Raw genomic sequence first — 110,284 nt, forward strand, 5'->3', positions numbered from 1 at the left:
CGACGGACTGGCTGCCAATGGCGAAGACGGCAACGGCGCGGTCGAAGCAAAGGTCAAAGCCGAAGTCGCCGAACTCTGCGCCCGTTTCCCAATCTACCCGAACCTGTAAGATTCATAGTAACTAATGATCAGAACGGCGCCCCTAGGGCGCCGTTTTTCATTGGAACAGAGGTGAGCGCGGTCAGATAAAACCGCGCCAACGCAGAACGACCACCGCCAATACGGCCAACGCCAGAAACCCTAAAGCCAGCGATCCCAGAAAGCTCAGGAACCAACCCCATCGGCGATCTGCAAGGTTGATGCCGCTCAGATGTGATTGAACCTCTTCTGATGCCTGGACCAATTTCGGTGTATCCAGCACCAAACGAAGCTTGGGATGGGCAGCCATCTGCTCAGCGCTAGCCAGCATCATCGCCTGTTTGTAGATACGGCGCGGCAAACGGCGCTTGGCCTTTCGAACGGAGGCCGTCAACGTTTTGTCCTTCACACCCAGCTTTGCGCGCAGCAATTGAACTGTCTGCGCGATCTGGCTTTGGATATCTGTAGTCTGCGACATGACGCGGCCTCCTGCGCGCGGAATGTACCCTTTGACCGCAGGGGCGACAATGGGGGCTGGTCGTTTCAAACTGCGGCAGGTATCACACCAACATGCTGAACACGATTATCCACGGCGAGCCGACCGCGAATCCTCCTTTATTGATTGCTCATGGGCTATATGGGTCCGCCCGGAATTGGGGAGTCATTGCCCGTCGGTTGTCGGATGAAAGACAGGTTGTGGCCGTCGATATGCGCAACCATGCCTACAGCGACTGGACCGACCAGCACGGCTATCCCGATATGGCGGACGATTTGGCCGAGGTAATCCGGCATTTTGGCGGCAAAGCCGACATTGTCGGGCACTCGATGGGCGGAAAGGCCGCTATGATGCTGGCCCTGAGCCACGGCGATTTGGTTCGCAAACTGGTGGTGGCGGACATTGCGCCTGTCACCTATTCACACAGCCAGATCCAGTTCATTGAGGCTATGCGTGCGGTCGATTTTTCCACAATCGAAAGACGCTCGGACGCCGAAGCACAACTGGCTGGGCTGGGCGTCGAGAAAGCGCTTCAGAGCTTTTTTACACAATCCCTCGACATCAAGGGGCAACGCTGGCTTCTGAACCTCGACACACTCGCCGCCGAGATGCCGAAGATCATGGGCTTTCCCGAAACGGGCGCCTCTTGGGATGGCCCAACCCTGTTCCTGTCTGGGGGCGCTTCCGATTACGTATTGCCCCAGCACCGCGATACGATCCGCGCCCTGTTTCCTTCAGCGCGTTTTGCCAAAATCCCCGGCGCTGGCCATTGGCTGCACGCAGAGAAACCACGCGAGTTCGAGGCCGCGGTCAGGACCTTTCTGAACGCCTGATCAGGCTTCGCTCTGGTACAATCGTTTCGCCACCAACCAGGACGCCGGCAATGCGGCCACGCAACCAGCCGCGGCTGCGGATATGATTGCAATCGTTGACACCAGTCCAGCGGACAACACGGCGATGACAGCCGATCCGGCCATGGCAGTTGCGATCAGAGAGTACAGTATGGCGGCCAAACGTAGCATTGTCCGTCTTCCTTTTTCTTGAAGCCCGACAATCACATTACACAATCGGAATATCAGACGCATTGATCTGCGTCAGTATTCGACCGCTAAACATCTGATGATCAGATAACCTCACCACCGCCACTGGCCCAATCTCCCAGACCGCCTAGGTTGTAGACCTGCTCATAACCCATATCTTTCAACAATTTGCCGGCCAGCACCGCCCGTCCACCGGCCGCGCAATACAGCACGATCGGGCGGTCCTTTCGCATTTCCGGGTCGTGGGACTGCAGTGCATCATCAGCTCGGAACTCCAGCATGCCACGCGGGATGTGGTGCGCCCCTTTGGCCCGGCCGGTTTGCTGCAATTCAACAGCGTCGCGGACGTCCAGCAGCAGTGCGCCCTGCCCGATCAAATCCTTGGCTGTGTCTGTATCAATCCGTTCGACAGTAGCATTTGCTGCTTCCATCATTTGGCTAACGGTTAATGGCATGAAACGTCCCCTCTGGTGAATTCCACCAGATGCTAGCACGCAATAACGAGAAAGCGCAGTCAGATCGCCCAATTGGGCGATCAGTGCTCGCGGAAGGCGCGTGACATGCTGTCTGTCACAGGCTTTGCGATATAGGCCGCAAAAGTGCGTTCCTCGGTCTGGATCATGATCTCGGCAGGCATACCCGGGGTCGGGATGAAGCCACGAACACGTTCCATTTCTTCCGGCGCCAGCGAGATGCGGGCCAGATAGACTTCTTGCGGGACACCTGTTGAATCCTCGACCAGCGCGTCCGCTGAAACATAGAAGACCTCGCCGCTTAGCACCGGCGTGGTACGTTGGTTCAGCGCGACCAGTCGAACTGTCGCCTGCTGGCCCGTCACCACGCTGTCGATTTCTGTCCGGGGAACTTGTGCCTCGATGATCAGAGGCGCGTCCGATGGCAGAATTTCCGCGATGGGCTCACCGGTTTCGATAACACCGCCTGCTGTGTGATAGTGCAGACGCACCACAGTTCCCGACACCGGAGCGCGGACAACTGCACGATCCAGAACGCTGCGGGCCTGCCGCGCCTTCTCCCGAACACTTTCCAGATCGGCTTCGATCACGCCCAATTCATCCAGCGCAGCCTCGCGATAGGCGGAACGGGTACGGGTAATCTGTTCTTCGTATTTCAAAATCATCTGATTGATTTCGGCGGTTTCAGCCGTCAATCGCGCCTGCTGACCCTCGGCCTCGGCCTGGACCCGGCGGATCGTGTTGATGTCACCCTTCCGAACCAGCCCTTTTTCGAACAGGGCTTGTTTGGTGTCGAATTCTTCCTGAAGGATTTCGGCGCGCCGGATCATACTTTCCAACTGCGCTTCAAAACCACTGGAGCGGATCTTCAGCGCTTCCATATTGCGTTCCAGTAGGGCGATATCGTTCAGCAATGTCTTGCGGGACACGTCAAAACTAATCTTTTGCCCGTCAAGGATCGTCATCACTTCGACGTCATCCGACGCTTCGATCAGGTCCGGCGAAAACTCCAGCCGGTCCTTCTCGTTGTATTCAGCTGACAAACGTTCGGTCATGGCCTGAAGGCGAATTTTGCGGATAAACAGTTCGCGTTCGTTGGACTCAGCCGACGTCTGGTCGAGCGTCATCAACACCTGCCCTTTAACAACAGACTGGCCTTCGATGACTTTGATATCCTCGATAATGCCGCCTTCCAGATGCTGCACAATCTTGTTGCGCCCGGTTGCCACGAAACTGCCCTGGGCAATCACCGCCGCAGCCAAAGGTGCGCTGAATGACCAGAGGCCAAAGCCGCCAAAACAGACGACCAGCATAATGATACCGATGACGACAAAGCGATGGATTGAACGCGGAACCTCGGCATACCAGACCGTCGGATCGTTGGGGTCATTGTTTACGGGTACAAGTTCGTTCATGCTGGCCCCCCTTGCTGCTGTGACTGAATGCCGGGCCTGTTGCCGCGCGAGGCATTCAACTGTTGCAGAACTTGTTCACGCTGACCGAACAACGCGACGCGGCCATCTGTCAGCAGCATGATTTTGTCAACAACACTCAACAGAGTTGGTTTCTGGGTAATCACAACGACGGTGATCTTGTTTTCCTTGGCTTGGGCGATCGCGCGCGACAGCGCCTGATCCCCCGCGACATCCAGGTTCGAGTTTGGCTCGTCCAGAACGACCATACGCGGATTGCCGAAGAAGGCGCGCGCCAAAGCAATACGTTGCTTTTGCCCGCCCGACAGCGGCGAGCCATCGGCCGCAACCACCGTTTCATACCCTTGAGGCAATGTTGCGATCATATTGTGCACGTCAGCCAGAACGGCGGCATCGTGGATCTGTTCATCGGTCGCATCAGCGCGCATACGGCCAATATTGTCTTTGATGGTGCCGGGGAACAGCTGAACGTCCTGCGGCAGGTAACCGATGCTTTCGCCAAACTGACGCGGATCCCAATTGCGAATATCCATCAGGTCCAACCGGACGCTGCCTGACGTTGGCAGGATCGACCCAACCAGGGTTTTTCCCAGCGTTGTCTTGCCGGCGCCGGAATTTCCGATGACCGCAAGCGTTTCTCCGGGGTTCAGCGAAAAACTGATCCCGTTCAGAACGACCCGCTTGGTGCCGCCCGGAACGTAAAGCAGACGCTCAACATCCATCCGCCCCTCGGGACGTGGCAGGCGCAGTTTTTCAAATTGCAGGGCAGAGTTGGACAGAAGGTTTCTGATCCGTCCAAATGCAGCGCGTGTCAGCAGGAATGAATTCCAGCCTTCGATCGAACCTTCGATGGGCGCAAAGGCCCGTCCGGCGATGATCGAGGCGGCAATGACCATCCCGCCGGTAATCTCGCCCTGAAGCGCCAGATACGCACCCCAGCCCAGAATGGCAATCTGCGTCAGCAGACGCACCGCCCGAGAGATGGCAGCAAAGATCACGTTCCGATCCTGCGCGCGCACCTGCCAGGTCAGGGATTGCGCCGTGTCCCGGCCCCAGATGCGAACAGCCTCGGGGATCATCGCCAGCGCGTTGATGATCTGGCTGTTGCGCGCCATCGAGTCCAGATGCTGGTTCGCCATCGACTGCGCTCGGTTCGCCTCGGCAAATGGTTTGGCGGTCGTTTTCTGGTTGATCAGCGCAATCAGCATCAACAATAGCGCAGTTCCAATGACGATCGAGCCCAACTGCGGGTGTACAAGGAAGATCATCAAGATGAACAAAGGCGCGAATGGTACATCCAAGAACGAAATCAACGTTCCAGAAACCAAAAACCCGCGCACTTGCTGCAGGTCACCTAATGTCTGGTATTCACGGCCGTTTCCGTGCAACGACGCATGGGCAGCGGCACTCAATACCGGCGCGCCCAGTCGAGCGGCGACTTCAACTGCCGTGCGCATCAACATAAATCGACGCACGGCGTCAAAAGCCGCCTGGAAGATCACAGCCCCGGCAACAATCGTCGTCAGCATGATCAGCGTATCCAGCGACCGGCTGGTCAGCACGCGGTCACTGATCTGAAACAGATAAATCGGGATCGCCAGGATCAGAATATTCGTTGCGCAGGTCAGAACCAAAATGAACGCGAGGTTGCGCCAAATCGCTCGCAGAGACGTGCGCAAGGTGTTCTGAAAATCTTCAGGCGGCGTCCGCTTGTGGAATGTCTGGGGTGGCCCTTTGCCGTCACCGCCGCCGGATTTTCGGAGCTGCATCGGCTCGTTCGCCTTGGCCTCGATAGTGGCACCTATACGTTCACCGCCATTCGAACGCGAGTCGGGGGACATCCGCGCGGTCGTTTCCTTGGCGGTATCAGGATCGGGACCCTTGGCATCATCGGCCACCCCAGCGCCACGGCCCTGTGTGTTCTTGTCTTCGGCGGGCTGCGGCTGCTCGCGCCGGGGGGAAGACGCGGCGCGGCTTGGTGGTTCCGATTTGGGTTTGGATTCTTGTTTCTCGTGCGGCGCAGACTTGGCTGCAACGGGATCGTCCCGCGTTGCAGTCAATTTCGGACCATCTGTAGAATCTGGAACACGCATTTCTTCATTGAGACGCAAACTGAGCGCCTTCGCTGATTTAGGTACAGCATCCTCGCCATTTGGCTGCGGAAGCGTACCAACGCCCTTAATATCAAGCGGGCTGGCATCAGAAGAACGACGCGACGAAAAATTAATCGACATTTTTAAACTTTCGGGGCACTCGCAACAAACACAGTCATTAAGCTAACACGGATTGACCAAAACAGGTAGGTAATTCACGCCAACATGGTCTGCAGCGCATCATCGCCGCCGGCCATCTCGGATGGAGTAAGGTTGGACTGCGCCTGAGCGATCGCATTTTCGCCAGTTGCTGCCGTTTCTTCCATGATGATCGCAATGGCCTCATTGGTAATTTCCGCAGCCAAATTCTCGTCGGGAAGGTCGAGCAAAGACGCCTGATGCAACAAAAGGTCTGAGTACTCACCACCGGCCGCCATCACGGTCGAGTCAACACCAACCTTGGTGATGCTGGCGGAGTTCAGCAAAGCATTTCCTGCCCCCTGAACCACGGCACCATCAACCGAGAGATCATCCTGATCCTGCAAAATAGTAATTTGCTCTATCGCGTTGACCTGCACTAGATCGCCTTCGATCTTCAGGACACGCAACAACTCCATTCCGGCATATTCAGGATTGTTTGTCAGCGCATCCTCAAATGCTTCGCGGTCGACTTGCTGCAGCGGCATGGCCTCTGCATGCGGAATGTCCATCTCCTCGAATGTGTCTTCACCAGTGGTTGTCAACGAGGCCTGGTTCATGACCAGATTGTCATCAGCCTCATCCGGTGTTCCACCATCAAAGACATCATCATCCATCAGCACAATGGTCTGGTGCAGCTGGTCGACCGAAATCATGTTTCCGCCGATCATGATCAGATCGTAAAAATTGCCCAACTGAACAATGTTGGTCACGTTGGTCAGTATGTTGTCACCAAGCGCATACAGGCTGGTTGAGGCCGAGATTTCAGTGTTGATCTTGTCGATATCCGTGGCGTCGATCACCTGTTTTATGAAGTTTGTGACCCAAAGATCACCTTGAATCCAGGTAACAGAGACAATCGGATCAATACCCGGTTCTACGACACTGTCGTCTTGCCACCATTCTTCACTGGCTTCGGTCCCAATGTAGGACGCTTGAATCACATTGGTATCGCTTTGGACGCCCGGCCCGCCTTCATCGATATCGGACACAACTGCGACCTGGCTGACGACGGTCAGGCTGACGGACTTTCCGCCCACCGCGATAACAGGCGCATCAACCCAGGCAACTGTGATCGCAACTTGGTTGATCGCCAGATTTCCTCCGGCAATAACAACGTGCCCTTCACCAAACTCTTCGTCATCGGATCGATCCCATTCGTCTGGCATCATATCCGGTTCGTCGCTTTCTTCCTCGTCTTCCTCCTGATGGTGCGCCGGCAGAAGCTCGTTCCAATCCGGCATTTCATCGACCTTTTCGCCGTTCACGAAAATGCCCATCGCGTCTTCGCCGTGGAACTGGTGGATGACCACACCTTCGATCTGCACAATAGTCGCTGACTGCATCTGGTCGGCCAGCCCCTCGAGGTATTCCAGTGATTTGTAGTCTTCGATGTTCAGGGACGGGCTCGAAACGGCGTGCATCGACAACGCCGTGTCCAGCATCTCTTTGCCCTGCGCAATCTGGATTTCGATATTGCGGAAATCGCCGTGGCCGATCACATCGTTGTCACTCATGATGATCGTCTGGAACGTGTAGGTCACGGCCGAGCCGATAATTAGCGGGGCAACCTGCGGATCCAAAACCAGCACGGCTGTCTGGGCTTCACCGAACTCGACGCTCGGGATGTAGGGTTGTGGGCCAAAATTTGGTCCAACATAAATCTCTGCCATCGCAAGCGGGCCATCGGGCACAGGCGGCAAAGGAAGTTCCGGAGGTGGAGGAAGGAGTTTGTACGGTAGCGGATCGTACTCACCCGGGTCGAGTTTGAGATTTGCCTTTATCCGAATGGCTGTCGGATCCTCGAGTTCGTCCAGTTCGTTTTTACGCCGAAGCGCAGTGAATTCTTCGTATTGGTCCCGCAGACGGGCCTGTTCAATGGTCAGCTCAAAGGTTCCAACAAAATGCGCAATCGTTTCTGTAATACTGTCGAGTGACATATCGGTTTCCTTTTCCCCGCCCCGGCCTGAAATTTCCGCTTTGGGTTTGTTGGGCCGAGGCCGCCTGTTGCGGCCCCGGCAGTTTTGTCAGATAGGTCGGGGCCCGGTAATTCGGGCCCTGACTGCGACTTACACGTCGGTGTCGTCGCTGTTGTGGGTCGCGGTCATCGAACCACCAACCATTGTCGTATCGACCGAGTTGCCAAGTACGTTGGCACCCATGACGATCGACTGGTTGAACGCCGATGTGTCGACTACGGCCGCTGCCGAAGCATAGGACTCGCCGTTGACGATACCGTCGCCACCGTTGCCTGAGCCCCACGAACCAGCGTTGCCACCGGCTCCGCCAGCACCCGAGTATGCACCAGACGCATCGCCACCATCGACGTCAGCACCATAGGTATCACCACCGGTCGCATTGCCCGCGGCGCTGCCTGTGTTGCCGCCGTATCCGGCACCGGCACCACCGCCGCCACCGACGCCCGAAGTTGCCGCACCAGTCGCGCTGCCCATACCGGCCGAGGTCGCGTCATTGTTGGACGTCGCCTCGCCGCCATATCCGGCAATGGCTTCCGCCATGCTGTCTGCCGAACCGTCGGTATCCGCGGTTGAGAAGACTTCGGACAAACCACCGTCACCGGCGTTGTTTTCAGCGTCTGCAGATCCGGCACCCGTACCTGTGGATGCCGCATCCTGTTGCAGCGCACCACCGCCGCCACCAACACCATCAGCATTCGCGGTGCCAGTACCGTCGGTTTGTGCATAGCCGTCAGCGTCGTTGGTTCCACCGTCACCAGCATTGACTTCTGCATCCTGGTTGTTGTCGGCTTCACCGTTCACGTCACCCGGAGCTTGAGCGATAGCCGGACCCGTCGCGTCCTGATCACCTACACCCTGAGCATCGCCGGTAGCGTCAGCGGTACCACCGTTACCGGATGCACCCATGCCGGCACCACCAGGGCCGTTGCCGCTGTCACCGGAACCACCTTGGCCGTTGCCGCTGTCAGCGTCGCCACCGTCGCCGGCACCACCGTCGCCACCGTCACCAGCAGCACCCATGCCGTCGCCGCCCGAGCCGTTGCCGCTGTCAGCGTCGCCACCGTCGCCGGCACCACCGTTGCCGCTGTCAGCGTCGCCACCGTCGCCGGCACCGCCGTTGCCAGCGTCACCGAGCGCGCCTTTGCCGTCACCGCCGTCACCGCCAAGGTAGTCGCCGCCGTCACCGCCGGTGCCGTCGCCGCCAGTACCGTCGCCGCCGTCACCGCCAGGGCCGTTTCCGGCATCTGCGTCACCGCTGTCGCCGCCAGGGCCGTTACCGGCATCTGCGTCACCGCTGTCGCCGTCACCGCCATCGCCGTCACCGCCGTCACCGCCGTCGCCGTCGCCGCCAGGACCGTTACCGGCATCTGCGTCACCGCTGTCGCCATCACCGCCATCTGCGTCACCGCTGTCGCCGTCGCCACCGTCACCGTTACCACCGGTGCCGTCCGCGGATGCGCCAGCCAGACCTGCTGCTAGGCCCAGTCCGATGTTGCCACCGGATGTCGAGTCATTGGCTTGCGTATCGCTATCGCTCTCGTTGGCAGCGAGACCGAGGTTACCAGCGAGACCGCTACCACCGTTTGCGTCTTCGGCATCGACTTCATTGTCGGCACTGCCATCAACGTTGTTGTCAGCGTTCGACGCGTTGTTGCCACCGGCCGATTCACCGTCATTGTCAGCATTCGACGAACCGAAACCAAGGCCCAGACCAATGGATCCAGCGTTACCGCCTTCGCCGCCATCCGAATCTACATCTGATTCCGAGCTGCCTTCGTTGTGGGCATCCGATGTGCTGTCGGCATAACCACCGTCACCACCAGTGCTGTCACCGTCCGATTGAGCGTTGGAATGTCCGACGCCCAGACCGAAGTTCACAGCATCGCCAGAGTCACCACCGTCTCCGCCTGCGCCGTCGCCGTTAGCATCGCCGCTTATGCCGCCAAAGGCCGCTGTGTGTCCGCCATAGGTTTCGCCGTAAGCGTCACCTGCAGTGGTCGCGCCACCGTTGCCGGAGTTTCCGCCATCTGCGCCAGCAGAGATACCGTCACCAGCGCTTGCATCGCCGCCCGTGGCATCGCCCTCCTGCTTAAAACTACCGCTGTTGTTAACTTCGGCATGTTCAAGAGTGTCATCGTCATTCAGGCTGGCATACTGACTGTTGATCGCAGACATTGCGGTGGTTGTGCCGCTCATGTCGATGTTCAGAGTCATGTCATCGCCCGGATCGTAGTCAATATCGCCACCGGCGGTGATCACGTCACCAAAACTTGAATAATCGGCATCGATATCAACGACATCGTCATCGCTCGGCATGCCTTCTTCACCGAAATCGATATTGACCCAGTTTGAGTTGTCATTGTTCCCGTTGGTCTGGCTCTGGTCTTGTTTTTGGTCCTGACCTTGATCCTGGCCTTGGTCCTGACCTTGGTCCTGACCTTGCTCGTTTTCGACCTTGGTCGACTGACCCTGTTCTTGTTTTTGGTCCTGACCTTGATCCTGTTCGTTTTCGACCTTGGTCTCCTGTTCGGTCATATCAGCGTCAATGTGAGCTTCTTCAACTTTAACATCGGCTTCGACCGGAATAGAAACATCGCCGGTGTTAATTTCTTCTACGTCTACAACGTTATTCTGATTGCTATTACGTTCGCGTGACATAATTTTTTCCACTTATTAAGCGCACGGACCGTCATTCATCTACAAAACGGCTACTGGCGCGGTTGAAACTCTTCAACACACTCACACGCACAAACGCGCGTGGATGCGGTTTCGTTCAGTGAATTTTGTCCCACCCTCCTTTCTCGGCTTAGCCGACACCGTGTCTGCGGAAATGGCTCGCTGTAATGCGCGATTCGCCGACACATCAGGAATTAGAGCTTCGATATAGAAGCAGGCCCATGGTTACAGGCCGGGGACATCATGAATAGCTACCCTAAAGCACTAGAACGCCCAGCGCCTTGATTTCATTGTCGTAAAACTTGTGTGATCAAAAATGTCCGCATCTATAGCTTGCAGACCGCAATTAAAACCACCAGTTTAGGAATCCCTGCAATTACTTCTACTTATGCGGGAAGAGTTCTGGTTCACCTAATCGAAAGTAGTAGAACCGATTTTTGCGGTTGGACATATCATTGATGAATCTTGCACTTTCCGCTATAGTCGTATCTCTATACTGTTAATTTCTTCGAATTCTGCTCTACGAGTGCTGGTTACAATTTCGCCGTTTTTTTGTCGCGGCGCGGGTTAATAAGGGGGGAATAATGGGCAATCCGTTTCAGGATAATGCTGTCGCAAACGTTTCTAATCCCGAAGAATTCTCGATCAATTTTGTAGGTAAAGAACTCTTCTATTCAGATCAAACCATCAACGGTGTTCAAAGCGAGTTTGGCGTGTCTACGCGCCGGATCGAAACAATTGACGCGTTACCGGCGTTAAACGGGTCCGATGTCGGGGCCGGAAAAATAGTGGTCGTCGATCAGATGCTGCTGGATGATCTTTTGACCAGACCGCAAGTCTATACAGAAAGCGCTGGGTCAGGTTGCCTTGCTTTCGCCTATCGCAAGGAGGATGTGGCCCGCTTGGCTTTCGAAAACTGGGACCGCGGTCAATTTGGTGACATCGGCTATTTACCGATGAACGTTGCCCCGGACGTTTGGAGATCCATATTACGTTTGTTGCTGCATGAAGAGCTTTATCTGCCCTGTTTTCTTGCGGATTGCGTGGCGCACCCGCAGATATCTTCGAATGAGCCTCGGGAACCCGCTTCAAAGCCGGGCGATCTGCATCCCATCTATTCCAAGCTGACACGCCGGGAAAAGCAGGTTTTGCAGCTGGTCTCAAAAGGTCAAAGCAACAAGATTATTGCGTCGAACCTGGGTATCACCGAGCATACCGTCAAACTCCATATGCATAACGTGGCGGGCAAGATCGGCGTCAGCAACCGAACGGCGGCCGCACAGTTCTTTTTTGAGGTCGCGCCGGACGAGGCGCGAAATCTGCCCGTTGACTGACAATTTTGAATCCCGCTTTGACCGCCTCATCCTGATGGTCGGCAGGTTGAACTATATGTGGACCAACACGGAAAGCCTGTTGATTCACTTAATCGCCGGGTTGACCGAAACTGAAAAGGATGTTGCCGTCATCATATTTCTGACGCTGAACACTAGTCGCGCCAGGATCGATCTGGTTGAGCGGCTGGCAAAGATGGAAGGCCGCCCAGAGGAGATACGCGATCCGATTCTGGATCATACGCGGCGGCTCAGCAAACTCTCCGGCATTAGAAACAGATACAACCACTGTATCTATTCCTTTGACCCGGACAGCGGCAATCCCAAAACCATATTGATGCGCATTGCCGACCGGAAGACGGATATCAAACTCGGTCGGCAAGATATGGTTGACGAGGACGCGATGAAGGAAATCGAAAACGTGGTCGAACAGCTTTCAGAAGCCAACCGGGATATCTGGAAGATGATCACGCAACTCGGATTTCCAACCTGAAAAGTTGTGGTGCGGGCGGTGGGACTCGAACCCACACGGGCATACGCCCTTCAGATTTTAAGTCTGATATGTCTACCATTCCATCACGCCCGCTCAGCGTGCCGGGTCGCGTTGGGACCTCAAAAACTCAGTAAGACTATCAAGCCCTGAATACAATGCGTTTCACGGACGAATTTCCGGGTTTCGAATTCTTTGGCTCCTTCCAGTCAATTCACATCCCAGCCGCGCGGTATGGCCGCTCTTGCTGCCGCCCCCAATATGGCCTCATCGCTGCTGTTTTGACAGTTCCACACTTGGCCAACCACGCGCCGGGGTTGCGCGCGCCTTGCTTAACTTCCACCAAAGGTTTAACCCTGCGCCATAGCCCAAAAGCAATTGAGTTTACTTATGAGTACCGAGCAGAAGTCCTTTCAGGATCGCGTCGCGCGCATTAGTCAACGCGCAGAAGAAGCCGCCAGAAAAGCCCCGCCACCCAGAACCGAAAGCATCTGGAAACGCCTCGCGTATCCCGCATCTTTCCTCGGTGCATTCCTTTTGGGTGTGCTGGTCGTATTCCTGACCCGCTACATTCAGCTTCAGATGGCGGGTGTACCGGACCCTCGTCAAATCAACACGCAGGACTTTATCGGCATAGGCCTGGCCAGCATGGCTGGGATCGTCATATCGCTGTTTCTCAAAGACAAACAGAAAGAGTTTGCCAGCGCGAGCACGCTGGGCGTGCTTCTAACAACTTTCACCTTTCACAATCTGGTGTGGAAGTACCCCGAGTATTTCGAACGGATATACAGTGAAGATTGGGTGGAGTTCATCCAGAAGATAACCGAACCATCCAGTCTCTATGTATTTGGTATCGTCATTGGCCTAAGCTGACCAAGCCTCGCCCGAGTCTCCACGTGGGCGAATCTGCCAGGCTTGCTGGCGCACTGGACAAACGGCGCACCACACCAAGATTGCGCAACGCGTCACCGCCCAAACCAAAACTCGATCAACTGCACTTAGAAGCGCGCGATACTGCAACCTGCTTGCCAGAAATGAATGGAATATCGTGGTGCCCCCACACGGACTCGAACCGCGGACCTACTGATTACAAATCAGTTGCTCTACCAGCTGAGCTATAGGGGCGCTGAGTGTCGATTACTGTCTCTTTTAGCGGACTGCAAGCCTCAATTTTCATCCTAACTTAGGGATTTTCGAATTTCCTTGTGATGCGATCAATCACCTGCAGCCATGGGGGTGATTTGACTGTCCCAAGCACAGCCTGTAACTCGACAGGCAGGCACAAGAATGCAAGGACAAGAACCGAATATGCAGGTTGCTATCCACGCAGGCGCAGCGTTTACCGACGAAGGGCGGCTGCTGAAGTCGTTGCAGACTAATAGGGACGTGCTTGCACAATACAGTGTCGCGCTTTTTGGCCCTCGCCGATATCGTCAGGTATTCAAACCAGCGTTTGAAGCACTGAGAACCCGGCCTCCAATGCCGGACGAGATTGAAGGTATTCGAGGCAATCTGCCGACCGATCCCGAAATGCAGCGCGCCATTTTCACAAGCGACGGCTTTGCCGGCGAGAAAGATACACTGCTTTCGGATGGTCAGTTCTATCCTTCCGCGGGAAAACGAATGTCGGTTCTTGAGGAAGCATTTCACGATTGCCAGATCGAACTATTTCTGGCGCTCAGAAACCCCGGCAGCTTTATCCCGAAACACCTTATGTCCCTCACCGAAGAGGAACGCCAAAACGTCATCCGCAGCAATGATCTAAGCCATCTCAGTTGGATCGGAATGATTGAAGATATCCGGGACTTCGCTCCGGACGTGCAGATCACGCTATGGGCTAACGAAGACACTCCGTTGATTTGGGGCGATATCCTGCGCAGCATCGGTGGGTTGCCGGACAACGCCCAAATTGTGGATGAGTACGATCTGCTGATATCGCTTTTGACCGATAAGGGAAAAGCGCAGGTCAAGGCGATTCTGGATGCAAGCTCCGATCAACCGAAGGCCGATACAAGAGACGCTCTTGCCGCGGTATTGGAAGACCACGCCCAGCCGGAAAAAATGGAAGAAGAGCTGGACTTGCCCGGCTGGAGCGAAGAGATCGTCGACGCGTTCTTCGAGCTATACGAGCAAGACCTGATCAGGCTGGATGCGATGACCGGGGTACGGGTATTAAAGCCCTGAACACAACCCCGGCGCAGCTCACATGCCCAATGCTTCCTTATACATTTCAAGCACGGCTTCTTCTTCCGCGATATCGTCCTTGTCGCGCTTGCGCAGCGCAATGACCTTGCGCATGACCTTGGTGTCGTAACCGCGCGCCTTGGCTTCGGCCATTACTTCTTTTTGCTGTTCCGCCAGGTCCTTTTTCTCGGCATCCAGCCGTTCTATCCGCTCTACAAACTGACGCAGCTCGCCTGCTGTCACACGGTAGTTGGCGGCGGCCTGATCTTCGGTCACATCTTCCATATTCATCTCTCCAAAAGGCTGCGATCTGATGCATTAGCAACGGCAGTTAGCCGGATACATTGCCACTGCGTGGGCTGCAAGCATCCAATCCCGGGCGGGCTTGTGCGCAGACAACCGATCCGCTAAGCGCAAGGAAGATTTGCGGGAAAATGTAGGGAACTATGTTCGAATTCATCACCTGGGGCGGTGCCGCCCTGTCGCTCGCCGGCCTGCTGGGCCTGGTCTGGTGTATCCTGCGTGTGATGAAGGCGCGCAAGTCCGGCCTTTCGGATGACGAATTGCGCGCCGTTGTTCAAAGCGTTCTACCGTGGAATCTGGCTTCGCTTTTTCTTTCGGTGATTGGCCTGATGCTGGTTATTCTAGGAATTTCTTTCAGCTAATTCAGCGCCTCAGATCGGCATGTTGTCGAAATGTGCTTCCATGACGTCTTCACACAAAGCCGCATCAAGCCGCCGCAGGCGCGAAGGTACATGCACACCTTGCTGACGCATACGAGCAATCACATTGGTCACGCTGGGCTGCAGGGCAAGACGTGTTTCCAGACAGGCATTCTGCAGCTTTTGCTCTAAGTGTTCGGCTTCGGAATACAAATTCATTGTAGACATATCCATCCTCCCAATTGCTGTCAGTGTGACTGATATAGGTAACCGTTTTAAGACCTGCCGATCTTAGCTGGCAAACGCGCGGAAACTCGCCTGCCCGCAGCGCTGTTTTGGCAACCTAAAGCAGAATGATTAAATTCTACTCGGATTCAGATTAAGTTGCCTTGACAGGCATCAAATTAAAGAATGTCGGTTGCGTCACATTCGAAAAATAATATATGAATAAAGACGCGCTGACGGAGGGCCATATGACACCGATTGTGAAAGCCTTTTTCGACCCCGAGACCTTTACGGTTTCCTACCTCGTACAAGAACCCGAAGGTACGGCCTGCGCCATCATCGACAGCGTTCTCGATTTCGATCACGCCTCTGGCCGCACGAACACCAGTTCGGCAGATCAGATCGTGGCCTACGTCCGGGACAATGAACTACGGGTCGAGTGGATTTTGGAGAGCCATGTCCACGCCGATCACCTTTCGGCCGCGCCCTACCTGCAGCAGGAACTAGGCGGGAAAATCGGCATCGGGGACCAGATCGTCACCATCCAGGAAACCTTCGGCAAGATTTTCAACGAAGGCACCGAGTTCCAGCGCGACGGCAGCCAGTTCGACGCCCTATTCCGCGACGGCGACAGCTTTCATGTCGGTCAGATGCGCGGTGACGTGCTGCATACGCCCGGCCATACGCCCGCTTGCATGACGTATGTGATCGGCGATGCGGCTTTTGTTGGCGACACGTTGTTCATGCCCGATTTCGGAACGGCGCGGTGCGACTTCCCGGGCGGGTCGTCAGAAACGCTATTCGGGTCGATCCAAAAAATCCTGTCCTTGCCGGATCAAACGCGGATCTTCGTCGGTCATGACTACAAAGCACCGGGACGCGACGAATATGCCTGGGAAACGACGGTCGGTGAGCAAAAGGCCCTGAACGTCCATATTGGGCAAGGCCGGACGATCGAAGAATTCGTCGAAATGCGCGATGCGCGGGATGCGACATTACCGATGCCGCGCCTGATCCTGCCCTCTCTGCAGGTTAATATGCGCGCGGGTCAGATGCCTCCGGCGGATGAAGAGGGTGACGTGTTTTTGAAGATCCCTATCAACAAGCTGTGACACACGCCGATCAACCGGACAAAGGATACTGAATGCATACGGAATGGATATGGGGGCTGGTCGGCGGCTTGCTGATCGGGCTTGGTGCCGCCGTCTACCTTTTGGGCAATGGCCGCATCATGGGCGCCAGCGGAATACTGGGCGGGTTGGTTGATGGCAGCGACCGAGCACTTGAGCGGCTTTGCTTCATTGCCGGGGTTATCGGCATGCCTGTCCTACTGCGACCCTTATTCTCATCAGCACCTGAAACGCATCTGACCAGCAATTTCGTCGTAATCGTGGTTGCCGGGTTGTTGGTCGGCGCTGGTACGCGAATCGCCAACGGGTGCACCTCGGGGCACGGGGTGTGCGGGATTTCCCGGTTTTCGATCCGGGGCATCGTCGCAACCCTGATCTACATTGGTGCAGGTGGGGTAACCATTGCCCTTATGCGTCACGTCTGGGGGCTGATTTGATGCGCGTTTTCATTTCTTTGCTTGCCGGATCCCTGTTCGGTGCCGGACTTTTGATTTCGGGTATGACAGACACCACGAAAGTTCAGGGCTGGCTGGACGTTTTCGGGAACTGGGATCCTACACTGGCCTTCGTTATGGGTGGAGCGATCCTGCCAATGTTCGTCGCGTGGAGGCTTACGCCCCACCGTACACCCCTGACCGGAGGAGAGTTCCCAAAGAAGAGTTCGCCCGAACTGGATCGCCGCCTTGTTGCGGGTTCTGTGATGTTCGGCATGGGTTGGGGCTTGGCGGGGCTTTGCCCTGGACCCGCGATCGCATCCGTAACCTATGGCGGCTTCGGGGGCGTGGTGTTTCTGGTCGCCATGATCGCAGGAATGTTTGCGGCCCCCGGCCTTGGCGCGCAACTGGACAGGACCGCAAACGCGGCCTAAGCAATTGTCATGGAGATTCGACCAATTACCCCCCGCTACGCCGTCTCGCCCCAGATCACGGTCGAGGACGTCCCAGCCATCGCCGCAGCAGGTTTCGTTAAGGTCATCTGCAACCGCCCCAATGCCGAAGTTCCCCACGATATGCAGTCGGACGCGATCGGTCAGGCCGTGCGGGCAGCGGGTATGGAATACGAAGTTCTGGAATTGACGCATCAGACCATGACGCCCAGCAACGTGGCCTTGCAGCGAGAGCTCTCGGAAAGCTGCTCGGGGCCAGTTCTGGCCTATTGCGCGTCGGGCACGCGCTGTTCGGTGGTGTGGGCGCTGGGCCAATGCGACCGTATGAGTACAGATGACATTCTGGAGGCTACAACCAAAGCCGGATACGCCTTGGAAAACCTGCGTCCAGCGTTGGATCACTTGCGGAACATGGAACGCTGAAGGTTTCTGCTCATCAGGTTTAACCAAGCTCGTCATCCAACCCCGTCAAACCCGCCAATTGCGAAATTTCGGCGACCATTTGATCCGGATTTTCAAAGCCCAACCCGCCCTCTATGTCGTTTATCGCCGCTGAGCCTATCGGCACAACGCCCTGGGTGGCGTTGTCCGGAACCGGTTCGTCCAAAACTTCTCGCTGTGTTACATTTGATCTTGCTTCGAGGAACTGAGGCAAATCCGAATGCTCAGGCGACCGTGCGGCATTTTCGTTTAATCTTACTGCGCGCATCCCTCCACATTGGCCCAATCGTCCCTCAGCAACGCGGGTCCGATCAATTGTCAGGACCTCCGCCCGGTCCAGCCTTGATCCGATCAGCGGCAGAACGTCGCCCACCACAAGCCCGGAAAGGGTTGCCAATGGTAGCGACATCCGGCTGATTACCGTATTCAACTGGGCTCGAACAACACCGGACACCTGTTCGAGATTCGGCCCCGCCTCCTCCGGCCTGGTGTCATCGGCGCCCTGATCTGCCGCCTGTTCGGGAAGAATGACCGAGATCTGACCCTGTCGAAGCCCCCCGCCCAGTTCCACCGTTAGCTCAAAAACGCGATATGCGTCCTCGACCATGGCCAGCGTCAGGCTACGCAGATCGGGAGGCCGCGCACGGAATTCATAACCCGAAAGGCTGGACTGATCGGCCGCCGCTTCGACCAGACCAACAGCCCGCACAAGAGCTTCCTCCACCAGTGGGGCCACCATAGCGGCATCGGTATCCGTGTACTCCCGCGCGACTGGAGGGGTAGACATGACCTCCCCGATTGTTTGCACCTGAACGATTGCAGATGCGGCCCCCATGTCCATGCAAACGGCCGCGGACATCCCCTCGCCGCTGCAAAACTGAAGCAGCAGCCAGTCTTCACCCGCCGTTTCGGTAAGGTCTCCCGGTGCTCTGCTGGATTGCTTTGCGCCAATAACCGAAAGCGGCAACTGAAAACGGTCACCGGCTGTTCGTGCAAACGCCAGTCGCAGCGCACGCAGAACGGAACGCGGTTTTTCACCCTGCTCTTCCCGCCCTGCCGAAAGTTTGCGTGCCAAAGCTGTGCTGACAGACTGCGTCATTCCGGTTACCGCTGTGAGTTTCTGAATCTGTTTTCCGGTCTAACCCGGCGCAGGTTACCAATGCCTTTATGGCCGCCTTATTGCGCGGCCTGCTGGTAAGCCAATGGCAGGCGGACGCGGAACGCCGCGCCACCCTGACCGGGCAGGTAACTGATCTCGCCGCCCAGACGCTGCATGATCTCTCGGCAGATCGCCAGTCCCAACCCGGCGCCGCCTGCCTTGTCCACGCCAACGCGGGCAAATTTCTCGAACACCATCGACTGCGCTTCGGGCGGGATGCCACTACCATTGTCAGCAAAGTCGATAACGACCTGCCCACCAACGTCATGGGCTGAAATGGTCAAGACCGGGTCATCCGCATCGCAGTATTTCTGTGCGTTCGAAATCAGGTTGATGAAAACCTGCCCCAGCCGATCAAGGTCGGTGTGCAGTGGGATCCGCTCTGACGATCTTGACCGCTGAACCTTTAACGCCGGTCGCGATCCGGCCAGCGCGCTGGACACTGCCCGATCCAGAACCGAGTACAGCGTATCCCCGCCCACATTCAGGCTGACCCGCCCGCTTTCCAGCACACTCAGGTCCAGAAGATCGTCCAGCAATCGCGTCAGCCGCAATGCCTCATCATGGATGATCGCAGCATAGCGTGTCTGTTCCTCCGTGCTCAGACCATCGGTGTCGCGCATGATTTCAGAAAACGCGCGGATCGATGTCATGGGCGTACGCAATTCATGGCTGACCTGGCTGAGGAAGCTGTCTTTTTGCTCGGAAATTTGTGTGAGTTTGGTGTTGGCCTCGCGCAGTTGCCTCGCGGTGCGGCTAAGTTCAGCGGATTTGACTTCAAGCTGGCTGGAGTACTCCAACAGTTGCGCTGACTCGTCCGCCACGGCCAAAAGATCCTCGACCGAGACCGATGAACCGCCGACGATCTGCCCGATCATCGCATGAGCCGTCGCAGCCCCGACCGAACCGCTGAGCTCGCGCTCCAGACGTTCCAGAAAACCCGGCGTTGGCTCGGGCAGGCTTGCCCTGCCGCCCTGCGCCTTGGCCTCAGCCTGAAAAAATTCCTGTGCCGGACCCGCGCCCAGAATTCGCTGGGTCATGATCATGAGGTCTTCGCTTTGCGCCACGGACCCCGTCCAGCCCCGCGGCGCGACCGAGTGGTCGTAAACGTTGACGAATTGCGCGCCTTGCAGTCGTTCCAGCGGGCTGGGAAAGCTCAGCAGGGAAGCGGCGCAGAATGCAAATGTGTTCAGGGTCAGCGACCACATGACCGTGTGGACCATCGGGTCCATGCCGTCGATCCCAAATAGGGCCTGAGGGCGCAACCAACTCCAACCGAATGGCCCATTTTGCAGGACCGTTTCGGGCATTAGGGCGCCGCCCATCCCCGGCAGCAGCAGCGTGTAGATCCACAGAAGGAACCCAACTGTCAGCCCAACCAGCGCGCCGGTTCGCGTAGCCCCGCGCCAGAAAAGGCCACCCACCAGCGCCGGCAGAATCTGGGCAATCCCCGCAAAGGCCACCAGCCCGATTGATGCCAGAGCGGCGCCGCCGCCGGACAAACGGTAATAGAAGAAGCCCAGTGCCATGATGACCGCGATGGATACACGTCGCGCAACCAGCACGACGTTGCGCACATCCCCGGACACCGAGCCGGAACCTTCCTGTGTGCTCAGCCAGATTGGCATGACCAGATGGTTCGACACCATGGTCGACAGCGCCATCGCCGTCACGATGACCATGGAGGTTGCCGAAGAGAACCCCCCGATAAATGAGAACATCGCCAGCCAGTCATTACCCTGTGACAAGGGCACGGTCAGAACAAACAGGTCCGGGTTCGACCCCTCCGGCATCAAATCCAGCCCTACAACGGCAATGGGAATGACGAACAGGCTCATCAGCAGCAGGTAAAGTGGAAAAGCCCAGGCCGCAGTTCTCAGATGCCCTTCATCAGCGTTCTCAACTACCATCACCTGAAACATGCGCGGCAAACAGATGAAAGCAGCGGCAGACAGAAAGATGAATGTTGTCCAGCGCCCGCCATCCACGTTCCACTGTCCGATCTCGGACGCATCGATACGATCCATCATCGGGCCGACGCCACCCGCGATACCCCATACGACGAATATCCCGACTGCGAGCAGAGCGAAGAGTTTTACGACCGATTCCAGTGCGATTGCCGTTACCACCCCGTGGTGGCGTTCGTTCGCGTCCAGATTTCGGGTCCCAAAAAGAATCGCGAACACCGCGAGCCCGGCGGCCACCCAGAACACGCTGGATCCTTCACGGTACAAACCGGATGGATCAGCCTCGGCAAAAATGGAAAAAGACAGGGTTATGGATTGCAACTGCAGTGCGATGTAGGGCGTCCCGCCCAACACAGCTAAAATCGTCACACAGATCGCCAGCGTATTGGACTTGCCGTAACGCGATGAGATCAGGTCAGCGATGGAGGTCACGCGCTGGCTGCGCCCGACCCGCACCAGCTTGCGCAGACCCCACCACCAGCTGAGCATGACCAGCGTAGGCCCGAGGTAAATCGTGACAAACTCCAACCCTGACCGCGCCGCATTGCCGACCGCGCCGTAAAACGTCCAAGCGGTGCAATAGATTGATAGCGATAGTGTGTAGATCAACGGAGACCGCAGCCAAGCCCCCCTGCCAGCTGCCGCCATCCGGTCGGCTGCAAAGGCCACGCCGAACAACAGTACGACATAGCCAAGGCAAACGAGAATCAGAACATTCAGCGTGGCCATCGATCCGACTCCGGCTCGGAATCGTCATTTGCTGCCATGCGTCTGGCGGCAAAGCCAAAGATCAGGCTGATCACAATCAGCAAAGCCCAACTGGAAAAAATGTACAGAATGGCCGAAGACAAAGGCACGCCGTCACCAGTCGAACTCTGACTGGGCCATAGCAACGGCAGCGCGATCAAAGCCGCCCCAAGAATTGGCAACAGCCGCGCGGCATCCGTCAACCTGCGACGGCGATAGCTGTGACGCTCAAGAAAAAGCGAAGGCCGTGCCCCTTTGGGCTGTCGATCTTCGCCCAGGCTCATGACCGCGTCGCCTGCGCATGCAGGTCACGCACAGCCGTCAGCACTTCGGCATTGGAAAAGGGTTTGGTCATAAAGCGGCTGACCCCAGCATTTTCAGCCATTTCCCGATCACGCGATTGCCCTCGGGCCGTCAGCATCAGAACCGGCAAACCCTGCAGGTCTTCTATCTCGCGCAGATCACGCAAAATCTCCATGCCGCTTTTCCCCGGCAGCATAACATCCAGAATAACCAGATCAGGGTTCGCACCCTGAATGACCTGAATCGCATCCGAACCTTCGGCATGCGTTTCCACCAGCCAACCTTCGCGCGTCAGCAAAAAACGAATAGCTTCGGCGATGTTGGGCTCGTCCTCAATTAACAGAACCTTACGGCTCATATGTTCCATCCCTCCCCGTGACGTGTTCTGTTCGTGAACCCGTCGGCGTCAGCTTACGCGCTCTGTCAGGAAACTGTCAAAAACCTTCGCTCAGAATCGACGGCTCTCGGCGCGACTTGCAGTCGCCATTGGGGCAGACCCGACAGCTTGGGCCAACCCTTGTGGCGAATTGCGCGTCCTGTCCCCCTTCTTCCACCGCCCGAACCAGCATGACCGAGTGGTAAACCGGCGCATCGTCATACGCGGACACCGCCTGAGGCCAGGCATAGGCGTAGCAATCAAATTCGGCTGCGGTTCGCCCCAGCTGCACGACACGTTTGCGGATCGGAACCAATGGCCTGCTGAGCGCCTGAAACAACGGCCACAGCGGGCATGCTTCGCCAAATCTGGGCATGGCGAACCCCGGAACGGGCTTGCTGAACAGAATACTTCCGGACGCGTCACAAACCACCAGCCCTGTTGGCCGTCCCAGATATCCTTCGGGCAGCGCGGCCAACCGCCGAAGCACCGTAGCAACATCAACCGAAAACCGAGCTGCCAACCGTAACGGGTCTGGCTCAGCCTCGGTCAGAGCAGTCTGAACTTCGGCCAAGGGCATCGCCCGTGCATCGGCCGCGTAGACATCCAGAAAACTCTTGGTCACAGTTCTTGCTGCAGTTGATTCCAGTTTGCTCAGATCGATATCCGAGCTTGTTCCACCTTCCTCGATCCGAGGGAAATGGTGGCCGTTGGCATCGAAGAACGCCTCAACGTCCTCGCTAGGCACCCCGCGACGGTCTTCGGCAGATTCGGAATCGTCCAGATACGCCACCAATGACTTGGAGCTGTCCGCCAGCCGCTCTGCATCCTGATGCAAGTTGCGGTGGAAACGGTCCTGCCATACGGGCTCGATCTCCTGCGTCTCGGCCAAAATCGCCGCCGTTGAACGAATCGCGGCAGCGGTTGACAGGACCTCATGCATGGACGCGGCCAGGTGCGGGTCGTGGGTCAAACGGTCCGACAAAGTTTCGACAGTGCGCTCCAGCGACACGACTCGCCGGTGCATCTGAGCAAGCACACCTGCCCAACCCGGGAACCGCCCTGCGAATTCCTCGAGCCCGTCAACCTCGGCCTTCTGCCCTACGGCATCTGCTGCGGCTTCGCGCAATGCCGAGATCAGCGTCGCCTCGATCCCCTGCGTCAGCAGCGAAGGCTCAACAGCTAAGGCATTGGCGATATCGACCAGCAGCTTACCCCCGATCCGTCGGCGGTTGTGTTCGATGAGGTTCAGATAAGACGCTGAAATTCCAACCTGCCGCGCAAGCGCGGCCTGACGCAGACCCGCGATCTGGCGTCGCTCACGAATACGGCTGCCCGTCAGCGTATCGCGCATGATCTCGCGCCCATGTTACCCCCACCTTTTCAGAACTCCCTATAGATTTCTAACGCTTAACAGCCAGTTTTCATAGTCTGTTTACAGGCTTCACAAATGTGCCCTCAAGTTCACCTGACATCGCGAACACCCAATTGACTGCCGCACGACCAAAATTGCACCAGCCCCCTTCTATTTTCCCCGAAATCCCGGCACGATACCCAGATGAGCGATCCAGCTTTTGAATATGCCCCCATCGGATTGGTCGAGTTGGAAAACCGCATCATCCGACGTTGCAATCTGCAATTCGCACGCACCTTTGGCGGCGAAGAAGCAGAGTATCGCAATATGCCTCTGCTGCACCTCTACCCGTCGGTCGCAGATTGGGAACGCATTGGTGCCCGCAGCCTGCAAGTGATGCGCGACACCGGGTATTATACCGACGAGCGTGTTATGCGCAGACGCAACGGCGATCTGTTCTGGTGCCGGGCACGCGGGCGATCCCTGACCCCGGATGACCCGTTCCGCCATGGAATCTGGAGCTTTTCTGACATCTCGGAGGAACGCCCCCTCGTCGAGCTGACGGCTCGTGAACGCGAAGTCGCCATAATGTCCTGCCGGGGCATGTCCGCTAAGGAAATCGGAGTGGAACTGGGGCTGAGCTATCGCACAATCGAAGCCTACCGCGCCCGCTTGCTGGAGAAGTTTGGCGCACGTAAACTACCGGAACTGGTGGCAAAACTCTCGGGAATGCCGCTCTAAACGCCTTTCCCTCTCAAAAACTTGGGTAAAACCCCTATCTGACAAGCCGAGACGCGCTTTTCATGACAAGGCGCATGGCTTATAACGCTGCGTAATCAGACCAAAAGCCCGCATGAAATAGACGGGCCAAAGGGGAACCGTCGAGGACACTCATGACAGACACCAAACACGAAGCGGATGTGGCATTCATCAAGGCTCTGGCCGAATTGCTGCGCGAGAACGACCTGACCGAACTGCAGGTCAAGCGTGAATATGGCGAGGAAGACAGCTTGAACGTGCGCGTAAGCCGCATGTCGCAGGTTGCGCCCGCTCCGGTTCAGGTGGCCGTTCCGGCCGCAGCACCGGCACTCGCGGCCGCCCCTGTCGCCGCAGCCGCCGCCCCTGCCGAGGCTCCAGCCGCGCAGGAAGACCCGGCCAGCCATCCCGGCGCCGTTACTTCGCCCATGGTTGGCACCGTCTACATGCAGCCCGAACCGGGCGCGCCTGCGTTCATCAGCGTCGGGGCATCTGTGTCCGAAGGCGACACACTGCTGATCGTCGAGGCGATGAAAACCATGAACCACATCCACGCGCCCAAGTCGGGTACCATCAAGCGCATTTTGGTGGGTGACGGCGACGCTGTGGAATTCGGCACCCCTCTGGTCATCGTTGAGTAAGGCGGGCCCATGTTCGACAAGATCCTGATTGCCAACCGAGGCGAGATCGCCCTGCGCGTCATCCGCGCCGCGCGCGAGATGGGGATTGCGACGGTCGCCGTGCACTCCACCGCCGACAGCGACGCGATGCATGTGCGTATGGCGGACGAATCGGTCTGTATTGGCCCTCCGCCCAGCCCGCAAAGCTATCTGTCCGTGCCCGCGATCATCTCGGCCTGTGAAATTACCGGCGCGCAGGCGATCCACCCCGGCTATGGCTTCCTTTCCGAGAATGCCGAATTCGTGCAGATTGTCGAAGATCACGGCATCACCTTCATCGGCCCCACCGCTGAACACATCCGTGTTATGGGCGACAAGATCACCGCCAAAGATACGATGAAACAACTGGGCGTACCTTGCGTTCCGGGTTCTGATGGCGGTGTCCCCGATCTGGCCACGGCCAAGAAAATCGGTGAGGAATTCGGCTATCCCGTCATCATCAAAGCCACTGCCGGTGGCGGCGGTCGCGGTATGAAAGTCGCGAAAAACGCTGATGAGATGGAAAGCGCCTTCATGACCGCGCGCGCCGAAGGCAAGGCCGCCTTTGGCAATGACGAGGTGTATATCGAAAAGTACCTGACCACGCCGCGCCACATTGAGATCCAGGTCTTCGGCGACGGCAAAGGCAAGGCGGTTCATCTGGGTGAGCGCGATTGCTCGCTGCAGCGCCGCCACCAGAAGGTATTCGAAGAGGCACCCGGCCCCTGCATCACCCCCGAGGAACGCGCCAGGATCGGTAAGATCTGCGCCGACGCCGTGGCCAAGATCAACTATATCGGCGCGGGCACGATCGAGTTCCTGTACGAAAATGGCGAGTTCTATTTCATCGAAATGAACACCCGCCTGCAGGTAGAGCATCCGGTGACCGAAGGTATTTTCGGCGTCGATCTGGTGCGCGAGCAAATTCGCGTCGCCGCTGGCGAGCCGATGTCGTTCGGTCAGGACGATCTGGTAATCAATGGCCACGCCATCGAGGTCCGGATCAATGCTGAAAAGCTGCCGAATTTCTCACCCTGCCCGGGCAAGATTTCAGCATATCACGCGCCCGGCGGTCTGGGCGTGCGGATGGATTCGGCACTGTACGACGGATACTCGATTCCGCCCTACTACGACTCGCTGATTGCCAAACTGATCGTTCAAGGTCGCGACCGGGATGAGGCTTTGGCCCGCTTGAATCGTGCGTTGGGAGAGCTGATCGTGGACGGCATCGATACCACCGTGCCCCTGTTCCACGCGCTGCTACAAGAGCCCGATATTCACAGCGGTGATTATAACATCCACTGGCTGGAACACTGGCTTGCGGCGAATATGGCCCAATAAATCTTTGGGACCAGAGGGCGTTGGCATTCTGGTCCCATGGTGCCCCGCATGAGCCTGACCCCAGAACTATTGCTGCACGGCTATTCGATCGGCATCTTCCCGATGGCCGAGCACCGCGACGATCCTGAACTGTTCTGGGTCGATCCCAAGTTTCGCGGCGTCTTTCCCCTTTATGGCTTCCACATCTCGCGCAGCCTTGCGCGGCGTATCCGAAATTGCGGCTTTGCCATTACCATAAATCACGACTTTTCCGGGGTGGTCGAGGGCTGCGCTGATCGCGCCGACACCTGGATCAACGCCGAGCTACGTGGATTGTACCAGCAACTCCACCAAACTGGCCGCGCCCATTCATTGGAAATTTGGGACGGAGAGGCCCTGGTCGGTGGTGTTTACGGCGTCGCGTTGGGTGGGGCGTTTTTTGGAGAAAGCATGTTTTCACGCCGAACGGATGCCTCAAAAATCGCATTGGCCTATCTGGTGGACCGCCTGCGTCAAACCGGGTTTCGGTTGTTCGACACCCAATTTCTGACCGCTCATCTTGCTTCGTTGGGGGCAATCGAAATACCCCGAACGCAATACCGGCAGGAACTTGAAGAGGCACTTGATGCCAGCGCAGACTTTACGGCAGACGTGAATCAGTCGCCCGAAGGCGTAATACAACGGATCACCCAGACGTCGTAACGCGCATGGTCCAGCGCGTTAAGGGCCGGTGAAGTCGCAATCATCCAGCCGTCAAACAGTTGATCCGTCTTACCTTCTTCCCAAATAGTCAGGTACGCAAAGGCGTCCCCGGTCGGGTTATCCGCTGGGTAACGGCAATCGCCCAATGCAACATCCAAACCAAAAATAGCTTGGGTCTGGCCGTTTTGCATTTCAACGTCGACCGTCTGTCCGCTGACCTTGTCCAGCCCGCGCAGCATTGCGCCGGGACCGGACGTGGCCTTTTGCTGGGCCGTAGCCGCCGTGGCGGTCAGCAGTGCTGCGATCATGGCAAGCCGCTTCATTCGCTTCCGTCTCCGGCCACGAATTTCACCAGCAGGGAAATCAGACTGACCGCGCCCTGCGTGTCTTCGACCTGATCACCCGCTTCGAAATAGAACGGCGAACCGCCCGGCATAACCTCGACAAAGTTGCCGCCCAGCAGCCCTTCGGATGAGATCACAATCGCGCTGTCATCAGGCACCAGAATTCCATCTGAGATCGTGAATGTAGTGTCGGCGCGATAGGTTTCGGGGTTCAGGGTAACGCCCGTTACGGTGCCAATCTTGACGCCTGCAAGGCGCACATCGGTGCCCACTCCCACCCCTTCCAAGGATCGGAATGAGGCACCCAGTTCATAGCCATTGCTGCTTTGCGAAAGGCCGGTAGACTGACTGGCATAGACGCCGAAGGCGATCGCACAAGCCAGAACGGCCCCGCCGACCAGAACTTCGGTTGCATTGTAGGTCGACATTGCGCGCCTCGTGTTATTCCGGGCTCCAGGCTTCATAGTCTGTACGCTCGACCGGGTCCGGGCGGCGCAGAGATCCCGCAGGCGCATAGGCCAGCGCGGTGCCTGTCAGGTTTTCCTGATGTTTTTTTTCCCAGGATTTATGTTTTAGCGGTTTGTCCGTCGGCGGCTCATCCCAGGTGCGGTGAAGCCAGCCGTGCCAGTCCGGGTCAATCCGGCTTGCCTCGGCCTCGCCGTTGAAAATCACCCAGCGCTTGCTGTCGTCGGCATTGCGATAGAACACGTTGCCTTCGTCGTCCTCGCCGACCTTAATGCCCTTACGGGCAGTATAAATCTGCGTGTTCAGGGTGGCTCCGTTCCACCAGGTCACGGCCCGCAAAAGACTGTTCAGGATTCCCATCGGTTGCCTCCGGCATTTCTGTACACGCAGATATGGACCAAAGGCACGCCAAGGTCCAGTGTCACAAGGACCGCACCCCTTATTCTGGCAGAAAGGCGGTAACTTCGATTTCGATCCGGTATTTCGGGTCGATCAACCCGCATTCGATCATTGTTGTTACCGGCGGGTTGGCCCCGAAGGTTTCACGCAGGATCGGCCAGCAGGGTTCAAACTCGAACCGATCCGGCAGCATATAGGTTACACGCACCACATCGGCAAAGCTGGCACCTGCTTCGGCCAAGGCCTTTTCGATTGTGCTTAATGCTGATCGGCATTGTTCGGTGACATCATCACCCTGACCAACCGTACCGGCGACGTGGACCCAGCCCCCGGCGACAACGGCGCGGCAATAACCAATCTTAGCTTCAAATTCACCGCCGGACGAAATGCGTTTGATCGTCATGCTATCCCCCATAAGAAAACGGCGCGGTCAGTGCCGCGCCGTATTTTTGATTTCCGTTTGGCTTTAACCGGCCGAAGCTGATTCCGCCGCATCGGCGTAAATGATCAGAGGTTGCTTGTCCGACGACACTGCCTCTTCGTTCACCACAACCTCGGTCACGTTTTTCATTCCCGGCAGTTCGAACATCGTGTCCAGCAGGATATCTTCGAGGATCGAACGCAGACCCCGCGCGCCGGTTTTCCGTTCGATAGCCTTCTTGGCAATCGATTTCAGCGCATCGTCGGTAAAGGCCAGCTCAGCGTCTTCCAGTTCGAACAGGCGCTGGTACTGCTTGACCAAAGCATTCTTGGGCTTGGTCAGGATGGTGACCAAAGCATCCTCATCCAGATCCTCCAGCGTCGCCAGGACAGGCAAACGGCCAACGAATTCCGGGATCAGACCGAATTTCAGCAAGTCTTCGGGTTCCAGGTCCTTAAAGATCTCACCCACGCCACGCTCATCATTGTCACGCACATCGGCACCAAAGCCCATGGCCGAGCCCTTTCCACGCTGAGCGATGATCTTATCCAGACCCGCAAAAGCTCCGCCACAGATGAACAGGATGTTGGTGGTGTCGACCTGCAGGAATTCCTGCTGCGGGTGCTTGCGACCACCCTGAGGCGGAACGCTGGCGACAGTGCCTTCCATCAGTTTCAACAACGCCTGCTGCACACCCTCGCCCGATACGTCACGTGTGATCGACGGGTTCTCGGACTTACGCGTGATCTTGTCGACCTCGTCGATATAAACGATGCCGCGCTGCGCGCGTTCCACATTGTATTCGCTGGCCTGCAAAAGTTTCAGGATGATGTTCTCGACATCCTCGCCCACATAACCGGCCTCGGTCAGTGTGGTCGCATCCGCCATGGTGAACGGCACATCCAGAATCCGCGCCAGCGTCTGCGCCAGCAGCGTCTTGCCGCAACCGGTCGGACCGATCAGCAGGATGTTGGACTTCGCCAGTTCAATATCGCTGCCCGCCTTCTGTGCGTGGTTCAGACGCTTGTAGTGGTTGTGCACCGCGACCGACAGGACCCGCTTGGCGGTGGCCTGACCGATGACGTAGTCATCCAGCACTTCGCAAATATCTTTGGGCGTAGGCACACCGTCACTGGACTTCAAGCCGCTGGCCTTCGTCTCTTCACGGATGATGTCCATACACAGTTCGACACATTCATCGCAGATGAAAACGGTCGGGCCGGCGATCAGCTTGCGCACCTCATGCTGGCTCTTGCCGCAGAAGCTGCAGTAGAGCGTGTTTTTGCCGTCACCGCCTGAATTCGTCGCCATGTTCTACCTTTCGGGCTTCATCCCTGCGGCCCCTGTCGGGCCGCGATTGCCGCATGTGATTGCAGCTTAGGCCACCACCGGGGCGGCTACAATCTCAAAAATGTTCCCCACGCCCAAGACGTGGGGACTTATTCTCAGGCCTCGTCGCCATCCATTTTGGCGCGATTTTCGACGATTTCGTCGATATGACCCCATTCTTTCGCTTCTTCCGGGCTCATGAAATTGTCACGATCCAGCGCTTTTTCAACCGCCTTTTTCGTCTGGCCGGTATGACGCACGTAAATGTCATACAGGCGATCCTTGAGTTTCTGCGTTTCGGCCGCGTGAATCATAATGTCGCTGGCCTGACCCTGATATCCGCCGCTGGGCTGATGGACCATGATCCGGCTGTTGGGCAGCGAAAAGCGCATTCCCTTCTCACCACCAGCCAGCAGAACCGATCCCATCGAGGCTGCTTGACCGATTACCAATGTCGAACATTTCGGCTTGATATACTGCATTGTATCGTAAATCGACAAACCGCTGGTCACGACGCCGCCAGGCGAGTTGATGTAGATCGAGATTTCTTTGCTCGGATTCTCCGCTTCCAGGTGCAGCAACTGCGCCACGACCAGATGGCTCATCCCATCGTGGATCGGACCGTTGATGAAAATGATCCGCTCTTTCAGAAGGCGCGAGAAAATGTCGTATGCCCGCTCACCCCGGCTGGTCTGTTCGACGACCATGGGAACGAGCGTATTCATATAGGTATCAACGGGATCGAACATGAGAACCTGCCTGTTTTGCTGTGGATCGGGACACTACCCGAAGAAACGTTACCCGAGTCTTAGTGTCGCCACGGGGGGGCTGCAAGGGGGGCAGGATAGATCGCGCTCAACCCGCGCAGGCCAACGGGGCCGAAGTGCCTAAGTAGGCCATGCAGCTGCACAGAACAAAACCTCGGATTGAGGCGATAGAATCTAACTTCCTCATTTCCCATCACATCATTTTGATCCGTGCATATGGAAATTCATGCCCAGAACGTGTAGCAATGCGAACCGCCTTTGCGGACCACTCGAAAAGAAAACACGCGCCCGACACAGGGCCCGAAAGGAATACACCAATGGCTTTGCCTCAGGTATCACAGAATATGACATCTGACGATTTCGACCGGATGGCCGGAAACGCGACCCGCGCATCGAATTTCCTCAAAGCTATCAGTCACGAAGGCCGACTGATGATCCTTTGCCATTTGGTGTCCGGCGAGAAATCTGTGACTGAACTGGAAGACCTGCTGTCCGCCCGTCAGGCAGCGGTCTCACAACAACTGTCCCGCCTTCGTCTGGAAGGGCTGGTGATTCCCCGGCGCGAAGGCAAAGCGATTTATTACCGACTGGCGGACGACAGACCACGTCGCATGCTGGAAGTGGTGTACGAGTTGTTCTGCAACGACGAAAAAAGCTGACACCGCCTTTTTGGGTACTTCCTGATCGCGCGGGTTTGCCTGTGCATATCGTCTGCGGCTCCGCAGCATCGTGTTACCTCGTGCGGCACCATTTCGTTGCGTGCGGGCGACCTGCTGCTCAGCCCCCATTTGAGGCCCCCCACCGAATAGCCGACGTACCCTCTCGTTCATTCGAGCCTGGGGGGCTCGGACGCCGCCACGGTCCGGACGTATTCCAACCAGAATAAAGGCGCGGCAAAATACTGGTTCCTGCATAAGAAAACTGCTACGCAAGTTTCAGAAAAAACACATGGAGGTATTGATGATCCGCGCAATTCTGGTTGGACTCGCCCTGTTTTCTCTCGCCGCATGCGAGACTGCGAAGGGTGCAGGCAAAGACATCGAAAATGCAGGTGACGCCATTCAGGAAGCTGCAACAGACGTCCAGCAGAACATCTAAAGCCTTTCATTATGTTGCGGAGTTGCCGCAATCATACACAAGATATGGTTGATGGCTGTGCCTAAATTCAGTATAGTTGTTGGTACAGGTGCATAGACGCGGTAATGCATTTCTGACACAACCACGGGGTTCTTGTGCACGCACAAGAACCCCGTTCCCGTCTTACGAGGGGGCAGAGTGGTAACCTGATTGAGCCCAAAAGCCCGAAGAAAAAGGAAAAGGCGTCAGGTGCGCAGACGCGGTCTTTGCACGTATCCTCTCGGACACTCCTGACGCCTTGCCGGGTCGATGCGCCCGAGGGACGCTCGATCCAGTTGCCCTGGCCCTGATGCGGGCCACGACCGCTGAGCGACACCCTAAAGTGCCTCACAACACGCATTGACCTTCTGAGAGTCTGTTCACCTGATCGGGGTCAGACACCCAAATCAGCTGACCATCCACCGGTAAGCCTTTGCACATAAACGAAAATCCTGAGATCTACCTTTACTGCGCTGACCCCCTTGGCCTTTGCGTACCACCCAAGTTCCTAAGAACCGTTGCGGTAATCAAACTGTTACATCCGGGTCATAGTCCGGCAAGAAAATAGCACTGCAGCATAAAAATTAGACGGGGATAAAATGTTGATATCCGGCGGGAGAGATTTTTGGATAACTCCGGAAATCGAAACACCGCGCAGTCTTGTAGATGGAAAAGACCAAACGCGAGGCGATCGCCCACTTTTCGGCTCTTTCTGCACCTGCGAAGACCGCCACGCCGCCCATTCGGTGCGGTGTGCTGGATTTGAACACTGCCAAAGGCCCAATCTGTCGAATCGCACAAGCACAGATTCGTCGACTTGTGACGCCTTTCCTTCGACCCGCCGATGTGGAAAAACGCGCACCCTTGGACAACGTCACCAGATTTTGGATTTGATACTTGGTGTCAGGCGGCTAACAAAGCCGAATTAACAGCATTCGCAGGATGCGAAGACCGCGGCCGGACGGTAACACACTACAAGCGAAGTGAGCTGAAGGATCGCGAGATCCAGACGCATCGCACCGAGGAACGCCGCATTCCGACACAAAGCAGTCTGGATCCCATCGCAAGCAGTCACGTTGCCGTCCGACCCGTCTCCTCCCTGTGGAGACGCTGGTTCCGTTTTTTTGAGAAGCGTTCCGACCCGACCGGGATTACCATTTAAGCGCCGCCACACAGTGCAGCCAGTACCCCCTACAGCCGGTCGGGCCGGAAACACTTCAGTTCACCTGTCGTTCCAGAACGGTGCTGTAAGTCGTTCCGTTCCGCAGGCTACGGAAATCGGCATAGATTTTGCCGTCTTCGTACCGCGCATCGATCAACGCATTCGCGCCAATCACCAGCGGTGAAGTCTCAACGATGCCAATCGAACCCGACCCATCCAGGCTAATGGTTCCTGTGGCCTCGTTTTCATTCCAATCGGTGTCGCCATCCCGGCGCCACTTGCTGGGCCCCCAGAAGACATTGTCTTCCTGAATCTGGACATCCAGCATCCATTCCGCCTGATTGAATCGAGGTTCGTCACCCCGTTGTCCAAGGCTGGGCGATACGGTCGTGTAAGACCCTAACCACGTGCCGCGCAGGTCCGGGGTATTGTCGGCCAATGCGGCCGTTCCAAGGGTGAGGGTCGTGGCCAGAGCGGCTGCTCCGGCAGTCAAAAATCTGGTCATGGGCTCTCCTCCGAGTTCATGGCCGTTGCTGGCCTGCTGATCAGATTGGGAGGGAGTGCACAGGATACAACTTACCTAAGGGAAACTTCACAATGAGTTAACTCAACGATCAGACACTCGACGCGTTCAGGGGCACGCAAAACCGCGCGCCCCTGCCCTAACACATCGCTGTTAAACACAATTATTCGACAGTGATGTTTCCACTGATCGTGTTTACGAATTTCATGGTATCGGGATCGGTCAGCGAGGAAAAGGTTCCGCCCCCCGTTGCGCTGGCCCATCCACCCGAGCCTCCGGACACGGTCCAGTCGCCGGTCAGGGCACCGTCTGAACCAAATCCCGTGGCCGTCCAGGTCATAACTGCCTTCTCCCCCGCTGCGGTGTCGAACACGCAGTTGCCGGTGCCCGAGATCCCGGCCCCATTGATCAAAAGCGCACCGAAACATGCCCCGCTTGCCCCTTCCAGTGGATGACCGGCGGCAACTTCGAAACTGTCATATGCGGTCTGCGTGTTCACCACGGCGTGGCCGTCCGAAATTTCGATGACCTTGTTCGAATTCACCCCCATACCCTTGCCCGCTGCATCATACGTTTCCGACTGGGCCGAGGCAGCAAACAGACCGATGGCTAAGGCTGTGACGGCGGTCGCTTGAAAGAACTTGTGCATAATACCCTCTCTTTTCTGAGGTTCGGGCGTTGCAAGCGTTTGAACAATCATTGAATCCGCTTGAACGCGGCTCCCCGTGGTCACAATAACACATCGCGATGTGAGCGTCTAAACTGCGCCCCTGACCTCACCCCACAAGAGCATTGGCAAGCTTACAAATGCCAAACAAACGCCAATCTCAGCCTTATTGGATTATCCATTGGAAGAATCTCCCGCGGATTTGCGTCCATGGTTCACCCCGCTTAATATTCAAAAATTCCAATGTTAAAAGAGGGGGGGGTTATCATGGACAGTCAGGAAATTGGCAAACCGGGAATTCGAGTTCCGCATATCGGTTTTGGCTCGACGGGTATTGGCAGCATCCCGCAAATCTACGGGTACGAGGTTGATGAAGAACGCGCGCGCGAGACCTTGCGGACAATCCTGGCTCAGCCTGGCGGCTTTATTGATACCGCCCGCGGCTATGCACTTGGGCGTAGCGAAGAACGTATTGGGGATGTCATTCGCGAGCTGGGCGGTTGGCCCGAAGGTCGAGTACTTTCTACGAAAATCGACCGCAACATGGAAACCAGCGTTTTCGATGCCTCTCAGGCCCGGCGATCCCTTGAGCAAAGTTTTAAAGCGCTTGGCGTAGACCGCGTGGACATCCTCCACCTACATGATCCGGAATATGCTGGCGACGTGTACGAGATTACACGCGACGGAGGCGCGCTAGACGAGTTGTTCCGGATGAAAGAGGAAGGTTTGGCAACCGCCGTCGGACTGGCAGGCGGAAAGCTGGATGTTCTCATGCCTATGCTCCGCGACCGAGACTTCGACGTTGTGATGACGCATAACCGGCATACACTTGTGAACGTCAACGCAGCACCATTGATTCAACTGGCCAAATCAAAAGGGGTCTCGGTTCTAAATGCCGCGCCCTACGCAGGGGGCGTTCTGGCAAAGGGCAGTGCGCTGCATCACTTCTACGTCTACCGGCCGGCAACAGACGAAACGCTTGCCCCGGTGCGTGAGATTGAGAAAATCTGTGCTCGCCACGACGTCCCGATGGGCGCGCTGGCGCTGCAGTTTTCACTTAGGGACGAGAACATTACCTCAACGGTGTGTGGAGTCACTTGGCCACAACACGTTCGGCAGACAATAGAATGGGCGAATTGGGATATTCCAGAGGTGGTCTGGAATGCGCTTGCCGACCTCGGGCAATCGGAGGCTGACCCAGAGGCAACCTAGTATGCGTCAACAAAGAAAGGAGAGAACGGACAGCCTTAGCTGTCCATCTTCAACGCTGAAATAAACGCCTCCTGCGGGATATCCACCTTCCCGAACTGGCGCATCTTTTTCTTACCCGCCTTCTGCTTGTCCAGCAGTTTGCGTTTCCGCGTGGCGTCGCCTCCGTAACATTTCGCGGTCACGTCCTTGCGCAGGGCCGAGAGGGTCTCGCGCGCGATGACCTTGCCGCCGATGGCGGCCTGGATCGGGATTTTGAACATGTGGCGCGGGATCAGGTCCTTGAGCTTTTCGCACATCGCCCGGCCCCGCATCTCGGCCCGGTCGCGGTGAACCATGGTGGACAGCGCATCGACGGGCTCGTCATTCACCAGCACCGACATCTTGACCAGATTATCCTCAGTATAGCCGGTCATCTGGTAGTCGAAGCTGGCATAGCCCTTGGTCACCGATTTCAGGCGGTCGTAGAAGTCAAACACGACCTCGTTCAGCGGCAGGTCATAGACGACCATGGCGCGGCTGCCCGCATAGGTCAGGTCCAGCTGGATGCCGCGACGGTCCTGGCAGAGTTTCAGCACATCGCCAAGGTATTCGTCGGGCACCAGAATGGTCGCCTTGATGCGCGGCTCTTCGATGTGATCAACCTTGGACGGATCGGGCATGTCGGCCGGGTTGTGCAGCTCGATCATCTCGCCGTCTTTCATGTAGACGTGATAGATCACCGACGGCGCGGTGGTGATGAGCTCGATATCGTATTCGCGTTCGATACGGTCGCGGATGACCTCGAGGTGCAACAGGCCAAGGAAGCCGCAGCGGAAGCCAAAGCCCAGCGCGGCCGAGGTTTCCATTTCGTAGGAGAATGAGGCGTCGTTCAGCGCCAGTTTCTCGATCGCGTCGCGCAGGTCTTCGAATTCGGCGCTGTCGACAGGGAAAAGGCCGCAGAACACCACAGGCTGCGCGGGTTTGAAGCCCGGCAGAGCGACCTCGGTACCGTTGCGGTCATTGGTGATGGTATCACCGACGCGGGTGTCGCGGACCTGTTTGATCGAGGCAGTCAGGAAGCCGATCTCACCGGGACCGAGGCTCTCAACCATCTGCATCTCAGGGCGGAATACGCCGACGCGGTCGACATGGTGCAGGGTGCCGTTCGACATGAACTTGACCCGCATGCCCTTTTTCAGCGTGCCGTCCATGATACGAACCAGAACGATGACACCGAGATAGGCGTCGTACCACGAGTCCACCAGCATCGCCTTGAGCGGCGCGTCCAGAGTACCCTTTGGTGCGGGAAGTAGTTTTACGATGGCTTCCAGCGTTTCGTGGATGCCCTGCCCTGTTTTGGCGCTGACCTGAATGGCGTCGGTCGCGTCGATGCCGATCACATCCTCGATCTGTTCGGCCACGCGGTCACAATCGGACGCGGGCAGGTCGATCTTGTTCAGCACCGGCACGATCTCATGATCGGCGTCGATGGCCTGATACACGTTGGCCAGCGTTTGCGCCTCGACCCCCTGGGTCGAGTCCACAACCAGCAGCGAGCCTTCGACCGCACGCATGGAGCGGCTGACCTCATAGGCGAAGTCCACGTGGCCCGGGGTGTCGATCAGGTTCAGCACATATTTCTCGCCGTTATCGGCGGTATAGTCGATGCGAACCGTGTTGGCCTTGATGGTGATGCCGCGTTCACGCTCGATATCCATGCTGTCGAGCAACTGTTCCTTCATGTCGCGATCCTTAACCGTTCCGGTCTCTTGGATGAGCCGGTCAGCAAGGGTGGATTTGCCATGGTCGATATGCGCGACAATGGAGAAATTGCGGATATGAGCGAGGTCTGTCATGGAACGGGATATGTCCGCAGAATGAAGCCTCGTCAAGCGGTGAAGCGTTGCAGAAAAGGCCGCGATGGTGTCTTTCTGCCCTGTCGCATTTACCTAAAATCAGCGAATGCGTAGGATCATGGCGCTGAATGGCCGACGCACCAACAAGAAAGCAGAGTAAACCTTGGCCAATTATTCCATCTTTGTGCTGGGGGAAAGCCAGCTGTCGATCTCAGTTCCGCAAGGGCTGGATGGCATCAATCAGGGTACGGGTGTTCACCTGATCGGACAGACCATCGAGATTGACACGCGCAATATCACCGAAGTCTTTATCCGGGATGGCGGCAACGACACCACCTTTTCCGATAACGATGGAAATCAGCAGCTGGACGGCGATCAGACGATTGATGGCATCCCCTATTCAGACGGCGCGCGGGTGGAGGCCGAATATGGCATCACCCTGACAGATGGCACGAACACGTGGCAGGCGATTGCATTCAATGTGAACAATTCATCGCCATCCTATGCCACCGTCGAAGGAATCGCCTTTATCGGTGGCCCGGGCGAGTTTCCTCCGGCAGGCGTTACACTAACGGTTGTCGGCACTCAGGAAGGTCCCAGCTTTGCCGTCGACGATTACGTTACCCCAATTTGTTATAGCAGCGGGACCTCGATAGAAACCGACAAAGGCGCCATTCCGATCGAGGCATTGCAACCGGGCGATCTGGTCTGGACGCAGGACAGCGGCTATCTACCTGTGCAATGGGCCGGCTCGCAGGATGTCATTTCGGCAGGGCGTTTCAGGTTGGTTGAGATCCCGACAGGTGTTTTGTCCGCGGTCGCGCCGCTGAAGGTTTCGCAACAGCACAGGATTTTGATCCAGCATCCGCTAGCTGAGCTACTTTTTACGACTCCCGAAGTCTTCATCCCCGCGATCAGCCTCGTCGATGCCGGGATTGCCACGCCGTCAAACCAAAAGACAGCTTGTTATCACCACTTCCTGCTTGAACGCCACAGTGTCATCCGCGCCAACGGAGCCGCATCTGAGAGCCTTTTGGCCGTCTCCCAGCACAAAAGCACGGACCCAGACGGGTTGTTCTTTCCCGACCTCCCCCGGCACCTCCCGGGTACGGCGGAAACCGCTCGGCCCGCTCTGAGGCGCAAAGAGGCCGTGCTATTGTTGCGAAACATCTTGGCCATTGATCCTGAGAACTGTTTGTTTCATACTCCCGCGCAAGCTGAGAGGGGCGTCAGATCCCTCCGGGCAGGCAAAAACGAGGCATGAGCATGAAACAGTTCCTCCTTATCGCACTATGTGCCGCGTCGATTTCGACGATTGCACCGCAGACAGTTGAAGCCGCGCAAATTAAACGTGCATGTCTGGCGTCTGAACGACAGGCAGCAACCCGGGCGCGGTGCAGTTGCATTCAGCAAGTGGCCAACCAAGCACTGACGCGCAGCGATCAGAAAACGGTCGCCAAGTGGTTCAAAGACCCTCATCAGGCGCAAGAACTCAAGATGTCGAAAACCGCGCGCGACGATGCGCTTTGGGATCGATATCAGAACTTCGGCCAAATGGCACAGGCGATCTGCAGCTAAGCTGATCTCAATCCTTGACCTGATCAACGCTGCGCCCCAGAAAAGGCGCAGCGAAAGGTATGTCAAATGGTTATGAAAGGGCTGACCCTGCGTGGTCTCGAAGTGTTCGAGGCTCTGGCGCGGACGGGTTCGGTGGCGCAGGCTGCCGAAATCACGGGGCTCAGCCAGCCATCGGTGTCCCAACAGTTGCGCAATCTGGAAAATGCGCTGGGCACCGATCTGGTGGACCACGGACGACGCCCGATGCGTCTGACGCAAGCCGGGCGCAGCTTTCTGGCGCGAACCGAGGCCATTCTGGCCGAGTTGCAGATAGCCCAGAGCGAGTTGACTGTGATGGACCTGGGTCACCTTGCAACCCTGTCCATCGGCCTGATCGACGACTTCGACAATGACCTGACCCCACGCCTGGCGACACTGCTGGCAGAAAGTCTGACGCGGTCCAAGTTCAAACTGATCACCCTACCCAGCCTTGATCTGTTCGCCGAGCTAGAAGCTCAGCGCCTGCATCTGGTGGTCTCGGCCCACAGCGGCGAAGTGCTGGAGGGCGTCGTCGAGTATCCGCTGGTGCGTGACCCATTTATTCTGGTTACACCCAAAGGGGTTGAGAACGCCATGCAGGAACTGCCCTTCCTGCGCTATGCCCGCGAGCAATTGATCAGCCGCCAGATCGAGGCGCATCTGGCGCGGCAACAGTTGGAGTTCGAAGAGCGTTTCGAAATTGGCTCGCACCTGGCGCTGATGGCAATGGCTGCGCGCGGTCTCGGCTGGGCGATTACAACACCGTTGGGTTATATGCGGGCCGCACGTTTCCACGATGATCTTGAGGCGCACCCCGCCCCGATCGGAGACGTCTCGCGGACGATATCCCTGTTCACCCGCTCCGACTGGTCCGATCAGGTCCCGCAAGAGGTCGCGGGTATGATGCGTCGCCTGATGGGTAGCCAGATCGTCGACCCGGCGCTGGCGCAATTACCGTGGCTGAACAACCGGTTAAAGCTGATGAACTAGCCGCGCAAATGCGCGACAACGCCCTCGACCGCCACCTCGATCAGATCCAGCGCACCGTCGAAATCGCGGGTATAATACGGGTCGGGCACGTGGTCAGCGCCAGCCTGTGGCGCAAAATCCGTCAGTAGACGAACCGGGGTTTCGTTGCCCGCAGGCCGCAAATCCTCGATATCGGCAATATTGTTGGCGTCCATACCAATGATCAGATCGAACCGGTCAAAATCCCCGGCCACGAATTGCCGCGCCCGAAGATCACCCAGGTCAATCCCACGCGCCCGCGCCGCCTTTTGCATCGGACCGTAGGGCGGTTCACCGATATGCCAGCCAGAGGTTCCGGCACTGTCGGTGATGTAGTTGGGCGCACGGGCGCGAAAGACGCCCTCGGCAGCGGGGGAACGGCAGATATTGCCCAGACAGACGAACAGGATACGGTGGGTCATGAACCACGGTGTAACGCGAAGGGCTGAGATGGAAAAGATCGTCATTCTGACAGGGGCCGGGATTTCCGCCGAAAGCGGGCTGGGCACGTTCCGCGACGAAGGCGGCCTATGGGCCCAGCACCGGATCGAAGACGTTGCCACCCCCGAAGGGTTCGCCCGCGATCCGGCGCTGGTACACGAATTCTATAACGCCCGCCGGGTGCAAGCTGCCAAGGCGCAACCCAACGCAGCGCACGAAGCGCTCGCGCGGTTGCAACGTGACTGGCCCGGCGAGGTTGTGATCGTTACCCAAAACGTCGACAGCTTGCACGAAAGCAGTCGTGCCAGGGACGTAATTCACATGCACGGCACGTTGGCAGGCGCGCTCTGCGCTGCCTGCGGCCATCGTTGGACCGCACCACCCGAAATGGCCGTGGCGGAACCCTGCCCCGCCTGCGCGGCCCCAACGGCGCGACCGGATGTGGTCTGGTTCGGAGAGATGCCTTACCACATGGATAACATTTACGACCATCTGGCCGGGGCTGGTCTGTTTGCGGCCATCGGCACTTCAGGTCAGGTCTATCCTGCGGCGGCCTTCGTACACGAAGCCGCGATGTCCGGCGCCAGAACAGTTGAACTGAATCTCGACCCGTCAACCGGCGCGTCGAGTTTCGACGAAGTCATACTGGGCCCTGCCACCGAAACCGTTCCGCGCTGGGTCGACCGGTTATTGGGCCAACGCTAAGGCAAAATCCGCAGACACGGGCCGGATTTCCTGTTTATAGTAAAGGCGTAACAAGCTGGGAGACCCAGATGACAGACCCCCAAAACCAACAAGGCGAAATTCTTGACGATGGTACCCTTGATGGTCGTGATGCCCTTGGGAATCAGCTGACCGATCTTTGGTGGACATTCCTTCTGCGCGGGATATTGGCCGGTGCGCTGGGGATTGCCGCCCTGTTCTGGCCGACAGGTAGTATCGCGTTGTTGCTACGGCTGGTTGGGGTTCTTCTGGTTCTCGACGGCGGCCTGACCTTACTGGGCTTTGGGCGGCGCGGGCTGATCGGAGGCTTCGGTGTCGGCGCCCTATTGATCGGGCTGGTTCTGCTGATCTGGCCCGAGGGCGTTGCCCGCCTGGCGTTTTTCCTGCTGGGTGCCTGGGCATTGATCGTCGGCATCGGCTCCTTGATGGCGTGGCGGCAAATGTCGGGGGACCACCCTGATGCCCCAACAGTGCGCAACTCGGGAATCGTTGCCCTTGTGATCGGCCTTGTGCTTTTGTTCTGGCCCGGCAGTGGCATGGTGGCTCTCGGTTGGGCAATCGCTTTCTCTGCACTCGCCTTTTCCGCAGTCATGCTCTGGCTGGCAATGCGCTTCAAACGCGCCCATGACCGCGTGGCCATGCGGGTAGTCAATCGCTGATCTCAGTCCCACAAGGACAACAGGCCGGGTAAAACCCGGCCTGGCGCATGGATGTCGGCGGCAAATCGGCCCGAAGACGGGCGTCGCTTCAGTTGGAATGCGTGCCGTGACCGCCAGCATCCTGACGCTCGAAATCGACAGGAACCTCGATCTCTACTTCGCCGGCATTCTCAAAGATCAACGTCACGGGAACCATCCCGCCTTGCTCGAACGGGGCCGTCAGGCCCATGAACATCACGTGGTCACCGCCGCGTTTCAGCATGTGGGTCTCACCGGCAGGAATGGCGAACCCTTCCTCGACGTGGGTCATCTTGGCCACGCCATTATCGTCAACAATGTGGGTGTGCAATTCGACCCGTGCAGCAGCTTCCGATTCCACACCGATCAGCCGATCATCGGCATCCCCGGTGTTTTGAATCATCATGAAGGCCGCACCCGTCTTGGCCGTCTTGCCCGATGACCGGGCATAGGCATCGTCAACGGTGATCGTATCCTGCGCAAAGGCAGCAGTGGCAAGTGTTGCAGCGGCCAGGGTAGCCAGAAGTTTGGATGTGAGGGACATAGCGCCTCTCCTGTATTAAGTGTCTGATAGGGTAAGGAAACGGTTCAGACATCTATTGGAGGCGCACGGGCCGGCTTGGACGGGACCGGCAGAGCGATCAGATTGTCCGCCTCGCGCCGAGGTACCGGACGGTCGTTTTCGGGTGCAATCGGCAGCACTGGTTCCGCGACGGCTACCGCGCCCAACAGGGTCAGCGTATAATCCGGGCAGAAATGGGGAGGCTGAGTTGGCTGCCCCTCGGCATCCATATAGACCACAACCGGTCCGGAGCCTGTGCAAAGCACCATCTGCCCGACGGCCCGATCCATTCCGCGCGATGCCGAAACGCCCTGCCCCGTCAGAATGACGAGCAGCGATAGCACAACGGGCAGGAATCTATTCAGAAAAAGCTTCATCCTGCCCCCGATATAGGCCAGAGACAAAGCGGGCTTCAAGCGCAATCAGACGCGCATGAAGCCCAGGGCTGGGAGGACAGTGTCAGCGATCCGGTTCCGGACGTTTGACGGACCCTTTGGTCAGGCTGGTGTGCAGCCGATTCACCTGACGCTGCATCCGTAGACATGTCCCAACTGACTTGCCGAAAAATGCGGCCAACAGGGAGAACGCGTTGAAAGACTTGAAAGACATGAGAATTAACTCCGCCAGATGAATATGACTAAACATAAGATGGCGGACGCAAGTTGTATGTGAACAATATCACCTAAACCGAAAATTTAATTCCATTTTAAGAACAGATACCCAGCAAACAAAAAAGGCCCTGCACCGGGTGGTACAGGGCTTAAATTCTTTCAGGAAAACAGGATTAGGCCGAAGCTTGCGCCTTGGCGATTTCCTTTTTCACTTTCAGTGCGTTGTCGGACAGTTCTTCGTCCTTGGCTTTGGCCAGGAACGCGTCCAGACCACCACGGTGGTCCACCGAACGCAGTGCAGCCGCAGAGATGCGCAGCTTGACGCCACGGCCCAGGGTTTCCGACTGCAGTGTAACGTCGTTCAGGTTAGGCAGAAAACGACGACGAGTTCTGTTTTTGGCGTGGCTGACATTGTTGCCAGTCATCGGGCCTTTTCCGGTCAGTTCGCAACGGCGCGACATGGTTTCTTCCTTTGTTTCTGGTGGCCAGGTATTACACCTTCGGCCAAATCACAAGGGGCGCAACCCGAAGTCGCGCCCGAAAACTGGTTGGATGCGTGTAGTGGGAATCGCTGGCGGGGTCAAGCCATATGCCACGCTTTCACGACGCCAAGTTTTTATTTTGGACTGCAACGCGTTTCAATGCGTGTTCTTCCAGCCCCAGCCGCCCGGAAATTGCCGCTGGAACAGCCAAAACGCTCCCAGTAGCGAGGTTTTTTCGGACGCGCGGCCCGATGTAGCCGGATGCCCCTTTTCAAGTGATAGTCGCTGCCGTGCAACAGCTTTTGCAACCTGGCGTATCGGCCACTTTGCCGGATCACTGAAGTTGCCGAATGGCCTCCGAAACACAGCCTCGCGATTTCCATCGCCGGGAATGCCCCCCCCCTGGATCATCGTCGCGTTCAACAAATTGGCCCGATTGAACGGATCAACCTGATTGGGGCCCTGTACAGAATGCCTACAACTCGACAACGCCCCGAGATCGGGATCGAACTCTTTCGCCTATTTTTTGAACCGCCAGTCAAACGGAACGTGATCTTCGCAAATTGAAAGCTGGGAGGAAAACGGCAACAAGTAACGTTAGGTTCAGCGCCCATGCGAGGCGCAGGCCGGCATATCCGCCCATTGAAAAACCCGTCGCCGATACGTGTTCCAAAATCGGCGCCAATTTTGAAAGGCAGGCTTTAAGTGCGGTCGTTTCAGAGTTGACGTACCAATCGTTCCGGCGAGATCGCCCCGGATTCATGAGTGAGGTGCGTAATCAATCTCCGTCGAAAACGCTGTCTTGCCGCACACTTCGTCCACCCTGATAATTGAACGACTGGGCCGCCAACCCGGTGTTCGGCACATCGAAGTGCGCGAGACGAGCCGCCCTTTCCGCACTGATGAATATCGCAGCTCAGCCGACCCGCACCAGCGGCTTTTTGTTCTTGAGGTGCCGGGCGACCAGTTGTGCCTGTTGACGTCCTTTTGGAATAAAGCGCGCCGGGTTTGGATTGCGATTCACATCTGCCAACTCCGGAAAAATATCGAATATCTCACACCTCGCCTCGGGGCTGAGGGCCTTAAGCGCCTCGGGTCCGGTAAACAGGCTTTCGCTCGGGGCATCTTCGGCAAAAACAATCTCGTGCCGATCAAAAAGCAGGTGGTAGTATTCGACATTGTCGACCGTTTCATCGACGAATATTCCCGGCAATGCGGTCAGCTTGATCGCCGGAATCAGGACCTCGGAGGCTCCGAACATCCGCTTGGCGATTTTCGACTGTACCAGCATCCTGTGTTGCCGTGAGACCAGCAGATCGCGATCCGGCAAACCACCGCCCAACGCGCCGGCCAGGATACGCACGGGGCGCCGTTTGGGGTCGTTTGCAAGCTCACTGGCCATAAACACACGGCGTCCGATCCAGCGGATGGGTTGCAATCCGTTCCCCTGCGTCGGGATCAGGTCTCCGGTCCGAAGATCCTGAATTCGGGTTGATCCATGTTGCGTCCGGATAAGAGTGTCCCGTGTAAAACAGAGAAACCCGGTCCCGGATTCAAAGCCGCTGTAGGTGGTGACAATCCCCGAGGGCAGTTCGAAGGTGCCGCTGGAAAGTGAGTATGATACCCCGTCGACAACAGTGAACGTTCCGAAATTGGCGTCGGTGACGACTGTTCCAACTGGCAAGTTGAGCGCGTCCTGCCCGGAACCGCCACTGACATCCCCGGTGACCTCGGTGCGGATGAAGTTAAGGGTGTCATTGCCCTGACCCAGACGGATGTTGCCAATCAGCGCGTCATAGACTGTGACCGTGTCCGAATTGCGCCCGGCGTTGAGCTGCCCGCCGATCTCGGCATTCACAATCGTGATGTCGTCATTTCCGCCGTTGCCGCGAACGTCACCGGAAATCGTGCTGCTGACCACGTTGATCTGATCGTCGCCGCCGCGACCGCGGATATCATCAATAGGCGAGCCCTCGGGCGAGCCGTTCAGCGTCCCTTGGTTGCCCGTGACGTCAATATTGTCGGCACCATTTGTCCCTCTGATATCGGGCATGTTCGGCGGCCTCCGGTGCGCTCATCTTGCGGTTCGCGCAAATTTGGACCTACAGCCCCCCCTCTCCAAATCGGCGCAATCAAAAAACTGTATTCCGGACCAGAATACATGTTTTTGACGTTCCCACCACCTCAGGCAATCACCGCCGCCTAGTCTGTTGCCAGGATGCGCAGCATTCGGCTTGCGGCTGACGTCGGGCTCAGGTTCCCCGAACCGACCTCGGAGGCCAGACGTTCCATCTCGGCGCGCGCGGCCGGCGCGTCCAATTGGGATAGCAGGGCGTGCCGTACTTCCTGATCGAACCAGAACCGTGCCTGAGCGGCTCGATTATCGGACCAATGCCCGCTCTCACGTCGCCAGCCTGTCAGGGCCTGCATTTCCTCCCAGGCCTTCTCGAGCCCTTGTTCCTCGACCGCCGAGACGGTCATTGCCTTGGGGAAACCCTCGGGGTCTTGTGGGCGTTTGCGCAGCAGGCGCAAGGCACCGGCATAGTCGGCACATGTGCGTGTGGCCGTGGCCTTCAGGTCGCCGTCCGCCTTGTTCACTAGGATCATGTCCGCCATTTCCATGATGCCACGCTTCACACCTTGCAACTCGTCCCCGCCCGCAGGTGCAAGCAACAGCAGGAACAGGTCGGACATTTCTGAAACAACGGTTTCGGATTGCCCGACGCCCACGGTTTCGATCAACACGACATCAAACGCGGCAGCCTCGCATAGGGCAATCGCTTCGCGCGTGCGGCGGGCAACACCACCCAGATGCGATTGGCTGGGCGACGGACGGATAAAGGCGTTCTTCTCGCGGCTCAGGCGCTCCATCCGGGTCTTGTCGCCCAGAATCGAGCCTCCCGAACGCGCCGAGCTTGGGTCGACAGCCAGAACCGCCACGCGCAGCCCTTGACCGGTCAGCATCATGCCAAAGCTTTCGATAAAGGTGGATTTGCCCACGCCCGGCGTGCCTGACAGGCCAATGCGCAAGGATTGACGCCCCGACTTGGCCAGATATGCCAGCAAATCGGACGCCTGCGCCCGGTGATCGGCGCGGCCACTTTCGACCAGAGTGATTGCACGGGCCAGCGCACGCCGGTCCCCGTTCAAAATCTTGTCACCTAGGCTGTCTATTTCCATTCCCACCCCGATATTTTGCGGCACGACTACTTGCCGCCCCGCCGGGTGATTTGTCCAGACCGGACCTTTGAGGAAAGGTACCCGATGCATACAATTCGCGCCCATGTGTTGCTGATGATCCTCTCTTTCCTGCCTGCCATCGGCATGGCTGAGCAGAGCCGATTTGCCCTGCGGGCGCTGGGGGTCAAGGTGGGCGAATTGGTTCTGGTGTCCGACCTGAGCGCGTCCCGCTATGCAGTGGAAGGACAGCTTTCGACGACCGGATTGGCCGGAGCAATCAAACGCGTACGCTTTGTGCTTGAGGCTCGGGGGCGCCGCAAAGGGGCGCGGTTTTCCCCAGTCCAATACATCGAGGACATGGACACGGGCCGTCGGATATCTCGCGTAAGGCTTGACTACAGGAACGGTATCGCACGGGCCAGTGGCCCCAAGATCAGTGATCGCGGTGACTATGCCGTGACGGATGCACAGCAACGCGGCGCGGTGGATCCGCTAACCGGTATTTTCATGGTTTTGCGGGATCAGAACCCGGCTGAGCTTTGCACCATGCGGCAAAAACTGTTCGACGGCGAACGGCTGACCGAAATCGCCCTTACCCGTCGGATCGATGAGAACGGCAAAGTTCGCTGTGTGGGCGCTTTTACCCGGCTTGCAGGCTATCCGCCCGGCGACCTGCGCACCGGCAGCCGTTTTCCGGTATCGGTAACCTATGAGCCCCATGACGATGTGATGCGTGCTACACGGGTTGACGCACAAACAATTTATGGCCCGGCAGTCGTCCTCCGCAAATAGCGGAACTGGACCTTGCCCGACGGTTGACGGATAAAGCGCCAATGACCTTACGACTGCCCATCGACGACGCTGTTCCTGATCTGCTGGCCGCGCTGAAGGCCAATGGCCGGGCTGTTCTGCAGGCTCCTCCGGGTGCAGGCAAGACGACACGTGTGCCTCTGGCCATGCTCGACGCCGGGCTATGCGACGGCAAGATTGTCATGCTGGAGCCGCGCAGGCTTGCCGCTCGGGCAGCCGCCGAACGGATGGCGGAAACTCTGGGGCAGCGCGCCGGAGAGACCGTAGGGTATCGCGTTCGCGGAGAGGCGAAAGTCTCCAAGGCAACCCGCATCGAGGTCGTGACCGAGGGCATTCTGACACGAATGCTGCAATCCGAACCGGACCTGCCGGGCGTCGGCGCGGTGATTTTCGATGAATTCCACGAGCGGTCTCTGAATGCCGATCTTGGGCTCGCATTGTGCCTTGAAGTCACTGGCGCGCTGCGTGACGACCTGATCCTGCTGGCCATGTCCGCGACATTGGACGCCGAGCCGGTTGGCAAACTGATGGACGCGCCGCTGGTAGCATCCGAGGGTCGCAGTTACCCGGTCGAGACCCGCTGGCTGGACCGCCCCTTGAGAGCGCAGGCGCGACGACTGGATGCGCTCGTCGAGCTGGTGGTACAGGCCGAACGTGAAACCAAAGGCGGAATGCTGGTCTTCCTGCCCGGCGAGGGCGAGATCCGAACGGCTAAGGCCGCTTTGTCCAACCGATTACCAGGTGACTGCACGGTACGCCCTCTATTCGGCGCAATGCCCTTCGCCGCGCAACGCGCGGCAATTGCTCCGGTGAAAACCGGACGCAAGGTGGTGCTGGCGACTTCGATCGCCGAAACCTCGCTGACTATCCCCGACATCCAGGTGGTGGTCGATATGGGACAGGCGCGGCGGGCACGGTTCGATCCGGGCTCTGGCATGTCGCGACTTGTGACAGAGAGGGTGACGCGCGCCGAAGCCACCCAGCGCGCTGGCCGCGCGGGACGAGTCGCCGAGGGCGTGTGCTACCGACTGTGGTCCAAGGGCGAAGAAGGGGCGCTGGCCACCTACCCACCAGCCGAGGTCGAAGCCGCAGACCTGACAGGGCTGGCATTGGAATTGGCGTTGTGGGGCGCGGAACCCGGCGATCTGGCCTTTCTGACTCCACCGCCTGAGAGCACGATGGCCGAGGCCCGTAGCTTGCTGACAATGCTGGGAGCTTTGGATACCAAAGGCCGGATTACCGACCATGGCCGAGCTTTGGCGGCATTGCCCCTGCACCCCCGACTGGGGCACATGCTGGAAACCGCCGGAACAAGCGCCGCAACGTTGGCTGCGCTGATGGCCGAACGCGATCCCCTGAAAGGTGCCCCCGCGGATATTTTGCTGCGGCTTGAGGCGCTGCGTGATCCGCGTGCGTTTCAACGCAACCGGGTATGGCAGGTCAATTCCGGCGCGCTAGAGCGGATCAAAGCCGAAACCAAGAGACTGAAAAAACCGGGGGGCCCCACTGACCTGAGTCCCGCCGCGATGGCCGCTCTGGCCTACCCCGACCGGATCGGGCAACGCCGCAAGGGCGACGTTCCCCGCTATGTACTGTCTGGCGGCAAGGGCGTTGTGCTGGCAAACGACGACACGCTCGCCGCCGCGCCGTATCTGGTGGTCACAGACACCGACGGAAACCCGCGTGAAGCACGTGTGCGAATGGCTGCGCAGATCTCGGAACGCGAAATCCGAGACCTGTTTGCGGATCAGATCGATTGGGTCGAGACCTGCGACTGGTCAAAACGCGAGCGTCGAGTCATTGCGCGGCGTCAAGAACGCTTTGGCGCGATTACTCTGGACGACCGCATCTGGAAGGACGCCCCTGATGAGGCCATAGCCTGCGCAATGCTGGACGGAGTGCGCGATCTGGGCCTGCGTCTGGACGGCGCTGCGGCGCGATTGGCCGCACGTGTGGAACTGGTGCGGGCCGAAGGGGCCGACCTGCCAGATTTCTCGATACACGCATTGATGGAGACGCTTGAAGATTGGCTGCTGCCCATGCTTTCGGGCCAGCGCACTGCTGAAGACTGGAAGAAGTTCGACCTGCTGCCTGCTCTGCGCGCCCGGCTAGACTGGAACCAGACGCAGGAGTTGGACCGCCGCGCGCCGGGTTCATTCGAGACCCCGCTGGGCCGCAAAGTGCCGATTGACTACGGTGGTGCCGTGCCAGAGATTTCAGTGCGTTTGCAGGAACTGTTCGGCGTCACCCGTCACCCGATTGTCGGCGGCGAGGCGTTGAAGATCACGCTGCTGTCGCCAGCGCAACGCCCGATACAGATCACACGCGATTTGCCGGGGTTCTGGGCCGGTTCTTACGCGGATGTCCGCAAGGACATGCGCGCGCAGTACCCGAAACACCCCTGGCCCGAGGACCCAACCCAAGCTGACCCGACCCTGCGTGCCAAACGACGGGCTCGTTAATTCTCCCTTAGGAAACTTTCGGCGCGCAGCAGATACATTGATGCATCTGAAATAAACTGTTAAGACGCGCCACTTTAAAACTGGAAGCGCACGACACAGCTTGTACTCATGACGTCATGGCTGCGAAATATGTGGGAAGAGGTCGCCCGACCGTTCATCCTGCGCCCTCACAGGGTGCAGTTCGCAGCTTTGTGCGTACGTGACACCGAAGATGGCGAAGAAGTGCTGCTCATAACCAGCCGCGATACGGGTCGTTGGGTTATTCCCAAGGGCTGGCCGATGGACGGTAAAGACGGCGCCGAAGCCGCCATGCAGGAAGCGTGGGAAGAGGCCGGCGTAAGAGTGAAGCACCTGAATCGGGATTCGGTTGGTCACTTCACGTATGACAAAAGGTTGGATGATGGGTCGGCAGTTCCGGTCTGCACGAGCGTTTTCCGCATAGAAATCGAAGGCTTGGCAGATGACTACCCCGAGGCTGGTCAGCGCCAGCGCAAATGGTTTCCTCCGAAAGAGGCGGCCAATCTGGTGCACGAACCAGAACTCAGCGCCCTGCTGCGGCATTTGTAACAAATTCCAACAAACTTCTGTGAGGCTGGTTGCAACACCTGTGGCAAGCCTTTAACCGCACCGGCTAAACCAAACCACCCTCAGAAAACCGATGTCGAACACAAACCCAAAAGCCCGCTGGCAGGCGCTGGACAGCGATCTGCACCGAATTTCCCGCATTGAGCATGCGAACGTCCACTTGGCGCGCCCGATGCTGGCTCCGGGGATTGCGCTGGCGTTTATCGCACTTGCCGGACTGACCGCTGCGGTACTGTTCGGCCGGGCCGATGGCGGATTGATCGTGATCGCGGCCGCCGGTTTTGGGGCCTATATGGCGATCAACATCGGTGCGAACGATGTCGCCAACAACATGGGCCCTGCGGTGGGGGCGAATGCCCTGACGATGGGCGGGGCCATCGCTATCGCCGCCGTCGCGGAAAGCGCCGGTGCTTTACTGGCGGGCGGAGACGTAGTTTCGACGATTTCCAAAGGCATCATCGATCCAGCATCAGTCCAGAACAACAACGTGTTCATCTGGGCGATGATGGCGGCGCTGATTTCATCGGCGATGTGGGTCAACTTGGCCACCTGGGTCGGCGCGCCCGTATCGACCACGCACTCGGTCGTGGGCGGTGTAATGGGGGCCGGTATCGCGGCTGCTGGCCTGAGCGCCGTAAGCTGGGGCACAATGAGCGCGATTGCCGCCAGTTGGGTGATTTCACCGGTTTTGGGTGGTGTCATCGCAGCGGGCTTTCTGGCGCTGATCAACGCAAAGATCCAAAACCAGGACGACAAGATTGCAGCTGCCCGTCGCTGGGTGCCAATCCTAGTGGCTTTGATGGCAGGCGCGTTTGCCACCTATCTGGCCGTCAAAGGCCTAAAGCGGATCATAAAAGTCGATCTGGAATTCGCCCTGCTGATCGGGCTGGCCTCGGGCGCGCTGGTCTGGTCCATGACCGTTCCATGGGTTCGCCGCAAATCCGAAGGGCTGGAAAACCGCACAAAATCACTGAAAACGCTGTTCGGCCTGCCTCTGGTCATTTCGGCCGCATTCCTGAGCTTTGCGCACGGCGCCAATGACGTTGCAAACGCCGTTGGCCCGCTGGCCGCGATCGTGCACGCGGCAGAGTTCGGAGATTTTGCTACAAAAGTCTCGATCCCGACCTGGGTAATGGTCATCGGAGCCTTTGGTATCTCGTTCGGTCTGTTCCTGTTTGGACCCAAACTGATCCGGATGGTGGGCAGCCAGATTACCAAACTGAATCCGATGCGCGCATTCTGCGTCGCGCTGTCCGCAGCGATTACGGTCATCATCGCGAGCTGGCTGGGACTGCCGGTCAGCTCGACCCATATCGCCGTTGGTGCCGTGTTTGGCGTCGGGTTCTATCGTGAGTGGCACCAGAATCGCCAGCGGGACCGAACCAACCGCCAGCGCCCGCCCGAGCAACAACTGGCCCGGGAAGAGCAGCGGCGGCGCAAACTGGTCCGGCGGTCACATTTCATGACGATCGTCGCCGCCTGGGTAATCACGGTTCCGGCGGCCGCATTCATGTCGGCTGCGATCTTCTGGATGCTGACGGCGTTCACCTGAGCGGATTAGCAAGGTCGAAGTTTCGAGATTTCGCTTTGTTCAGGGAATGATTTGATCCGGACGCAGACTCTTGTCGGGTTTTTGCACGACAAGCGTCCGGACTCTCGCGCAGATCGGCGTCGACCGCCCGCATTGTTTACCCAGACGAATGACTTCACCCTGCAAACTGTCGATTTCCGTCGGTCGCCCTGCCATCAGATCGTAAGCCATTGACGTTCGCGCACTGGGATCGATGGTCAACATCCGCGCGGCGATCCGGGTGAACAGAGGTGTCGGCAAGCGCAGGATGTGGGGCGTCATCCACGCAGGTAATGGGGTCGTCGACGCAACCGTATGACCGGCAGCCCGAAGTACGGCCAAAGCTTCTTCCATCTGGTCGGCCATGAGACGGCGCCATTCCCGATCCATCAATTGATCTTTCAACGACAAACCCGACAACGCATTCAGCGCGTTGTTCAGGTTGATAACCAGCTTACCCCACTGGACAGCCTCAATATCGTCGTTCTCGATCACCGGTAGATCAGGGGAACTGAGCGTTTGCCCCAATCCGCCGGGGCCAGACTGGATCACGATATCGCCAGACGTCGCACGATGAAAACCAGCCGGTTCGGACGGCACGACGTTAAAGGGCACCATCCCGGCCCGTACATCGCGATCCGGCAAAGCAGTGCGGAGCGTTCGGGCATTCTCCATCCCGTTTTGCCACGACAAAATGGGCGCGGATGCCGGGACAAGCCGTGCGATTTGACTCGCCATGTCGGCCGTGGCCGCAGCCTTTACGGTTACGATCACCAGCTCTGCATCCTGCAGGCACTCGGGATCTTCGGTCAACGTCAACTGCTCGGCGTCAACGTGACAGCGCAGGCCGGAGAAATCGGTAACAGTCAAACCTTGCGCGCGGATCGGGTCCAGAATGCGGGAACGACCCAGCAGGGTCACGTCGTGGCCGACATCGGCCAGCAATGCCCCGCAATAACACCCGATGCTGCCCGCACCCGCGATAACTATTTTCATGGCGTCCCTCCCCTAAAGGGGAGGATTGCCGGTATCAGGCTCTCGGGCAAGGCCCCCTGACGTTTGGTCAGCGCGCAAGTCTTGGCCGGGTGCGCTCCAGCTCTTCCGAGATTGGAATGAACTCCTGATCATCGCCCGGCGGCAGATGGAAAGCACCATTTGCCCAGTCCGCAGACTTCCATTCACGGGTGGCGTTTTCGATCTTTTCTTTCGAGGAGGATACGAAGTTCCACCAGATATAGCGGTCTTCGCCCAACGTCGCGCCACCCAGCAACATCAGCCGCGCCCCGAGGGGGCCGGCCTTGACCGACAGACGATCACCCGGACGGAACACCATCATGCGACCTTCCTCGAACGTGTCGCCTGCGATCTCGATCGAACCCTGAGTGACATACACACCACGATCTTCGTGGTCGTCGGGCAATGGGAATGCGGCACCTGGATCCAGCTGCACGTCCAAATAGAACGTTTCGGACAGCATCGTTACCGGGCTGTTTTCGCCATAGGCCGAACCCAGGATCAACCGGGCGCTGACCCCCTTGTCTTCGATATGCGGCAGCGCACCCTGCTTGTGATGTTCAAAATCGGGGGCCATATCCTCATGCGCCTCGGGCAGAGCGATCCAGGTTTGAATTCCGAACAGACTGTGCCGTTTGCCTCGGGTTTCCTCGCTGGTACGCTCGGAATGGGTTACGCCGCGCCCGGCAACCATCCAGTTGACCTCGCCGGGGTAAATCATCTGATGCGTACCGAGGCTGTCCCGGTGTTCAAACTCACCCTGATACAGATAGGTCACCGTGCCCAAACCGATATGCGGGTGCGGGCGAACGTCGATTCCGCCATCGGTGATAAACTCGGCAGGTCCCATTTGATCAAAGAAAATGAACGGCCCGACGAGCTGACGTTTAACCGAAGGCAGCGCGCGACGAACCTCGAACCCGCCCAGATCGCGGGCGCGCGGGATAATCAACGTCTCAAGCGCCGCATTATCTGACTTGCATTCGGGGTTGTGGGTGGGGTTCCAACTCATGCGTGCTCTCCCGTGATCTGTGCATTTCGCTCATTGATGCAGGATATAATTCGAATATATGCGTTTCAATTTGCACAAATGCACATAATGGGTGCGAGGATTTCGTCGTGTTTCGGGACGTCCTCAGGCCTGATCGGGTTCGCGTGGCCAAAGCCGCGGGAAAAACGGCCCGTCGATACGGTCGCCTTCTCGGTAACCGGCCGCTTCGAACTGAGCGCGTTCGTCCTTGGCCCAGTCACCCCGATAGCGAATGATGCCGTCCGGCGCGGTCATCCTGAGCGTAAATCGACGCACGGTCTCGGTCGGCGTAACAGACGCAAGCCCGCCGTGCAGCGTACGCATGTCGAAATAGATGCAATCCCCCAGTTCCATGTCCCATTGCAACAGTTCATATGCATCCGGGTCCGCGTTGATGTCAGGTGGCGGATGATAGGTTAGCCCTGCCACCTCAGTGGGTTCATAGCTGGGATGGCCATCGGCAAAGCGCACCCGCATGAACAGTTTGTCCCAAAGATGCGAGCCTTTGACGAAGGCGATACCATTTTCCCTGCTCACCGGTTCAAGCGGCAACCACAAGACGCACATTGTGCCTTCAAAATCAAAGTAGGACAGATCCTGATGGAACGGAGGGCGAGAGGTCGAGCCCGCCTCACGCAGGAACCAGTTGTCCATGACAAGATTGATCGACGGTGCACCCAGCAACTGTGCTGCAATTTGCGCACAGGGCGAATTATGAACGAAATCCGTAAATTGCGGGATTTTGTTCCAGGCCCAGTAATCCTCGAGATAGGCCGGTGCGCGCGGGTCTTTGGTATGGCGGGTGAAGTTATTCGTCGGGCGGACCAGATCCGCCTTGATACCATCCCGCAGCAGATTGAGCCAATCCTCCGAGAACCTGGACCGCAGCACAACTGCACCATCACGTTTGAACGCTTTGATTTCGTCGTCTGAGACAGGGTCTTGATGGATCATGCTGCGGGCCTTCCCGACATGAGATGATGGGTGTCAGGATTGCACCCGGATAAGGTAACCGTCAAAGGAATTCACAATTTGCGTGTTCTGCCTGCTCTGCACCTCGGAAACCGAAACAATCGTGCTATCTTTGCGGCCAAAGAGCCCCTGATGCCGCTGGGGCGCGATAAATCGCCTGGGAAGAGAGGTTTCTATGACTGGTATTTCTTTCTCTCGTCGTTCAGTGATTGTGGCGGGCGGGGCCGCTCTGGCAACGGGCGCAACCGGCCTGCTTGTGCCCGCGCGCGCGAAGGGGGTGGCCCCTACGCCGTCCATGCGTGGCGGATCCAACAACTACCGCCCCGGTGCGCCCATCGTCGATCGGATTGGCGGCGGAGGGTTCTGGATGACCGGAACCGTTCGACGCGCCGGTGACGGTGCCCCCTTGCCCGGTCAGCGCATTCAAATCTGGGCGCACACGACCGAAGGCCACGAACGCGACCCGCAAAGTCACGGTGCCACATTGACGGATGCCAATGGAGAGTTCCGCTTGGAAATGCCGCAGATCGTGCCGGCGTTTGGCCAGCCGCATGGTCATCTGGCCTATGACAGCGGTGAGTTCCAGACGGTGTTCCTGCGCCCGATCATGGCGAGCTCAAAAGACAAGACTCTGGCCGCCCATTTCGTACTACAGCCCGCCTGACGATAGTGCGCCGGAACTTGGTAATTTGGGCCGGTGTGATCCTTGCCATGGCCGTACCGATCATTGCTGCTGCGGCCAGTCCGCTGCTGGCGTGGCGTGACCCGATCTATATCGCCGCCGGGTTCGCCGGAGTTGTCGCAATGTGCTTGCTACTGATGCAGCCGCTGTTGGCCGGGCGTTGGTTGCCGGGCTTGTCCCCTGTGGTCAGCCGCCATTGGCATCGGTGGTGCGGGCTGACTTTGGTTACTGCCATTCTGATCCATGTCGGCGGCTTGTGGATCACCAGCCCGCCCGACGTTATTGACGCCCTGTTGTTTGTCTCTCCGACACCGTTTTCCGCCTGGGGCGTGATCGCGATGTGGGCCGTGTTCGGGGCTGCGGTGATGGGTCTTCTTCGCAAGCGCCTCGGCCTGCGGTTTCGCGTCTGGAGGTTGGGTCACGCGAGCCTGGCGATTGTCACCATAATTGGCAGCGTCGTACATGCCTTGCTGATTGAAGGCACGATGGAAGTCATGACCAAATGGGCGCTGTGCGGGTTGGTGGTGTTGGCGAGCGCCACGACGCTCGCCAAACTGCGGATTTGGGATATCAGGCGACCCACCTGAACTACCAGGCACCAACGGCAGCCGGGTGCTGGTTATGACCCGGCAAGCCGTATCGCGTAGGAAGCGGGGTTCATCTGCACGTCTTGCACTGTGAGGCTGCCAACCTCGGGCAATGCCGCCGAAAGTACCTTGAGAATGGATGCGTTGAGCTCAGAGCGCGTCGCCTCGTCACGACCTTGCATCAGTAGAAGCGTGGCGTGGACAAAGCTCTGAGGATCAGTGCCGATACGGTAGTATTCTACCGGAGTCGCGCGGATCTTAATCGTCTCAGCGTCGAATTCAGGATGAGCGGCCAGCAGGTCGAAAAGCTGATCGCAAATCGCCTGAACATCATGGGCCTGCTCTATCCCTTTCGAGAATTCTAGGGTGACATGAGGCATTGACGACTCCAGTCAGACCCCGAGACACCAGCGCATCACCGCCTTTTGCGCGTGCAGGCGGTTTTCGGCCTCATCAAAGATGACTGAGTTTGGGCCGTCCATCACTTCGGATGTCGCCTCCTCTTCACGGTGCGCGGGCAGGCAATGCATGAACAGCGCGTCCGGTTTTGCGTGAGACATCAACTCGGTATTGACCTGATAGGGCCGCAGCAGGTTGTGGCGACGTTCCTTGGCCGATTGGGAATCGTGCATGGAAACCCAGGTATCGGCCACAACAAGGTCTGCACCCTCAACGGCTTTGAACGGATCCCGTTCGACAACGATTTTTGATCCCTTTTGGCGGGCGAAGCCCATGAACTCTTCTTCGGGGTCAAACTGGGCCGGCCCGGTGAAGGTCAGGTCAAAGCCAAACTGGCCAGCGGCATGCAGGAACGAGGCGCAAACATTGTTACCATCGCCGGTCCAGACCACTTTTTTGCCTGCGATCGGGCCGCGGTGTTCTTCGAAGGTCAGCACGTCCGCCATGATCTGACAGGGGTGTGTGCGGTCGGTCAGGCCGTTGATCACCGGCACGTCAGAGTATTCGGACATCTCGGTCAGGATGGTCTCGTCAAACGTCCGGATCATGATCATGTCGACATAGCGCGACAGCACACGGGCGGTATCGGCGATGGTTTCACCATGGCCCAACTGCATGTCCTTGCCGGACAGAACCATGGTCTGCCCCCCCATCTGGCGCACGCCCACGTCAAAAGAGACGCGTGTCCGGGTCGAGGGTTTTTCGAAGATCAGCGCAACCATGCGGTCCTTGAGCGGCTGTTCGTCATCCAGCGCGGCCTTAGGGCGGCCAAGCCGCGCCTGTTTCATGGCACCCGCCTGATCGATCATATTCCGCAGATCAGCTGCGTCGGTCTTATGGATATCGAGGAAGTGGTTCATTTCACTGTCACTTTTGTCTGAGGGTCGTCCGGGCAGTTCCACCCGGATACCCGCGTGATTTTGAATAGATGAAGATCAGGCGTCGGCGAGTTTGCTCTCGACCTGCTCGGCTGTTTTCTCAAGGCGGATCAGTGCCTGTGCGATATCATCCTCGGTCAGAGTAAGCGGCGGAAGCAGGCGGATCACATTATCGGCGGCTGGAACAGTTATGACTTCGTTGTCATAACCGGCGTTCACCACGTCGATATTGGCCGGCTTGCATTTCAGGCCCAGCATAAGGCCAACGCCACGCACCTCTTCGAAGACTTCCGGATGGCTGGCAATCAAGCCTTCAAGCTTCTGCCGCAGCATCCCGGCCTTGCGGTTGACGCCCTCAAGGAATGCAGGTGTGGCAACCTGATCGATCACCGCACACCCAACGGCACAGCCCAATGGGTTACCGCCATAGGTGGATCCGTGCGTGCCTGCGGTCATGCCGCTGGCCGCATCTTCGGTGGCCAGAACCGCACCCAGAGGGAAGCCTCCGCCGATCCCTTTGGCGACCATCATGATGTCCGGGGTGATCCCAGCCCATTCATGCGCAAACAGCTTACCGGTCCGACCGACGCCGCATTGAACTTCGTCCAAAATCAGATGGATTCCGTTGTCGTCGCAGATCTGACGCAGGGCCTTGAGTTCACCGTCCGGAGCGGGACGAATACCGCCCTCACCCTGAATGGGCTCGATCAGGATTGCGGCGGTCTTTTCGCTGATAGCGTTGGTGACGCCATCGAGGTCGCCGAACGCGACATGCACGAAACCAGGCAAAAGGGGGCCAAAACCTTTGGTCATCTTTTCAGAACCAGCGGCGGCGATACCGGCCGACGACCGACCGTGGAACGAGCCGTCAAAGGTGATGATCTCGACCCGTTCGGGCTGACCTTTGTCATAGAAATACTTGCGGGTCATTTTGACCGCCAACTCACAGGACTCGGTGCCCGAGTTCGTGAAGAACACGGTGTCGGCAAACGTGTGCTCGACCAGCTTGTCGGCCAGCGCCTGTTGCTGCGGGATGTGGTAGAGGTTCGAGACATGCCACAACAAGTGCGCCTGCTCGGTAAGGGCATTCACCAATGCCGGATGGGCATGACCCAGCGCGTTCACGGCGATCCCTGCGCCAAGGTCCAGAAAACGTCGGCCATCCGCCTCGGTCAGCCAGGAGCCTTCGCCCTTCACAAAGGTCAGGGGCGCACGGTTATAGGTCGGCAAAACGGACGGGATCATGGGATCATCCTTTTCAGATAGCTTGAGCCTCGTGAGTGATACACTCGGCCTGTGTTCGTCAACTGATTTGGTAAGAATTGTGCCGATTTGCGCGGCACAAACGGATCAAACGGGCCGGTTACGCGGCAAAGCGTCGGCGTCGGAGTCGCAGGATATGTGCGTGTTTGATCATGAGGCGCCGTATAGCCGTGTGCCGCGCCTCTGAAAACCCCGAATTTTCTGTGGATGGAAAATACTTGGCACCCGCTGCAATTGCCGCTTGCCATTTGACGGACGCTGACGCACCGCTGTGTCATGTTCGTTGCCAAAGCAAATAACCCGCCCCTTGCTGCCGTGCTGATCACAGCAGCCAGTGCGCTGCTGGCGGGGACAACTTTGCTGGCCAAGGCTTTGGGGACCGATACGCTGGGCCCGGCGCTGCATCCTATGCAGATCAGCCATGGACGTTTCCTGTTTGCCTTTCTGGTCATCGTCACCGCCGTCGGCGTGATGCGGCCGCGCCTGCAACGCCCGCATTGGGGGCTGCATATCGGGCGCACAAGCTTCGGATGGGCGGGGATCACGTTGATGTTCGCCTCGGTCGCGTTCATCCCGATTGCGGATGCGACGGCGATTTCCTTCCTGAACCCGGTTTTTGCGATGGTGCTGGCAATCCCTCTGTTGAGAGAGGGCGTCGGCCCGTGGCGCTGGCTGGCCGCCGCAGTGGCCCTGACCGGTGCACTGATCCTCTTGCGGCCCACACCGGCGAGTTTTCAACCCGCTGCTCTGCTAGCGCTTTCGGCAGCCGCGATCATAGGAATGGAACTGATATTCATCAAAAAGCTTTCAGGCCGTGAGATCCCAATCCAGATTCTGTTGATCAACAACGCCATGGGCCTGACAATTGCCTCAGTCGCGGTGAGCTTCGTCTTCCAGATGCCAACGCTCGAACAATGGGCGGCGCTGGTGACGATCGGCGTTTTGATGGCCTGCGCGCAAGCATGCTTTGTCAACGGTATGGCCCGTGCAGATGCCTCTTTCGTCGCACCGATCAGCTATACGACGCTGATTTTTGCGGCCTTCTACGACTTCGCCATTTTCGGAGTTATCCCGGATGGGATCAGCATGATCGGCTCGGTCATTATCTTGACCGGAGGACTGATCCTTGTCTGGCGAGAGGCGCGGGCGCGGCAGGTCTGAAACCAAAAAATTTCTCCGACATAGCCCAAGCGCGACCTGCATGTCGCAAACCCTGAAGAATGCAATCTCATCGGGCGCAATGTGACCTCAGTTGATCAAAGAGATTACCTATGCACGAACGCCGTATCCCCGAATGGGTGCGCCACGCCCCTGCCCCCTCAGTCCGCGATTTCGGCATTTTGGCCGGATTCGAAGCGATTGTGCGCGGTATTCTGATATCGGTGTTTCCGCTGGCTATGTACCGGGCACTGGGTGACGCGTCATCGGTTTCGTTTCTGTATTTTCTGATTGGCGTCATCTCGTTGCTTGCCGGGCTGATGGTACCTTTCCTGATCCGGTTCGTGCCGCGCAGATGGGCCTATACCGTCGGCTGCCTCATGTTCATTGGCAGCGCAATTTTAGCGATCGAAGGCAGCCCGGCAGCGGTTGTCGGCGCTTTGGCGCTGAACACCGTAGCGACGGTTGTGACCTTTATCTGCTTTAACGCCTATGTGCTGGACTACATCAGCAAGATCGAACTGGGCCATTGCGAGACCAGCCGCATGTTCTACAGCGCCCTCGGCTGGACCGGTGGCCCGATGGCAGGCGTTCTGCTGATGGAGGTCTGGACTCCGGCCCCCTTCGTCATAAGCGCAGTTGCAGGCGCAGTCATGCTGATCCAGTTCTGGCGTATGCGGCTGGGCAACGGAAAACTGATTACCCGGGCGCGAGGCCCGGCAAAAAACCCACTCGCCTTTCTGCCCCGGTTCTTTGCCCAGCCAAGGCTCGTTGCTGGATACCTGTTCGCCATGATCCGTTCCTGCGGCTGGTGGATTTATGTGGTTTATCTGCCCATTTTCGCCATTGAAAACGGGCTGGGTGAGCAGTTGGGCGGCATCCTTCTGTCAGCCACGAATGGCATGCTGTTTGCCGCGCCGCTGATTCTGCGCTGGGTGCAGGGACGCTCACTGCGAACAGCTGTGCGCGTAGGTTTCGCGGCCTGCGGGGTGTGCTTTGTCACCGCCGGGGCAATCGCGGGATGGCCGGTTGCTTCGGTTGCGGCGCTGGTGCTTGGGTCCATCTGGCTGATCGTTCTGGATATCTGCGCCGGGTTGCCATTCCTCATGGCCGTCAAACCGTCCGAGAGAACCGAGATGTCAGCAATCTATTCCAGCTACCGGGATGTGTCCGGCATTCTGACTCCGGGCATCGCCTCGCTTGTCCTGCTGGTCTCACCGGTTGCCGGAGTGTTCGCCGTCGGCGGATTTGCACTGTTCGGCGCTTGGGCCATTGCGACAAACCTGCATCCGCGCCTCGGGCGACCCAGAATGGCGTTTCGACCGGGGGCTCTGGCCGAGGCGAATTAAGCCTTGAGCCGATAGCCCGTCCGCAGCATCTGCCAGGTCAAAGCACCAACCAGCAGTGTCGCGCCTGTGCATACCGCAACACCCAACCAGGGAGAGCTGTCGGACACCCCGATCATCCCATAGCGCAGCCCGTCGATCAGATAGAAAACCGGGTTTACATGACTCAGGCGGTTCAAGACCGGGGGCAGCGCCTGCACCGAATAGAAAGTGCCCGACAGGAATGCCAGTGGCGTCACAATGAAATTGGTGATCGCCGCCATCTGGTCAAACTTGTTGGCAATGATCCCTGCGAATAAGCCCAACGCCCCCATAAAGGCCCCACCTAGAACAACAAAAATAAGGGTGATCAACAGGTTCTGAGGGTAAATGCCCAATACAAGCGCAAGCGCGACAGCGACAACGCATGCAATCAGAACCCCACGGGCAATACCGCCCGCCAGATATCCCAATAGGATTTCAAGCGGCGACAGGGGCGGCATCAGCGTATCGACGATATTGCCCTGCACCTTCGCGATCACCATAGAAGAAGAGGTGTTGGCGAAGGCATTCTGGATCACTGTCATCATCATGATGCCCGGCGCCAGAAACGTCAGGAACGGAACACCCATCACATCCGGACGTCCCGGTCCGATGGCGATATTGAAGATCAGCAGGAACAATCCCGCGGTCACCAGAGGTGCCAACAATGTCTGTGTCCAGACGGCCAGAAAGCGTAGCGTTTCGCGCTGGGCCAGCGTGTAGAGGCCCATCCAATTGACCGCTCCGAAACGGCGCTCGCTGTGTTCTGCGGGAATCTGCATCATCTGCCCTCATCCTGATTCGAAGATAGCTTGTAACTCGGGCCGCAGTGATTAGAATAGGGGGCTGAGACGAATTCCCAAGGCGGCCCGAATCCGGGGCCGCTTTCCGCTTTTGAAAGGCAAATGATGTCCTGGACTGACGAGCGCGTAGAACTGCTGAAGAAAATGTGGGGCGAGGGCCAGTCGGCCAGCCAGATCGCCAAGGAACTGGGCGGCGTCACCCGCAACGCGGTGATCGGCAAGGTACACCGTCTGGGCCTGTCGAACCGTGCAACCGGCGCAAGCCCGGCCAAGGCCGAGCCCAAGGAAAAACCGGCGCCCGCCCCCAAGGCCGAGGCCAAGCCAAAGCCCGCGCCCAAAACCGAACCGGCACGCCCTGCCCCTGCCCCGGCCGCCGATGCGAAACCGGCCGTTCCTGCCCGCCGCCAGATCATCCCGGCCGGTCAGCCACTTCCGCCGCAGCCATCGGCCAACGAAATCAGCCCCGAGGCGCTGGCCAAGGTGAACGAGGTCGAGAAGAAGGCGAAAAAGCTGACGCTGATGGAACTGACCGAGAAAACCTGCAAATGGCCTGTGGGCGACCCTGCGACCGAGGATTTCTGGTTCTGCGGCCTGCCGGTTGAAGCAGGCAAGCCATACTGCGAGGCGCACGTGGGCGTGGCGTTCCAACCGATGAGCTCGCGCCGGGATCGTCGGCGGTAATTACGAACACAAGAACCTAAATCATTACTATAGAACGTGAAAAGGGCGCAGGCGTTTCGCCACGCCTCTTGTCGAAAGCGTTGCATAGTCAAGAACGACGCAAGACGTAACGAGCTCTTACAAAGAAAACACCCTCGCTGAAAGCTGCGAGGGTGTTTTAGCTTGGAGCGTCAGCTGTGCGGGACGTTGCAGTCCTTACGTCCGCTTTCTTCGCAGATTAATGCGTTTGCCTCGCCAGCTTGAAAAAGTGAAAGCACCATGAAACACAGCCAACCGGCCCTTGCATTCGTCATTGGTCAAATGCCTCGTCATTTCAGTTTTTCACGTATTAGAAACTCTTAGCAGACATCTGCGCCATGTACAGCATGTGCCCCATTGGGCTCGAACCTGACACTGAAGCGTCGGTGATCTTGGAGCCGCTGGCACATGATCGGCCTATCACTGCGCCGGATGCGAGGGCAAATCCGGCATCGGCACCCATCCCGGCAGTTCCTTTGGCGAGACCGAGACGTGCAGATGCTCTGACCGGTCGCGCCCAATGGTGCGGTGCTTGCGCAGCAGGAAAATCTTCCCCCAGCCGCGCCACGTGCCGACTGACGGAGCATGCGTATCGGTCGGGAAGCGGTCGCGCCACCCTTCAGGCAGCGGCAGGCCATGCAGCTCGGCCTTGTCCAGCATCCAGATCAGGGAAATATTGCTGAGCGGTCGCGCCTCTTCATAGCCATTGAGCTGCCCGCCCACATCACCATGGGTGCCGCGGAACCAGACCTGTTCGACATGCCCTTTGAATTCGGGGGTACATTTCCACAAGACCGGCTCGAATACCTCGCGGGTCTCATCCAGCGCCATCGCGTGGTAGCCGTGGCGCGTTGCCGGGCCAAGCTGGTGGTTGTGGAAGGAATGGCGTTCTTCAGCCCAGCGCCACAACAGCGGCAGACGCATCCCCAGTGCTTTGACCGTGTCCCACACGCCGACCATCTCGATAGCGACATCCTCGTGGCAAAACTGACGCCGGAACGCTGCCGCAGCCGACCCGCTGGCGTTGCACTCATAGTGTCGATAGGCCTGCTTGATGTTTCGGACGGTCGCATGTTCAGCCTTGAGCAGGCCGATCATATCGATCACGCCCGCAAGACTACGTACACCGTAGGCACCGCGCGAATAGCCGATGAAATAGATGCGGTCCCCCGGCTTGTAACGCGAGGCCAGATAGCCATAGGCGCGTCGGATCTGGCGATTGATCCCGCGCCCCATCATCACATCCAAAGAGGACTTCCAGCTTTCCCACTGCACACCGGATTCGTAAAACACCGAAACACTGCTGCCCATCTCGCGACAGAGGCGGTAAGTTTGACCCGCATGGGTTTCATAGCCCGGCTCCAGGGTCGACATGGTGCCGTCAAGGATGATGACGTGGCTGATCGGTTCGCGGTGCAGCGCCTCGGCGGAATGCTCGGACCGTAAAGGCCGCCCGAGCCATCCCAGTACCTTTCTACTCAGCCGCGACAGAACCATGCGTCAGCAATTCCCATACTTTATGAGGTGTGAAAGGCATGTCCGCCTGCCGCACCCCGTGATCCCAGAGCGCATCCTGAACCGCGTTTGCCACAGCGGCCAGCGCGCCCACGGTGCCGGCTTCTCCGCATCCTTTCATCCCCATCGGGTTGGAAGTTGACGGAACCGGCGCCGAGGTAAACTTTATCATGGGTATCTCAGCGGCGCGGGGCAAGGCGTAATCCATCAACGAAGCCGTGAGCAGTTGCCCTTGCGCATCATGCACAACACGCTCGCTCAGGGCTTGGCCGATGCCTTGGGCCACCCCGCCATGCACCTGCCCTTCGGCCAGCATTGGGTTGATAAGATTGCCGAAATCGTCGACCACGGTATAACGGTCAACCCAGGTTTCACCGGTGTAAGAATCGATCACGACTTCGGCAACATGTGCACCGTTGGGATAGCTTCGCGCATCCAGATTGGCGCGGGCCTCATGGCTTAGCAGGTCCGTACGGCCATCGGCGCGGGCCATTTCCGCAGCCTCGGTCAGGGTGGGTGTCAGGTTTGAACCTGGCGCCCGAAATGTTTCATGGTCGAAACGCACGTCTTCCTCCTCCACCCCCATCTTATCCGCCAGATACGGCGTGAATGCGGCTATCATCACATCGATTGTCGCCAGCGTCGCCGTACTTTGCACCGTGACCGACCGTGAGCCACCGGTCCCTCCGCCATGTGGTAACTGATCGCTGTCACCCTGCACCACGTTGATCTGATCCATCGGAATTCCGGTCTGGTCCGACAGGAAATGGGCATAGACCGTCTCGTGCCCCTGCCCGTTTGACTGCGTACCGACGTAGAGATTCACTGTGCCATCCTCGCAGAACTCGATTTTCGCGTTCTCGGAAGGGTCACCCAAAATACTTTCGATATAGTAACACAGGCCCTGCCCCCGGATCAGACCGCGTTCGGCGTCAGCGGCTTTACGGGCGGCAAAACCTTCGATCTGCGCACCTGCGCGGGACAGAACCATATCAAAATCGCCAACGTCGTAGGTTTCTCCTGTGGCGGTCTTGTAGGGAAAACGCTCGGGTCGAATGAAATTCTTCCGCCGTAACTCCCAAGGATCGACACCCAGCTCGCGCGCAGCGCGGTCCATGGCCCGCTCGAGAACATAGATCGCCTCGGGCCGACCCGCGCCGCGATAGGCATCGACCTGTGTTGTGTTGGTATAAAACCCTTCGACCCGCAGGTACGTCGTTTGCACGTCGTAAACGCCCATCAGCACCTTGCTGAAAAGACTGGTCTGAATCGCCTGCCCGAAATGGCTGCTGTAAGCGCCGAGGTTCACCTTGCTGTGCACCCGGTAGGCCGTGATTTTCAGGTCTTCGTCAAACGCTAATTCGGCCAGCGAGACCAGATCGCGACCGTGATGGTCCGACAGCATCGCCTCGGACCGGTCCGACATCCAATGAACCGGTTGACCCAGTTTCATCGCAGCAACCGAAACGCAGAAATACTCGGGGTAAGGCATCACTTTCATACCGAACCCGCCCCCGACGTCCGGTGTTGTGACACGGATCGCATCGGGTTCCAGCTTCAGCTTTTGCGCCAGCTGCCCACGCATGGCCCAGACCCCTTGACCGCCATAAGTAAAGTGCAGCCGCCCATCGACCCAATTAGCCTGACACCCGCGTGGTTCGATCGAGGTGATAATAACCCGGTTGTCGGCCACGTTCAGCGATACCGTGTGCACAGCCGACCGAAACGCGGCCTCGGTCGCGGCCTCATCGCCCAGCCCCCAGTCAAAAGCCCGATTGTCGGGTGCCTCTGCATGCAGTGTTTCACCTCCGGCATCAACGTCCAGCTTCGCAGGCAGATCATCGGTGTCCATCCAGATCATTTCAACCGCGTCTCGCGCCTGTGTCAGCGTATCCGCGATTACAACGGCCACGGGTTCGCCGACAAACCGGACACGGTCGTTGGCCAGCATGTGCCGATCAGGTGCCGGTGTCTGAGACCCATCCCTGTTCGGAACCTTCGCAGCGTTCATCACCGTGTCGACCCCCGCCGCCGTCAGGTCATCCAACGTCATGACAAGCCGGACGCCATCGGCCTCACGCGCGGCATCCAGATCAAGTGCCGTGATCCGCCCATGCGCAACCGGGCTTCGAAAAAAGGCGGCAAACAGGGCGTCAGAGGGTACATCGTCATCCATGTATTTCCCCTGCCCGGTCAGGAACCGCAGATCCTCGGTGCGTTTGACTGACTGGCTCTTGCCAAACTTTTCCATTGCCTGATCCTCCGACTGCCCATCGTCGCGACACTAGCTCTGTCCCAATTGTTGTCCAGAGCCTTGCATTTGGGCGAGAGGCGACCTGCATGTCGCAAAAAGCAATGCCAGGTCAGAAAGGCGCTTTGTAACCTGAAGAGGCGATTCAGCCTGACGGAGGTCTCATGACAACCCCAATCACCCTGAAGAACGGTCGCCTGACGCCCGAACTTATCGACGACTACTGGAACAACGGCTTTGTCTTTCCGGCAACTGTGTTCGATACCGATGAAGTTGCAGAGATACGCGCCGAGTTGGAAGAGATCGAACAAACATGGCGTGAGGCAGACCTTCCGCTGCCGCTCAACATGTACAAACGAGTGAACGCGCATGTGGTCATGCCGCTTGTCACCCGCATCGCACTGGACCCACGGGTTCTGGACGTCGTCGAAGGAGTATTGGGGCCGGACCTGCTGCTGTGGTCGGCGGAATTGTTCATCAAAGAACCTCACACGACACAGGTCGTCGGCATGCATCAGGACCTGACATATTGGGGCATGGGCGAGACTCCGGATCAAGTGACGGCGTGGATCGCGCTGTCGCCAGCAACAGTCGAGAGCGGCTGTATGGATTTCGTCAAAGGCAGCCACAAAAATCCGATCCTGCCGCATAACGACACGTTCTCGGACAGCAACCTGCTGTCACGCGGGCAGGAAGTGGCCGTAGACGTTGCTGAAGAAGACAAGACGCATATTGAATTGCAGCCGGGTCAGATGTCGCTACATCACGGGCTGACGATTCATGGATCAGGCCCGAACGCCTCGGATGACCGGCGGATCGGACTTGCCATCCGCTATCTGAACCCCAACGCACAACAGAAAGTGGCAGATCGCGACTATGCCATCCTGGCTCGTGGCGAGGACCGGATTGGGAACTTCATCCAAATCCCTGCGCCGCAGGACTTGTTCTCTCCCGATGCTTTGGAATTATACGCACGGATTCGCGAAGATCAGGCCAAGGCAATGACCCAAGGCGCGACGGAGGCGTTGAAGCTCTACGAATCCGCCACGAGCGGATAAAAAACAGGCGTGCTGGATCGATGCTTTGGCACCCGATCCACGCGCAGACACTTCCCCTTCCCTTCCGCATTCGCTATTGCAGGCGCTGACCCGAGATTGATGACGCAGGACGCACCCCATGGCGATGGAAAAGACATTCAACGCGGCCGAGGCCGAGGCCCGCATCTACAAGGCCTGGGAAAAGGCCGGAGCCTTCAAGGCAGGCGCGAACAAATCGCGAGACGAAAGCTTTTGTATCATGATTCCGCCGCCCAACGTCACGGGCGCTTTGCATGTGGGACACGCCTTCAACAACACTCTGCAGGACATCCTGACCCGCTGGCACCGGATGCGTGGCTTCGACACGCTGTGGCAGCCCGGACAAGACCACGCTGGCATCGCCACCCAGATGCAGGTGGAAAAGATGTTGGCCGCCACGCAGCAACCCAGCCGGAACGAACTGGGCCGCGAGGCGTTTCTGGACAAAGTCTGGGAATGGAAGGGCGAATACGGCGGCACGATCATTGAGCAACTAAAGCGTCTTGGCTCCTCCTGCGATTGGTCGCGCAATGCCTTCACCATGGCGGGTGCGCCGCGCGATCCGCGCACAGGGCATGAGAATTCGGCAAACTTCCACGACGCCGTTATCAAGGTCTTCGTCGACATGTACGAAAAGGGCCTGATCTATCGCGGCAAGCGTTTGGTCAACTGGGACCCGCATTTTGAAACCGCGATCTCGGACCTCGAAGTCGAGAATATCGAAGTCGCAGGTCACATGTGGCACTTCAAGTACCCGCTGGCCGGCGGTGAGACCTATACCTATGTCGAAAAGGACGAGGATGGGAACGTTATCCTCGAGGAAGAGCGCGATTACATCTCGATCGCCACGACGCGCCCTGAAACCATGCTGGGCGACGGCGCGGTTGCCGTTCACCCCTCGGATGAGCGTTATGCACCCATCATCGGCAAGCTCTGCGAAATCCCGGTTGGCCCGAAAGAGCATCGCCGCCAGATTCCGATCATCACCGATGACTACCCTGATCCTGATTTCGGCTCGGGCGCGGTGAAGATCACCGGCGCGCATGACTTCAACGACAATCAGGTCGCCAAGCGTGGCGGTATTCCAATGTACCGCCTGATGGATACCAAAGGCGCGATGCGCGCCGATGGTGCGCCCTATTCCGAAGAGGCGGGCAAGGCACAGGAATACGCGCGCGGGCGTGAGTTCACCGAGAACGAAATCGACGCGATCAATCTGGTACCAGACCATCTGCGCGGGCTCGACCGGTTCGAGGCACGTGCGAAAGTGGTTGAAGAAATCACCAATGACGGTCTGGCTGTAATGACTCGCGCGGATGATCCACGTTTGGGTTCGGCTGCCCTGAAGCCCGAAGCGGAGGACGCCGACAAGCTGGTGCCGTTGGTCGAGAGCAAACCGATCATGCAGCCCTTCGGCGACCGCTCGAAGGTTGTGATCGAGCCGATGTTCACCGATCAGTGGTTCGTGGACGCCGAAAAGATCGTCGGACCCGCTCTGGATGCGGTCAAGGACGGCACAGTTAAGATCATCCCTGAATCGGGCGAGAAGACCTATTACCACTGGTTGGAAAACATCGAGCCCTGGTGCATCTCGCGCCAACTGTGGTGGGGGCATCAGATTCCGGTCTGGTACGGTCTGGATTTGTCCGCAGAGAATTTCATGGATGATGAAAATGACGGCGATCTTGATCTCGTTGAACTGGGCCGGTTGCTCAATGAAGGTGGCATGTTGCACCGTGGCAGCGTCATGGAGTGTGCGCCGACATTCGAGGCGGTCACTGACAAGTTCCTCAATGACAATGCCGACATTCCCAGCCCGCTGAGCCACGCTACCGTCGTTGAAGTCGCGGACAAACACGAGGCAATGCATCGGTTCGCCGAGAGCCTTGCGCAGTATGCGGTTGAACAGGACCCAACCAAGCTGGTCTATCCGGTCTGGCGCGACCCCGACGTCCTCGACACCTGGTTCTCGTCCGGTCTCTGGCCCATCGGCACGCTGGGCTGGCCAGAGAAGACCGAGGAGCTAGAGCACTACTTCCCGACCGATGTCCTGATCACCGGCGCGGACATCCTGTTCTTCTGGGTCGCCCGGATGATGATGATGCAACTGGCCGTAGTGAACGAGATCCCGTTCCACACCGTCTACCTGCACCAGCTCGTCCGTGACGAGAAGGGCAAGAAGATGTCCAAGACCACCGGCAACGTCATCGACCCGCTTGAGATCGTGGACGAGTTCGGCGCCGACGCGTTGCGCTTTACCAACGCTTCGATGGCGGCCATCGGCGGCGTGCTCAAGCTGTCCAAGGAACGCATCACCGGCTACCGAAACTTCGGCACCAAACTGTGGAACGCCGTCCGCTTTGCCGAGATGAATGAGGTCTTCGCCGACACCGTTCCGCAACTGGACGTGGCCGACCTGAAGCCCAAAGCCGCCGTGAACCGCTGGATCATCGGCGAAACCGCCCGCGTGCGGGAAGAGGTCGACGCGGCGCTGGAAAGCTACCGTTTCAACGATGCCGCCAACGGGCTCTATGCCTTTGTCTGGGGCAAGGTCTGCGATTGGTACGTGGAACTGTCGAAACCCTTGCTGCAAGGTGATGACGCCGAGGCACAGGCCGAGACCCGCGCCACGATGCGTTGGGTTCTGGATCAGTGCATGGTCCTGCTGCACCCGATCATGCCCTTCATCACAGAAGAGCTGTGGGGTCTGACCGGCGACCGCGCCAAAATGGCCGTCCACGCCGATTGGCCAACCTATGCCGCCGCTGACCTGATCGACGCCGAAGCGGATCGTGAGATGAATTGGGTGATCTCGGTGATCGAGAACACCCGTTCGGCCCGTGCGCAGATGCGGGTTCCGGCTGGCCTCTATGTGCCGATGCTGGTGACCGAGATTGACGCCAATGGCCAAGCCGCGTGGGACCGCAACGAAGCGCTGATCAAGCGTCTGGCGCGGATCGACAGCCTGACCAAAGCGGATGAGTTGCCCAAGGGGACGATTTCCATCGCCGCCCCCGGCGCGAGTTTCGGCCTGCCACTGGCGGATATCATTGATATCGGCGCCGAAAAGGAGCGTCTGGAGAAAGCCAAGGGCAAGTTGGCCAAGGAACTGGGCGGTCTGCGCGGGCGTCTGAACAACCCGAAATTCGTGGCCTCGGCCCCGGAAGAGGTCGTCGCGGAAGCCAAAGCCAACCTCGCTGCCCGCGAAGAGGAAGAGGCCAAGCTGGACGAGGCACTCGCCCGTTTAGCCGAAATCGCCTGATCCGCATTCGCTGTCGAACAATGTGAACCCCGCCAACCTAAGTCTGGCGGGGTTTTCATTTGCCCATCTGCTTTTTCCCTTGTTCCCAGAGGTTTGCGGTTGTTAGCAAGTTCCTCATCTAAATCTGAGGCAATCATGGCGCGTTCCCTTCCCCCTGTGCAAACGATTTCGACCGGCCTTGTGGTGGCAGTTGTCGGCTTTTTCAGCTCATTCCCGATTGTTCTGCAGGGCCTTGCCGCGATGGAGGCGTCGGCAGCTGAATCCGCCTCCGGTTTAATGATGGCCGCGGTGGCAATGGGTTTGGCGGCAATCATTCTCAGCCTGTGGTACAAGCAGCCAATCAGCGTGGCGTGGTCAACGCCGGGGGCTGCGCTACTTGCAGTCTCGGCGGCACCTGCCGCTGGCTTCGCGGGCGCTGTTGGCGCGTTTCTCTGCGCCGGAGCGCTGACGGTGCTTGCAGGACTATGGCGTCCGCTTGGGCGGCTGGCGGCAGCTATACCAACAACGCTGGCGCAAGCCATGCTGGGCGGGGTTCTGCTGCCATTGTGCATCATTCCATTCAAGGCGGCGGTTGAACTGCCATGGCAAGCGCTTCCGGTCATCCTGACGTGGTTTATTGCAGGGCGGATCAATCGACTGCTCGCGGTTCCGGCAGCGGTTATTGCGTCGGCGATCGTGGTGGTTTTGAACGCCGGCGACAGTTCGGTCAGGCCCGAGCAATTCATGGCCGCACCTGTTTGGACAATGCCAACCTTCACTGTCGCCTCTGCCATCGGGATCGGCATCCCATTGTTCGTCGTCACCATGGCCACACAAAACATCCCCGGCATCGCGGTGATGCGCAGCTTTGGATATGCGCCCAAACCCGGCAAACTGTTCTCAGCAGTCGGAAGCGCCAGCATCCTGTCTGCCCCTTTCGGTGCCCCGGCCACTTGCCTTGCCGCGATTACCGCCGCGATGTGTTCGAACGAGGACAGCCACCCCGACCCAGACCAGCGCTATTGGTCAGCGGTCATGGCAGGGGTGTTCTATTGCATTTTCGGTGTGTTCGCCGTGGCGATCACAGGATTTGCGGCCCATGCCGACCCGCTTTTGATGGGAACACTGACCGGGATCGCGTTGATCGGCGTATTGGCAAACGCGACCTTTGCCGCGCTTGAGGTACCGGCAGAACGGGAAGCGGCCATCCTGACCTTCGCGATCACCGCGTCCGGTATCACAGTATTTGGGCTGGGTGCCGCAGTCTGGGGACTGGCGGCAGGTGGCATCGCTTATCTGGTCACCAACCGCACTCCGTGAGTGCTTTCACATGTCGAAGCACCCGAGTATACTTGGGCCATGCTTGGATCGCTTGGAAAACTGATCGAACGACAGATCAAAAAGGCGCAGGCCGAAGGTCAGCTGGAAGGGTTGGAGGGTGAGGGTCAGCCCCTACCCGATCGCTCGTCCGAGGCTCAGACCGATCCGGCCCTGGCTGCCGGTCACCGGATCATGGCCCAGGCTGGTGTTCTGCCCGAAGAGTTCAGCATCAAGAAAGAACTGGATGCTGCACGCAAGACATATGCTGCCCAAACTGATCCCAAAGAGCGTAAGGTCGCGATGGCGCGGATCGCTGAGCTTGAGATGCGCTATAACATGGCGCGCGACGCAAGGCGGGCATTCCTGCGTTGACTACCCGGCACAAACGCCCTGCTGGACACGGAAATAGAGTTCCCGGATGAATCATTGGCATTTGCGAAACTGTACCCTTCTGCCTGGTGGATCGGGCCGAATTGCAGCCCGTTTTGGGCTGCTTGGCTACAAAACGAGGCAACATCCGCCACATCAAAATGATCTTAGCGGCCGCCTGCCCCTGACGCGCGCCCTTACTGGCCGGGTGCAGCATTAGGTGCAGTGCAGCCCCATCGGCACCAGTTCGACGATCCGGTCCCCTTCAAGTTGACGCACCTTGTAGCAAAATGGGTCTCATAGAACCGCACCATCCCGTCGACATCCTTAGCATACAGGATCAAACGTGTGACGGATTGCGAAGTCATTTGAACTCCGGCTTACGCCCCTGCATTCGGGCGGCGATGACCTCCATCTGATCCGCCTTCCCGATCAGTTCCACCTGTTCCGAGGATTCTTCGATCAAAACCTCGGTCCGGGATTTGGATTCGGCGACCTCGATCAGGCGCTTGGCCGAGCGGATGGCAGAGGGGCTTTGCCCGGCGATGTCTTCAGCCAAAGCCAGCGCCTCGGACAAAGGATCGTCCGAAAGCCTGGTGACCAGCCCCCAGTCCGCCGCCTGAGCCGCACCGATGGGGCGCGCCGTATAGGTCAACAGGCGCAACACGTCCGAACGCACCAACTCTGGCAGCAGAACCATGCCGCCCATGTCCGGGATGAGGCCCCATTTCATCTCCATCACCGCCAGTTTGGCATCGGGGTGCGCAATGCGGATATCCGCGCCCAGCGCAAGCTGCAGCCCCCCACCATAGGCGACTCCCTGAATTGCACAGATCACTGGAACCGGCACGCGTCGCCACACCAAGGCAACTTCTTGCACCTCGTTTGCGTCTTTGTGACTGCGGGACATCAACCACTCAGTCGGGTCCGTTTGGGCCATGCTGGCAAAGCTTGCCATGTCCAGACCCGCGCAAAAGCTTTTGCCCTCGCCCGACAGCACCACGGCACGGGAATCCGAAGCCGCGACCTCCTGCCCGGCAGAAATAATGGCCTTGATCATCGCATCGTCCAGCGCGTTCATCTTGTCACCGCGCGTCAGCGTGACATGGGCAATGTGATCTTTGTACTCGACGGATACGCGTGACATTCAGGCCTCCCAATTCAGGTTGGGATCACCTTGCCCGGAAGCCCCTTCAAGTTCCACCTCAACGTTAGGGCAGGTTTGACGCAGGCATCCGTCCGAACCACGGAGAATCCAATGTCATGACATAGAATTGATCGCCGACAACTTTACCGCCGGTCGTGATGCCCAACCGCCCTTCGGGGTCCTGTAAGGTTCGCAGAATATTCCCGTCACCGTCGAACTGCACCACCATTCCGCGATGAATCGGAGCGGGCCGCACCATCGGGCCAAGCCGCCAGATCACCTTGCGCAAAAACGGGTATGGCATCAGTGCCTCGCTCGGCACACGCGGGCTGGCGAAGGCCATCCAATAGGTGCCATCGCCCTGCGCCTCTATGTTATCAGGATAGCCCGGCAGGTTATCCATCAGAACCTCCTGCTGGCCAGCGTTGGGACCCGTCAGCCATAGTTTGTGAACCCTTGCCCGCCCCGTTTCGGCGATCAGCAGAAAATCCTCCTCGGGCGACAGAGCAACGCCGTTGGTATAAACGAAACCATCGGCCACCTTTTCTGTCGTGCCATCGGGGGCGTGGCGCGCGACATAGCCGGTGTCAGATTGCTCCCAAATCGTAAGGACCGAGGTCGGCTTGGTCCCGCCCATCGTTTCGGGATCGAACCGGTCGGACGAGTTGGAGAAATAGATCGTTCCATCCTGCGATACGTCCAGCTGGTTCGCGTAAACCACCGGCGCACCATCGATTTCCGATACCAGAGGTTCCAACGTGCCCTGACCGGTCCATCGCATCACGCCTCGGAAGCTATCAGCGATGTACAGCGCCCCATCCGGTCCGGCCTTCAGACCCAGTGGCCGACCACCCAGGTCGTCAATTTTGACCGGCGTGTCCCCGTCGATCCGATACAGCGCACCCGACAATGTGGTTGTAAAAACCGAACCATCAGGCCGTATCGCAACATCCTCGGGACCTACCTCGCCTTCTGGCAGCGCGATCAGCTCCAATTTGTCCAATTCGCTGTTTTCCGCAAAGTCCCCTGTGAAGTCCGGCGCTTGGGGCGGGATCCACGCAACCGGCTGAACCGGAACCGGCCAGAATACCAGATAGGCAAGGCCGATAATGATCAGGCCAAGTACGATGCGCATCCGCGCCCCTCCCTTTGTAGCTGCACGAACAATGCGAGGCGACATCCTGTAACGCAAGCTTGCCTGACAGGTGCCCTTGCGTTTATCTGCCCACATGTCTGACCCACGTTACACCCCGCTTGCCCAATCCCTGCCTGCAACCGTGCCATTTGTCGGCCCCGAAACTCAGGAGCGCCAACGCGGCGCGCCGTTTGTGGCGCGTCTGGGCGCAAATGAAAGCGTGTTCGGTCCCTCGCCCCGCGCTATCGCGGCGATGGCGGATACAGGCATCTGGATGTATGGTGACCCCGAAAACAATGATCTGCGCAATGCATTGGCTGACCACCATGGGATCAGTCCCGAGAATATCGTGGTCGGCGAAGGGATTGACGGCCTCCTGGGCTATCTCGTGCGCCTGCTGGTCGGGCCTGGTGACGCTGTTGTGACTTCGGACGGGGCCTACCCGACGTTCAACTACCACGTGGCGGGCTTTGGCGGCAAACTGCACAAGGCACCCTATCGCGATGATCACGAAGACCCGAGGGCTCTGTTTGCCAAAGCGGCTGAGGTCGACGCCAAACTGGTCTATCTGGCCAACCCGGACAATCCGATGGGCAGTTGGCATTCCGGCGCGGAGATCGTGGCGGCAATGGAACATTTGCCCGAGGGCTGCCTGCTGGTGCTGGACGAAGCCTATGTGGAATGCGCGCCAGATGGCACTGTCGCCCCTGTCGACGCAAACGATCCCCGCGTGATCCGGATGCGGACTTTCTCAAAAGTGTACGGCATGGCCGGTGCGCGAGTTGGTTATGCAATCGGCGCACCGGGCCTGATTTCGGCCTTCAACAAGGTACGCAACCACTTCGGCATGAACCGGGCTGCACAGGCCGGAGCGCTGGCCGCGCTACAGGATTCCGCGTGGCTGGAACACGTGCAAACCAAGATCGCCGAAGCGCGCGAACGGATCGGCCAGATTGCGTGCGAGAACGGGCTGAAGCCCCTGCCCTCAGCCACCAATTTTGTTGCCATCGACTGCGGCCGGGATGGAGCGTTTGCCAAGGCCGTTCTGGACTCGCTGGTCGCGCAGGGCATTTTCGTACGTATGCCTTTTGCCGCTCCGCAGAACAGATGCATCCGCGTCAGTTGCGGAGAGGCATCCGATCTGGATGCTTTTGCAGCAGCACTGCCGAAAGCACTTGCAGATGCGCGGGATTAGTCCTTCGACGCAAGCACCGCCGCAGCGGCCTCCAACGCGCCTATTCCGCGCGGGATGCCCAGCGCGGCCATCGCTGTCTCCATACCGCCCAACATGGCCATGACCATCTGGCCATTGACGTAGCCCATGTGGCCCAGTCGGAAGCACCCGTCCCAGTCTTCCATCCCCAAACCGATGCCCAGCGTGAGCCCAAGTTGGTTTTCGGTGAACTCGCGCAGAGGAGTGCCACGCCCGTCAGTCAAACGTAGCGCGGTAACGGCATGACTGCGGACCGAACGATCGGCCACGTTTAGCTGCAAGGCGCCTCTTTCCGCCCAGGTTTCGCAGGCCGCCCATATTGCGGTGGCCAGACGTTCGTGACGCGCCCAGACCTGCTCCATCCCTTCAGCGTGCATCATGTCCAACGCCGCGCGCAGACCATAGAGGTGATGGGTCGGCGCGGTGCCATTGAAGTACTGATAGAACAACTCGGGGTTGGCCCGCGGTTGCCAATCCCAATACTGCGAGACACGGGGCATGGACACCCGTTTGGCTTGCGCTTTGTCGTTGAAAAAGACAAAGCCGGTTCCTGCGGGCGTCATCAGCCCCTTCTGACAGGCCGTGACCATGACATCGACGCCCCAGGTGTCCATTTCAAAGCGGTCGCAACCCAGCGAGGCAATGCAATCCGCCATCAGCAACGCCGGGTGCCCCAAATCGTCCAACAGCGCCCGCAACGCCGGGATGTCGTTTCGGATGGACGAGGACGTATCCACATGAACGGCCAGAACAGCCTTGATCCGGTGGCCTTCATCGGCGCGCAGGGCGTCAGCGATCTGATCGAAATCCCAGACCGACGACGATCCGAAATCGATCAGGTCAACCTTGGCACCGATCCCTTCGGCCATTTCGGCCCAACCATGGGTAAAACGCCCCGAGGCAGGAGCCAAAACCGTTTCACCGGGCGCAATGACGTTTGACAGAGCGGCTTCCCAGGTTCCGTGACCGTTGGCGATGTAAATGGCGACATTGTGATCGGTGCGCGCCACGCGACACAGATCACGCGTCAGGGCGGGCATCATCTCGATCAGTTCGCCCTCGTAAATGTTTGGCGAAGGCCGGTGCATGGCCTGCAAAACCGCATCAGGCATGACCGATGGGCCGGGAATAGCGAGATACTCGCGCCCCTGCGCAAGAGAAATTGAGTCTGTCATGGGATCAACCTGTATGAATTGTCGCCCACCCTAGCGCAGCTTTGGGTGGCGTCAATCCATCAGCTTTGATGCCTCGCGCGCAAGTGTTTCGATCCCCGCCCAATTGCCCTCGACCACCATCTGCTTCGGCGCAACCCAGCTGCCACCGGCACAGACCACATTAGACAAGGATAGGTAGTCACGCGCGTTTGAGGGCGAAACACCACCCGTGGGACAGAACGTGATCTGCGGCAGAGGCGCACCGATGGCTTTCAAAGCAGGTGCTCCACCTGAGGCTTCGGCCGGGAAGAACTTCAGCATGTCATAACCCAGTTCCAGCAGACGCATCGCTTCGCTGGCAGTGGCCGCGCCGGGCAGCAGGGGTAGGTCCTCGGCCTCACAGGTGGCGACCAGGGCGTCGGTTGCACCGGGGGAGACACCGAATTGTGCGCCCGCCTCTTTTGCTGCGCGGACGTCATCGGGCGTCACCAACGTACCTGCACCAACGACGCCACCGGGCACGTCGGCCATGGCGCGGATCGCATCCAAGGCCGCCGGGGTACGCAGGGTGACCTCAAGCGCGGGCAGGCCACCTGCAACCAGTGCCTCGGCAAGTGGACGCGCCTGCGCCGCATCATCGACGACCAGAACCGGGACAATGGGCGCAAGTCCGCAAATCTCGCGGGTGCGTTGGGTTTTAGGGGACATGATTACGCTCCGAATATACTGGCACCGGCATCGGCCGAGCCGACAGCGTTGCGGAATGCACCGAACAGATCACGTCCGACGCCGTGTTGATTGGCCGACAAGTCGGCGATGGCCGGTGCCCGGTCCAGAACTCCGGGCGTCAGGATTTCCAACTCACCCTTCACGGCATCGACGCGCAAGAGGTCTCCGTCCTGCAGGCAGGCAATTGGTCCGCCGTCCAGTGCCTCGGGACAAACATGGATCGCAGCCGGCACCTTGCCCGACGCGCCGGACATGCGACCATCCGTGACCAAAGCCACCCTTTGTCCGCGGCCCTGCAGGATCGACAGGATCGGGGTCAACGAGTGCAGCTCGGGCATCCCGTTTGCCTTTGGTCCCTGAAAGCGAACGACAACAATGACGTCGTCGGTGAACTCTCCGGCCTTGAATGCGGCTTTGACCTCATCCTGATCGTGGAACACGCGAACCGGGGCTTCGACCACCTGGTGTTCAGGCGCAACGGCCGAGACTTTCATCACGGCGGTGCCCAGATTGCCGGTCAATCGCGACAATCCGCCGGTGGGTTGGAACGGATCTTTGGCAGAGCGCACGATCTTTTCGTTCAGGCTGTGTCCTGCGCCCTCTTCCCACACCAGTTCGTCGTCGATCAGCTTGGGCTCTTTGGTGTAGTTGTGCAGGCCCTGCCCGGCGACAGTCAGCGTATCGGGGTGCAATAGGCCGTCTTCCAGCAGAGTACCGATGCAGTAGCCAAGACCGCCCGCCGCGTGGAAATGGTTCACGTCGGCCAATCCGTTCGGGTACACTCGCGCAACCAGCGGGACCACAGCAGAGATGTCCGAAAAGTCCTGCCAATCCAAAACGATACCACCTGCGCGCGCCATTGCGATCAAGTGGATCAGCAGGTTGGTCGACCCACCGGTCGCCATCAGGCCAACGATCCCGTTTACAAAGGCGCGTTCGTCCAGCACCTGATAGACCGGCGTATAGTTGTTGCCCAGCGCGCTTAGAGACAGGGCACGTCGCGCGCCCTCTTCTGTCAGCGCATCACGCAAAGGCGTGTTCGGATTGACAAAACTGGACCCTGGCAGATGCAGACCCATGAACTCCATCAGCATCTGGTTGGTGTTGGCCGTGCCGTAGAAGGTACAGGTGCCCGGGCCGTGATACGCGGCCATTTCCGCGGCCATGAGTTCTTCGCGACCGACTTCTCCGGCCGCGAATTTCTGGCGTACCTTAGCCTTTTCATCATTGGGCAGGCCACTAGTCATAGGACCGGCGGGCAGGAAGACTGCCGGGAGATGGCCAAACGCCTGTGCCCCGATAACCAAGCCGGGAACAATCTTGTCGCAAACACCAAGAAAGACTGCGGCATCGTAAGTGTTGTGGCTAAGTGCAACACCAGTCGCCAATGCGATCACGTCGCGCGAGAACAAGGACAATTCCATGCCCGCTTCGCCCTGAGTGACCCCGTCGCACATCGCCGGAACGCCACCAGCAACCTGCGCAGTACCGCCAGCTTCACGGATCGCATCGCGGATCAGGCCGGGATAGCGCTCAAAGGGTTGATGGGCCGACAGCATGTCGTTGTAGGCGGTGACAATACCCAGATTGCCTGCGGTACCGGTCGCCATGGCCTGCTGGTCCGCGCCCGCGCCGGCATAGGCATGGGCCTGACCGCTGCAGGACAGATGCGCGCGGGCGGGACCCTTGGATCGGGCGTGCTCCATTCGTTCCAGGTGGGGGCCGCGCAGGTCGGCACTTCGATCGATAATCCGTCGAGTGACGTCGGAAATTACAGATTGAACCATGTTAACCCCCAATCTGGCGCCAGCGGCGCCCGTCACGATGCATCAGCATAAGCGCTTCTTCCGGCCCTGAACTGCCCTGATCATAGCGCGAGGGGCGGTCTCCACGATCTTCCCAACCCTGAATGATAGGATCAACCCAGGCCCAGGCGGCCTCGGCCTCATCCCCGCGCATGAACAGGGTCTGGTCTCCGCGGATGACATCCATCACCAGCCGCTCATACGCGTCCGGGGACTGGGATTCGTCGCCCAGAGCATCAGCAAAACTCATGTCCAGTGCGACATCGGACAGGCGGAACCCGCCCTGCCCCGGTTCCTTGATTGTCGTGCGCAGGGTGATGCCTTCGTCCGGCTGCAATCGGATCACCAGCACGTTGCCGTGCAGCGGACCGACATTGGGAAAGATCGTGTGCGGTGGATCGCGGAAGAACACTGCAATCTCGGATTCACGTGCCCGCAAACGTTTGCCCGTGCGCAGATAGAACGGCACCCCCGCCCAGCGCCAATTGCCCAGATGGACCTTGAGCGCGATGTAGCTTTCGGTGCGGCTGGCTGGGTTTCCGACGTGATCCAGATACCCGTCACCGCCCTTGCCCGTCCGGTATTGACCGCGTGCGATATCGGATGGCGCAACGGGCTCCAACGCCTCGATAACCTTGACCTTTTCGTCCCGCACCGCGTTTGGTGAGAATTTGGACGGCGGCTCCATCGCGGTCAGGCACAGAAGCTGCACGAGGTGGTTCTGCACCATGTCCCGCATGGCGCCCGACTGATCGTAATAGGCCCCGCGCCCTTCGACCCCGACAGTTTCTGCCACCGTAATCTGCACATGGTCGATATGGGTTGAATTCCAAAGCGGCTCGAACAGCGAGTTGGCAAATCGCAGAGCCATTAGATTCTGCACCGTCTCTTTGCCCAGATAGTGGTCAATCCGGTAGATCTGGTGTTCCTCGAAACAGGCACGCAGACCTTCGTTCAGAGCCTTGGCCGATGCCAGATCATGACCGAATGGTTTCTCGACCACGATGCGGCTGTCCGGCGTGGCCAGACCATAATCGCTGAGCCGTTGCGCAATACCCGAGAACAGGCTGGGACCAACAGAAAGGTAGAACGCGCGCACCACATCAGGGCGCAAGACCTTAGCCAAGTCCGCCCATCCAGCGTCGCCCAGCGCGTCAACCGGCACGTACTCCACTCTTTTCAGAAACTGTTCGAGTACGTCCTTTTTGAACTTGGGCGCAAATTCCTTCATCGATGCGCGAATCTGGTCGCGAAACGCGTCACTGTCCATGCCGGAACGCGCCGTACCAATGATCCGGGCTTCGTCCGGCATCTGACCGACCTCAAACCGGTGGTAGAGCCCGGGCAAGATCTTGCGCTGTGCCAGATCGCCGGTCGCGCCGAATAACACCAGATCGAACGGGTGTACCGGGATTACGCGTGAAACCATCCATAGGCTCCTTCAAGTGTCGCTGGTATCACTTTAGCACCGCCTATGCGATCTGAGTGATACGGGTATTGTTACCGCTAACATTCGTGCATTGAATAGGGAAGCGCGACTGGAAAATCAACCCAGATTCCGCAGCCACTCCATAACTGCCGGTCGCACGGATTGCTCACCACGATGACGAGCGTCCGCAATGATCTTGCGAAGAGACTGCAGGTCGGCGCGCAGCAGCACGCTTTTGACCGGTCCGATCGACGCTGGGCGCATCGACAGTGACCGGATGCCCATCGCGGCGAGACATAGCGCCTCAACCGGGCGCCCCGCATCTTCACCACAGAAGCTGAGCGGAGTGTTCGAGATATTGCAGCGCTCGACAATCCGCTCGATGAAGCTGAGGAAGCTGACATTCAACGTATCATACCGGCGGCGCACCAGTTCGTTTTCGCGGTCGGCCGCAAAGAAGAACTGTTTCAGATCATTACCGCCGATCGAGACGAAATCGACCTCGTCAAAGAACTTCTGCGGGGCAAAGGCCAGCGAGGGAGTTTCGAGCATCGCGCCGACCTCAATTGACTCGGGCAGTATGTGGCCAAGGCGCTTTTCGCGTTCGATCGTCTTGTTGACCTCCCACTTGGCCTCTCGGAATTCGTCGGCCTGCGCAACGAATGGAAACATCAGCGTCAGTGGACGGCCATTTGCAGCGCGCATCAAGGCTTGCAACTGCATCCGCATCACACCACGCTTGTCCAATCCGACACGGATCGCGCGCCAGCCCAAGGCGGGGTTCGGCTCTTCTACATGCTTCATGTAGGGCAGCACTTTGTCCGACCCGATATCCAGCGTTCGGAATACCACGCGCTTGTCGCCAGCTGCGTCCATAACGCGTTGATATTGCGTCACAAGCTCAGAGCGTTTGGGCATTTGGTTGCGGATCAGGAACTGCAACTCGGTTCGGAACAGGCCCACACCCTCGGCCCCGGAATTGCCCAGCGACGGCAGGTCGGCCATCAGACCCGCGTTCATGACAAGGTTTATCCGTTCGCCATCGCGCGTCACCGTCGGGGTATCGCGGATCGAGGCATAGCGTTCCTGCGCTTTGGCCTGCATGGCGATCTTGTCGCGGAAGGCAGTGACAACTGTGTCTTCGGGGCGCAGATGCACGATGCCCTGATCGCCATCAACCAGAATTTGGTCGCCATTCAGTGCTTCGGTCGTGATGTGCCCGACATGAACCACCAGCGGGATCGCCAGTGCGCGGGCCACAATCGTTGCGTGGCTGCCGACCGATCCCTCTTCGAGAACGATACCTTTCAGCGACCTACCGTATTCCAGCAGATCGCCCGGCCCGATATTGCGTGCGATGAGGATCGGATCGGGTGGCAGGTCAGCCCCGTTGGTGCCCCCCTGCCCGGTCAGAATACGCAGCAACCGATTGCTGAGATCGTCCAAATCGGCCAGACGTTCGCGCAGATAGGGGTCGGTCACCTGCCCCATGCGGGCGCGAGCCTGGGATTGTTCTTTCTCAACTGCGGCTTCGGCACTGAGGCCCAGCGCGATGTCCTCTTCCATCCGGCGCATCCAGCCCTTGGAATTGGCGAACATCCGATAGGCTTCAAGAACTTGAAGCTGTTCCTTGTCGCCGCCCTGCGAAATCTCCAGCATTTTGTCGACGCCCACGCGCAGTTCGTCGACGGCCTCATTCAGGCGTTCACGTTCGCGGTGGGGGTCATCGGCAATCGGATTGGTGACAACCACGCGGGGCTCATGCAGCCAGACATGCCCCTCGGCACTTCCTTCCTGGGCCGGTCCGCCGCTGAACTGTACCGATTGCTGGTGCCGGGGAGACAAGGCCGCGCCTTCGCCCACAAACGCGCCAAGCTCGGCCATTTCCGCCAGAACCATGGCGACCACTTCCAGCGCGTAGACCTCGTCGGCGGAATACACGCGCGCGTCGCGGGATTGGACAACCAGAACGCCCAGTTTCTCACCCAGACGCTGAACCGGAACCCCAATGAAAGACGAAAACCTTTCTTCGCCCGTTTCCGGCATGTACCGGAATCCTTTGGTTGAAGGTGCGTCTGCTGTGTTTACGACCTTTCCGGACTGAGCGACGCGCCCCACAAGGCCCTCACCCAACCGCATTCGCGTTTTGTGAACCGCCTCGGGCGACAACCCTTCGGTCGCGCAAAGCTCCAGAGTATCGGCATCCCGGAACAGATAGATCGAGCAGACCTCGGCCCGAATGCTGTCAGCAATCAAATGGGTTATCCGGTCAAGACGTTCCTGACCGGCGGCCTCGCTCGCCATCTCTTCGCGCAGCCGCCCAAGCAGCTTGCGGGATTCTGTTTCGGTGCCTTCCGCCATGGCCCAACCAGCTTACGGTATCAGGCGACCATTGACCGGGATGCTCAGGCCGCCTTGTCCAATTCAAAAGCATCATGCAGTGCCTGAACCGCAAGTTCCATGTATTTCCTATCGACAAGGACGGAAATTTTGATCTCAGAGGTTGTAATGACTTTGATGTTGATCCCTTCATCCGAGAGGACCTTAAACATTTTGGCCGCCACACCGGACTGAGAACGCATCCCGATACCCACGACCGAAACCTTGCAGACATCGGTGTCGGCGACCAGTTCGGCATAGTTCAGCTCACCCGCATCCTTGATGGCCAGCAGCGCTTTTTCTGCGCGTATCACTTGATCGGTCGGGCACGAAAAGGTCATGTCCGTGCGCCCCTCGTCCGAAATATTCTGAACGATCATATCCACGTTCACGCCCTCATCGCTGAGCGCAGTAAAGATGGTTGAGGCGATACCTGGGCGGTCCGCCACCGAAACGACGGTCATCTTGGCCTCGTCACGGGAATAGGCCACACCGGCCACAACATTGGATTCCATGATATCCTCCTCGTCGACAACCAGCGTACCGGCCTCGTCGGATTGTTCTTCGAAACTAGAAAGCACGCGCAGTTTCACCTTATACCGCATTGCCAGCTCGACCGAGCGGGTTTGCAGCACCTTGGCCCCCAAAGAGGCCAATTCGAGCATCTCTTCGAACGAAATGCGGTCAAGTTTGCGCGCCTTTTCGCAGATACGCGGGTCAGTTGTATAGACGCCGTCCACATCGGTGTAGATGTCGCAGCGCTCGGCACCAAATGAGGCCGCGAATGCGACAGCGGTCGTATCCGACCCGCCACGGCCCAGCGTGGTGATGCGGCCTTCGGGGCTGATGCCCTGGAAGCCAGCCACAACCGCCACCTTCATGCCTTCACCAAATTTCTGGTTCAGGTTCTCGGTAGGGATTTCCTCGATCCGGGCCTGGCTGTGCGCGCTGGTTGTCTTTAGCGGAACTTGCCAGCCCTGCCAGCTGCGCGCCGGGATGTCCATTTCCTGAAGCGTAAGCGCCATCAGACCGGCGGTCACGTTCTCACCCGATGAAACGACGGCATCATATTCCCGCGCATCGTAGAGCGGCGAGGTTTCGTCGACCCAGCCCACAAGCTCGTTTGTTTTGCCGGACATGGCCGAAACGATGACGATCACGTCATACCCTTTGGCCACTTCGACGCCGATGCGTTTCGCCGCGCGGCGGATACGGTCGAGGTTGGCAACCGACGTACCGCCGAATTTCATCACGAGTAGGGGCATGGGGGCAAGTGTCTCCGCGCCATGGTTTTCTGATCCCGAGCGTCTTATGCGAGGGGAACCGCGAGGGCAAGTGTTCAAAACCATTCGGAAGTCCGCACCTGACTGCTTTACAACCGTCCCGGAGGGTGTAAGCCTGTAGCCCACACATATTCCTAGAGGTTTTCCATGTTCCGCGTTGCCGCAGCCCTTGTCCTGCTGTCCTCACCCGCTTTTGCACAGGTTTCCACACTGGCCGCAACAGACGGCAAGAATGCCCTGGGCACCGTGCCCTGCGCCACCGGCGGCGCTCCGATGAGCAGTTGTCATGCCGAGCTGCGCCACCACGACGACGGGACCAAGACTCTGGCGGTGGGATTGGGCAGTGGCGAGGTGCGCAGCATTTATTTCACGGATGGCGTACCAAGCTCCAGCAGCTCACCCGCCCGGATCAGCCATGAAACACGGGGCGATCTGACGGTGATCTTTATTGACCCCGATGAGGTCTACGAAATCCCCACGGCGGCGCTGAAACGTCAATAAGCGTGCGGCTGGCCGTCCCAGGTTTCGAAACACCCGGAATTGTCGAGGGAAAGCGCCTCAAAGCGGTCGACCAATCCATCTGCGGCTTGGTCAACCGTGAGCGGCGCTTCGGCCCCCCCCATGTCTGTCTGGACCCAACCGGGGTGATAGATGCCAACCGCGACGCCGTCATCCCGCAGGTCGGCGGCCAGATTGCGCCCCAGGTTGAGCGCAGCGGCTTTTGATGCGCGGTAGATGTAGCTGCCTCCCGGCGCGCGCGTATGCGACGCCATCTGCGAAGACATAATCACAACCTTCCCCTGCGCTTCCCGGAGGTTTGGCAAAAGCGCCTGCACAGTCAGAAACACGCCCGTCACATTGGCCGCAAAGGTCTGAGCCCACATTTCAGCCGGATATCCGCCGATGCCGTGGCCTTTATCCAGATAAACGCCAGCATTGCAGATCAGCAAGTCGACTGGCCGTCCTTCCAACCCATCCGCCATCGCTGCATGCTGCACGGGGTCTGTCACATCCAGCACAACCTGCGCACTCGCATCCCGAGCGGTTCCGGTGACGTCATGCCCCTGCGACCGGTAGCGATCGGCCAGAGCTTGTCCAATTCCGCGATTGGCCCCAGTGATTACGACATGCATAGGTCAGTTCGTTTTTCGGGTCGGCAAAAAGGGTAACGGCGCAACCGGCACACCGTCTTCAATCAAAGCCTTTGCCTCATCGGGCTTGGCCTCGCCGTAAATTGCGCGCTCGGGCGCATCACCCAGATGAATTTTGCGCGCCTCGCTGGCAAAGTCCTTGCCAACATAATCGGAGTTCTCTTCCACCTTACGCCGCAGATCGGCCAGCACCTGCTCGATATTCGGCGACGGGGTCGCCACATTGATTGGCTTGTCCTGAGGCTCAGGCGCCTGCGTATTGCGCGCCGGACGGACCCGGGGGGTCATGATCGCCTTTTCAACGTGCACGTCACCGCACACAGCGCATGTCACCATGTCTGCGGATGCCAGTTTGTCGTAAGCGGCGGCCGATTGAAACCAACTGTCAAATGTATGGCCCCGGCTGCATTTCAACGCGTATTGAATCATGTTCCGTCCAAATATCGGTAGCCAAATAGATACCCACAGACATGGCAAGATCAAGCCCTTCGCAAGGCAAGTCAGTGCAGAACTGGTCCCAGTTTGCGTAACAATTGGGAGAGTTCGGGGAATTTGACCCGAGAGGCCGCCTTTTTAGGCGAAACCCATATTCTTTTGCGTTCGTCCCGTTCAGGGAAATTCGATACAATCGACCGAACATATAGCGGAAAAACGTCTACCAAACACAAGACAGGCCCTTTGTTGGGAAGGTTTTTCAAATAGGTGAAGCGACCCAACAGATCCGCGGCGCATTTACCTTTTACGCCGGCTTCTTCCCAGGCTTCCTGCGTGGCGGTTTGGGACGGGGTCAAACCATCGATCAACCATCCCTTGGGTATGATCCAGCGGTGCGATTTACGCGTTGTGATAAGCAAAACCTCGGGCCGACCCTGCTTAATGCGATAGCACAAGGCGGCCGACTGATGCATCAATTGAAGACGTTTGCTTTTTCCCTGCAAGTGGATCGAAAGCCCTGCATCGACCACGCTGAACCGCCTTTCAGATTGAATCCGTCCCTATATGCCAACCCATGATCTTGTGTTTTATTAGGGGTTGGTAGGGGCTTGGATACCATATAAAGCGGTTTGTTCCAAGTCTTTGCAGCGATCTAAATTCGGGATGCCAGCTTGCTCACCAGATCTTCATGAGGGATATCCGCATCAATCGCCAGTCGGCGCAAACCGAAATGAACCCGAGCGACCTGCTGATAGTAACGGGTGTAAACGTAGTTCGTTCCGCCCCCGGCGATGGCGCCCAAAACAGGAACCGATTGCGCTGCCAGCTTCTGGCCAAGCACGACTGACAAGCGCGGAGCAACTGCCGCTATCAGCCGTTGCATTGCAGGGCCGGTCAAAGTCAGACGCACCGAAAAGAACCCCAAATCGGCTCCGTCATCGTAGGACAATGGACCAGCGGCAGACAGAACCTGGACGCAGTCGAATTTCACGCCTTCCTCGGACGGATCAAACCCTTCGCGGGAGGCCGCCCCCTGAATGGCACGCAACAGCATGGCCGTGGTTGCAGGCAATTCCATCAGGGCTGTAGACACGCCGCCCAGCCCGCCCGCGGCGCCCATTGCGGTCGCGACAGCGGTGTTGACCCACGGTTTCTGATCCGGAACTGCGCGCCGGGATCCCTCGGCCGCGTGCATCGCAAGCCACAATGCTTGCTCGGTCGCGCCCGTAAGGCCCTGCCGTACGGACGCTGGCAACTGCTCAAGCAAGGATTCCGCCGATCCGCCCAAACTGTTCAACAGTTTGACACCCGGCCCTCCGGCAGACCTGTAACACTTGGCCAACCGGTCCAGCTCGGCCTCGGTGTCCAGTTTTTCAACAAGAACCACGTCCTGCATTTAAGCCCTCCTGCCATTGAACATCGGGACTTACTGCGGCAGTTTCAATAGGTCAGCGCGTCCAGCGGGTCACTGCGCCATGAACATTCGACCAGACACCGGGGATCAGTTCCGCGCCCAGAACCCGGTCCGGATTGGTTGGAGGCGGCATTTCAACGCCCGTCAGGCGCGAGAACCCGAAACGGGCATAATACGGCGCGTCACCAACCAGCATCACCCGTTGCCAGCCCTTTTCGCGGCCGGCCTCAAGCCCCTGATGGATCAGGTATCCGCCCAGTCCTTCCCCCTGATGGGTTGGGTGGACAGCCACGGGACCTAGCAACAAAGCGTCATGTGCGCCTACGTGGATGGGCCAGAATCGGATCGCGCCGGCCAGAATGCCCTGCCCATCACGCGCGACCAGCGACAGACCGGACACGGGCGGAACATCGTCGCGCAAACGATACGAGGACAGCGCCTCACGCCCGGGCGCAAAGCACAGGTCATAGAGAGCTTCGACCTCCCACCAATCATCCGGCTCTTCCGGCCTGATCTCGAACTGCTGCACCCCTGCCCTCTTTTCCTTGCTGGCATTCGCCCTAGCACTTCGGTACGCCTTGGGCAAACGCTTGGAGACCATATGTTCTATCGCCCCGAAGACGGCCACGGCCTGCCGCATAACCCATTCAACGCCATTATCACCCCGCGGCCGATCGGCTGGATCTCGACACGTGATGCAGATGGGATCAACAATCTGGCACCTTATTCGTTCTTCAACGGCGTTGCTTACACGCCGCCTCAGGTCATGTTTGCCTCAACCGGGACCAAACACGATCAGGACGGCGCAAAAGACAGCCTTGCCAATATCAAGGCGACCGGGGTGTTCTGCGTCAACGTCGTGGCCCACGCACACCGGGATGCAATGAACGCAAGCTCGGCTGGTCTGCCAAAAGACGTTGATGAGTTCGGACATGCCGGGCTGACGCCGGTAGAATGCGAAACCATCCCCTGCGCCCGGATCGAGGGTGCACCGGCGGCGCTTGAGTGCAAGCTGACGCAGATCGTTACCCTTCCCGGCGAAGCCAACCGCGTTGTTTTTGGCGAGGTCAAGGGCGTGCACCTGCGCGACGATTGCCTGAAGGACGGCATGTTTGACGTCACAACGTTCCAACCGCTGGCGCGACTTGGATACCGGGATTACTCGGTGGTCACCGAGTTGTTCAGCCTTTCCAGACCGGATGATTGATGCCCCTACCCGACCCATCTCGCAGGTACCCGATCACGCTTCCCGACGGTGCCGAGCATCGTGGCACAGTGTTTCTGTCACAAGCCATCGATCATCCAAGATTTGAGGCCGGCGCGTTCAGCTACGCCTCGGATTTCGACGCGCCAGCGGATTGGGCCATTCGTCTGGCACCCTACCTATTTCCCTTTTCTCGGGAAAAGCTGGTGCTGGGCAAGTTCTGCCAGATCGCCCATGGAGTTCGGTTCATCACTTCCTCAGCCAATCATGCGATGGACGGGCTGACCAGTTTTCCGTTTCCGGTGTTCGACCCCGAGCGGATGACAGGATACCAGCCCGATACCCGCGACACGCTTATCGGGCACGATGTCTGGATCGGCTATGGCGCAATGATCCTGCCCGGTGCACGGATCGGTTCCGGGGCAATCATCGGAGCCGGATCCGTCGTTCGCGGCGAAGTACCGCCCTATGCGATAGCCACTGGAAACCCGGCCGAAGTGCGACGCTTTCGGTTCGACAAAGACACCATCGACCGGCTTCTGAATTTGAGTTGGTGGGATTGGCCCGCCGAGATGATTGCCGACGCCGAAGAGGCGCTGCTGACTGGAAACATCGAGGAATTGGAACGGATCGCTCCAACGTAAAAGGCGGCCAAATCGGCCGCCTTTCTATCAGTGCCCGCCCAGAATGCCGGTGCGGACAGAGTAATCGACCGCCAGTTCGTAATCCGGGTCGTCGTCGCTGTCGACCATCAGGTGACCGGCCTTGTTCAGCAGCTTGTGACAATCGCGGCTGAGGTGACGCAGCATCACACGTTTGCCCGCGGCTTCGTATTTGGCTGCGATGTTTTCAATTGCCTGCAGAGCCGACTGGTCCACAACGCGGCTTTCGGCGAAATCAACGATGACGATGTCGGGATCGTTCGGCACATCAAACAGCTCGACAAAGCCATCAGACGAGCCAAAGAACAACGGCCCCTGAATTTCATAGACCTTTGCGCCCTCTTCCGTGGTCGATTCCCGTGTGACTGCATGGATGCGCTTGGCGTTGTTCCAGGCGTAAGCCAATGCCGAGACGATCACGCCGACGACCACAGCAACCGCAAGGTCTTCCATCACTGTCACGACAGTCACCAGTACGATGACGAAAGCGTCCATCAACGGCACTTTCCGCATGATCTTGAACGAGTTCCAGGCAAAGGTTCCGATCACCACCATGAACATCACCCCGACCAGTGCGGCCAGCGGGATTTGCTCAATCAGAGGCGAAGCGAACAGGATAAAGATCAGCAGGAACAGCGCCGCCGCGATCCCAGCGATGCGCGTGCGGCCGCCGGATTTCACGTTGATCATCGACTGACCGATCATGGCGCAACCACCCATGCCACCGAAGAAGCCGGTGGCGACGTTGGCGACACCCTGTGCAATACATTCCTGCGACGCTCCACCCCGTTTGCCGGTGATCTCTCCGACAAGGTTCAGCGTCAGCAGGGATTCAATCAGGCCGATTGCGGCCAGAATCACGGCGTAAGGCAAGATGATTTCTAGGGTGTCAAAGTTCAGCGGCACCATCGGGATATGGAACTGCGGCAGCCCGCCCTCGATCGACGCCAGATCGCCAACGCGTGGCACATCCAACCCAAAACCGATCACCAGCGCAGCTACAACTACGATCCCGGCCAGCGGAGCAGGCACAATCCGCGTGATACGCGGCATGATCCAGATCACGGCCATCGTCAGTGCAACAAGACCCAGCATGGTGTAAAGCTGCAGACCCGAGAGCCATTCGCCGCCGCCCATGCCGTGACCCGTATTCTCCATGCTGCCCGGAACTTTGAACTGTCCCATCTGCGCCAGGAAGATCACGATGGCCAGTCCGTTCACAAAGCCCAACATCACCGGATGCGGCACCAATCGAATGAAGCGGCCCCAGTGCATTGCGCCGGCAATAACCTGCAGAATACCCATCAAAACCACCGTGGCGAACAGGTATTCCACCCCGTGTTCGGCAACCAACGCCACCATGACAACGGCCAAAGCGCCGGTTGCACCCGAAATCATGCCCGGACGCCCACCGATTAACGCGGTGATCAGGCCCACCATGAAGGCGGCGTAAAGACCTACCAGCGGGTGCACCCCAGCAACAAATGCAAAAGCCACAGCTTCCGGAACCAGTGCCAGAGCAACCGTCAGGCCGGACAGCACTTCAATCCTCAGGCGCGAGACAGTCAGCCCCTCGTCAGGAACCCAGCGGAGATCGGGTTTGGCTATACGATTGGCAAAACTTGCCAGCATGGCTCGTGGCATGGGACGTCCTGTGGATTTGTATGTTCGCGCGAAAGGGGCCTTTTACCTGTCATGACTGCCGTTAGATACCGCGCCAAGCGGGACCCTGATATGCGCAAGACGCATAGCTGACGAGCGCACTACACAAACCCTTGAAGCCACTTGCCAAACCCACAACGGCCACGCAGAAACTCCGGGACAGTTTTTTCACGTGGAGAGCAGCCATGACCAAGACCAGAATTGCCATCATCGGCGGATCAGGCATTTACGACATCGACGGGTTGGAAAATGCGGAATGGGTCACGGTTGAAACGCCTTGGGGGGATGCGTCGGACCAAATCCTGACTGGCTCGCTGAATGGCGTGGATATGGCCTTTCTCCCGCGCCATGGCCGCGGTCACGTGCATTCCCCAACCGAAGTCCCTTATCGGGCCAACATTGACGCACTGAAACGGCTGGGCGCGACGGATGTGATCTCGGTCTCGGCCTGCGGGTCATTCCGCGAGCATATGGCGCCAGGGGATTTCGTGATCGTCGATCAGTTCATCGACCGAACATTCGCGCGCGAAAAGAGCTTTTTCGGAGCCGGCTGCGTTGCCCATGTCAGCGTCGCACACCCCACCTGCCCGCGCCTGTCTGACGCCTGCGAAACCGCCGGCAAAGCCGCCGGAATCAACATCCATCGCGGCGGCACCTATCTGGCGATGGAGGGGCCGCAGTTCTCGACCCTGGCAGAATCCAGGATGTACCGCGAGCAATGGGGCTGCGACGTGATCGGGATGACCAACATGCCCGAAGCCAAACTCGCGCGTGAGGCCGAGCTTTGTTACGCCTCGATTGCCATGGTCACCGATTATGACAGTTGGCACCCGGATCACGGCGAGGTGGACGTGACCTCAATCATCGCCACTCTGACAGGAAATGCCGAGAAAGGTCGCGCGCTGGTGAAAGGCCTGCCTGATCTGCTGGGATCCGAGCGCGAGCCCTGCCCCCATGGCTGCGACCGCGCGTTGGAATATGCCATCTTGACCGCGCCGGAGAAACGCGACCCCACCTTGTTGGCCAAACTGGATGCAGTTGCCGGTCGGGTTCTCTGATCAGCACACTCAGTTCGCTGGCAAGGACTGTTGAACCTGATCCCACAACCCATGCGACCAGAGGTCGTTGTGGGTGCCATCCGGGATGACGTGGATCTCAGCAGTATCCCCCGCCATAGCCGCCAGTGCCTCACTATGATGCAGCGGGACCGTCTCGTCTTCGGTCCCGTGGAAAATCAGGGTGGGCACCGTGATGTCTTTGATCAGGTCACGCGTCGCGAACTGATCCCGCATCAGAGCGTGCACGGGTAACCAGGGGTACCTCTCCGCCGCGACGTCGACCGTCGCTGTAAAGGGCGCCTCAAGAACCAATAGCTCTGCATTTGGACGCTGTTCCGCGACGGCGGCGGCCACTGCGGTTCCAAGACTTTGACCGTGCAGAACAATGTCCGCGCCTTCCCCATCCAGTTGATCGTAAATCTGGATCCCGTCGGAAATCAGCGCCACCTCGGATGGCTCGCCCTCACTGCCCGGATATCCGCGATAGCTGGGGGCCAACAGGCCGAAACCGCTGTTGAGGATCTCTCTCATCCGGTCTGCGCGGTCGCCCAGATTGCCGGTTTGGCCATGAAAAAACAAAACCGTCGGCGCGCCCTCAGATGCCGGCGGCGCAGACCATGCAGTCAATTCGGTGCCATCCGACATCGTCAGGGAAACGGTATCAACATCCGCCAGACCGACTGTGTTTGGCGCTGGCAATTCACCGGCGGGTTTGAACAGCAGGGATTGCTGGTTGACGTACATATACCCAACGATTCCGGCATAGATCACTGCCAACACCGGGACCAAAAGGATCAGAATGCCTTTTACCCGCGCGGTTCTCGACCGGGCGGCTTCAGGAGCCGCGTCCGAGTCTGCAAGATGTATCTGAACCATCGGTCTCTCCGATTGTTGCGTTGCGCCCCAAGGTTGGTGGCGGCAGGACCTGATTCAAGCCGCGTGGACCATACTTAATCCAATCTTCATACATGTTGCCACCTTGCACGGCTTGGGTTCTTTTTGCCCGAACGTCTTGAAATCACATGCGGAACCTCCCGATTTGTTTCGGCAACCACTGGCGAAACTGAGGGATCGCATGAAACGTCTCGAGGCATTGGACGCAGCCCGGTTTTTGGCCTTTTGCGGAATGGTTCTGGTGAATTTTCGCATCGCGGCACAGGTTGCACCGGGCGACGACTGGGCTTCGATCCTGATCGACTCGTTGGAGGGTCGTGCGGCGGCCCTGTTTGTCATTCTGGCTGGCATCGGAATTGGGCTGTCGGATGTTTCGGCGCCAGTTCTGCTGCGACGCGCGGCCTTTCTATTCGTACTGGGTCTAATCAATATGACCGTTTTTGACGCCGACATCCTGCATTTCTACGCGGTGTACTTCGTGGTCGGTGCGGTTTTCCTGACTACCCCTGCGGGTGCATTGTGGCTGGGGTCATTGGGGGTGATAGCACTGGCATTCATTGCCACCATGGTCTTCAACTACGACCAGGGCTGGGACTGGGACACGCTGACATACACCGACCTGTGGAGCGTGCCCGGCTTCATGCGCAACCTGTTCTTCAACGGCTGGCATCCGGTCTTTCCCTGGGCTGCGTTTCTACTGATCGGCATGGCCCTCGGGCGATCTGAACTGCATACGATCTGTATTCAGCATCGGCTGATCATGTGGGGGTTCGGAGCCGCAGTGTTGACGCTGTTCCCGCAAATGCTGGTCTCGGAACCGGAACTGGCGCTGTATTTGGGTTCCGAAGCCATTCCTCCGGGGCCGTTTTACATTGTTGCGGGGACCGGCTCGGCTTGCGTTGTGATCGGGTTGTTGCTGAAGCTCTGGCCGGGGATCGAAAAGCTGCGCGTTGGTCCAATGCTGACCGCGCCGGGTCGGCAAAGCCTGACCTTGTACGTGGCGCATATCCTGATCGGCATGGGCATACTGGAAGAAGCCGGACTTCTGGACGGGTCCCTCAGTGCACCGCAAATCGTGGCGTATGCGCTCGGGTTCTGTGCGGCTTCGTCCGTGTACGCCCTTCTGTGGTCCAGCAAATTCAAGCGCGGCCCGCTTGAAGCATTGATGCGTAGGGTAACGCAGCCACGCAGGGCTTGACCTCGGGTCCCGGTCAGGGCTTGGTAGTTGGGATTCAATCACAGGATTTCCCATGTCTCCTGACCTTTGGCTTGCCTTCGTGGCCGCGTCTACTGCATTGCTGCTGATCCCCGGCCCAACTGTTCTGCTGGTGCTCAGCTACGCTCTGTCCAAAGGGCGCAGCGTAGCTGTTGCGTCCGCGACTGGGGTTGCCGTTGGCGATCTGGTCGCCATGACAGCCTCGCTTTTGGGACTGGGCGCGCTGGTTCTGGCTTCGGCCACACTGTTTTCGGTGCTGAAATGGGTGGGCGCTGCCTATCTGATTTGGTTGGGGATCAAACTGCTGCGCAGCGTACCTTCGGGTGGAATGGAGGAAGTGGCCACTGAACGCGATGTCACTGCCCACAGCGTATTTGGCCATGCGGCTGCCGTGACGGCGCTGAACCCAAAATCCATCGCATTCTTCATCGCTTTCGTGCCGCAGTTCATACGCCCGGCCGACCCGCTGGGCCCGCAATTCGCAATTCTGATAGCGACTTTTGTAGGCCTGGCATGGCTGAATGCCTTGGCCTATGCCCTGCTCGCGGATCGCCTGCGCCGGGTTATTGGCCGAACAGGTGTCATCACCGCCATGACCCGCTTCGGAGGCTTAACACTTATCGGGATGGGTGTGGCCACTGCCGTTCTGCGCCGCCCGGCCTGAGGGTTCAATCCTCGGCGTGTTCTTTCATAAACCCGCGAATGAACCGACGGATTTCCCGCGCGGCTGAGGTGTCCAGTTCTTTACACAGCTCAACAAAAGCGTCCCGCTCATCCTTATCCAGACGCAGGACCAACTGACTGTTTTTCTTAGTAGAAACTTTACCGTCTTTCTTTCCCACGCGCACCGTCTCCATCCAGACCTTGATTCTATTCGCGATGCATTGTATATACATAGCATAGAGGTTGTAGTTATCGAGCACCTAACAATAAAAAAGGATTATGGCAATGAACCTTCATGCTGCTCAGGCATTTCTTTTGCGAGACCAGCGCAATTGGCGCAAACCGCACCTGTCGTGGTTGCCCGACACGCTGTACCGCTATTACGGCCTGCCGAACGCGCTGCCGAAACGTCGCAAGTAAGCGAGCGCAATCTTTCCTTGCATGACTGACCCCGATGGGCCAAACACCCCAGCGTGTTTTGACGCCAAAGGGGTTCGCCATGTCCAGGAACAAGTCGGTCAAGGATTACATTCGGACCATCGTTGATTTCCCACATGAAGGGATCATGTTTCGGGATGTCACCACGCTGTTCGCCGACCCGCGCGGATTTCGCATGGCGATCGATCAGATGCTCCACCCCTACGCCGGTGAACGCATTGACAAGGTCGTGGGCCTCGAGGCGCGGGGTTTCATCCTTGGCGGTGCCATCGCCCACCAGCTGAGCGTTGGCTTTGTGCCGATCCGGAAAAAGGGCAAGCTGCCCGGCACCACGATCAGCCAGGATTACAAACTGGAATACGGTGATGCCATCGTCGAAATTCACGATGACGCGATCCAGCCGGGCGAGAAAATCCTCGTTGTCGACGATCTGCTGGCCACGGGTGGCACGGCTGCCGCCGGGATCAAGCTGATCGAACGGCTTGGGGGCGAGATCGTTTCATGCTCGTTCATCATCGACCTGCCCGAGCTGGGCGGGCGGAAAGTGCTTGAGAACATGGGCATGGACGTCCACGTCCTGTGCGAGTTCGAGGGCCTCTGAGCGCCCGCGCGTTCACATGTTTTTGTGTGGAAATCTGAAACCGCGCTGGCTTAGCGCGGTTTTTTGCTGGGTCAACTCTTATAAATCGCCACATTCAATGATCTTTTTGCAACGACTACCCGTATCCCGATTGATGCCACCAAGGGCATCCCAACAAGGGATTACTTATCATGTTTCGCAAACTCGCAATTGCCGGTGTCGCAAGCTTTTTGGTCGGAACGGCCGCGTATGCTGATGGCCACTCCAAGGATATCGTCGACACCGCTGTCGGCGCTGGCAGCTTTGAAACGCTTGTAGCAGCCGTTCAGGCCGCAGAATTGGTCGATACGCTGAAGGGCGAAGGTCCGTTCACCGTTTTCGCTCCAACAGACGAGGCTTTTGCCGCCCTGCCCGAAGGCACGGTTGAAACGCTTCTCAAGCCCGAAAATAAGGATCAGCTCGTTGCGATCCTGACCTATCACGTGGTCCCCGGAAAAGTGATGTCCGGCGATCTGTCGGATGACATGACCGCTGCGACAGTTCAGGGCGGAGAAATCACGGTGGATCTGGACAACGGCGTGATGATCAATGACGCCAACGTTGTTCAGGCAGATATTGAGACTTCAAATGGAGTCATTCATGTGATCGACAAGGTCATTCTGCCTGCTTCATAAATCCTGTGCGCGGCCTTGGTCTCCGGGCCGCGCTTACCCTTTCAGAACGGCCCCGGGGTTCATGATGCCTTTCGGATCAAGTGCCGTCTTTATTGCTCTCATAGCACTCAGCTTCACCGGATCACCATAACGCTCCAGGTCATCCGTTTTAAGGCGGCCGATACCGTGTTCCGCACTGACGGAACCACCGAACGCTTCGACAAGATCATGGACCGCGCTCTTCACGCCTTGGCGTTGCGCGTCATAGTCGGACCTGTCGCGCCCCTGAGGTGGAAAGACGTTGTAGTGGAGATTACCGTCGCCCAGATGACCAAAGCAGTTGATGCGGAACGTCCCCAACGCATTAACTACCTCGGAACCGCGCTGAATGAACTCAGGAATGCGCGAGATCGGGATCGAGATATCGTGACTGGAGACCGATCCGATCAACCGATTTGCCTCGGGGATACGCTCACGCACGGCCCATAGCTCATCTCGCTGCGCCTCGCTTTGGGCAACAACAGCATCGCGGACAAACCCGCCTGCCTCAGCCGTCTCGAACAGCGCCATCAATGCCTCGGCCGGTGACACGCCACCTGACAGCCCCAATTCAATCAAAACTGACCATTCAGGCTGCGTCGAAAAGGGTTGCCGCACGTCGGGCAAAACCTCGGACAGGAATTGCAGACCTTGCTTGTGGATCAATTCAAAAGTGCTGACCCCCTCGCCCACCTGATCGCGGGCCAGAGCCAACAGGTCTATGCCCGCCTCTGGCGAAGCGACCTGAAACATCGCAGTACCAACCTCAGCCGGGCGCGGAAACAATTTCAATGAGGCGGCCGTGATGATCCCCAACGTGCCTTCCGCTCCAATCAGCAGGTTGCGCAGATCGTACCCTGTGTTGTCCTTGCGCAAACGGCTAAGACCGTGCCAGATTTCGCCGTTCGGTAGAACGGCCTCAAGGCCCAGACACAGATCTCGCGCATTACCGTAGCGCAGCACATTGACCCCGCCCGCATTGGTCGAAAGGTTGCCACCAATCCGGCATGACCCCTGTGCGGCCAACGCCAGCGGAAACAGCCGGTCGGCCTCTTCCGCCGCAGCCTGAACATCGGCCAGAACGGCGCCCGCTTCGGCAATCAGGATGTTCTCAGTCGGATAGACCGCGCGAATTTTTGACATGCGCTCCAACGAGATCAGCAATGGCGTGGGGCCGTCGGTCATGACCTGCCCACCCACTAGCCCGGTGCCGCCGCCGTAAGGCACCACTGGAACTGCTGCATCTGAAGCCAACCGCACAAGGGTCGAGACTTCTTCGACCGTCCGTGGCATCGCCAATACGCCCACATGACCGGCAAACCTGCGGCGCGGCTCCTCAAGATACCGATCCTCCACGGGGCGCAATACGTCGTTCCCCAGGGCGGCGCGGATCGATTGGGCAAAACTTTCATCGGCAGGGTTCAGTCTCATACCCTTTCCTTGCCCAAGGCACAGCCTCCGGGCAAGCCCTATTCCAAATCGATGAGGTATTGCGGCTCCAGAACGACAACGGTCGGACGATCCGGCAGGGTCCGTAGGGACACGGTGATTTCTGACACACCTTTCCGCTCGACGGGGAAGTCGTTGCGGATATCGACCAGAAACCGGTCCAGCGAAAAGCCCGAGAACCAGTGCATCGGAATGATAACCGAACTCTTCAGCCGCTTAAGCACCGTGATCATGTCAGGCAAAGGCATCGTCGTGCCGCCATCGACGGCGGCCATGACCACATCCAGTCGCCCCAACGCCGCGAATTGCTCGTCAGAAGGCACATGATGCAAATGACCCAGATGCCCGATGCACAGCCCTTCGACCTCGAAAACAAAGATTGAATTGCCGCGCTCTTCCACTCCGGCATAGGCGGATCGGATATCGGTCGAAACATTGCGTACCAGCATCTCGCCCAGATCGAGATAGTGTTCTATCCCCTGACCAAACTCGCCCCACCCCGGCAGCACATTTGGGATGGCAGGATCCGGGTGTGCGGTCCAATGTGTACTGTGGGCATGGTTCATCGTCACCACATCCGGGATCAGATCAGCACTACCGATAAAGCCCGTGAAGTCCGTCACCGCATTCAACCCGCCTTGGGTCTGAATCAGGAAGGACGCGTGTGCAATATAGCTGATCCTGACCGAGAACTCAGGCACCGGGTCCTGCCAGGCAGCTTTGTGAAGGTACTCGATCCCCGGTGCCGCGTCCGCAATGGCAATGCAATGGCTCGGCCGCCGCTCCTGCGCCGCAGCCGCGCCTGAAACCACCATCAATGCTGCCACAACCCAGCGCATATCCGGAGTGTAGCGCAGAACGAAGGTAAGTCACGCCTGTAGATTTTGCATCAGTGCTTTCACGCGTTAGGTCGTCCAGAGCAGTTCAGAGAACCATGCACTTCCGCAGCTTAAAAGGACGGGAAACTTTTGCTGCACGCAACGCTTGAGCCAACGGATCACTCACAAAAAACGCGCGGCGCATCTGAGTATCTATCCAGAGGTCCGGGCCATCCAAGGCCAAAGCGCTGACCGCAATATCCTTGTCTTGCATTGCCCCGGGCGGCTCCCAGATGTCGTGGTTTTCATATGGTTTGTCTATGCGCGGAGATTGATCTGTCAGGACAGCTGTCTTTTGCGCACCGAAGTTCAAACAGAAGTACTCGCCTTCAACCGGTGTGGTACGATCATGCTGAAACAGTTTGACGGGGTAGAGGTTGCCTTCACCGAGATCAAACTGGTGCAGAACCGCTGCACACGCGGAAGACACCGTCCACAGACCTCCAGCCATAAAGAAATCAGGCTGCTTCTTTTCCTTTTTGTCGTTGTACTTCGCGTACATTTCTTTCGGGAAACAGTCTTCTGACTGCGGTTCTCCAAGTCTGTTTCGCTTCATAGCTTCAACAGCGCGTTCCATATCCCTCAGGACAATGTCTGCCTCAAACCCTTTGATGCTTGAAACGCTCACCATCGCATCGCTGATCCAGATCATTGGCTGTTTTGCCCGCGCCATCGACCTACCCCGCGTCGGTCTTTCCGCGCCGGTCTGACCGTAGGCTGGCATACAGCACATGCGTCCGCCACCGCCCGTTGATCTGCAGATACGATTGCGCCACGCCCTCGTATTTAAACCCCGAGCTTTCCAGCAAGCCACGTGACGGTTTGTTCTCGGGCAAACAGGCGGCCTCGATCCGGCTGAGGTCCAACCGGGTGAAAGCGTGATGAACGACGGCGCCGATGGCCTCGCGCATATAACCCTGCCGGGCGAATGACTGACCGGTCCAGTATCCCAATGTCCCGGCCTGTGCCGGACCACGGCGGACATTGTCCAGAGTGATAGCCCCGACCAGCACATCATCAGAGCGGCGGAACAGAAACAAAGGGATCGCAGTACCGCCCGCGACAGAGCGCTGCGCCCAATAGACCCGGTTCGTGAAGGATTTCCGGCTGAGGTGGTCCTTGGCCCAGACCGGCTCCCACGGCGTCAGGTACTCCTTGGACGCACGCCGCAAAGCCGCCCAATCGTTGAAATCGGAATGCACGGGCGGGCGCAAACTCAGGCGCTCGGTTTCGAGTTTCAGCTTGCGTCTGCCCAACAGCATCACGCCGCGCGCCTCTCCTGCAATTCAGCCAGTGTCGGCGCGGCGGAAACCGGGCCATAAAGCGCCAGGGCCGCCGGGGCCTGGACCGCCATCTTCTCGGCGAACGCCCGGACATCACCAGTGCTGACGGCGTCGATCTTGGCAACCGTGTCCTCAAGCGATGGCACACGGTCCCAAATCTGCACCAGACGCGCTAAACGCTCTGCCCGGTTTGAGGGGCTTTCCAGCCCCATCAGCATTCCGGCTTTCATCTGCGCGCGGGCACGCGCAACCTCTTCTGCGCTCATATCTTCGGCGGCGCGTTTCATCTCATCGATGGTGATGGTGGCCAGTTCCGCGACCTGATCCGCCGATGTGCCAGCGTAGATTGTCGTTGTGCCGGTATCGGCATACGCCCCGGTCTGCGCAAAGATCGTGTAGCAAAGGCCACGCGTCTCACGCACCTCCTGAAACAGGCGCGAGGACATACCCCCGCCCAAAGCGGTGGAGTAAATCTGTGCCGTGTAGATCTCATCGTCCCGATAGCCGGGGCTTTCCAGCGCCAACGCGAAATGGGCCTGCTCCAGCTCTTTCTCCTGCCGCGCTTCACCGCCAGTAAAGCGTGCGGGCTCGGCGATCAGCCCTTTGCGCGGCTGAAGATGGCCAAACATCTCTTCGGCCATTTTCATCAACGCATCGTGGTCCACGGCTCCAGCTGCGGACAGGATCATCTGGTCCGGGCCATAGTGTTCAGACACGAAACCGGACAGGTCTTCGCGCGAGAACGCGCTGACGCGTTCGGTCGGGCCCAGAATGGTGCGACCCAGAGGCTGGTCGTGATAGCTCTGCTCCTGCAACCAATCAAAGATCACATCGTCGGGCGTGTCATAGGCCTGACCGATCTCCTGCAGGATCACGCCGCGCTCGACCTCAATCTCACGCGGGTCGAAAACTGGGTTCAGAACGATGTCGCCGATCACATCCATTGCCAGCGCTACGTCGTCTTTCAGAACGCGCGCGTAATAGGCCGTAACTTCACGCGAAGTATAGGCGTTGATATAGCCGCCCACATCCTCGATCGCTTCGGCGATTTGCAAGGCGGACCGACGCTTGGTTCCCTTGAACGCCATATGCTCAAGGAAATGCGCGATCCCGTTCTGTTCGATCCGCTCATGCCGCCCGCCGGCGGTCACCCAGATGCCGATGGCCGCCGATTGCAGCCCCGGCATTTGTTCACTGACGATACGAAATCCGTTCTTCAGTTGGTCTTGTCTGACAGTCACTCAGCAATATGCCTTCTGATATGATCCTCAAGGGTGCCCAGATCATTGGCAATGCGGGTCACCCGTTCCGGACGTTCATACAGATCAGACATGCGGGATGGAAGAGGCGGATGTTCACCACTGGCCTTCTCGACCGCAGCCGGGAATTTCGCCGGATGTGCAGTGGCCAGTGTGATCATCGGCACGTCGGCGGCGCGATGCTCTTCGGCGACCTTGATACCGACGGCAGTGTGCGGGCAGACCAGTTCAGCGCTATGATCCAGCGTGGATTTGATCGTTTCCAGCGTTTCGTCTTCGGACACTCTTCCCGAGTCGAAATTCTCACGCAGGGCTTCCATCGCGCCCTGGCTTACGTTGAAACCACCATTCTTAAGCTCATCCATCAACTGAGCCACAGCGCTGCCATCCTCGCCATAGGCATAGTACAGCGCGCGTTCAAAGTTTGAGCTGACCTGAATATCCATAGACGGGCTGATCGAAGGGATAGTGTCACCCTTGAAATATCCGTCGCCTGACAGGCAGCGATGCAGGATGTCGTTTTGGTTGGTTGCAACCACCAGACGGTCAATCGGCAGGCCCATGCGCTTGGCCAGATAGCCCGCAAAGATGTCACCGAAATTACCGGTCGGCACAGTGAAGCTGACCTTGCGGTGCGGTACGCCGAGACTGACGGCAGCCGAAAAGTAATAGACGATCTGGGCCAGCACCCGCGCAAAGTTGATCGAGTTCACCCCTGCCAGCTTCACCCCGTCGCGGAAATCAAAATCGTTGAACATGTCCTTCAGCGCGGCCTGACAATCGTCGAAATCGCCATCCACGGCCAGCGCATGCACGTTGCTGTCTGCCGGTGTGGTCATCTGACGGCGCTGAACCTCCGAGACACGGCCATGCGGAAACAGGATGAACACATCTACCGCGTCCAATCCCCGGAACGCCTCGATCGCTGCAGATCCGGTATCGCCGCTTGTCGCACCCACGATGGTCACACGATCTCCGCGCCGCTTGAGCGCCACCTGGAACAGCTGGCCGATCAGTTGCATGGCAAAGTCTTTGAACGCCAGCGTGGGTCCGTGGAACAGCTCCAGCAGGAAGTGGTTCTCGTTCAGCTGCTTCAAGGGTGCCCGGGCGTCATGACCAAAGCCCTGATAAGCGCGGGCAATGATCTCTTTGAACTCGTCCTCTGCGAAGGACCCGCTTACATAGGGCCACATTACTCGAAACGCGATTTCCTCATAGGGCAGACCCGCCAGCGCCGCGATCTCGTCCTGTGTCATAACCGGGATTTCAGCAGGCAGATACAGGCCACCATCACGGGCCAGCCCGGTCAGCATCGCTTCTTCAAACGTCAGTTCGGGCGCCTGCCCGCGGGTCGAGATGTATTTCATGTCGCGTCACTCTCAGAAGGGGCGCGATTGCGCCACAGGAAGTACCCGGTCATCGCGGCCCAAACCAGGGCGAGGCCAAACCAGGTGATTGCATATTGCAGGTGGTCGTTCGGGATGCCCGCTGTATCGACAGGCAAGGGCGTGATTCCCGGGTCGGTTTGCGAGCGCGCGATCAGCAGGATCGGCTCGGCCCCCAGAGCTGCCGCCAGATTGGGCACATCGCGGGCAAACCAGATGTTATCGTCAATGTCCGGCTCGGGCGTGTAGCTGTCGATCTCGTCCGGCCAGTGCAGGTTTCCGGTAACCTCCATAGAACCGTTGAGGCGCTTGTCTTGCTTGGCCGTCACGGGAACAAAGCCGCGATCCACCAAAATAGTCCGGTCCTCGGTGCTGAAAGACTGGATGATACGGTACCCTGCCCCGACCTGCTTGACCGAGACCAGAACGTGTATCTCGCCCGGCACCAAGTCGCCGGTGATCGTGACCGGCAAGTACTTGTCGGCATCAGGCGAGACCGTATCGGGCAAACCGACCGGTTCCGCTGAGATCCGGCTGTCGATCTCGGCCAGCACGCCCTGCTTCCACGCCAACCTTTGAACCTGCCAAACACCCAACGACACAAGGACCGCCAGTCCGGCAATACCAAAAATCAGCAGGAAGAGAATGCGGCGCATGTCAGGACCAGGTTAGATTATTCGAAGGCTCTGCAAGAGCCGGCGTCTTGTTAAGGGCTGCGCCTGCAGAAAAGCAACCTCACAATTGTATCGGGCGCAATATTGCGCCCGGAATAGAGAAAAAGCCGCCCCATAGGGCGGCTTTTGCAATTGGATCAGCTGACCGGCGTCACATCAGCGGGGCCTGACCCCAGATGTAAACGGCGAAGAACAGGAACAGCCAGACGACGTCAACGAAGTGCCAGTACCATGCGGCCGCCTCAAATCCGACGTGCTTTTCGGGTGTGAAATCACCACGTAGAGCCCGGATCAGGCAGACGGTCAGGAAGATCGTCCCGATAATCACGTGCGCGCCGTGGAAACCGGTTGCCATGAAGAAGTTCGAATAGAACTGGTCGCCACCGAATTCCCAGCCATCATGGGCCAGCAATTCGTAATATTCGAAGGCCTGCAGGAACGTAAACGCGATGCCCAGAACGATACCGATGGCCAGACCATTGATCAGCGCCTTGCGGTCGTTGTCGTGGACCAAAGCGTGGTGAGCCCAGGTGATCGCGCAGCCCGAAAGCAGCAGGACCAGAGTGTTGATCAGCGGCAGATGGAACGGGTCAACAGCGTGGATATCCGGTTGGATGTACTCGGTGCCGGCATAGTCGTACATCGGGTACATGCGATGTTTGAAGAACGACCAAAACCAGGCAAAGAAGAACATCACCTCGGACATCACGAACAGGATGAAACCATAGCGCAGGCCAATGCGAACGACTGGCGTGTGATCACCGGCGCGGCTCTCGGCCACAACTTCGGACCACCAGGCAAACATGGTGTATAGAACCGCAATCAGACCGGCCCAGAACATGAACGGGGTAATGCCGTGCATCCACAGGACGGCTCCGAACAACATCACAAAGCCGCCGACTGCGCCGATCAGCGGCCAGATCGACGGGGCCAGAATGTGATAATCATGGTTTTTTGCGTGTGCCATCAGCGTCCCTCACCTACAGGCGTTAGTTCGTTGTTGTATCAGCCTGCGTCTCTAGGGCGGCATAGCCCTCGGGCAGGTCAATTTCGTAGAATGTATACGACAGTGTGATCGTATGCACGTATTTGGCTTCCAGATCTTCGACCATTTCAGGGTCGACGAAAAAGGTCACCGGCATCTGAACCCGTTCGCCGGGCTGCAGCACCTGCTCTTCAAAGCAGAAGCAGGCAATTTTCTGAAAATATCCACCGGCGGAATAAGGCGCCACGTTGTAGGACGCCTGCCCGGCGATGGGGCGGTCGGTCGGGTTATAGGCCTCATAGAAGGCCAGTCCGGTTTCACCGATCCGCACTTCCATTTCGCGTTCGACCGGCTTGAATTCCCAGGCCATGTCCTTGGCCTTAGAGGCGTCAAAGCGGACGGTAACCTTGCGGTCCAGAATATCTTCCGGAGCGGTCTCGGCCACGCCTGTTGTGCCACCAAAACCGGTGACACGGCAGAACCAGTCATAAAACGGAACCGAAGCCCAGGCCAGGCTGCCCATCAGGACAACCACACCCACCGTCTGGGCGACTGTCTTCTGCGGACCCGTCAACGCCATCAGTTCTGCACCTCTTGCGTCGCCAGACTGAAATCGGTGCCCGAGACCTTGACGATCGTCAGGCCAAAAATGATCACGATGAAAGCGGCCAGCGTCAGGCCGACGCCAAGGTTACGGCTAAACCGGCGTTGGTGCAGTTCGTGGCTTTTGCGCAGGCTCATGACCAGCCTCCCAGCCCATAGGGTTTCAGCAGCGCTTCGGCCAGAATCGCGCCAAAGTGCAGGAACAGGTAGAGCAGCGACAGTTTGAAGAAAGAGCGCTCGACTTTGAAATTGTCAGCTTCTGAATCGTCCTCGGTCCGGCGGGCGATCCGCCACGCTCCGCGCAGGAACAGGGCGTTCATAACGACAGCAACCGTCAGGTAGATCGGGCCACCAATGCCCGAGAACGAAGTTCCGACAGCCAGCAACGCCAGCAGCACCGTGTAAACCAGAATGTGCCAGCGCGTGGCGCGGCGGCCATGGGTCACGGTCAGCATCGGAACACCAGCATCGTCGTAGTCCGAGCGCATGAACAGCGCCAGCGCCCAGAAATGTGGTGGCGTCCACATGAAAGTCAGGGCGAACATCAGCCAAGGCTCAATCGACATCGACCCCGTCGCGGCAACCCAGCCAATGACCGGGGGGAACGCCCCTGCCGCACCGCCAATGACGATGTTCTGAGGGGTCAATCGTTTCAGCCACATCGTGTAGATGACGACGTAGAAAAAGATCGTGAAGGCAAGGAAGGCTCCGGCGAACCAGTTCGTCGCCAGCCCCAGCATGATCACGGACAGCCCGGAAAGTGCCAGTCCCAGCGCGAGCGCTTCGCCTTCTTCAACCTTCCCAGCCGGGATCGGACGACCTTTGGTGCGCTTCATCACCTTGTCGATATCGGCATCCCACCACATGTTCAGAGCGCCGGACGCGCCACCGCCAATAGCGATGAACAGGATGGCGCAAAATCCGACAAAGGGATGCACAGGGACCGGAGCGGCCAGCAGGCCAACCAAAGCCGTAAACACGACCAGCGACATCACACGTGGTTTCAGCAAGGCGAAGTAATCGCCAAAGCCGGCCTCATCCGCATGGGATTTGGCGGTCACAGTGCTGGCATTGATGCTTGCGTCGCTCATTTCTGGTCCTTTTGGGGCGAAACCCGCGCAGCTTGCTGTGTTCAAAGCGCGGGGTATTTGCCCGCGCGGGCTATCAGTTCGAAGCAACCTGGTAGGATGCCGGCTGACCTGCGTACTCTTCCAGTGCGCCCTGCAGCCACTGATCGTAGGCCTCTTGGCTGACCACTTTCACCGTGATCGGCATGTAGGCGTGGTCCTTGCCGCACAGTTCCGAACACTGACCGAAGTAGACACCTTCCTTGTCAGCCTGGAACCACAGCTCGGCCAGACGACCCGGCACACCATCTTGCTTCACGCCAAAGGATGGGATGGTCCACGAGTGGATCACGTCCGACGCGGTAACCTGCATGACAACGATCTTGCCAACCGGCACGACAACAGCGGTATCGGTGGCCAGCAGCCATTCGTCATCGCTGTAACCGGCATCCGCCAGCTTCGCACGCATCGCATCATCCAGAACAAACGGAGTTACGTCCGCATCGGCCGGGCGGGCACCTTCGTCCAGCGTGGCCGGGTGACCCAGCAGATAGCTATCGAACGCGAAATCATGATCAACATACTCGTAAGTCCAGTACCACTGGTTGCCCACGACTTTGATAACCACGTCACCTTCCGGAATTTCCTGCTGCTTGAACAGAACCGGCAACGAGAAGGCGCCGATGAAGACCAGAATCAGGATCGGGCCGAGGGTCCATGCGATCTCGACCGGCGTGTAGTGAGAGAATCGCGCAGGCTCAGGATTCGAGCGCTGGTTGTAGCGCACGATGCAGTAGATCAGCAGGCCAGCGACGAACAAGCAGATCACGGTAATGATCACCAGAATCATTGCGTCCAGTCGCTGAATTCCTTCAGCCAAGCTGGTAGCCGCGGGCTGGAACCCGAGGCCGCCATCGACCGGCTTACCAATAATCTCAAGCTCCTGAGCCATGGCGGGAAGGCTGGAGAGGGCTGTCATGAACCCCGAAAGCATCAAAGCATTCTTCATTTTCTGTCCTGATCGTCTGATCTTAGCTTCTCTGGCGAAAAGGTGTGAATCGGTCGCACCTCTCCCGTTGTCTTTGGCCGCGTTAAAAACCATATTCCGACGGGTAGATAAAGCAAAATGCTTGCGTCAAACAGACGCTATTTTTGATCTGGATCAAACCCGAAAGGTCCCAACCGATGCCCAACGACCCGTTTCGCCCCTTTGAAAGCGCTATTCCGCAGGACGAAGCGCTTGCAGTTCTGAGGTCCGCCACCTCCGGGGCGGAGGATGGAGAATTGTTTGTCGAACGGCGAAAATCCGAGTCACTGGTCTTTGACGACGGTCGTTTGCGCACTGCGTCTTATGACGCCTCAGAAGGGTTTGGCCTGCGCGCAGTTCAGGGTGAGGTCGCCGGATACGCGCACTCCACAGACGTATCCATTCCGGCCCTGAAACGGGCTGCCGAGACGGCACGCCTGGCTGTCGGTGACGGGGGCGGCACGTTGGCGGACGCGCCGCGCGCTACCAATACCCGCCTATACACAGATGAGGACCCGATCGAATCCGCCGCCTTCCCAGTCAAGATCGAGACCCTGCGCGAGATCGACGCCTTCGCCCGTGATCTGGACCCGCGCGTCGTGCAAGTCAGCGCAACAATCGCCGCCGCTGTGCAAGAGGTGGAAATCCTGCGCCCCGATGGCATTCTGGTCCGGGACGTGCGCCCAATGACGCGCCTGAACGTCTCGGTCATCGTCGAGCAGAACGGCCGGCGTGAAAGCGGCTCGGCCGGCGGCGGTGGTCGCGTTGGCCTGGACGGTTTGATCGACCCGGCCGACTGGCAGGACAAGGCGCGAGAGGCGCTGCGGATCGCACTGGTCAATCTTGACGCGGTTCCCGCGCCTGCCGGTGTGATGGAAGTTGCCTTGGGTCCCGGCTGGCCCGGTATCCTGCTGCATGAGGCCATCGGGCATGGGCTGGAAGGCGATTTCAACCGCAAGGGCAGCTCGGCTTTTGCCGACCTCATGGGGCAGCAAATCGCATCCAAAGGGGTAACGGTGGTGGATGACGGCACGATCCCGGATCGGCGCGGGTCGATCACGCTTGATGACGAAGGTACGCCAAGTTCGCGGACGGTTCTGATCGAGGACGGTGTCCTGACCGGTTACATGCAGGACCGTCAGAACGCGCGTCTGATGGGGGTTGCCCCCACTGGTAACGGACGGCGGCAGAGCTATGCACACAAACCAATGCCGCGGATGACGAACACGGTGATGCTGGGCGGCGATGCCGATCCGGCCGCGCTGGTAGCCGACATCAAAGACGGCATCTGGGCTGTAGGCTTTGGGGGCGGTCAGGTCGATATCACCAACGGCAAGTTCGTATTCTCCTGCACCGAAGCGTACCGGGTCGAAAACGGCAAGATCGGCGCGCCCGTGAAAGGCGCCACCTTGATAGGGGACGGTCCGTCAGCTTTGAAACGTATTCGCGGGCTGGGCAATGACATGGCGCTGGATCCGGGTATGGGAACATGCGGCAAAGACGGCCAGTGGGTTCCGGTCGGAGTCGGGCAGCCGACGGTTCTGATGGATGGCCTGACGGTTGGCGGATCGGCCGCATAATCGGGATTCGCTTGGCGATCAGTCGAGAGCGCAGGGTTAACGTTGCGCTCTCATTTGACTGGTGTTCCAGAGTTTCATTGCGTAACCGCATAAAGTTCGCGGGTTATTTTTCAATTGTATTTCAAAGCATTAATCGAGATCAGGCGCCATTCCCCGAAAATTATCCGAATAATTTGACGCGATTCACAAGCTGTTAACCCCGGCAGTCGTAAACCAGTTCTGCAATCAGGCGGAGCGACGGATGACCGAAGAGCAGCTATCTTCCAATCACCCCACACTCCCACCCACCACGGAAGAGGATCGGTTTTCCTGGCTTCGCCTGTTGCGCTCTCGCAAGGTCGGTCCGGCGACGTTTCGACGGCTGCTGCGGGAACATGGCTCGGCGCAGAATGCGCTGGCCGCGCTGCCGGAAATGGCACGCGCTGCCGGAATTGAGGGGTATGAAATTTGCCCGCCCGGTGTGATTGAGGCGGAGCTCAAGGCCGCAAAAGCCGCACATGCGAAACTTCTGTGCCTTGGGTCCGCCGATTTCCCCTCAGCACTGAACGATCTCTCCGATGGCCCGCCGATGCTTTGGGCCATTGGCAATGCATCTCTTTTGCAAAGAAGTTCGATTGCCTTGGTCGGGGCACGGAATTGTTCCTCGCTTGGCGCGCGTATGGCACGAGGGCTTGCGACAGATCTGGGTAAGCAAGGTCATGTCGTGGTATCCGGCCTGGCACGCGGCATCGATACCTCGGCCCATTTGGCGGCGTTGGAAACGGGCACCGTCGCAGTAATGGCAGGCGGGGTGGATGTAGTATACCCGGCTGAAAACGCAGCACTGGCGGACCAGATTGCCAGAACAGGCGTGCGCGTATCCGAACAACCGATGGGCGTTACACCGCAGGCCCGTCACTTTCCGCGCAGAAACAGAATCATTTCAGGGCTGGCGCAAGCGGTCGTCGTTGTTGAAGCCGCCG

The 110,284-nt window shown here is 58.4% G+C and carries 114 protein-coding genes and 2 tRNA genes (1 of these 116 cut by a window edge); 47 read left to right on the forward strand and 69 right to left on the reverse strand.

The genetic code is table 11. From position 1 onward, the window contains the following. Positions 1–181: 181 nt before the first annotated feature. Positions 182–556 carry a hypothetical protein gene (locus tag ACR0AA_RS10000; protein WP_480663393.1) on the reverse strand — a complete coding sequence of 125 codons (375 nt, stop codon included), beginning with the start codon at positions 554–556 and terminating at the stop codon, positions 182–184. Positions 557–648: 92 nt separating this feature from the next. Between ACR0AA_RS10000 and ACR0AA_RS10005 the strand changes: the two genes are divergently transcribed. Beyond that, positions 649–1,407 (forward strand): alpha/beta fold hydrolase, encoded by a 759-nt coding sequence (locus ACR0AA_RS10005; protein WP_480663391.1) that lies wholly within the window; start codon positions 649–651, stop codon positions 1,405–1,407. On the opposite strand, the gene ACR0AA_RS10010 is transcribed toward ACR0AA_RS10005, so the two are convergent. The 6 genes from ACR0AA_RS10010 to ACR0AA_RS10035 form a co-directional block, all read right to left on the reverse strand. Further along, positions 1,408–1,596: a hypothetical protein gene (locus tag ACR0AA_RS10010; protein WP_480663389.1), complete on the reverse strand. Its 189-nt coding sequence runs from the start codon at positions 1,594–1,596 to the stop codon at positions 1,408–1,410. It abuts the gene before it with no gap. Between the two features lie 101 nt (positions 1,597–1,697). After that, a complete protein-coding gene (locus tag ACR0AA_RS10015) occupies positions 1,698–2,069 on the reverse strand; it encodes a rhodanese-like domain-containing protein (protein WP_480663387.1) in 372 nt (123 codons plus the stop codon). Between the two features lie 80 nt (positions 2,070–2,149). Next, entirely contained in the window at positions 2,150–3,502 is a 1,353-nt protein-coding gene (locus ACR0AA_RS10020) for an HlyD family type I secretion periplasmic adaptor subunit (protein ID WP_480663385.1), read from the reverse strand. After that, positions 3,499–5,754, reverse strand: coding sequence for a type I secretion system permease/ATPase (locus ACR0AA_RS10025; protein ID WP_480755933.1), 2,256 nt, complete (start codon positions 5,752–5,754; stop codon positions 3,499–3,501). Before ACR0AA_RS10025 ends, ACR0AA_RS10020 begins: the two co-directional genes overlap by 4 nt. Before the next feature lie 74 nt (positions 5,755–5,828). Next, on the reverse strand, positions 5,829–7,751 hold the full coding sequence (locus tag ACR0AA_RS10030; protein ID WP_480755934.1) for a type I secretion protein: 1,923 nt from the start codon (positions 7,749–7,751) through the stop codon (positions 5,829–5,831). A 129-nt stretch (positions 7,752–7,880) separates the two neighbouring features. Next, positions 7,881–10,448, reverse strand: coding sequence for a beta strand repeat-containing protein (locus ACR0AA_RS10035; protein WP_480755935.1), 2,568 nt, complete (start codon positions 10,446–10,448; stop codon positions 7,881–7,883). Between the two features lie 602 nt (positions 10,449–11,050). On the opposite strand from ACR0AA_RS10035, the gene ACR0AA_RS10040 reads away from it, so the two are divergent. Together ACR0AA_RS10040 and ACR0AA_RS10045 are read left to right on the forward strand one after the other, a co-directional pair. Further along, positions 11,051–11,800: a helix-turn-helix transcriptional regulator gene (locus ACR0AA_RS10040; protein ID WP_480663377.1), complete on the forward strand. Its 750-nt coding sequence runs from the start codon at positions 11,051–11,053 to the stop codon at positions 11,798–11,800. After that, positions 11,793–12,290 (forward strand): hypothetical protein, encoded by a 498-nt coding sequence (locus tag ACR0AA_RS10045; protein ID WP_480663375.1) that lies wholly within the window; start codon positions 11,793–11,795, stop codon positions 12,288–12,290. The genes ACR0AA_RS10040 and ACR0AA_RS10045 overlap by 8 nt, the downstream gene beginning before the upstream one ends. A gap of 7 nt (positions 12,291–12,297) precedes the next feature. On the opposite strand, the gene ACR0AA_RS10050 is transcribed toward ACR0AA_RS10045, so the two are convergent. Then, positions 12,298–12,383: transfer RNA gene (locus tag ACR0AA_RS10050), tRNA-Leu, on the reverse strand. A 294-nt stretch (positions 12,384–12,677) separates the two neighbouring features. On the opposite strand from ACR0AA_RS10050, the gene ACR0AA_RS10055 reads away from it, so the two are divergent. Further along, positions 12,678–13,160: a hypothetical protein gene (locus ACR0AA_RS10055; protein ID WP_480663373.1), complete on the forward strand. Its 483-nt coding sequence runs from the start codon at positions 12,678–12,680 to the stop codon at positions 13,158–13,160. A 176-nt stretch (positions 13,161–13,336) separates the two neighbouring features. Here ACR0AA_RS10055 and ACR0AA_RS10060 read toward each other — a convergent pair. Continuing rightward, a tRNA-Thr gene (locus ACR0AA_RS10060) sits at positions 13,337–13,412 on the reverse strand. Between the two features lie 162 nt (positions 13,413–13,574). On the opposite strand from ACR0AA_RS10060, the gene ACR0AA_RS10065 reads away from it, so the two are divergent. Then, positions 13,575–14,471, forward strand: coding sequence for a hypothetical protein (locus ACR0AA_RS10065; RefSeq protein WP_480755936.1), 897 nt, complete (start codon positions 13,575–13,577; stop codon positions 14,469–14,471). An 18-nt stretch (positions 14,472–14,489) separates the two neighbouring features. Here the strand turns inward: ACR0AA_RS10065 and ACR0AA_RS10070 are convergent, their stop codons facing one another. Next, positions 14,490–14,756, reverse strand: a complete 267-nt coding sequence (locus ACR0AA_RS10070; protein WP_058272185.1) for a DUF2312 domain-containing protein — start codon at positions 14,754–14,756, stop codon at positions 14,490–14,492. 161 nt (positions 14,757–14,917) lie between these two features. Between ACR0AA_RS10070 and ACR0AA_RS10075 the strand changes: the two genes are divergently transcribed. After that, positions 14,918–15,136 carry a hypothetical protein gene (locus tag ACR0AA_RS10075; RefSeq protein WP_480663369.1) on the forward strand — a complete coding sequence of 73 codons (219 nt, stop codon included), beginning with the start codon at positions 14,918–14,920 and terminating at the stop codon, positions 15,134–15,136. 9 nt (positions 15,137–15,145) lie between these two features. Here ACR0AA_RS10075 and ACR0AA_RS10080 read toward each other — a convergent pair whose 3' ends face one another. Beyond that, entirely contained in the window at positions 15,146–15,361 is a 216-nt protein-coding gene (locus ACR0AA_RS10080; RefSeq protein WP_239336222.1) for a hypothetical protein, read from the reverse strand. 245 nt (positions 15,362–15,606) lie between these two features. Between ACR0AA_RS10080 and ACR0AA_RS10085 the strand changes: the two genes are divergently transcribed. Genes ACR0AA_RS10085 through ACR0AA_RS10100 form a run of 4 tightly spaced genes read left to right on the forward strand, consistent with a single transcriptional unit; the run spans position 15,607 to position 17,797 of the window. Beyond that, complete coding sequence (locus ACR0AA_RS10085) at positions 15,607–16,470, forward strand: MBL fold metallo-hydrolase (RefSeq protein ID WP_480663367.1); 864 nt, start codon at positions 15,607–15,609, stop codon at positions 16,468–16,470. Positions 16,471–16,502: 32 nt separating this feature from the next. After that, positions 16,503–16,925 (forward strand): YeeE/YedE family protein, encoded by a 423-nt coding sequence (locus tag ACR0AA_RS10090; RefSeq protein ID WP_480663365.1) that lies wholly within the window; start codon positions 16,503–16,505, stop codon positions 16,923–16,925. Next, positions 16,925–17,356, forward strand: coding sequence for a DUF6691 family protein (locus tag ACR0AA_RS10095; RefSeq protein WP_480663363.1), 432 nt, complete (start codon positions 16,925–16,927; stop codon positions 17,354–17,356). The genes ACR0AA_RS10090 and ACR0AA_RS10095 overlap by 1 nt, the downstream gene beginning before the upstream one ends. A gap of 9 nt (positions 17,357–17,365) precedes the next feature. Continuing rightward, entirely contained in the window at positions 17,366–17,797 is a 432-nt protein-coding gene (locus ACR0AA_RS10100) for a protein tyrosine phosphatase family protein (RefSeq protein ID WP_480663361.1), read from the forward strand. 19 nt (positions 17,798–17,816) lie between these two features. Here ACR0AA_RS10100 and ACR0AA_RS10105 read toward each other — a convergent pair whose 3' ends face one another. From ACR0AA_RS10105 to ACR0AA_RS10125, 5 genes are all read right to left on the reverse strand, one after another. Beyond that, positions 17,817–18,914, reverse strand: coding sequence for a FliM/FliN family flagellar motor C-terminal domain-containing protein (locus tag ACR0AA_RS10105; RefSeq protein ID WP_480755937.1), 1,098 nt, complete (start codon positions 18,912–18,914; stop codon positions 17,817–17,819). A 77-nt stretch (positions 18,915–18,991) separates the two neighbouring features. Then, positions 18,992–21,670 (reverse strand): ATP-binding protein, encoded by a 2,679-nt coding sequence (locus tag ACR0AA_RS10110; protein ID WP_480663357.1) that lies wholly within the window; start codon positions 21,668–21,670, stop codon positions 18,992–18,994. Further along, complete coding sequence (locus tag ACR0AA_RS10115) at positions 21,658–21,972, reverse strand: hypothetical protein (RefSeq protein ID WP_480663355.1); 315 nt, start codon at positions 21,970–21,972, stop codon at positions 21,658–21,660. The genes ACR0AA_RS10110 and ACR0AA_RS10115 overlap by 13 nt, the downstream gene beginning before the upstream one ends. Then, positions 21,969–22,349 (reverse strand): response regulator transcription factor, encoded by a 381-nt coding sequence (locus ACR0AA_RS10120; RefSeq protein ID WP_480663353.1) that lies wholly within the window; start codon positions 22,347–22,349, stop codon positions 21,969–21,971. Before ACR0AA_RS10120 ends, ACR0AA_RS10115 begins: the two co-directional genes overlap by 4 nt. Positions 22,350–22,425: 76 nt before the next feature. Further along, entirely contained in the window at positions 22,426–23,721 is a 1,296-nt protein-coding gene (locus tag ACR0AA_RS10125) for a helix-turn-helix domain-containing protein (RefSeq protein WP_480755938.1), read from the reverse strand. Positions 23,722–23,925: 204 nt separating this feature from the next. Between ACR0AA_RS10125 and ACR0AA_RS10130 the strand changes: the two genes are divergently transcribed. The 4 genes from ACR0AA_RS10130 (at position 23,926) to aat (ending at position 27,158) form a co-directional block, all read left to right on the forward strand. Beyond that, the gene (locus ACR0AA_RS10130; RefSeq protein ID WP_480663349.1) at positions 23,926–24,462 is read left to right on the forward strand and encodes a LuxR C-terminal-related transcriptional regulator; all 537 of its coding nucleotides are present in this window, start codon (positions 23,926–23,928) and stop codon (positions 24,460–24,462) included. A gap of 152 nt (positions 24,463–24,614) precedes the next feature. Continuing rightward, a complete protein-coding gene (accB, locus tag ACR0AA_RS10135; RefSeq protein WP_480663347.1) occupies positions 24,615–25,118 on the forward strand; it encodes an acetyl-CoA carboxylase biotin carboxyl carrier protein in 504 nt (167 codons plus the stop codon). A gap of 9 nt (positions 25,119–25,127) precedes the next feature. Then, positions 25,128–26,477: an acetyl-CoA carboxylase biotin carboxylase subunit gene (accC, locus tag ACR0AA_RS10140; protein WP_480663345.1), complete on the forward strand. Its 1,350-nt coding sequence runs from the start codon at positions 25,128–25,130 to the stop codon at positions 26,475–26,477. Between the two features lie 48 nt (positions 26,478–26,525). Then, positions 26,526–27,158, forward strand: coding sequence for a leucyl/phenylalanyl-tRNA--protein transferase (aat, locus tag ACR0AA_RS10145; protein WP_480663343.1), 633 nt, complete (start codon positions 26,526–26,528; stop codon positions 27,156–27,158). Here aat and ACR0AA_RS10150 read toward each other — a convergent pair. The 6 genes from ACR0AA_RS10150 to ACR0AA_RS10175 form a co-directional block, all read right to left on the reverse strand. Next, a complete protein-coding gene (locus ACR0AA_RS10150; protein ID WP_480663341.1) occupies positions 27,113–27,481 on the reverse strand; it encodes a DUF2155 domain-containing protein in 369 nt (122 codons plus the stop codon). The genes aat and ACR0AA_RS10150 overlap by 46 nt on opposite strands. After that, complete coding sequence (gene mlaD, locus ACR0AA_RS10155; protein ID WP_480663339.1) at positions 27,478–27,930, reverse strand: outer membrane lipid asymmetry maintenance protein MlaD; 453 nt, start codon at positions 27,928–27,930, stop codon at positions 27,478–27,480. The genes ACR0AA_RS10150 and mlaD overlap by 4 nt, the downstream gene beginning before the upstream one ends. 13 nt (positions 27,931–27,943) lie before the next feature. Continuing rightward, positions 27,944–28,327, reverse strand: coding sequence for an NADH:ubiquinone oxidoreductase subunit NDUFA12 (locus ACR0AA_RS10160; protein WP_480663337.1), 384 nt, complete (start codon positions 28,325–28,327; stop codon positions 27,944–27,946). A 79-nt stretch (positions 28,328–28,406) separates the two neighbouring features. Then, on the reverse strand, positions 28,407–28,769 hold the full coding sequence (locus tag ACR0AA_RS10165) for a RidA family protein (RefSeq protein WP_480663335.1): 363 nt from the start codon (positions 28,767–28,769) through the stop codon (positions 28,407–28,409). 63 nt (positions 28,770–28,832) lie between these two features. Next, positions 28,833–30,098 (reverse strand): ATP-dependent Clp protease ATP-binding subunit ClpX, encoded by a 1,266-nt coding sequence (clpX, locus tag ACR0AA_RS10170; protein ID WP_058282413.1) that lies wholly within the window; start codon positions 30,096–30,098, stop codon positions 28,833–28,835. A gap of 134 nt (positions 30,099–30,232) precedes the next feature. After that, the gene (locus tag ACR0AA_RS10175) at positions 30,233–30,865 is read right to left on the reverse strand and encodes an ATP-dependent Clp protease proteolytic subunit (protein WP_480428421.1); all 633 of its coding nucleotides are present in this window, start codon (positions 30,863–30,865) and stop codon (positions 30,233–30,235) included. Between the two features lie 335 nt (positions 30,866–31,200). Between ACR0AA_RS10175 and ACR0AA_RS10180 the strand changes: the two genes are divergently transcribed. Together ACR0AA_RS10180 and ACR0AA_RS10185 are read left to right on the forward strand one after the other, a co-directional pair. Beyond that, entirely contained in the window at positions 31,201–31,542 is a 342-nt protein-coding gene (locus ACR0AA_RS10180) for an ArsR/SmtB family transcription factor (protein WP_239336163.1), read from the forward strand. 301 nt (positions 31,543–31,843) lie between these two features. Beyond that, positions 31,844–31,981 carry an entericidin A/B family lipoprotein gene (locus tag ACR0AA_RS10185; RefSeq protein ID WP_239336160.1) on the forward strand — a complete coding sequence of 46 codons (138 nt, stop codon included), beginning with the start codon at positions 31,844–31,846 and terminating at the stop codon, positions 31,979–31,981. Positions 31,982–33,216: 1,235 nt separating this feature from the next. Here the strand turns inward: ACR0AA_RS10185 and ACR0AA_RS10190 are convergent. Both ACR0AA_RS10190 and ACR0AA_RS10195 read right to left on the reverse strand, forming a co-directional pair. Next, positions 33,217–33,666: a hypothetical protein gene (locus ACR0AA_RS10190; RefSeq protein WP_480663333.1), complete on the reverse strand. Its 450-nt coding sequence runs from the start codon at positions 33,664–33,666 to the stop codon at positions 33,217–33,219. 181 nt (positions 33,667–33,847) lie between these two features. After that, positions 33,848–34,333, reverse strand: a complete 486-nt coding sequence (locus ACR0AA_RS10195; RefSeq protein ID WP_480663331.1) for a hypothetical protein — start codon at positions 34,331–34,333, stop codon at positions 33,848–33,850. A gap of 285 nt (positions 34,334–34,618) precedes the next feature. On the opposite strand from ACR0AA_RS10195, the gene ACR0AA_RS10200 reads away from it, so the two are divergent. Further along, positions 34,619–35,563, forward strand: coding sequence for an aldo/keto reductase (locus ACR0AA_RS10200; RefSeq protein ID WP_480663329.1), 945 nt, complete (start codon positions 34,619–34,621; stop codon positions 35,561–35,563). Positions 35,564–35,598: 35 nt separating this feature from the next. Here the strand turns inward: ACR0AA_RS10200 and lepA are convergent, their stop codons facing one another. After that, entirely contained in the window at positions 35,599–37,398 is a 1,800-nt protein-coding gene (lepA, locus tag ACR0AA_RS10205) for a translation elongation factor 4 (RefSeq protein ID WP_480663327.1), read from the reverse strand. 163 nt (positions 37,399–37,561) lie between these two features. On the opposite strand from lepA, the gene ACR0AA_RS10210 reads away from it, so the two are divergent. The 3 genes from ACR0AA_RS10210 (at position 37,562) to ACR0AA_RS10220 (ending at position 39,984) form a co-directional block, all read left to right on the forward strand. Next, positions 37,562–38,662 carry a Hint domain-containing protein gene (locus tag ACR0AA_RS10210; protein WP_480663325.1) on the forward strand — a complete coding sequence of 367 codons (1,101 nt, stop codon included), beginning with the start codon at positions 37,562–37,564 and terminating at the stop codon, positions 38,660–38,662. Between the two features lie 2 nt (positions 38,663–38,664). Next, entirely contained in the window at positions 38,665–38,976 is a 312-nt protein-coding gene (locus ACR0AA_RS10215; protein ID WP_480663323.1) for a hypothetical protein, read from the forward strand. A gap of 66 nt (positions 38,977–39,042) precedes the next feature. After that, positions 39,043–39,984, forward strand: a complete 942-nt coding sequence (locus ACR0AA_RS10220) for a LysR family transcriptional regulator (protein ID WP_480663322.1) — start codon at positions 39,043–39,045, stop codon at positions 39,982–39,984. On the opposite strand, the gene ACR0AA_RS10225 is transcribed toward ACR0AA_RS10220, so the two are convergent. Next, positions 39,981–40,424, reverse strand: a complete 444-nt coding sequence (locus tag ACR0AA_RS10225; RefSeq protein WP_480663320.1) for a low molecular weight protein-tyrosine-phosphatase — start codon at positions 40,422–40,424, stop codon at positions 39,981–39,983. The two genes, ACR0AA_RS10220 and ACR0AA_RS10225, sit on opposite strands and share 4 nt — an antisense overlap. 28 nt (positions 40,425–40,452) lie before the next feature. On the opposite strand from ACR0AA_RS10225, the gene ACR0AA_RS10230 reads away from it, so the two are divergent. Both ACR0AA_RS10230 and ACR0AA_RS10235 read left to right on the forward strand, forming a co-directional pair. After that, complete coding sequence (locus ACR0AA_RS10230) at positions 40,453–41,148, forward strand: NAD-dependent deacylase (RefSeq protein WP_480663410.1); 696 nt, start codon at positions 40,453–40,455, stop codon at positions 41,146–41,148. Between the two features lie 68 nt (positions 41,149–41,216). Beyond that, positions 41,217–41,825: an HdeD family acid-resistance protein gene (locus ACR0AA_RS10235; RefSeq protein ID WP_480755939.1), complete on the forward strand. Its 609-nt coding sequence runs from the start codon at positions 41,217–41,219 to the stop codon at positions 41,823–41,825. An 88-nt stretch (positions 41,826–41,913) separates the two neighbouring features. On the opposite strand, the gene ACR0AA_RS10240 is transcribed toward ACR0AA_RS10235, so the two are convergent. The 6 genes from ACR0AA_RS10240 to meaB all read right to left on the reverse strand — a co-directional run bounded on the left by ACR0AA_RS10240 (position 41,914) and on the right by meaB (position 46,678). Then, the gene (locus tag ACR0AA_RS10240; protein WP_480755940.1) at positions 41,914–42,387 is read right to left on the reverse strand and encodes a copper chaperone PCu(A)C; all 474 of its coding nucleotides are present in this window, start codon (positions 42,385–42,387) and stop codon (positions 41,914–41,916) included. 44 nt (positions 42,388–42,431) lie between these two features. Further along, positions 42,432–42,782: a hypothetical protein gene (locus tag ACR0AA_RS10245; RefSeq protein ID WP_480755941.1), complete on the reverse strand. Its 351-nt coding sequence runs from the start codon at positions 42,780–42,782 to the stop codon at positions 42,432–42,434. A gap of 82 nt (positions 42,783–42,864) precedes the next feature. Next, positions 42,865–43,014: a hypothetical protein gene (locus ACR0AA_RS10250; RefSeq protein ID WP_480663312.1), complete on the reverse strand. Its 150-nt coding sequence runs from the start codon at positions 43,012–43,014 to the stop codon at positions 42,865–42,867. Between the two features lie 175 nt (positions 43,015–43,189). Further along, positions 43,190–43,477: a 50S ribosomal protein L28 gene (gene rpmB / locus ACR0AA_RS10255; RefSeq protein ID WP_170473488.1), complete on the reverse strand. Its 288-nt coding sequence runs from the start codon at positions 43,475–43,477 to the stop codon at positions 43,190–43,192. Positions 43,478–44,414: 937 nt separating this feature from the next. Beyond that, positions 44,415–45,551 carry a Hint domain-containing protein gene (locus tag ACR0AA_RS10260; protein ID WP_480663310.1) on the reverse strand — a complete coding sequence of 379 codons (1,137 nt, stop codon included), beginning with the start codon at positions 45,549–45,551 and terminating at the stop codon, positions 44,415–44,417. 149 nt (positions 45,552–45,700) lie between these two features. After that, positions 45,701–46,678 (reverse strand): methylmalonyl Co-A mutase-associated GTPase MeaB, encoded by a 978-nt coding sequence (meaB, locus tag ACR0AA_RS10265; protein WP_480663308.1) that lies wholly within the window; start codon positions 46,676–46,678, stop codon positions 45,701–45,703. A gap of 84 nt (positions 46,679–46,762) precedes the next feature. Between meaB and ACR0AA_RS10270 the strand changes: the two genes are divergently transcribed. The 4 genes from ACR0AA_RS10270 (at position 46,763) to ACR0AA_RS10285 (ending at position 52,087) form a co-directional block, all read left to right on the forward strand. Next, positions 46,763–47,470, forward strand: coding sequence for a DUF3108 domain-containing protein (locus ACR0AA_RS10270; protein ID WP_480663306.1), 708 nt, complete (start codon positions 46,763–46,765; stop codon positions 47,468–47,470). A gap of 41 nt (positions 47,471–47,511) precedes the next feature. Continuing rightward, positions 47,512–49,950, forward strand: coding sequence for an ATP-dependent helicase HrpB (gene hrpB, locus ACR0AA_RS10275; protein WP_480663304.1), 2,439 nt, complete (start codon positions 47,512–47,514; stop codon positions 49,948–49,950). Positions 49,951–50,058: 108 nt separating this feature from the next. Continuing rightward, positions 50,059–50,517 carry an NUDIX hydrolase gene (locus ACR0AA_RS10280; protein WP_480663302.1) on the forward strand — a complete coding sequence of 153 codons (459 nt, stop codon included), beginning with the start codon at positions 50,059–50,061 and terminating at the stop codon, positions 50,515–50,517. Between the two features lie 91 nt (positions 50,518–50,608). After that, a complete protein-coding gene (locus ACR0AA_RS10285) occupies positions 50,609–52,087 on the forward strand; it encodes an inorganic phosphate transporter (protein ID WP_480663300.1) in 1,479 nt (492 codons plus the stop codon). Positions 52,088–52,126: 39 nt separating this feature from the next. On the opposite strand, the gene ACR0AA_RS10290 is transcribed toward ACR0AA_RS10285, so the two are convergent. The 3 genes from ACR0AA_RS10290 to ACR0AA_RS10300 form a co-directional block, all read right to left on the reverse strand. Beyond that, positions 52,127–53,101 carry a 2-dehydropantoate 2-reductase gene (locus tag ACR0AA_RS10290; RefSeq protein ID WP_480663298.1) on the reverse strand — a complete coding sequence of 325 codons (975 nt, stop codon included), beginning with the start codon at positions 53,099–53,101 and terminating at the stop codon, positions 52,127–52,129. 67 nt (positions 53,102–53,168) lie between these two features. Then, on the reverse strand, positions 53,169–54,131 hold the full coding sequence (locus ACR0AA_RS10295; RefSeq protein ID WP_480663296.1) for a pirin family protein: 963 nt from the start codon (positions 54,129–54,131) through the stop codon (positions 53,169–53,171). A gap of 123 nt (positions 54,132–54,254) precedes the next feature. Continuing rightward, positions 54,255–55,103: a phytanoyl-CoA dioxygenase family protein gene (locus tag ACR0AA_RS10300; protein ID WP_480755945.1), complete on the reverse strand. Its 849-nt coding sequence runs from the start codon at positions 55,101–55,103 to the stop codon at positions 54,255–54,257. 193 nt (positions 55,104–55,296) lie between these two features. On the opposite strand from ACR0AA_RS10300, the gene ACR0AA_RS10305 reads away from it, so the two are divergent. Beyond that, positions 55,297–55,785, forward strand: coding sequence for a twin-arginine translocation pathway signal (locus ACR0AA_RS10305; protein WP_480663292.1), 489 nt, complete (start codon positions 55,297–55,299; stop codon positions 55,783–55,785). A gap of 47 nt (positions 55,786–55,832) precedes the next feature. Beyond that, positions 55,833–56,390, forward strand: coding sequence for a ferric reductase-like transmembrane domain-containing protein (locus ACR0AA_RS10310; protein WP_480663291.1), 558 nt, complete (start codon positions 55,833–55,835; stop codon positions 56,388–56,390). A 32-nt stretch (positions 56,391–56,422) separates the two neighbouring features. On the opposite strand, the gene ACR0AA_RS10315 is transcribed toward ACR0AA_RS10310, so the two are convergent. The 3 genes from ACR0AA_RS10315 to ACR0AA_RS10325 form a co-directional block, all read right to left on the reverse strand. Further along, on the reverse strand, positions 56,423–56,770 hold the full coding sequence (locus ACR0AA_RS10315; RefSeq protein WP_480663289.1) for a 5-carboxymethyl-2-hydroxymuconate Delta-isomerase: 348 nt from the start codon (positions 56,768–56,770) through the stop codon (positions 56,423–56,425). A 12-nt stretch (positions 56,771–56,782) separates the two neighbouring features. Beyond that, positions 56,783–57,709 carry an ornithine carbamoyltransferase gene (gene argF / locus ACR0AA_RS10320; RefSeq protein WP_480663287.1) on the reverse strand — a complete coding sequence of 309 codons (927 nt, stop codon included), beginning with the start codon at positions 57,707–57,709 and terminating at the stop codon, positions 56,783–56,785. A gap of 75 nt (positions 57,710–57,784) precedes the next feature. After that, a complete protein-coding gene (locus ACR0AA_RS10325; protein WP_480663285.1) occupies positions 57,785–58,972 on the reverse strand; it encodes an acetylornithine transaminase in 1,188 nt (395 codons plus the stop codon). Between the two features lie 294 nt (positions 58,973–59,266). Here ACR0AA_RS10325 and ACR0AA_RS10330 point away from each other — a divergent pair, with 294 nt between their 5' ends. Together ACR0AA_RS10330 and ACR0AA_RS10335 are read left to right on the forward strand one after the other, a co-directional pair. Beyond that, complete coding sequence (locus ACR0AA_RS10330; protein ID WP_480663283.1) at positions 59,267–60,151, forward strand: DMT family transporter; 885 nt, start codon at positions 59,267–59,269, stop codon at positions 60,149–60,151. Positions 60,152–60,261: 110 nt separating this feature from the next. Continuing rightward, positions 60,262–61,497 carry an MFS transporter gene (locus tag ACR0AA_RS10335; RefSeq protein WP_480755950.1) on the forward strand — a complete coding sequence of 412 codons (1,236 nt, stop codon included), beginning with the start codon at positions 60,262–60,264 and terminating at the stop codon, positions 61,495–61,497. Here ACR0AA_RS10335 and ACR0AA_RS10340 read toward each other — a convergent pair. After that, the gene (locus ACR0AA_RS10340) at positions 61,494–62,300 is read right to left on the reverse strand and encodes an ABC transporter permease (RefSeq protein ID WP_480663279.1); all 807 of its coding nucleotides are present in this window, start codon (positions 62,298–62,300) and stop codon (positions 61,494–61,496) included. The genes ACR0AA_RS10335 and ACR0AA_RS10340 overlap by 4 nt on opposite strands. A 123-nt stretch (positions 62,301–62,423) precedes the next feature. On the opposite strand from ACR0AA_RS10340, the gene ACR0AA_RS10345 reads away from it, so the two are divergent. Continuing rightward, positions 62,424–62,999, forward strand: coding sequence for a GcrA family cell cycle regulator (locus ACR0AA_RS10345; RefSeq protein WP_480663408.1), 576 nt, complete (start codon positions 62,424–62,426; stop codon positions 62,997–62,999). 438 nt (positions 63,000–63,437) lie between these two features. Here ACR0AA_RS10345 and ACR0AA_RS10350 read toward each other — a convergent pair whose 3' ends face one another. Both ACR0AA_RS10350 and ACR0AA_RS10355 read right to left on the reverse strand, forming a co-directional pair. Beyond that, a complete protein-coding gene (locus ACR0AA_RS10350; protein WP_480663277.1) occupies positions 63,438–64,514 on the reverse strand; it encodes a DUF2235 domain-containing protein in 1,077 nt (358 codons plus the stop codon). Then, positions 64,492–66,783 carry a xanthine dehydrogenase family protein molybdopterin-binding subunit gene (locus ACR0AA_RS10355; RefSeq protein ID WP_480755952.1) on the reverse strand — a complete coding sequence of 764 codons (2,292 nt, stop codon included), beginning with the start codon at positions 66,781–66,783 and terminating at the stop codon, positions 64,492–64,494. Before ACR0AA_RS10355 ends, ACR0AA_RS10350 begins: the two co-directional genes overlap by 23 nt. 164 nt (positions 66,784–66,947) lie before the next feature. Here ACR0AA_RS10355 and ACR0AA_RS10360 point away from each other — a divergent pair, with 164 nt between their 5' ends. From ACR0AA_RS10360 to ACR0AA_RS10375, 4 genes are all read left to right on the forward strand, one after another. Further along, positions 66,948–67,841 carry a phytanoyl-CoA dioxygenase family protein gene (locus ACR0AA_RS10360; protein ID WP_480663273.1) on the forward strand — a complete coding sequence of 298 codons (894 nt, stop codon included), beginning with the start codon at positions 66,948–66,950 and terminating at the stop codon, positions 67,839–67,841. A 118-nt stretch (positions 67,842–67,959) separates the two neighbouring features. Continuing rightward, positions 67,960–71,121 carry a valine--tRNA ligase gene (locus ACR0AA_RS10365; RefSeq protein ID WP_480663272.1) on the forward strand — a complete coding sequence of 1,054 codons (3,162 nt, stop codon included), beginning with the start codon at positions 67,960–67,962 and terminating at the stop codon, positions 71,119–71,121. A gap of 135 nt (positions 71,122–71,256) precedes the next feature. After that, positions 71,257–72,420: a benzoate/H(+) symporter BenE family transporter gene (locus tag ACR0AA_RS10370; RefSeq protein WP_480755954.1), complete on the forward strand. Its 1,164-nt coding sequence runs from the start codon at positions 71,257–71,259 to the stop codon at positions 72,418–72,420. 39 nt (positions 72,421–72,459) lie between these two features. Next, positions 72,460–72,792, forward strand: a complete 333-nt coding sequence (locus ACR0AA_RS10375) for a DnaJ family domain-containing protein (protein WP_480663268.1) — start codon at positions 72,460–72,462, stop codon at positions 72,790–72,792. A 361-nt stretch (positions 72,793–73,153) separates the two neighbouring features. Here ACR0AA_RS10375 and ACR0AA_RS10380 read toward each other — a convergent pair whose 3' ends face one another. Together ACR0AA_RS10380 and ACR0AA_RS10385 are read right to left on the reverse strand one after the other, a co-directional pair. Continuing rightward, positions 73,154–73,936 (reverse strand): crotonase/enoyl-CoA hydratase family protein, encoded by a 783-nt coding sequence (locus ACR0AA_RS10380; protein WP_480755955.1) that lies wholly within the window; start codon positions 73,934–73,936, stop codon positions 73,154–73,156. A gap of 64 nt (positions 73,937–74,000) precedes the next feature. After that, on the reverse strand, positions 74,001–75,071 hold the full coding sequence (locus ACR0AA_RS10385; RefSeq protein WP_480755957.1) for an SMP-30/gluconolactonase/LRE family protein: 1,071 nt from the start codon (positions 75,069–75,071) through the stop codon (positions 74,001–74,003). A 94-nt stretch (positions 75,072–75,165) separates the two neighbouring features. Here ACR0AA_RS10385 and ACR0AA_RS10390 point away from each other — a divergent pair, with 94 nt between their 5' ends. Beyond that, complete coding sequence (locus tag ACR0AA_RS10390) at positions 75,166–76,266, forward strand: pyridoxal phosphate-dependent aminotransferase (RefSeq protein ID WP_480755959.1); 1,101 nt, start codon at positions 75,166–75,168, stop codon at positions 76,264–76,266. On the opposite strand, the gene ACR0AA_RS10395 is transcribed toward ACR0AA_RS10390, so the two are convergent. From ACR0AA_RS10395 to ACR0AA_RS10420, 6 genes are all read right to left on the reverse strand, one after another. Further along, entirely contained in the window at positions 76,263–77,459 is a 1,197-nt protein-coding gene (locus tag ACR0AA_RS10395) for a pyridoxal-phosphate-dependent aminotransferase family protein (protein ID WP_480663259.1), read from the reverse strand. The two genes, ACR0AA_RS10390 and ACR0AA_RS10395, sit on opposite strands and share 4 nt — an antisense overlap. A 51-nt stretch (positions 77,460–77,510) precedes the next feature. Beyond that, a complete protein-coding gene (locus ACR0AA_RS10400; RefSeq protein WP_480663257.1) occupies positions 77,511–78,146 on the reverse strand; it encodes a bifunctional 4-hydroxy-2-oxoglutarate aldolase/2-dehydro-3-deoxy-phosphogluconate aldolase in 636 nt (211 codons plus the stop codon). Between the two features lie 2 nt (positions 78,147–78,148). Further along, positions 78,149–79,954 (reverse strand): phosphogluconate dehydratase, encoded by a 1,806-nt coding sequence (gene edd / locus ACR0AA_RS10405; protein WP_480755962.1) that lies wholly within the window; start codon positions 79,952–79,954, stop codon positions 78,149–78,151. 1 nt (position 79,955) lies between these two features. Continuing rightward, positions 79,956–81,401, reverse strand: coding sequence for a glucose-6-phosphate dehydrogenase (zwf, locus tag ACR0AA_RS10410; protein WP_480663253.1), 1,446 nt, complete (start codon positions 81,399–81,401; stop codon positions 79,956–79,958). A gap of 117 nt (positions 81,402–81,518) precedes the next feature. Further along, positions 81,519–83,762, reverse strand: a complete 2,244-nt coding sequence (gene ptsP, locus ACR0AA_RS10415; RefSeq protein WP_480663252.1) for a phosphoenolpyruvate--protein phosphotransferase — start codon at positions 83,760–83,762, stop codon at positions 81,519–81,521. Positions 83,763–83,806: 44 nt separating this feature from the next. Then, positions 83,807–85,045, reverse strand: coding sequence for an aspartate kinase (locus ACR0AA_RS10420; protein ID WP_480663251.1), 1,239 nt, complete (start codon positions 85,043–85,045; stop codon positions 83,807–83,809). A gap of 165 nt (positions 85,046–85,210) precedes the next feature. Here ACR0AA_RS10420 and ACR0AA_RS10425 point away from each other — a divergent pair, with 165 nt between their 5' ends. Then, complete coding sequence (locus tag ACR0AA_RS10425; protein ID WP_480755964.1) at positions 85,211–85,564, forward strand: hypothetical protein; 354 nt, start codon at positions 85,211–85,213, stop codon at positions 85,562–85,564. On the opposite strand, the gene ACR0AA_RS10430 is transcribed toward ACR0AA_RS10425, so the two are convergent. From ACR0AA_RS10430 to ACR0AA_RS10450, 5 genes are all read right to left on the reverse strand, one after another. Continuing rightward, positions 85,558–86,196: an SDR family oxidoreductase gene (locus ACR0AA_RS10430; RefSeq protein WP_480755967.1), complete on the reverse strand. Its 639-nt coding sequence runs from the start codon at positions 86,194–86,196 to the stop codon at positions 85,558–85,560. The two genes, ACR0AA_RS10425 and ACR0AA_RS10430, sit on opposite strands and share 7 nt — an antisense overlap. A gap of 3 nt (positions 86,197–86,199) precedes the next feature. Next, positions 86,200–86,643, reverse strand: coding sequence for a DUF1178 family protein (locus ACR0AA_RS10435; RefSeq protein WP_480663246.1), 444 nt, complete (start codon positions 86,641–86,643; stop codon positions 86,200–86,202). Between the two features lie 71 nt (positions 86,644–86,714). Further along, positions 86,715–87,122: an NUDIX hydrolase gene (locus ACR0AA_RS10440; protein WP_480663406.1), complete on the reverse strand. Its 408-nt coding sequence runs from the start codon at positions 87,120–87,122 to the stop codon at positions 86,715–86,717. A 179-nt stretch (positions 87,123–87,301) separates the two neighbouring features. Further along, positions 87,302–88,045 (reverse strand): EcsC family protein, encoded by a 744-nt coding sequence (locus ACR0AA_RS10445; protein WP_480663244.1) that lies wholly within the window; start codon positions 88,043–88,045, stop codon positions 87,302–87,304. A gap of 52 nt (positions 88,046–88,097) precedes the next feature. After that, the gene (locus ACR0AA_RS10450) at positions 88,098–88,592 is read right to left on the reverse strand and encodes a GNAT family N-acetyltransferase (RefSeq protein ID WP_480663242.1); all 495 of its coding nucleotides are present in this window, start codon (positions 88,590–88,592) and stop codon (positions 88,098–88,100) included. Between the two features lie 72 nt (positions 88,593–88,664). Between ACR0AA_RS10450 and ACR0AA_RS10455 the strand changes: the two genes are divergently transcribed. Then, on the forward strand, positions 88,665–89,270 hold the full coding sequence (locus tag ACR0AA_RS10455; RefSeq protein WP_480755968.1) for a flavin reductase family protein: 606 nt from the start codon (positions 88,665–88,667) through the stop codon (positions 89,268–89,270). Further along, positions 89,270–89,911, forward strand: a complete 642-nt coding sequence (locus ACR0AA_RS10460; RefSeq protein ID WP_480663238.1) for a CatB-related O-acetyltransferase — start codon at positions 89,270–89,272, stop codon at positions 89,909–89,911. Before ACR0AA_RS10455 ends, ACR0AA_RS10460 begins: the two co-directional genes overlap by 1 nt. A 27-nt stretch (positions 89,912–89,938) precedes the next feature. Here the strand turns inward: ACR0AA_RS10460 and ACR0AA_RS10465 are convergent, their stop codons facing one another. Then, a complete protein-coding gene (locus ACR0AA_RS10465) occupies positions 89,939–91,573 on the reverse strand; it encodes a SulP family inorganic anion transporter (protein ID WP_480755970.1) in 1,635 nt (544 codons plus the stop codon). Positions 91,574–91,776: 203 nt separating this feature from the next. Here ACR0AA_RS10465 and ACR0AA_RS10470 point away from each other — a divergent pair, with 203 nt between their 5' ends. Beyond that, a complete protein-coding gene (locus tag ACR0AA_RS10470; protein WP_480663234.1) occupies positions 91,777–92,649 on the forward strand; it encodes an S-methyl-5'-thioadenosine phosphorylase in 873 nt (290 codons plus the stop codon). 9 nt (positions 92,650–92,658) lie between these two features. Here ACR0AA_RS10470 and ACR0AA_RS10475 read toward each other — a convergent pair whose 3' ends face one another. After that, the gene (locus ACR0AA_RS10475) at positions 92,659–93,525 is read right to left on the reverse strand and encodes an alpha/beta hydrolase (RefSeq protein ID WP_480663232.1); all 867 of its coding nucleotides are present in this window, start codon (positions 93,523–93,525) and stop codon (positions 92,659–92,661) included. A gap of 199 nt (positions 93,526–93,724) precedes the next feature. Between ACR0AA_RS10475 and ACR0AA_RS10480 the strand changes: the two genes are divergently transcribed. Next, positions 93,725–94,741, forward strand: coding sequence for a DUF418 domain-containing protein (locus tag ACR0AA_RS10480; RefSeq protein ID WP_480755973.1), 1,017 nt, complete (start codon positions 93,725–93,727; stop codon positions 94,739–94,741). 52 nt (positions 94,742–94,793) lie between these two features. Then, complete coding sequence (locus ACR0AA_RS10485) at positions 94,794–95,423, forward strand: LysE family translocator (RefSeq protein ID WP_480663228.1); 630 nt, start codon at positions 94,794–94,796, stop codon at positions 95,421–95,423. Positions 95,424–95,427: 4 nt separating this feature from the next. Here the strand turns inward: ACR0AA_RS10485 and ACR0AA_RS10490 are convergent, their stop codons facing one another. Beyond that, positions 95,428–95,601, reverse strand: coding sequence for a hypothetical protein (locus ACR0AA_RS10490; protein ID WP_480663227.1), 174 nt, complete (start codon positions 95,599–95,601; stop codon positions 95,428–95,430). 106 nt (positions 95,602–95,707) lie between these two features. On the opposite strand from ACR0AA_RS10490, the gene ACR0AA_RS10495 reads away from it, so the two are divergent. The 3 genes from ACR0AA_RS10495 to ACR0AA_RS10505 all read left to right on the forward strand — a co-directional run bounded on the left by ACR0AA_RS10495 (position 95,708) and on the right by ACR0AA_RS10505 (position 97,114). Continuing rightward, positions 95,708–95,842 (forward strand): hypothetical protein, encoded by a 135-nt coding sequence (locus ACR0AA_RS10495; protein WP_480663225.1) that lies wholly within the window; start codon positions 95,708–95,710, stop codon positions 95,840–95,842. Positions 95,843–95,921: 79 nt separating this feature from the next. Next, positions 95,922–96,461, forward strand: coding sequence for an adenine phosphoribosyltransferase (locus ACR0AA_RS10500; protein ID WP_480755976.1), 540 nt, complete (start codon positions 95,922–95,924; stop codon positions 96,459–96,461). A gap of 170 nt (positions 96,462–96,631) precedes the next feature. Next, positions 96,632–97,114, forward strand: a complete 483-nt coding sequence (locus tag ACR0AA_RS10505) for a fasciclin domain-containing protein (RefSeq protein ID WP_480755978.1) — start codon at positions 96,632–96,634, stop codon at positions 97,112–97,114. A 33-nt stretch (positions 97,115–97,147) separates the two neighbouring features. Here the strand turns inward: ACR0AA_RS10505 and ACR0AA_RS10510 are convergent, their stop codons facing one another. The 12 genes from ACR0AA_RS10510 to coxB form a co-directional block, all read right to left on the reverse strand. Then, the gene (locus tag ACR0AA_RS10510) at positions 97,148–98,563 is read right to left on the reverse strand and encodes an FAD-binding oxidoreductase (RefSeq protein WP_480755980.1); all 1,416 of its coding nucleotides are present in this window, start codon (positions 98,561–98,563) and stop codon (positions 97,148–97,150) included. A gap of 38 nt (positions 98,564–98,601) precedes the next feature. After that, complete coding sequence (locus ACR0AA_RS10515; protein WP_480663217.1) at positions 98,602–99,420, reverse strand: MBL fold metallo-hydrolase; 819 nt, start codon at positions 99,418–99,420, stop codon at positions 98,602–98,604. Between the two features lie 85 nt (positions 99,421–99,505). Then, positions 99,506–100,132, reverse strand: coding sequence for a hypothetical protein (locus tag ACR0AA_RS10520; protein WP_480755981.1), 627 nt, complete (start codon positions 100,130–100,132; stop codon positions 99,506–99,508). 4 nt (positions 100,133–100,136) lie between these two features. Beyond that, positions 100,137–100,721 carry a GNAT family N-acetyltransferase gene (locus ACR0AA_RS10525; RefSeq protein WP_480663213.1) on the reverse strand — a complete coding sequence of 195 codons (585 nt, stop codon included), beginning with the start codon at positions 100,719–100,721 and terminating at the stop codon, positions 100,137–100,139. After that, positions 100,721–101,983, reverse strand: coding sequence for a M16 family metallopeptidase (locus tag ACR0AA_RS10530; protein WP_480663211.1), 1,263 nt, complete (start codon positions 101,981–101,983; stop codon positions 100,721–100,723). The genes ACR0AA_RS10525 and ACR0AA_RS10530 overlap by 1 nt, the downstream gene beginning before the upstream one ends. Beyond that, positions 101,980–103,368 carry a threonine synthase gene (thrC, locus tag ACR0AA_RS10535; RefSeq protein ID WP_480663209.1) on the reverse strand — a complete coding sequence of 463 codons (1,389 nt, stop codon included), beginning with the start codon at positions 103,366–103,368 and terminating at the stop codon, positions 101,980–101,982. The genes ACR0AA_RS10530 and thrC overlap by 4 nt, the downstream gene beginning before the upstream one ends. Then, complete coding sequence (locus ACR0AA_RS10540; protein ID WP_480755984.1) at positions 103,365–104,042, reverse strand: SURF1 family protein; 678 nt, start codon at positions 104,040–104,042, stop codon at positions 103,365–103,367. The genes thrC and ACR0AA_RS10540 overlap by 4 nt, the downstream gene beginning before the upstream one ends. A gap of 169 nt (positions 104,043–104,211) precedes the next feature. Further along, positions 104,212–105,027: a cytochrome c oxidase subunit 3 gene (locus ACR0AA_RS10545; protein ID WP_480663205.1), complete on the reverse strand. Its 816-nt coding sequence runs from the start codon at positions 105,025–105,027 to the stop codon at positions 104,212–104,214. A gap of 22 nt (positions 105,028–105,049) precedes the next feature. Further along, the gene (locus tag ACR0AA_RS10550) at positions 105,050–105,625 is read right to left on the reverse strand and encodes a cytochrome c oxidase assembly protein (protein WP_480663203.1); all 576 of its coding nucleotides are present in this window, start codon (positions 105,623–105,625) and stop codon (positions 105,050–105,052) included. Next, complete coding sequence (locus tag ACR0AA_RS10555; protein ID WP_239336011.1) at positions 105,625–105,786, reverse strand: hypothetical protein; 162 nt, start codon at positions 105,784–105,786, stop codon at positions 105,625–105,627. Before ACR0AA_RS10555 ends, ACR0AA_RS10550 begins: the two co-directional genes overlap by 1 nt. Continuing rightward, the gene (gene cyoE / locus ACR0AA_RS10560) at positions 105,783–106,739 is read right to left on the reverse strand and encodes a heme o synthase (RefSeq protein ID WP_480663201.1); all 957 of its coding nucleotides are present in this window, start codon (positions 106,737–106,739) and stop codon (positions 105,783–105,785) included. The genes ACR0AA_RS10555 and cyoE overlap by 4 nt, the downstream gene beginning before the upstream one ends. A gap of 73 nt (positions 106,740–106,812) precedes the next feature. After that, positions 106,813–107,724, reverse strand: a complete 912-nt coding sequence (gene coxB, locus ACR0AA_RS10565) for a cytochrome c oxidase subunit II (protein ID WP_480663199.1) — start codon at positions 107,722–107,724, stop codon at positions 106,813–106,815. 176 nt (positions 107,725–107,900) lie between these two features. Between coxB and tldD the strand changes: the two genes are divergently transcribed. Both tldD and dprA read left to right on the forward strand, forming a co-directional pair. Next, on the forward strand, positions 107,901–109,322 hold the full coding sequence (gene tldD, locus ACR0AA_RS10570; protein WP_480755987.1) for a metalloprotease TldD: 1,422 nt from the start codon (positions 107,901–107,903) through the stop codon (positions 109,320–109,322). Positions 109,323–109,563: 241 nt separating this feature from the next. Further along, positions 109,564–110,284, forward strand: the 5' portion of a protein-coding gene (gene dprA, locus ACR0AA_RS10575) for a DNA-processing protein DprA (protein WP_480663195.1). It continues 413 nt past the right edge of the window; only the first 721 of its 1,134 coding nucleotides appear in the window; the start codon lies at positions 109,564–109,566; its stop codon lies off the right edge, out of view.

It is taken from the genome of Ruegeria sp. CE8 (assembly GCF_056537465.1).

What these genes read in the sequence shown, in the direction of transcription:
- ACR0AA_RS10495 (WP_480663225.1), top strand. Translation starts at nt 95,708, where the DNA reads ATGAACCTTCATGCTGCTCAGGCATTTCTTTTGCGAGACCAGCGCAAT.
- ACR0AA_RS10035 (WP_480755935.1), bottom strand. Translation starts at nt 10,448, where the DNA reads ATGTCACGCGAACGTAATAGCAATCAGAATAACGTTGTAGACGTAGAA.
- ACR0AA_RS10390 (WP_480755959.1), top strand. Translation starts at nt 75,166, where the DNA reads ATGTCTGACCCACGTTACACCCCGCTTGCCCAATCCCTGCCTGCAACC.
- ACR0AA_RS10350 (WP_480663277.1), bottom strand. Translation starts at nt 64,514, where the DNA reads ATGGTTCTGTCGCGGCTGAGTAGAAAGGTACTGGGATGGCTCGGGCGG.
- rpmB (WP_170473488.1), bottom strand. Translation starts at nt 43,477, where the DNA reads ATGTCGCGCCGTTGCGAACTGACCGGAAAAGGCCCGATGACTGGCAAC.
- ACR0AA_RS10090 (WP_480663365.1), top strand. Translation starts at nt 16,503, where the DNA reads ATGCATACGGAATGGATATGGGGGCTGGTCGGCGGCTTGCTGATCGGG.
- ACR0AA_RS10250 (WP_480663312.1), bottom strand. Translation starts at nt 43,014, where the DNA reads ATGTCTTTCAAGTCTTTCAACGCGTTCTCCCTGTTGGCCGCATTTTTC.
- ACR0AA_RS10280 (WP_480663302.1), top strand. Translation starts at nt 50,059, where the DNA reads ATGACGTCATGGCTGCGAAATATGTGGGAAGAGGTCGCCCGACCGTTC.
- ACR0AA_RS10080 (WP_239336222.1), bottom strand. Translation starts at nt 15,361, where the DNA reads ATGTCTACAATGAATTTGTATTCCGAAGCCGAACACTTAGAGCAAAAG.
- ACR0AA_RS10360 (WP_480663273.1), top strand. Translation starts at nt 66,948, where the DNA reads ATGACAACCCCAATCACCCTGAAGAACGGTCGCCTGACGCCCGAACTT.
- ACR0AA_RS10465 (WP_480755970.1), bottom strand. Translation starts at nt 91,573, where the DNA reads ATGCCACGAGCCATGCTGGCAAGTTTTGCCAATCGTATAGCCAAACCC.
- edd (WP_480755962.1), bottom strand. Translation starts at nt 79,954, where the DNA reads ATGGTTCAATCTGTAATTTCCGACGTCACTCGACGGATTATCGATCGA.
- cyoE (WP_480663201.1), bottom strand. Translation starts at nt 106,739, where the DNA reads ATGAGCGACGCAAGCATCAATGCCAGCACTGTGACCGCCAAATCCCAT.
- ACR0AA_RS10065 (WP_480755936.1), top strand. Translation starts at nt 13,575, where the DNA reads ATGCAAGGACAAGAACCGAATATGCAGGTTGCTATCCACGCAGGCGCA.
- ACR0AA_RS10260 (WP_480663310.1), bottom strand. Translation starts at nt 45,551, where the DNA reads ATGCCCGATATCAGAGGGACAAATGGTGCCGACAATATTGACGTCACG.
- ACR0AA_RS10160 (WP_480663337.1), bottom strand. Translation starts at nt 28,327, where the DNA reads ATGGGAATCCTGAACAGTCTTTTGCGGGCCGTGACCTGGTGGAACGGA.
- ACR0AA_RS10100 (WP_480663361.1), top strand. Translation starts at nt 17,366, where the DNA reads ATGGAGATTCGACCAATTACCCCCCGCTACGCCGTCTCGCCCCAGATC.
- ACR0AA_RS10120 (WP_480663353.1), bottom strand. Translation starts at nt 22,349, where the DNA reads ATGAGCCGTAAGGTTCTGTTAATTGAGGACGAGCCCAACATCGCCGAA.
- ACR0AA_RS10175 (WP_480428421.1), bottom strand. Translation starts at nt 30,865, where the DNA reads ATGTTCGATCCCGTTGATACCTATATGAATACGCTCGTTCCCATGGTC.
- ACR0AA_RS10030 (WP_480755934.1), bottom strand. Translation starts at nt 7,751, where the DNA reads ATGTCACTCGACAGTATTACAGAAACGATTGCGCATTTTGTTGGAACC.
- ACR0AA_RS10500 (WP_480755976.1), top strand. Translation starts at nt 95,922, where the DNA reads ATGTCCAGGAACAAGTCGGTCAAGGATTACATTCGGACCATCGTTGAT.
- ACR0AA_RS10025 (WP_480755933.1), bottom strand. Translation starts at nt 5,754, where the DNA reads ATGTCGATTAATTTTTCGTCGCGTCGTTCTTCTGATGCCAGCCCGCTT.
- tldD (WP_480755987.1), top strand. Translation starts at nt 107,901, where the DNA reads ATGCCCAACGACCCGTTTCGCCCCTTTGAAAGCGCTATTCCGCAGGAC.
- ACR0AA_RS10005 (WP_480663391.1), top strand. Translation starts at nt 649, where the DNA reads ATGCTGAACACGATTATCCACGGCGAGCCGACCGCGAATCCTCCTTTA.
- ACR0AA_RS10225 (WP_480663320.1), bottom strand. Translation starts at nt 40,424, where the DNA reads ATGACCCACCGTATCCTGTTCGTCTGTCTGGGCAATATCTGCCGTTCC.
- ACR0AA_RS10345 (WP_480663408.1), top strand. Translation starts at nt 62,424, where the DNA reads ATGTCCTGGACTGACGAGCGCGTAGAACTGCTGAAGAAAATGTGGGGC.
- ACR0AA_RS10365 (WP_480663272.1), top strand. Translation starts at nt 67,960, where the DNA reads ATGGCGATGGAAAAGACATTCAACGCGGCCGAGGCCGAGGCCCGCATC.
- ACR0AA_RS10125 (WP_480755938.1), bottom strand. Translation starts at nt 23,721, where the DNA reads ATGCGCGATACGCTGACGGGCAGCCGTATTCGTGAGCGACGCCAGATC.
- ACR0AA_RS10040 (WP_480663377.1), top strand. Translation starts at nt 11,051, where the DNA reads ATGGGCAATCCGTTTCAGGATAATGCTGTCGCAAACGTTTCTAATCCC.
- ACR0AA_RS10375 (WP_480663268.1), top strand. Translation starts at nt 72,460, where the DNA reads ATGCTTGGATCGCTTGGAAAACTGATCGAACGACAGATCAAAAAGGCG.
- ACR0AA_RS10550 (WP_480663203.1), bottom strand. Translation starts at nt 105,625, where the DNA reads ATGGCGTTGACGGGTCCGCAGAAGACAGTCGCCCAGACGGTGGGTGTG.
- hrpB (WP_480663304.1), top strand. Translation starts at nt 47,512, where the DNA reads ATGACCTTACGACTGCCCATCGACGACGCTGTTCCTGATCTGCTGGCC.
- ACR0AA_RS10395 (WP_480663259.1), bottom strand. Translation starts at nt 77,459, where the DNA reads ATGACAGACTCAATTTCTCTTGCGCAGGGGCGCGAGTATCTCGCTATT.
- ACR0AA_RS10270 (WP_480663306.1), top strand. Translation starts at nt 46,763, where the DNA reads ATGCATACAATTCGCGCCCATGTGTTGCTGATGATCCTCTCTTTCCTG.
- ACR0AA_RS10340 (WP_480663279.1), bottom strand. Translation starts at nt 62,300, where the DNA reads ATGATGCAGATTCCCGCAGAACACAGCGAGCGCCGTTTCGGAGCGGTC.
- ACR0AA_RS10505 (WP_480755978.1), top strand. Translation starts at nt 96,632, where the DNA reads ATGTTTCGCAAACTCGCAATTGCCGGTGTCGCAAGCTTTTTGGTCGGA.
- ACR0AA_RS10130 (WP_480663349.1), top strand. Translation starts at nt 23,926, where the DNA reads ATGAGCGATCCAGCTTTTGAATATGCCCCCATCGGATTGGTCGAGTTG.
- ACR0AA_RS10020 (WP_480663385.1), bottom strand. Translation starts at nt 3,502, where the DNA reads ATGAACGAACTTGTACCCGTAAACAATGACCCCAACGATCCGACGGTC.
- ACR0AA_RS10315 (WP_480663289.1), bottom strand. Translation starts at nt 56,770, where the DNA reads ATGCCTCATGTCACCCTAGAATTCTCGAAAGGGATAGAGCAGGCCCAT.
- ACR0AA_RS10010 (WP_480663389.1), bottom strand. Translation starts at nt 1,596, where the DNA reads ATGCTACGTTTGGCCGCCATACTGTACTCTCTGATCGCAACTGCCATG.
- ACR0AA_RS10510 (WP_480755980.1), bottom strand. Translation starts at nt 98,563, where the DNA reads ATGAGACTGAACCCTGCCGATGAAAGTTTTGCCCAATCGATCCGCGCC.
- ACR0AA_RS10245 (WP_480755941.1), bottom strand. Translation starts at nt 42,782, where the DNA reads ATGAAGCTTTTTCTGAATAGATTCCTGCCCGTTGTGCTATCGCTGCTC.
- argF (WP_480663287.1), bottom strand. Translation starts at nt 57,709, where the DNA reads ATGAACCACTTCCTCGATATCCATAAGACCGACGCAGCTGATCTGCGG.
- ACR0AA_RS10515 (WP_480663217.1), bottom strand. Translation starts at nt 99,420, where the DNA reads ATGCGCTGGGTTGTGGCAGCATTGATGGTGGTTTCAGGCGCGGCTGCG.
- ACR0AA_RS10150 (WP_480663341.1), bottom strand. Translation starts at nt 27,481, where the DNA reads ATGAAGCGGCTTGCCATGATCGCAGCACTGCTGACCGCCACGGCGGCT.
- ACR0AA_RS10115 (WP_480663355.1), bottom strand. Translation starts at nt 21,972, where the DNA reads ATGAGCCTGGGCGAAGATCGACAGCCCAAAGGGGCACGGCCTTCGCTT.
- coxB (WP_480663199.1), bottom strand. Translation starts at nt 107,724, where the DNA reads ATGAAGAATGCTTTGATGCTTTCGGGGTTCATGACAGCCCTCTCCAGC.
- ACR0AA_RS10300 (WP_480755945.1), bottom strand. Translation starts at nt 55,103, where the DNA reads ATGATCCATCAAGACCCTGTCTCAGACGACGAAATCAAAGCGTTCAAA.
- ACR0AA_RS10105 (WP_480755937.1), bottom strand. Translation starts at nt 18,914, where the DNA reads ATGACGCAGTCTGTCAGCACAGCTTTGGCACGCAAACTTTCGGCAGGG.
- ACR0AA_RS10335 (WP_480755950.1), top strand. Translation starts at nt 60,262, where the DNA reads ATGCACGAACGCCGTATCCCCGAATGGGTGCGCCACGCCCCTGCCCCC.
- ACR0AA_RS10305 (WP_480663292.1), top strand. Translation starts at nt 55,297, where the DNA reads ATGACTGGTATTTCTTTCTCTCGTCGTTCAGTGATTGTGGCGGGCGGG.
- ACR0AA_RS10380 (WP_480755955.1), bottom strand. Translation starts at nt 73,936, where the DNA reads ATGTCACGCGTATCCGTCGAGTACAAAGATCACATTGCCCATGTCACG.
- ACR0AA_RS10285 (WP_480663300.1), top strand. Translation starts at nt 50,609, where the DNA reads ATGTCGAACACAAACCCAAAAGCCCGCTGGCAGGCGCTGGACAGCGAT.
- ACR0AA_RS10400 (WP_480663257.1), bottom strand. Translation starts at nt 78,146, where the DNA reads ATGTCCCCTAAAACCCAACGCACCCGCGAGATTTGCGGACTTGCGCCC.
- accB (WP_480663347.1), top strand. Translation starts at nt 24,615, where the DNA reads ATGACAGACACCAAACACGAAGCGGATGTGGCATTCATCAAGGCTCTG.
- ptsP (WP_480663252.1), bottom strand. Translation starts at nt 83,762, where the DNA reads ATGGCGGAAGGCACCGAAACAGAATCCCGCAAGCTGCTTGGGCGGCTG.
- lepA (WP_480663327.1), bottom strand. Translation starts at nt 37,398, where the DNA reads ATGACAGACCTCGCTCATATCCGCAATTTCTCCATTGTCGCGCATATC.
- ACR0AA_RS10370 (WP_480755954.1), top strand. Translation starts at nt 71,257, where the DNA reads ATGGCGCGTTCCCTTCCCCCTGTGCAAACGATTTCGACCGGCCTTGTG.
- ACR0AA_RS10470 (WP_480663234.1), top strand. Translation starts at nt 91,777, where the DNA reads ATGACCAAGACCAGAATTGCCATCATCGGCGGATCAGGCATTTACGAC.
- ACR0AA_RS10440 (WP_480663406.1), bottom strand. Translation starts at nt 87,122, where the DNA reads ATGCATCAGTCGGCCGCCTTGTGCTATCGCATTAAGCAGGGTCGGCCC.
- ACR0AA_RS10475 (WP_480663232.1), bottom strand. Translation starts at nt 93,525, where the DNA reads ATGGTTCAGATACATCTTGCAGACTCGGACGCGGCTCCTGAAGCCGCC.
- ACR0AA_RS10240 (WP_480755940.1), bottom strand. Translation starts at nt 42,387, where the DNA reads ATGTCCCTCACATCCAAACTTCTGGCTACCCTGGCCGCTGCAACACTT.
- accC (WP_480663345.1), top strand. Translation starts at nt 25,128, where the DNA reads ATGTTCGACAAGATCCTGATTGCCAACCGAGGCGAGATCGCCCTGCGC.
- ACR0AA_RS10310 (WP_480663291.1), top strand. Translation starts at nt 55,833, where the DNA reads ATGGCCGTACCGATCATTGCTGCTGCGGCCAGTCCGCTGCTGGCGTGG.
- ACR0AA_RS10215 (WP_480663323.1), top strand. Translation starts at nt 38,665, where the DNA reads ATGAAACAGTTCCTCCTTATCGCACTATGTGCCGCGTCGATTTCGACG.
- ACR0AA_RS10220 (WP_480663322.1), top strand. Translation starts at nt 39,043, where the DNA reads ATGGTTATGAAAGGGCTGACCCTGCGTGGTCTCGAAGTGTTCGAGGCT.
- clpX (WP_058282413.1), bottom strand. Translation starts at nt 30,098, where the DNA reads ATGGCGACGAATTCAGGCGGTGACGGCAAAAACACGCTCTACTGCAGC.
- ACR0AA_RS10525 (WP_480663213.1), bottom strand. Translation starts at nt 100,721, where the DNA reads ATGCTGTTGGGCAGACGCAAGCTGAAACTCGAAACCGAGCGCCTGAGT.
- ACR0AA_RS10435 (WP_480663246.1), bottom strand. Translation starts at nt 86,643, where the DNA reads ATGATTCAATACGCGTTGAAATGCAGCCGGGGCCATACATTTGACAGT.
- ACR0AA_RS10085 (WP_480663367.1), top strand. Translation starts at nt 15,607, where the DNA reads ATGACACCGATTGTGAAAGCCTTTTTCGACCCCGAGACCTTTACGGTT.
- ACR0AA_RS10180 (WP_239336163.1), top strand. Translation starts at nt 31,201, where the DNA reads ATGGCTTTGCCTCAGGTATCACAGAATATGACATCTGACGATTTCGAC.
- ACR0AA_RS10290 (WP_480663298.1), bottom strand. Translation starts at nt 53,101, where the DNA reads ATGAAAATAGTTATCGCGGGTGCGGGCAGCATCGGGTGTTATTGCGGG.
- aat (WP_480663343.1), top strand. Translation starts at nt 26,526, where the DNA reads ATGAGCCTGACCCCAGAACTATTGCTGCACGGCTATTCGATCGGCATC.
- ACR0AA_RS10325 (WP_480663285.1), bottom strand. Translation starts at nt 58,972, where the DNA reads ATGATCCCGTCCGTTTTGCCGACCTATAACCGTGCGCCCCTGACCTTT.
- thrC (WP_480663209.1), bottom strand. Translation starts at nt 103,368, where the DNA reads ATGAAATACATCTCGACCCGCGGGCAGGCGCCCGAACTGACGTTTGAA.
- ACR0AA_RS10385 (WP_480755957.1), bottom strand. Translation starts at nt 75,071, where the DNA reads ATGCGCATCGTACTTGGCCTGATCATTATCGGCCTTGCCTATCTGGTA.
- ACR0AA_RS10445 (WP_480663244.1), bottom strand. Translation starts at nt 88,045, where the DNA reads ATGCAGGACGTGGTTCTTGTTGAAAAACTGGACACCGAGGCCGAGCTG.
- ACR0AA_RS10460 (WP_480663238.1), top strand. Translation starts at nt 89,270, where the DNA reads ATGCCCCTACCCGACCCATCTCGCAGGTACCCGATCACGCTTCCCGAC.
- ACR0AA_RS10000 (WP_480663393.1), bottom strand. Translation starts at nt 556, where the DNA reads ATGTCGCAGACTACAGATATCCAAAGCCAGATCGCGCAGACAGTTCAA.
- ACR0AA_RS10190 (WP_480663333.1), bottom strand. Translation starts at nt 33,666, where the DNA reads ATGACCAGATTTTTGACTGCCGGAGCAGCCGCTCTGGCCACGACCCTC.
- ACR0AA_RS10165 (WP_480663335.1), bottom strand. Translation starts at nt 28,769, where the DNA reads ATGACGATCAAACGCATTTCGTCCGGCGGTGAATTTGAAGCTAAGATT.
- zwf (WP_480663253.1), bottom strand. Translation starts at nt 81,401, where the DNA reads ATGGTTTCACGCGTAATCCCGGTACACCCGTTCGATCTGGTGTTATTC.
- ACR0AA_RS10055 (WP_480663373.1), top strand. Translation starts at nt 12,678, where the DNA reads ATGAGTACCGAGCAGAAGTCCTTTCAGGATCGCGTCGCGCGCATTAGT.
- ACR0AA_RS10230 (WP_480663410.1), top strand. Translation starts at nt 40,453, where the DNA reads ATGGAAAAGATCGTCATTCTGACAGGGGCCGGGATTTCCGCCGAAAGC.
- ACR0AA_RS10110 (WP_480663357.1), bottom strand. Translation starts at nt 21,670, where the DNA reads ATGGCCACGCTGAATGTTCTGATTCTCGTTTGCCTTGGCTATGTCGTA.
- ACR0AA_RS10185 (WP_239336160.1), top strand. Translation starts at nt 31,844, where the DNA reads ATGATCCGCGCAATTCTGGTTGGACTCGCCCTGTTTTCTCTCGCCGCA.
- ACR0AA_RS10075 (WP_480663369.1), top strand. Translation starts at nt 14,918, where the DNA reads ATGTTCGAATTCATCACCTGGGGCGGTGCCGCCCTGTCGCTCGCCGGC.
- mlaD (WP_480663339.1), bottom strand. Translation starts at nt 27,930, where the DNA reads ATGTCGACCTACAATGCAACCGAAGTTCTGGTCGGCGGGGCCGTTCTG.
- ACR0AA_RS10070 (WP_058272185.1), bottom strand. Translation starts at nt 14,756, where the DNA reads ATGGAAGATGTGACCGAAGATCAGGCCGCCGCCAACTACCGTGTGACA.
- meaB (WP_480663308.1), bottom strand. Translation starts at nt 46,678, where the DNA reads ATGGAAATAGACAGCCTAGGTGACAAGATTTTGAACGGGGACCGGCGT.
- ACR0AA_RS10555 (WP_239336011.1), bottom strand. Translation starts at nt 105,786, where the DNA reads ATGAGCCTGCGCAAAAGCCACGAACTGCACCAACGCCGGTTTAGCCGT.
- ACR0AA_RS10330 (WP_480663283.1), top strand. Translation starts at nt 59,267, where the DNA reads ATGTTCGTTGCCAAAGCAAATAACCCGCCCCTTGCTGCCGTGCTGATC.
- ACR0AA_RS10355 (WP_480755952.1), bottom strand. Translation starts at nt 66,783, where the DNA reads ATGGAAAAGTTTGGCAAGAGCCAGTCAGTCAAACGCACCGAGGATCTG.
- ACR0AA_RS10430 (WP_480755967.1), bottom strand. Translation starts at nt 86,196, where the DNA reads ATGCATGTCGTAATCACTGGGGCCAATCGCGGAATTGGACAAGCTCTG.
- ACR0AA_RS10480 (WP_480755973.1), top strand. Translation starts at nt 93,725, where the DNA reads ATGAAACGTCTCGAGGCATTGGACGCAGCCCGGTTTTTGGCCTTTTGC.
- ACR0AA_RS10235 (WP_480755939.1), top strand. Translation starts at nt 41,217, where the DNA reads ATGACAGACCCCCAAAACCAACAAGGCGAAATTCTTGACGATGGTACC.
- ACR0AA_RS10295 (WP_480663296.1), bottom strand. Translation starts at nt 54,131, where the DNA reads ATGAGTTGGAACCCCACCCACAACCCCGAATGCAAGTCAGATAATGCG.
- ACR0AA_RS10520 (WP_480755981.1), bottom strand. Translation starts at nt 100,132, where the DNA reads ATGGCGCGGGCAAAACAGCCAATGATCTGGATCAGCGATGCGATGGTG.
- ACR0AA_RS10200 (WP_480663329.1), top strand. Translation starts at nt 34,619, where the DNA reads ATGGACAGTCAGGAAATTGGCAAACCGGGAATTCGAGTTCCGCATATC.
- ACR0AA_RS10455 (WP_480755968.1), top strand. Translation starts at nt 88,665, where the DNA reads ATGTTCTATCGCCCCGAAGACGGCCACGGCCTGCCGCATAACCCATTC.
- ACR0AA_RS10425 (WP_480755964.1), top strand. Translation starts at nt 85,211, where the DNA reads ATGTTCCGCGTTGCCGCAGCCCTTGTCCTGCTGTCCTCACCCGCTTTT.
- ACR0AA_RS10485 (WP_480663228.1), top strand. Translation starts at nt 94,794, where the DNA reads ATGTCTCCTGACCTTTGGCTTGCCTTCGTGGCCGCGTCTACTGCATTG.
- ACR0AA_RS10095 (WP_480663363.1), top strand. Translation starts at nt 16,925, where the DNA reads ATGCGCGTTTTCATTTCTTTGCTTGCCGGATCCCTGTTCGGTGCCGGA.
- ACR0AA_RS10420 (WP_480663251.1), bottom strand. Translation starts at nt 85,045, where the DNA reads ATGCCCCTACTCGTGATGAAATTCGGCGGTACGTCGGTTGCCAACCTC.
- ACR0AA_RS10545 (WP_480663205.1), bottom strand. Translation starts at nt 105,027, where the DNA reads ATGGCACACGCAAAAAACCATGATTATCACATTCTGGCCCCGTCGATC.
- ACR0AA_RS10540 (WP_480755984.1), bottom strand. Translation starts at nt 104,042, where the DNA reads ATGCGCCGCATTCTCTTCCTGCTGATTTTTGGTATTGCCGGACTGGCG.
- ACR0AA_RS10015 (WP_480663387.1), bottom strand. Translation starts at nt 2,069, where the DNA reads ATGCCATTAACCGTTAGCCAAATGATGGAAGCAGCAAATGCTACTGTC.
- ACR0AA_RS10195 (WP_480663331.1), bottom strand. Translation starts at nt 34,333, where the DNA reads ATGCACAAGTTCTTTCAAGCGACCGCCGTCACAGCCTTAGCCATCGGT.